The following is a 100,847-nucleotide window of genomic DNA, read 5'->3' on the forward strand; positions in this document are numbered from 1 at the left end:
GACGTACTTAACGACTTCGGCCCGCAATTCGGGAGAGTAATGCCTCGGCCTCTTCGCCACTACCTTGCCTTCCGGGTGTCACGTAAACCCTACTTGGGTCCGTGTCCGGAAAGATCGGGGCACCCCACCCCTGCCCCAGCAGGAACCGCGTGGTCAGCGTGAAGCCATGTGCAATTGGTTCGAGTCCCCCCTCGGACACACACCGAACGCACATGTGGGGGTTCCGGTTCAACCCGGGCCTCCACATATTGCTTTTCTGGGTAGTACGTGAGCTTCAATCCCAGCTGGGTGTAGAGCTCGGCCTTGTCGTCCGGGTCCGCGTCGGCGACCAGCCGCACCAGGTCCCCGACCTCTTCGATCATCGATCTGATCTCCACGATGGTGATGCGCTGCGCGGTCGGGACGGCCTTGAGTTCTCCTTCCAGGCGGGCGCGTTCGCTCTTCGTTTCGTTGATCCATGAGGAGATCTCGATCGGGTCGCCTCCGGCATCGAGCGCGGAGCGGTACTGGAGAAGCTTGCGATCACACTTCGACAGCCGTTTCCGCAGGCCGATCAGGGCCGCCTCGTTCGGGTCAATCGCATGCTCGGCCATGGCCGCGATCGTGTGTTCCAGCGTGTTCGGCCCGAACGCGGTCGCCAGCCAGCCATCGACCTCATCGAGGATCTCCGCCTCCCGCAGGTAGACGACCTTGGGATGGTCGAGGTCGTTGGTGATGGCGTACTGGGCGGGGAAACGGCACCGGTAGTAGGCCTGCCGGTTATTCCAGTTGCCCTGCATCCGGCGCTCGCAGTAACCGCAGAACAGCACCCCGCGGAAGGCGTACGGGCGCCTGGTCGGGTGCGGACGGTGACTGAACTGGCCGTTGGCACGCTTGGAGAGGAATTCTTGGACGCGCTGGTACTCCTCGACGCTCACGATCGCGTCATGCACGGGGTGCTCGGACCAGATCCACTGGTCCTTGGTGTTCCACCGCTGCTTGGTCGTCGTCCCCAACGCGACGTTCTCCACGTCCAGCAGGACCTCGTCCTTGCGCTGCCTGTTCCACACCTGATGGCCCGTGTAGCGCGGGTTAGTGAGAATCACCCGGACGGCGTACTTCGACCACGCAGCCTGATCACGGTGCTTGTTCCGCCCGGGGTCGCTGGCCGACGGCGACAAGATCCCCTGCAGGGTCAACTCCTCCGCGATGTCCAGATAACCCCGCCCCTTGAGGAACTCGCTGTAGATCCATCGCACCACGCGCGAGGTGACCGGGTCGGCCACGAGCCGCCTCAACCTCCGGCCATCGGCCGCCTTGCTGGGGTTCGGGTGCGGACCGGCGTCCTGGAGTGTGTACCCGTACGGCGGACGCCCGCCCAGGAACCTGCCCTCGGTCGCCGTGATCGCCGCCATCGCGGCCCGCACCCGGATCTTGATGCGGTTCCGCTCCCCCTTCGACAACCCACCGAACACACCCATGATCATGTCGTGGGCCTCGTTCACCGGATCGATCGGCCCACCGACCTCCGGCACCCACAGCGGGACGCCGAAGTGCTCGGACAGGGGGAAGGTGAGGCTGTACTGGTTGCCGTAGAACGCTCGTTGCGGCTCCCCTATCACCACCGCGTCGAAGCCCCGCTGCGGGTCCTTCAGCTCCTCGATCAGCGCTGCTGCGTGCGGGCGGAGCTGCCAGGGGATTGAGCGGGACTTGTCGACGTCGAAGAACTCCGCGACGATCTCCCCGCCCCGCGAATCGATCAGCGCCCGCGCCCGGTGCAACTGCCAGGCCCGCGACGCCTCCGGGTCCTGGTTGTCCTCGGTCGACACCCGGCCATAGAAGCCGAACCTGATCGTCATTTCTGCTGCTCCTTCACGGTCTGCGGATGCTTCACGCGGGCGGCGGCCTTGAGCAGGATCCGCAGCAACACGGCGGCCGCGCCGGGGGTGAGCCTGAGCTCCTCCCCCGGCACGATCACACGCAGTCCGCCACTTGCCCCGCTCATGAGGCGCTCCAGCTCGGAACGAGTGCCCACGCCCACCGGCGACCCGTTCGGGCCCTACGGGCCCGGCCACCCCCGGCGGTCCAACATGACCGCTCGCCTCGCCGACCGATGTCAACCACGCTCTGGACACGGCCTTCCGCCCATCCAGAGACCCGTCCAGCCACACACCGTTGCGCACAGCCTGTGGACAACAAAGAGAAACCTTGCTCGTCCGTGGTCGTGCTGCCGTGGACCGCGCCCCTCAACCCTCGTCACCCCGCTTCCGCAGAATTAGGAGGTCTTCGTGAGCTGCGGCACACACCGCCAGCCCCTTCTCCTGGCTCTTCCAGGTCTCCAGCATCTGGAAGAACGACGCCCGGTTCACCAGGCCGCCATCACGCAGCCCGCACAGCAACGCCGCCAAGCGGTGCGTGAGAACCAGGCCGGCCGCCTCTGCGGTCTCGATGACCTGGCCGGGAAGGTCGACGAGCCGTCCACCGACCCGGATCGGCCGAACCGTAATCGCGACAACTCCGCGCGGCCGCAGAAGTTCCCCGCACCCGGCGAGGATCTGCCCGAAACCCTCCATCAGCTGCGGCAGCCTCTGATGGGCCAAATTGCCCTTGTCACTGGAGTACCGGTGGTTCGACTTCTCCACCGGCCCGCCACCCTCCCGGCTCCCGCACCGGACATGACCGTGCGTCCGTACCCCGTATGGCGGGGAGGTCAGCACCAGCGCGGCCATGCCCCGCAGGTCCCCAAGCACGGTGGCGATGTTCCTCGCGTCCCCACACGCCACCCGGGCATACCCCGTCGCTCCTTGAGAGCGGGCATGCTGGACGTTGGCAGGGCTGAGACCGGCGAAGTCCGCCTCGTACTCCATCCCCGCCGCGTGCCGCCCCAGATGCGTCGCCTCCACCAAGGTGGTCCCGATCCCGCACATCGGATCCACCACCAACTCACCCGGCTCGGTGAAGGAGGAGATGACCTGCGAGGCGATCGACGGCAGCATCTTGCCCGGATGCCTCATCGACTCCGCGACATATCGCCCGCGCCGCTGAACCCGCGACTGCAACTGACCCGTGGCCAGCACCGACGGCACAACGTTGTTCTCGTTCATCGGGCCACCTCAGCCTTTGCGAGCGAACAGGAGAACGTCCGCGTGCACCGACGCGACCGGCGGCAGCTCCGCAGAATGAGCATGGCGAAGCTGCGCCAGCTCGGCGGGACCAGGCTGAACGACGAGCGCGTCCCCCTCGACCGGGACGCGAACCGCGATGACGTGCTGGATATAAGCCAGCCCGGCCGCATCTGCTCGCCGGATAATCCCCGGCGCGAGGTCCACCAATCGGCGCCGCTCATGCCGCGCCGTCGTGATCACTGCCAAGTGACCACCCGGCGCGAGCACATGCCACGTGTCCTCCAGGAACCGGCCCAGTTGCGGCGCGCTGAGCGTCGGCCGCTCCGACCAGCACAACGGACACGAGACCACCGCCGAATCGACCGGCCGCCCGGATTCCGGATACGGCGGAAGCGCCGCGATCAGCAACTCAACCCGGCCCGCGAGACCGAGCAGCGCTTCCCGGAGTTCGTGCGGCCCATACGGGCGCAGCCTCACCGCCGTCCGCTGATCCGCCGAAAGCTCCTGCCGCAGACGGTCAGCAAGGTGCTGCGCGACTGGGAGACGCGGAACACACCCAACCCCGAGCCGGCCCATCTCCGCCGCCGCCACGAGCACCGTCTCACTCGTCGTAAAGACGTCCGCGACGACCCCACCCGGACACGTACAGGCATCGATCAGATGCCGAGCCAACTCCCGCCCAACGGCCCGGCGATGCCGACCGCACACGGTCTCGGCGTCCCGTGGACTGTCTTTTGTGTTGGACCTTCCAGATGTGCTGTCGGAACACAGCCACACCGAGAGCGGCACCAACCGCCTCTCAGCAGCCCGCGAACCCTTCGACCGCGATCCTTCGTTTTTACTCATTCAAGGTGACCCATGACGGTCACCCGTTCTCATGCATTGAAACACCAGCTGATCAGCGCTGATTGGAACCGCTCGTTGCACCTTGGTGCCGGGAGGCATGCGCTCGGGATGTACGGAGGCGAAAGAGATCCTGCACTCGACTGGTGACTCGACTAGATCACAGAGCGCTCATCTGCTGTCCCTGACGTCCTCGGACATTCCGCTCCTGGACGGCTCTTTCCTTGGAGTTGCGGATTCTCGCGGTGCGGGTCAGCATCGAGGGAGGCGACGGGCCCCACACCATCAGGAAGCGCATGACTCAACGCGCGAGCGAGTACGATCGGCTCGGCCCTTACCGGCTGCTCAGGCGGCTCGGTGAAGGCGGGATGGGCGTTGTCCACCTGGCTGTCGACCCTCAGGGGCGGGAGGTGGCGGTCAAGGTCCTGCGCGGAGAGGTCGTCGGTGACGGGGTCGTCAGGCGGCGGCTTTCGCGCGAGATCGAGACACTGCGCCGGGCGCGCAGCAAATACCTCGCCGAAGTGCTGGACGCCGATGTGACCGGTCCTCGTCCGTACGTCGTCACGCGATACGTGCCGGGCCGTACGCTCGACGAGGTCGTCAAGGAGGAGGGGCCGCTCGACCTGCCCGCGCTGATCAGGGTCGCCCACGGGGTGGCCTCCGCACTGGCGAGCGTGCATGCGGTGGGTGTCATCCACCGCGACCTCAAGCCGGGCAATGTCCTGATCCTCGACGGCGAGCCCGTCCTGATCGACTTCGGCATCGCGCAGGCCGTGGACGCGACGCGGCTGACGCACACTGGCATGTTCATCGGCACGCCCGGCTACCTCGCGCCCGAAATCATCGAGGGCCAGGAGGCCGGACCCGAGGCGGACATTCACGCGTGGGCGGGCACGCTGCTGTTCGCCGCAACTGGCCAACCGCCCTTTGGCAAGGGCACACTGGCCATGGTCTTGAACAAGATCATCACAGGCAAGGCCGACATCGGTACTGCGCCAGCGGAGCTGCGGCCGCTGTTGAAGGCGGCCTTCCAGCGCAACCCGGCCATGCGGCCCATGGCGACCGAGCTTGCCGAGCAGACCTTCAGGATGCTGGCGAGTCCGCTCGAAGAGAGCCAGTCCGCCGCGCCGCCGCAGGCCCAGCCGAGCGTGTCGCCGCATGAGCCGCCTGATGGGCCGCCGCAGGAGCAGCTGCACGTCGCGCTGCTGCGCGGCCCGTCCGACCCGTGGCCGACCTCCAGGGTGTCAGCGGAGGAGCTGCGGCAGTTGCAGCGTGAACTCGGCCTGGATTTGCCTGAGGGTGGCCACGCGATGCCGCTGCGCGGTGAGGGCGACAATCCCACGTTGCGGGTGCGTCCTGACCAGGCCGCATATCTCAAGATCGGTCAGAACCCGCAGCTGGCCTCGGAGTCGCCACCGCCACGGCTCGCGGCCGCCTTCTCATCCGGTGCAGGGTCCGCTCCGGCGCCCACTCGGAGGTCCAGATGGTGGCGAGCGTTCGCGGACGGGCTCTCGCGGGTGATCATGCTGTACCCGCCGCCGCGCCGCGCCCCGCACGGGAGGCCCGCGCCCGAACGCATCGTCGCCCGGATGGCCGCGGCCTACACCGCGCTGGGCGACCCGCCTCCGTCCCCTCGTACCGAACCAGACAAGGATCGCCCATGACCGCTAGCGACCCGGAGACCGCCGTCGCGACGGCGGTGACAGAGAACGGGGCCGGTGGCGCACCAGCCGTCCTGAACGCGATCATCTCCAAGGCCGAGGCCTGGGAGAAGATCAAGCCGGGGACGCTGGACCGGGTGATCACGCTCATCGTGGAGGCGGAGCAGCGTGACAACCGCCAGTACTGGGCGGAGTTCTGGCTCCGTGTCGCGGGTATCGTGTGTGGGCTCGTGTTCGTCACGCTGCTGTGCCTGCTCGCCAAGTACTTCGTCGACAAGGGGGCGCCCACCCAGGCGGCGGCGCTGTTCGGGGTTGGGGCAGCCTCGATGCTGACCGCGTTCGTCACCCAGCACGTACGGGGACGCAAAGAGCAGTGAAACCGCGCCGGCTCGAGACTCCTGAGCAACCGGCGGGGAACGCGGATCTCGACGGCCGCAATTCTTGCCGTGAGCGCCATGCGATGGTTCCTCGTCCAGGGCGGTCCAAGCGTGGCGTGCGGGGCCATATAGGACGCGTTCGCCCGGCTCACCAGGAACGCGGCCGCTTGGTGGTTCTTGCTCATCTACGGTGCCCCGTGACGGCCACCCTCTCCCATGTACTAAACCACCAGTCGATCGGCGCTGATCGGAACTGCTCTCGTCCAGACCTTCTGGCGCGCCGTGATGGCGCGTCACCCACCCACCTCGTCGCCATGGGCCAGGAGACGCCACCGCGATCGGCGGTGACTCTGCCCGGCACCTGATCCTTACACCTTGGTCCCGCGTTTTCTGAGGGCTAACGCCGATGACTGGATCAAGGTGATGGTGCGTTTCCACCAGGGTGACGTGATCGCTACGACGTGCTTCTCTACAGCGGCGATGAACTTCTCCTCCGCTGGCCTGAGGTCCGTGAGGTTAACGCGATCGGGGCCGATGTTCATGCCTTCGTCGTTCTCGAGCCCGGGGGCCTTCCATGCCTCGTGCATCGCGCCGCCGGCGATCCTGCGCACCGCAGTTATCAGCTCGCTGTAGGCGGCGCCGGTCTCTGGTGACTCGGCTTGGGTCCATGCCTGGTAGTAGGAGATCCGGGACTGCACCTTGCGGAGTTCTTCTGACAGCCTGATGCGCTCTGCTTCCTTCTGGTCTGTCCGGCGCCGGCGGATGGCGTAGGGGAACTCCCTGTAGTCGGCGTAGGCCTGGTATGCCTCCGCCAGAGTATTGCGGACCCGTGACCGCTCCTCGATGCGGGTGCTGCGACGAGCGAGGACTGAATTGATGACGGCGGTTACCGCGGCGGCGACAACCGCACCGGAGAGTACTGCGGAGGAGGCCATCACCCGAGGCGCAGGCCACTACGGTGTTGACGGTTGGCGGCGATGTGGAACTGGTTACGGTCGTCGCTGTTGACGGCTGAACGGTCGACATCCCCGTGGTGGACACCGCCGGTGCGGCGGTGTTGGGGGGCTCGGGGGTGGGGCTGGCCATACTTTCAGTCTTGGTTCAGACTGCGTGCCATGCGAGGGGCAACTGTGGGCTGTGCGGCACCTCCTCTCCGACCCACTCCCCGGTCTGGTGCCACCAGGCCTCACGGATCAAGTGCGCGCAGATGTGCCCGGCGAGGGCAACACCACCGTCATACCAGCGCCAGCGTTGGGACGGCGGATCGTCTGGATACCAGATGCAGAGGCTGCCGTCATCGTAGCGGTGGGGTGAGCCGGGGCCAGGCACATAGATGTGTGGTGTGTCTGGGCGGTTGACGGCGAACGCGATGGTCACCTGTCGTGAATCGAGGCCGGTGGGCGCGAGGGTGACCCGGACGGCGAATCCCCTTCGCCGCCCGGCCACCGGTCCTGCCCCCGCGGTCCTAACCACTGCGACATCGCCCCCCGCAACATGCAGGTCGGCGATGAGCCGTAGGCGGTTCACCGGACGCTCGAACCAGGCGGGGTGCCGGTAGGAGGGAACTCGTCTCACGACGCCCGGCGCCCGCCGTATGCCCGGGTGGGTGGAATGGCAACCGCCGGAGCGGAGAGCCCTAGCGAAACCGTACTGATCGGCGTCCGGGGCCGCAGCGCCGCGATGACCGCCGCGAGTTGGTCGCTCGCCGGCGCCTCGACATAGTTCCGGAAGACCTTGTGCAGAGCGGACTGTACAGCGGCCTCATCGTCATCATGCGCCAAGGCGTCGGCCATCGCGTCGGCGGCGGCACGCAGTCGGTGAACCACGACATCGCGGCTGACGCCCTTCATCAGCTTCAGGGGCTTGGAGACGCCAGCGGGGTCCGGAGTGTTGCAACCGGTAGCGAGGAAGGTCGCTCCCCCGTCGAACACGGCGTGCAGCCCGGTGGCGACACTCATGCCCGAAACAACATGCTCAAGAGCCAGCGCTGAGAGGGCGGTTCGTGAGTTGATGTCCCTTTCGTCGCTTGGATTGGGTGAGGCGGGCTGGTCGGAGGCTCGTTGCCGGTCTACGGGCGCGGCTGGGCGAACAGTCCTGGCTCGGTCTCGACGAGGATGCCGCGGCTGACCAGGCGTTTGAGCTTGGAGCGGATGTTCTCGGTGTTCTTCGGCACGATGGGCAAGTCCAGGGCCAGGCAGAGGTCACGTGCCCGCAGGGGTCGGCCGGTGTCGGCGAATACGGTGAGAATCTGGCTGGTAGGCGGGGTGGCCGGGGATCATGGGAGCTGGTGCCGGCCCTTCGAGTGCCGGGTCGGGTTCGTCGGCGAGCTGGAGCAGGGTTTTGCGGGTGATCCGCAGGTGATCGATGGCCTCGTCGAGTTCGCGTAGCTTGGCGGTCAGGTCGTCGATCTGGGCTCGTGTCTGTTCGATCTCGCAGGTCAGAGCCGTCTCGCGCGCGTCGATCCGGTCCAGCAGGTGCCTGCCGGGGTCCTGGCCGGTCATGTGGGGCGCCAGGGCGGGTGGGAGGTGCCGGTCAAGCGGCGGGCCATCACATCGGTCATCGCCCAGTACACGCGCGATTCGGAACTGGAGGGGTGGTGTTCGTAGTCACGTACAAGGCGGCGGTGCAAGGCCAGCGTGCCGTAGGTCTGCTCCACCACCCACCGCTTGGGCTGGGGGACGAACCCCCTGTCAGCCGGGTTGCGCTCGACGACCTTCACGTCGATGCCGTGGGTGGCGCCGTGGGTGACGACCGCGTTCTTGAATCCCTGGTCGACCAGGGCCGTACGAACGCTGCCGGGCGGTGTGGCGGCGGCGACCCGGTCCAGCAGGGCGATTCCGGCGGTGTTGTCGTGTGCCGAGGCGGCCAGCACCACCACCGCGATGACCAGGCCCAGCACGTCCACGGCCAGGCCGCGCTTGCGGCCGGGCACCTTCTTGGCCGCGTCCCCGCCGGTTGTGTCCGAGGGCACTCCGGCCGCTGCGTGGATGCTTTGGGTGTCGAGCACCACCAGGCTCGGGTCGGCTAATCGTCGGTGTTTCTCCCGTGTCTGCCAGCGCAGCAGGTCGTGGATGGTCTTGTCGGTGCCGTCCTTACGCCATGCGGCGAAGTAGTAGTACACCGCGCTGCGGGGTGGCAGGTCGTGCGGCAGGAAGTCCCACTGGCAGCCGGTCCGGCCCTGGTAGAGGATCGCGTTGATGATCTCCCGCATCTCGTAGCTGCCCTGGTGGCCGCTGACCGAGGGGTGCGCGGCCTTCCACGCCGTGATGACTGGCTCGATCAAGGCCCAGCGCTCGTCGGATAAGTCGCTCGGGTACGGCTTGCGCTCGCTCACGCCGCTATCCCAGCACATGCAGGTTCACCAGCCGGGCATAACGCTACAGATTCATCCGATCACACTGCGACATGGCGGACATCAACTCGCGAACCGCCCTCTCAGAGCCGCCTACGCCGAGATCGTCAACCAGCGCGACCAAATCAGCCGGCTGCTGGGCCAGATCCGCGACCTGGAAATCGACCTGCCCGCCGACGCCATCGAACGCATCACCACTGAGAACCGGACCCTCCGTCAGGACAACCGGAAGCTCACCACAGATAACCAGCGGCTCACCGACCGGCTGAAGGCTGCCCGCGAGAACAACCGCTTTCTCGACACCCGTATCGCCCGTCTCGAAGCCGAACTCGCCGAACACCTGAACCTCGGCCAAAACCGCAGCAAAATCATGCCGCCGACCTCCGCACCAGACCAGGAGAACCATGAGGGCCCTCACGATCACCGCCGTCGTAGTTTGCGATGAGCACCGTTTCCCCGTCCGGGGGTATCACTCTAAGGGCTCTGCCAAGATTTTCGTGGTAACGCTCAGTTCGCAGCGATGGTGAGAAGTATCCGTTTTCGGAGCAGGGCGAGACCGGCTCGCCCGTACATCTGCCGTTTCAGCAGTTTGATCTTGTTGATCACGCCCTCGGTGGGGCCGTTGCTATAGGGCAGGGTGAGCCCGGCGACGACGGCGTCGTGGTCGATGAGCAGCCCTTCGGCGAAGGAGCGCAAGGGTTGCAGATCGCTGGCACGGACTTCGGCGATCCAGTTATCCAGCCGGTGTCCCTGGCGCTGGGTGAGCAGGTCGGTGAAGGTGCGTACGTGCTCGGTGGCCTGCTTCAACTCCAGGCAGCAGTCCAGCACTTCCTGCAGTCGGGCCGTGCGGCTGGCGCTGAGGTGGGCCGGGTCGGTCATGATCCAGATGGCGACGCGGCGGGGTGAGGGCGGCGCCTGGGCATCTTCGGCGCGTCCTTGGCCCAGGTAGCGGTACAGCAGGGTGGAGCCGCCCTGATACCCCATCGACTTGATCTCTCGCAGCAGGGCCCACACGGTCACGCCGGGTTCGGCGGCTCGGCGGCTGCGCAGGTAGTCGCGGAACGGGTCGACCAATGTGGCACCCCGTTTCGAGCCGCCGATCAGCTGCTCGACCCGTTGGGCGCGGGCATACTTCTTGACGGTGTTCAAGGCGAGGTTGAGGCGGCGGGCGATCTCGTTGTTCGGCAGGCCCTGGCCCAGCAGGGGCGTGGATGGTCGCATGCCGGCTGCGGGTGCGCTGTACGGTGGGACCTTCGTCGCGGCCCTGGCCTGTGGCGATGTCGCGGAAGCAGCCACGGTGTGCCAGAGCGAGTTTCTCGACGGCCTCGCTGAGGTTCTTGAGCAGGTGCCAGCGATCAGCGCACTGAACCGCCTGCGGCGCGCCATCGCGGGCGCCGGCCGCGTACGCGGTGGAGCGGTCCCGGCAGATGAGCTGGACGCCGGGATGCTGTTGCAGCCAGTGGGCGAAGGTGACGCCGAGCCGATCGGGCAGCACGTCCAGGCATCGATGCGTGAGGGCGTCGATGATGATGGTGGCATACCGCTGACCCCGTTTGATCGCGAAGTCGTCGACGCCGATCGCCGCCGGGACGGCCGGCGGCGGTTCAGGCAGTGCCATCAGGGTGCTCAGCACGCTGGTGCGGCTGAGCAGGAACCCGATCGTGGCCAGTAGGGCGGCTCCGCCTCGCCCAGCCAGCGCCAGCGCGCACGCTGCCACCAGCGCCGTCGCACCCGGCGTGCGACGCCCATAGCGGCCGGCCAGACCAGGCACCTGCTCGTGAAAGGTCTGCCGCGCGCAGTCCAGGTTGCTACAGACCAAGCGTCGTAACCTCAGCTCGATCACCACGGGCGCCCCGTCCACCGGGCGATCGGCCAGGCGCCGCCGGTGATAGCCGTGTACCTTGCCCGTGGCCACCCCGCGCGACGGACAGGACACCGGATCACCCCGCGTACGGGCCACCACCCGGATCCGGCCGTCCTGACGGTCCACCCGTTCGATCTCCACCGCCGCCAAATGCGGGAAGAGCACGTCCACCACGTCACGGTTGCACACCGCTCACGGTCTCATCCAGAGCAACACTAGGTAGGTGAAACAGCGCAATCCGTTACCACGGGAATCTTGGCAGAGCCCTTCAGGTGACAAGCTCCCCCGTCCTCGTGGAAGGTCATATCCATGGGGCCCTGGCCGAGGGGCGAAAAGGCTTGCGTTGCAAGGTCGGCGCAGCGCACGGTAGCGAGCGGCTCGCCACCGCCACTGACCGATCGTTTGCTGCTCAAGACCCGTGGCATCAACAAACGTCGAACCACTATGGCCACCGACAGGGTGTCGGCGTCAACTCATGGACGGGTGATGGCTTGTTCGAGCAGGCCCTGAAGGGCGCGCTGCTGCTGCGTGGTGAGGCCGGCCAGCGGTGAGTCCTGGACGAGGAGTTCGAGGAGCCGTTCACGGAGGGCGCTGCCCTCCGGGGTGAGGACGAGTTGCTTGGCGCGGCGGTCGGTGGGGTGCGCGCGGCGCTCGATCAGGTCCTGTTTTTCGAGCTTGTCGACAATGAAGGTGGCGTTGGAGGGCTCGCAGCTCATGCGTTCGGCGAGCTCTCGCATGGTCATTGGGCCGGTCATCTCCCGCAGCGCGGTCGCCTGGGCCGAGGTGAGGCCCAAGGTGACCGCGCGTTGGCGTACGTGATCGGCGATCTGCTGGGCCAGTCCGTTCACCAGACCGCACAGCTCCCGCTCGGCGATGGCCTGCGGTTCTGGGGATGTCGTCATGCGTCCCATCCTAGCAAGTCCATCAAGCCAGCACATTTAAAGCTTGACTGTTTCAAGCCAGCACATTTAAAGCTTGACCGTTTCAAGCTTGATGCTTATGGTGGCCTGATCGCCGACGACCCGGCGATGACCTGACCCCGAAGAAGGGAACGCGACCATGGCGAACTCCGCGGTTGACCAGGACGAGCGGCTGCGGCGGCCAGCGGGAATCCGCTCGGTATGGCTGGGTGACACGAGGGTGTCCTTCGTGCCGGACGGGGCCATACAGGGGAGGCCGCGCAGCTGGCTGCCGGACACCACCGATGAGATCTGGGCCGCCCACCCGCAATACCTGGATGCCTCCGGCCATCTTGTGGCGAGTATCGGTGGTCTCCTGGTGGAGAACGGCGACCGCGCACTGTTGATCGATGCGGGATGGGGGCCGGTGTCGCTGCCGGCCGAGCCGGGAAATCCGAACGGCGCCGTTCACGGTGGCGCGCTGCTGGACAGTCTGGCCGAGCTCGGCCGCAGGCCGGAAGAGATCGAGGCGGTGGCCTTCACCCACCTGCACATCGATCACCTCGGCTGGGCCTGGCACGCGGCCCCGGGCGGTGACCAGCCCGTGTTCACCCAGGCCGAGTATTTGGTGGCCGAACCGGAATGGGCCCAACGCGACCTGTTTGCGCAGGGCATCACCGAGGAGGAGGCCACCGCGCTGACACCGCGCGTGCGTACGGTGACGGACGGGCAGGAGATCTTCCCTGGCGTGCGGGTCCAGATCACCGGTGGTCACACGGCCGGGCACACGCAGTACGTCATCACCGGGGGCGGAACCCGGCTGATCGCCTTCGGCGATGCCCTGCATTCACCGATCCAGGTGGACCACCCCAAATGGTCCTGCCTCTACGACCATGACCGTGCCCAGTCCGCCGAGCATCGTCATCATCTCGTTGCCGAGTTGGAAGAGCCTGACACGATCGGCTTTGGCATCCACTTCGCCGATGCGGTCTTCGGGCAGGTCCGCCGGAACGGCGCCGGCTCCGCCTGGCGCCCCCTGGACGTCTGACCCGCCCCGGGATCGACCATGACCACGACAATCACCCACGGCCTGCCCACCCGCTCGCCCGCACGGCACTGGCCGGGAATCATCGCGACCGCGCTGACCGCGACCGTGGCGGGGATGCCCGGTTTCACCGTCGGGGCGCTGGCCCCGACGATCGAAGCAGACCTGCACACCTCCCGCAGCGCCGTCGGGCTGGCGATGAGCCTCTTCTACGCCGCCACCGCCTTCGGCTCGCCCGTCGCCAAACGGGTGGCGGCGCGGTTGCCGGTCCCCACGGTTCTCGCCGTCGCGGCGCTGGTCGCGTCGGCGGTCATGCTGGTGGCGTCGCGGGTGACCGGGCCGGGGATGCTGACGGCGATACTGCTGGTGGGCGGGTTGAGCAACGCGCTCGTCCAGCCGGTGGCGGGCCGGCTGATCGCGGCGCGCGTCCCGGAACACCGGCGTTCGCTGGCCGCGGGCATGATCGGCGCGGCGCTGGGGGCGGGCACCCTCGTCCCCGGCCTGCTCGTCGCCCTGGTCCTTCCGGCTTACGGCTGGCGGACCGCCCTGCTTGTCGCGGGTATCGCCGCGCTTGTTCCGGCCGCGCTCGTCTCGCTGGCCCGGGCACCCGGCGGCCCGCCGCCTGTGAGGCCGAAGGAGGTCGGCGAGGCCGGCGACAAGCAACGGACGGTCGGGCGGGTACTGGGGCTATGGGCGCTGGCCGCGGCGCTCTCCGCGACCGGCAACAACGCGGTGGCCACGTACTTCGTCGAACTGGGCACCCACTCCGGGCTAGGCACCACCCTCACGGGTAACCTGCTGTCGCTCAGCGCCCTGTTCGCCATCGCCGTACGGATCACCGCCGGGGCGCTCACCGACCGGGCTCCGCGCCGCAATTCGGCGGTGATCGTCACGATGATGCTCACCGGCGGGCTCGGGCTGGCACTGATCGCGATCGGGACGTCAACGACGTTCGTTCTCGGTGCGATCCTGGCCTTCTCCGCGGGCTGGGGCTGGACCGGGCTCCTGCTCGCCACCACGCTGCGCCTGGTACCCGGCCGGACCGAGGACGCCGGGCACACCGTGCAGATCGGCCTCTACGCGGGCGCCGCTATCGCACCGTTCGCCTTCGGGGCCCTCTCCAGCACCTTCGGGTTCCCGGTTACCGCCCTCGTCGCCGCCGTGGCCGCCGTCGCCGCGGGGGCGGCGATGACCGCCGGGGCGCTGCTGCTGCGGCGAGCGGGATGACCGCGCGGGGATGGGCACGGTGGTGCAGTACGCCGGCCACAGCGGTTCCCCGCAATGGAGCACGCCCGCCTCGTCCACCTGGGACTACCGGAGCTTCGCCCAGCCCGGCCCTGCGACTATGCGGCCCGACCATGTCATGGACCTGCTGATAAACAAGCGCAACACCGCCGACAACGGGTTCAACATCTGGACGTTGAACAGCGAGGCGTTCAACATGCACACCAATGAGCCGATCTTGCCGATCGAGCGCGGCAAGCGCTACCGGATGCGCTTCTGCAACGCCACCGACGACATCCACCCCCTCCACCTGCACCGTCACACCTTCGACGTCACCCATATCGCCGGCCCACCCGTCCACGGCCTGGTTAAGGATGTGATCATGCTCGGCGTCTAGGATTCCGTTCCAAATCTGGGTGCGGTACCCGTTCGGCGACACGACCGTCCTAGTCTCGTCCGGGCGCGTCGTCCGGACGAGACAGGTCGCCGAAGGGTTCCCCACCGACATCCTGATCCAAAGGCCCATCGGGGGAAGCGACTGAGCACGGCTCTGGGGCACACCGCTGACGTCCCACACATGCGCGCGACGTGATGCCCAGGGTCGGCACGATCTGAACACCAAGATCGTACGGCAAAGCGGAGAACGGTGCCGGCGGGGATGTGCTCGTAGATCGCCCACACCACCTCGCCGAACGTCTCGTTGAAGCGTGCGCCGCGCAGGGACTGCAGATGCACGCCGCGGTCGCTGTCGATGGTGGCCAGGCAGCGGAAGCCGTCCATCTTGGGCTCGTACGCCCATTCTCCCGGCCGCCCTGGGGGAAAGCGTCCACGCTTTTGGCCAGCATCGGCGCGATCGGGCTGCGCAAGCGAGTCTGGGGCTTCGCCATGACGGCTAACTCGCGCGGGGGGCCAACGGCCGCAGCGGCCGCAGCGGGCGCGTCTGAGCATGTTGTGGCTGGTAGCAGGGCGAGGCCATGCGCCGGTTTCTATCGGCCACTCAAGACAGACAAAATCCCTATTTAGTACAGAAACGACCAAATGTTTCCTCGTTGCGTCTGGCTGGTGGGCGCGGTCCCGTCTGCCCGGGACGCCCCGGGAGGTCATCCCAGGTCGCGGGGTCGAGCACCGCCACGCGCACCTGGCCTGCGTGCTCAAGTAGGGGCGCCCGGGACCGTCGCTACCGGCCCCGGATGCTCAGCCCAGCATCCACCACCAGGCCCCGCGCGGCTGTGCGGGGGCCTGGTGGTATTTCTGGGGGGAATTGGGGGGCCTAGTCAGGCGCCAGGCGGATGGTCCACGCGACCGTCGTGCTCGGGGCCGACGTCGCCGGCGCGCTCGATCGGACGTAGCAACCACAACACCATGGCCAGCACCACGGGCCTGATGATGATCTCCCCCCACGAGACGCCGACCTGCCACTGCACGATGGCGGCTAGAGCGATCATCGCCCATGCGATGAGGAGTGTCTTGCGGGCGCGATAACCGCGATGCCAGGACCGCACCGCTTCCAGCGCCAGCGCGACAGGGGTAGCCAGCAGCCAGAGCGTTGTCAGCCACGCCCAAAACGCCGGTTGCCGAAGCCCTTGCGGGGAGCTGGCCCACGTGAGCAGGTCTGCGAACGGGAACGCCACCAGCAGGATCGCTCCGAGCGTCACGATCGCAGCCTGAATGGCCGACCACACCCATCCGGCCCTTCTTGGCCTATCGCTCATGGGGGCTCCTTCGCGGCGCACGGGCCCGGTCATGATCGCAGTGTGACCGCCGATTCGGCAGATGGCCAGGCGATGCCCGCGCCCGCACCGCGCGCCAAGCGCGCGCAAGACCAGACCAACCGCAAGATCCTCACCACCCCCGGGGGGTGCCGGGGGCTCAGAAGTAGAGGGTGGACGTGACGCTCTGCCCGTTCCAGGTGGCGGTGAGGTGCGCCACCCGGTCGGCCGGGATCATGTCCCCCACGGTGATGGGGAACGCCGCGCCGGGGCTTCCCGGCGGGATGGTAACGGTGGCGGGGACGCTGACGCTGGGGCTGTCGCTTGCCAGCGCGACGGTGGCGCCGCCGGGGTTGGGCGCCGACCCGATCCCCACGGCCCCGCGCACGGGCTCGCCGGGCTGGAGGCCGCCGCCGCCGGACAGGGAGAACGTGCTGGGCACCACGACGAGCTCCTGGGTGACCAGCGAGGTGCCCAGGTCGGCGGACGGGGTGACGACCGACGCGGTGGCGGCCTCGTTGACCCTGACGGGGAAGCTCGCGCTCACGCTGCCCGCGGGGACGGTGACGTACGGCGGGACGTACACGCTGGGCCCGTAGCTCGTGTTGGACCAGAGGGCGACCGTGATGCCGCCGGCCGGCGCCGGCTCCTTCAACGTCACGGTGCCGGTCACCGTGGCGCCGACGAGGGCCGCTGGGGCCGAGAAGTCCAGAGCGGTCACGGCGCGGATGGCCGGGTCGGCGGGCAGGATCCTGACCTCGGCGATCGGCGTCAGCGGCGAGCCGGGCACCTGGGCGTGCAGCCGGGCGAGTGTTTCCTGCTTGGGGGCGCCGATGCGGAAGGGGAAGGTCACGCTGGTGGCGCCGGCGGGGACGACGGCACTGCGGCCGGTGGACGCGCCGTAGATCAGGTCGTAGCTCAGCGAGACGACCACGCCGCCGGCCGGTGCCGGACGGTCCAGTGTGATGGTCTGCACTGCGCCGTCGCCGCCGGTGATGACGGGCGGGGAGACGCTGCCCGAGCGCAGCTTCGGCAGCTCGGAAGGGCTCGGCGCCGGGGTCGGGGTGGCGGCAGGGACGACAGTGATCGTCTGCCGCTGGACGCCGGAGCCGTAGGACGCGGTGATGGTCGCCGTGGTCGGCGCGGTGACCGCACGGCCGGTGATGACGGCTGTGCCCCGGGTCGAACCCGCGGGCACGGTGACCCCGGACGGCAGGCCGATCGCGCCGCTAGTGGTGGACAGCGCCACGAGGACGCCGCGCCTGCCCGCCGCGCAGGTCAACGTGACCGTACCGGCCACGGTGCCGCCCGGCTTGACTTCGGCCTGAGCGAGCGTGAATCCGGCCAGCGCGGGCCGGCAGGCCGCGTGCGCCGCCGCGCTCGCAGGGACGGTCGCCGCCAGGGCACAGGCCGCGGCGACGGCGATCAGCTGGATTCGCGTGGTCCAGCGACGCAGGGGGTTCATGCTGCTCCCAGGTCTGACGATCAGTGTCGAACGGGAAGCTAACCGACCGCGCCCCTGTCCCCAAGAGACGCGCGCGACGCCGAGACGGACGGTAATGACCCCGTAAGAATCCGCGCCGCCGGGTGACCGCCGCGTGGCGATGCGTCGCCGGGCCCACCGGCGGTCGCCGACCACCACAACCCCGGGAAGTTCGGCTGCCCCTTGTAGGAGACACCCCCCGCCCGCCTGATCGAGCGAGACGCGCCGCAACCGGCCGCCCTCAGCGACGTACTGGACCTCGAACTCCCCCGTCCCTGGTGTTGAGTGACGGGATATCGACAATGGTTCGCGACGAGATGCGCGGTAACGGAGAGTCGCAGCGCTCGCGCTGGCGGTGGTGCCGACTGCTGATCACGGTGCCGAGTGGCGGCCGCTGCGGCTGACCTCAGGCATCACCGTGATGACATCGTCACCTATCTCGAAACGTCCTAGCCACCTGGGGCTGCTGCGCGACGGCACCGGCCGGGCGCGCAGTCTCGCCCAGGTCAGCCTGGGGTGGCTGTCGATGGAAGGCGATGATGGCGGACGGCGCGCCTTGCCGGGGCACGCAGGGCGCTCATGGGTTCTCGCCGGGGCGTCGGGGGATGTCGCCGGATAGCCGTCGTTCAGCGGTGTGGATCACGATGACCGCCGAGGCGGCCTCGGGTGTAGTCGGCAGCCTGGATGGTCTGCATGGGTGGGTGCTCCTCCCCCGTGGCGGGTTGGCCGCGGGGAGGATGACAGATTTCGTCGCTTACGTCTCGGCGATCACTGCGTCAGTTGGATGTGCACCTCGGAACGGTTTCTGTCGCGATCGGCTTGAGCCTGTACTTCTCGCTGTAGAGGTAGGCGTTCTCGTCTCTCTCGTTGGGGAGGCTGGGGTGCGGGAAAATGGTTTCGTAGGGGCCTGCGAGTTCGCCCTGAAGGTTGCGCTGCCAGCCCCGGTTCTCGGGGTTGTTGTAGGCGAGGGCGTACAGGCGTAAAGCGGCGCGAGTGTCTCGGGGTCGACGATGTCACCGGCAGCCGGATTCTCGAAGACGTACTTGACGCATGGGGAGAGCGTTCCGAGCGGATATGGGAGGACTCCCTTGGGCGTCCACCCATTAGGCCCGGATGCAGGCGGGCTGGTCAGCGCCGCAGGCTCGTTGCCCTCTATCACAAGCGCCCAGGCATACATGGGATAGATGCTGGTGTTTTGCACAGTGAATCTAGTTATGGCGAGCGCACGTTCGTCTTCTTCGTGTTCCACCCACCAGGTGACACGCATGGCGTTCTGGCTACGCTCTTGATCTTGTCGTTCTGCGCGGTCGGCCATCTGCATCGCCAGGGCGATGGTCGAGATGATGAGAGCTGCGAGCGCCGCTACACCTGCCCATGACCGTGCCGATCATGGTCCACCTGGAGACCGCATGGGATTTGGGGGCAGGCGGCAGTACAAGGGTCGCATCGCGGGCTGACCTACGCCTTCGGACGGAGTGCCGCCATCGAGCGAGGCGGATCTCAACGTTCAATTCAACATCGGGCAGTCCCCTTCGACGGTCCGCCTACTGTCGATGTGGACTGATCTCTGTCACCTGGTGACAGACGATCTTGATGGCAAATTGATGGCAAACGATCAAAGGCCGTCTCCCCACTTCCGGGAAACGGCCTCTGAGCTGGTCAAACTCTGTGGGGCTACCAGGACTTGAACCTGGGACCTCTTCCTTATCAGGGAAGCGCTCTAACCGTCTGAGCTATAGCCCCGCGCACACCGAACCGTATCGCATCAGCAAGACAGAGGCGAACCGGTTGTTCGGACGGGAAAAGCTTACCGCCTTCAGCCCGTTGCTCGCGCCGCGCCAAGCCTTGGCACAGCGCGAGCAACCCCGGCCTACTCGGCCTATTCGGCCTCGCTGAAGGTCACCTCGACGCCCCCGACCAGGTCAGAGGCGATGTTGTAGATGACCGCCCCCAACGTGGACAAAGCCGTGATGAGCACGACGTTCACCGCCCCGATCAGCGCGGTGTAGCCGAGAATGCGCACCGGCTCGAACCAGGAGGCGATGTCGATCGGGATCGAGCTCTGCCCCTGCTCGCCCTGGCCGAGCTGGTTGACCAGGTCCACGAGCGAGTCGAAGACCCCCAGGGCGGAGAGCACGCCGTACAGGACGGCCACCGCCACGAACAGCACCACGAAGCAGACCAGGGAGACCACGAAGCTGAACTTCATGGCCGACCACGGCTCCACGCGGCGCAGGACCAGGTGGGCCTTGCGGGGCAGCCGGCTCCCCGCGGCGTTCGACGACTTCTTCTTGGGCAACTCTATGGCCGGCGGCGGAGCCTCGGAGGTCAGCGACGGACGGATGCGAACCGTGTCGTTGCCCTCCGGAGCCGACTGCCCCCCAGGCCCCGCAGGTCCCCCATGACTCGGAGAACCGGCAGGCCCAGCAGGGCCGGCAGACCCCGGCGCCCCCACGGGACCCGTGGTGGGCGCGGTCGCGCGAGAAGGCTCGTCCTTGGGCGGGACAGGCCGACCCTGCGCGGGCGAGGTGTCGTGACCGTCGTCGACCGCGTTGAAGATCTCGGTTTCGGTGGGCTTCTTCGGTTGTTGTCCGTTACCCGAAGCCGCCTTCGTCCTGGCGGTGCCACCCTGGGCGCTCATGAACTACTCTCCTCCCCCGTCTTCCTCACTCTCCACCGAAGTCTCCATCGACTCCGCGTTCCGGGCGAGGGCCACCACGCTGTCGCCTTCAGCGAGATTCATCAATCGCACTCCCATGGTCTGGCGGCCGGACTGTTTGATCTCGCCGGCACTCGTCCGGATCACCCCGCCGGCTGACGTGATCGCGAAGACCTCGTCCTCTGGGTTGACCATGACGGCTCCGACCAGCTTGCCACGGGAACTAACGATTTTCGCAGTCAGCACGCCCCTACCGCCACGTCCTTGAACTGGATACTGCTCCACTGGCGTCCGCTTTGCGTACCCAGCCTTAGTGGCGATAAGCACATCTTGACCGTCCGCGATCCGATTCATGGCAAGAAGTTCGTCACCATCGAGGAACCTCATGCCGATAACACCGCTGGTCGCCCGTCCCATGGGCCGCAGCGCCTCGTCGGAAGCGGTGAACCTGATCGACTGCGCGCCCCTGGAGACCAGCAGCAGGTCGTCCTCCTCGGAGACCATCCGGGCCCCGATGACCTCGTCGTCCTCCCGCAGGTTGATCGCGATCAGTCCGCCTGACCTGGGGGAGTCGTACTCGGCCAGGCGCGTCTTCTTGACCAGCCCGCTGCGGGTGGCCAGGACGAGATAGGGGGCGACGTTGTAGTCGCGTAGGTCGAGAACCTCCATGACTGTTTCGTCGGGCTGCATGGCCAAAAGGTTCGCCAAATGCATGCCCCGAGCGTCGCGGCCGGCGTCAGGCAGCTCGTACGCCTTCACCCGGTAGACCCGGCCCTTGTTCGTGAAGAACAGCAGCCAGTGATGCGTCGTGGTGACGAAGAAGTGGTCGACGATGTCGTCCTGGCGCAACTGCGCACCGCGTACGCCCTTGCCGCCCCGCTTCTGAGCCCGGTAGAGGTCGGTCCTGGTGCGCTTGGCGTAGCCGCCCCGGGTGATCGTGACGACGATCTCCTCCTCGGCGATGAGGTCCTCGATCGACATGTCGCCGTCGTAGGCGATGATCTCGGTCTTGCGCTCGTCGCCGTAGCGGCCGACGACCTCGGCCAGCTCGTCGTTGATGATCTCCCGCTGGCGGGTCTCGCTGGCCAGGATGGAGTTGTACTCGGCGATCTGCGTCATCAGCGAGTCGAACTCGTCCTGGATCGACTGCCGCTCCAGGGCCGCCAGCTTGCGCAGCTGCATGTCGAGGATGGCCTGCGCCTGCACCTCGTCGATCTCCAGCAGCCCCATGAGGCCCTGCTGGGCGTGCGAGGCGGACTCCGAGGCCCGGATCAGCGCGATGACCTCGTCGAGCCGTTCGAGGGCCTTCAGCAGCCCGCGCAGGATGTGGGCCCGCTCCTCGGCCTTGCGCAGCAGGTAGCGGGTCCTGCGGACGATGACCTCGATCTGGTGCGCCACGTAGTGCCGGACGAACTGGTCCAGCCGCAGCGTGCGCGGCACGCCGTCGACCAGCGCCAGCATGTTGGCGCCGAAGGTGTCCTGGAGCTGGGTGTGCTTGTACAGGTTGTTGAGCACGACCTTGGCGACCGCGTCCCGCTTGAGCACGATCACCAGGCGCTGCCCGACCCGCGAGGAGCTCTCGTCGCGTACGTCGGCGATGCCGGTGAGCTTGCCCTCCCGCACCAGCTCGGCGATCTTCAGCGCCAGGTTGTCGGGGTTGACCTGGTACGGCAGCTCGGTGACGACCAGAGCCTGCCGCCCCTTGTCCTCCTCGACCTCGACCACGGCCCGCATGGTGATCGAGCCGCGCCCGGTGCGGTAGGCGTCCTCGATGCCCCGGCGACCGACGATCAGCGCCTTGGTCGGGAAGTCGGGCCCCTTGACCAGCCTCATGGCCGCTTCGAGCAGCTCCTCGTCACCGGCCTCGGGGTTTTCCAGGGCCCACTTGACCGCGGCCGCCACCTCGCGCAGGTTGTGCGGCGGGATGTTGGTGGCCATGCCGACCGCGATGCCGCCCGAGCCGTTGACCAGCAGCTGCGGGAACCGCGCCGGCAGGACGTCGGGCTCCTGCGACTTGCCGTCGTAGTTGGGGCGGAAGTCGACGGTGTCCTTGTCGATGTCCCGCAACATCTCCATGGCGATGGGCGCGAGCTTGCACTCGGTGTAGCGCATCGCCGCCGCCGGGTCGTTACCCGGCGAGCCGAAGTTGCCCTGCCCGTCGACCAGCGGATATCGCAGCGACCACGGCTGCGCCAGGCGCACCAGCGCGTCGTAGATCGAGGTGTCGCCGTGGGGATGGTAGGTGCCCATCACGTCGCCGACGACGCGGGCGCACTTGAAGTAGCCGCGGTCGGGACGGTAGCCACCGTCGTACATCGCGTAGAGCACCCGTCGGTGCACCGGCTTGAGACCGTCGCGCACGTCCGGCAGCGCCCTGGACACGATGACGGACATCGCGTAGTCCATGTAACTGCGCTGCATCTCGGACTGGATGTCCACGGGCTCGATGCGTTCAGCCGGGGGAGTGGTGTTCACGTCCGTCACAGGTGTTGATCCTTTTTCTGGCTAAACGTCGAGGAAGCGAACGTCGCGCGCGTTGCGGATGATGAAGTCGCGCCTGGCCTCCACGTCCTCGCCCATGAGCACGCTGAACAGGTCGTCGGCCTGCGCCGCGTCGTCGAGCGTGACCATGCGCAGCAGCCGGGTCGCCGGGTTCATCGTGGTCTCCCAGAGCTGGGCCGCGTTCATCTCGCCCAGACCCTTGAAGCGTTGTACGTTGTCCCGCGGCCGCGGGTCGGGCTTGCCGTTGGCGATGCCCTCGGCGATGACCGCGTCCCGCTCGGGGTCGGAGTAGGCGTAGGAGGCGTCCTCGCCCTTGCGGTCCCACTTGATCTTGTAGAGCGGCGGGCACGACAGGTAGACGTGGCCGGCCTCGATCAGCGGTCTCATGAACCTGAACAGCAGCGTCAGCAGCAGCGTGTTGATGTGCTGGCCGTCGACGTCGGCGTCGGCCATCAGGATGACCTTGTGGTAGCGCAGCCTGGCGATGTCGAACTCGTCGTGCACCCCGGTGCCCAGGGCGGTGATCAGCGCCTGGACCTCGTTGTTCTTAAGGACCTTGTCGATCCGCGCCTTCTCCACGTTGAGGATCTTGCCGCGGATGGGCAGGATCGCCTGGAAGCGCGAGTCGCGGCCGCCCTTGGCCGAGCCGCCGGCCGAGTCGCCCTCGACGATGAACAGCTCGCACTTCTCCGGGTCGTTCCACTGGCAGTCGGCCAGCTTGCCCGGCAGTCCGCTGCCCGCCTCCAGCAGCGACTTGCGCCTGGTCAGGTCGCGGGCCTGGCGGGCCGCGATGCGGGCGCGGGAGGCCTGCAGGGACTTGTTGATGATGTCCTTGGCCTCGCCCGGGTTGCGCTCGAACCAGTCGCGCAGGTGGTCGTTGCAGGCCTTCTGCACGAACGACTTCGCCTCGGTGTTGCCGAGCTTGGTCTTGGTCTGGCCCTCGAACTGCGGGTCGGACAGCTTGACCGAGATGATCGCGGTCAGCCCCTCGCGGACGTCCTCACCGGAGAGGTTGTCGTCCTTGCCCTCTTTGAGGAACTTCTGCTCGCGCGCGTAGCGGTTGACGATCGTCGTCAGCGCCGCGCGGAAACCCTCCTCGTGAGTGCCGCCCTCCGCGGTGTTGATCGTGTTGGCGAAGGTGTAGACGGACTCGGAGTAGGAGTTGTTCCACTGCATGGCGATCTCGACCGCGATGCCGTCGCCCTCCTCCTCGAAGGAGATGATCGACGCGTGCGCCGGCTCCTTCTTGGCGTTGAGGTGCTGCACGAAGTCGGCCAGGCCGCCCTCGTAGCAGTAGGTGACGGTGCGCGCCTCGCCGTTGACGTGGTCGGGGCGCTCGTCGGTGAGCGTGATCGTCAGGCCCTTGTTGAGGAAGGCCATCTCCTGGAAGCGCCGCGAGAGCATCTCGTAGTTCCAGGTCGTGGTCTCGAAGACCTCCGGGTCCGGCCAGAACGTGATCGTGGTGCCGGTCTCGTCGGTCGGCTCGCCCTTGGCCAGCGGCGCCGTCGGCTTGGAGTTCTCGTAGCGCTGGCGCCAGTAGTGGCCGTTCTGCTTGACCTCGACGTCCATGGCGGTGGACAGCGCGTTGACGACGGCCGAGCCGACGCCGTGCAGGCCGCCGGATACCGCGTAGGACTGGCTGTCGAACTTGCCGCCCGCGTGCAGCGTGGTCAGTACGACCTCGACGGCGGAGCGCTTCTCCACCGGGTGGATGCCGGTGGGGATGCCGCGACCGTTGTCGATCACGCGCACGCCGTTGTCGGCCAAGATCGTGATGTCGATGCTGTCGGCGAAACCGGCCAGCGCCTCGTCCACCGCGTTGTCCACGATTTCGGTGACGAGGTGGTGCAGGCCGCGCTCCCCGGTGGAGCCGATATACATACCCGGGCGCTTGCGAACCGCCTCAAGCCCCTCGAGTACGGTGATTGAGCTAGCGTCGTAGGACAAGTGCGAAATCCTCCTGCCGCGGACACGCGGCGGGGGAGGCCACCAAACTGCGAAGCTGCCCCTGCCGTGCCCGTCACCGTCGTGAGTGCCCCGATGCGCGGTCACCCAGGGGAGTCGGCTTGCTGCCGGGGTGACACGCAAGCGGACGTGTCCGGAATCCGTCTTCAGTCTACCGGGTCCGGAGCCCGAAGGTGGCAATGAACGCGCCTGTGATGCCCGCTAGCTCGTTTTGCCCCCAGGCAAGCATCCCCCCTCCGGAAAGGGGGCTTATCGCGTCTGAGGCAATCTGATCGCTCTTGGCGCCTAACCGTAGCGGCGCAATCGCCTGCTGCGGACAGCCGCTGGACGCGGCTATCCGTAGGTGTCGCCGGGGCCCCGGCTTCCGGTCACCCGCAAACCCCCCGTGGACCTCGGCGCGTTCTGCGGCCCTCTGACCTTGACCTTCTTGACAGTGCCGTCTCCGAGCTCCTCGTTCAGCCTGCGTACGAGGGTGCGCGCGAGCAGCCGCACCTGCGTCGCCCAGGCGGTCGAGTCGGCCGCGATCAGCACCTCGCCGTCGTCGAAGGACTCGGGCTTGGTGTGCGCGGCCAGGTCAGGGCCGACGATGTCGACCCAGCGGCCGAACACGCCCCCGACGGCCGCCGAACGCTCCCAGCCCCGATCGGCCAGCAGATCCGCGATGGCCCGACCGAAAAGCTGGGGATCGCCGTTCTCTCTACACGGCCCTTTCCGCCTGGGCTCGCGGCGGGGGAGCTGGCCGCGCTTGGCCGCGTCGGCCTTGGCCTGGGCCAGCTTCTCCCTGGCCATCGCGGCGCCCCTGGCCGTGGGGTTGTCGTCAACGGACACGGGTCACGCTCCCCTCTGCGACGTCGAATCTGGCTCCCGACAGCTCTCCTGGCACGTCGTCCGGCACGGCCGCGGTGATGAGCACCTGCTCGGCGGGGGCGACGATCTCGGCGAGCCGGCGCCTGCGCTGGCTGTCGAGCTCGGCGAACACGTCGTCGAGGATCAGCACGGGATCGCCGCCGTCGGCCCGCAGCAGGTCGTAGGCGGCCAGCCGGAGCGCCAGCGCGAACGACCAGGACTCGCCGTGGCTGGCATAGCCCCGGGCGGGCAGCTCGCCGAGGCCGAGGATCAGGTCGTCGCGGTGCGGCCCGATGAGCGTGACGCCCCGCTCCAACTCCGCGGAGCGGACTTCCAATAGCCGCTCCCGCAGACGTTCTTCAAGGGTTTTCCCCAAGTCTGTGGATAACGTCTGTGTATCGAAAGATCCCCGCTCACCGGCGGCTTCGTGCTCCGAGGAACCCTCATCCGCATCCCCACCTGTGGACAACGTGCTGCGATAGGCCAGCGTCGCGGGGGCACTCGACGGAGCGAGCGCGGCGTAGGCTCCGGCCACCAGCGGGCGCAGCGCGTCGATGAGCTCGAGCCGGGCCCGCAACAGCTCCGCGCCGTGCCTGGCGAGGTGGGCGTCCCACACCTCCAGGGTGCTCAGCACGTCGCCCGCGCCCGCCGCGGCGAACGCATTGTCGCTGTCCGCCCGCCTGGCGCTCCTGCTGCCCCTGCGAGCCTGCGCGGCCGTGCGCAGCAGGGCGCCGCGCTGCTTCAGCACCCGGTCGTAGTCGGCGCGCACGCCGGCGAACCTGGGCGCCCTGGCCACCAGCAGCTCGTCGAGGAAGCGCCGGCGCTCCGACGGGTCGCCCTTGGCCAGCGACAGGTCCTCGGGGGCGAACAGCACCGTGCGCAGCAGGCCGACGACGTCGCGCGGCCTGGACACGGGAGAGCGGTTGAGCCTGGCGCGGTTGGCCCGGCCCGGGTTGATCTCCAGCTCGATCAGGGCCCGCCGGTCGTCCCTGTGGACGGCGCAGCGCACGATCGCCCGCGTGGCGCCCTGACGTACGAGCGGCGCGTCGCCGGCCACCCGGTGGCTGGAGTGCGTCGCGACGTAGCCGAGGGCCTCGACCAGGTTGGTCTTGCCCTGGCCGTTGGGCCCCACGAACGCCGTGACGCCCGGCTCCAGGCCGAGCTCCACGGACGCGTAGGACCGGAAGTCGGTCAGCGAGAGGTGGGCGACGTGCACCCCACGAGGTTAGTGCGCCCCACGGGTCGCTGGGGTCACGGCGCGCTAGCGCTTGAGGCCATTGGGCGGTGTCACGTCCGCGCCGGGCGAGTCGGCGCCCTTGCCGGTGTTGCCCTCGGTCGAGGTGATCGCGTGGCCGCCGAACTGGTTGCGCAGCGCCGCGACGACCTTCATCGCGGGGGAGTCGTCCTGGCGCGAGGCGAACCTGGCGTAGAGCGCGGCGGTGATGACCGGCAGCGGGACCGCGTGGTCCACCGCCGCCTGGACCGTCCAGCGGCCCTCGCCGGAGTCCTGTGCGTAACCGCGGAGCTGGTCGAGGCGCTCGTCGTCGTCCAGCGCCCGGACCAGCAGGTCGAGCAGCCAGGAGCGGATCACGGTGCCGGTGCGCCAGCTGCTGAAGGAGCCCTTGACGTCCTTGACCACCTCGGAGGCCTCGAGCAGCTCCCAGCCCTCCGCGAACGCCTGCATCATGCCGTATTCGATGCCGTTGTGGACCATCTTCGCGAAGTGCCCGGCGCCGACGTCGCCCGCGTGGACGAAGCCGTCCTCGCCCTCGGGCTTGAGCGTCTCGAAGATCGGCATCAGCCGGTCGACGTTGGCTTGTTCGCCGCCGCACATGAGCGCGTAGCCGTTCTTGAGACCCCACACCCCGCCGCTCACGCCGCAGTCGACGAAGCCGATGCTCTTCTCGGCCAGCTCGGCGGCGTGTTTCTGGTCGTCCACATAGTGTGAATTACCGCCGTCGATGACGAGGTCGCCCGCGTCGAGCAACTCGCCGAGGTCGTCGACCGTGGTCTGGGTGGGCTTGCCCGCGGGGACCATGACCCAGACCGCGCGCGGCGTCTCCAGGCGCTCGATGAGCTCCTTCAGGCTGGCGACGTCGCTGATGGCCGGATCACGGTCGTAGCCGACGACATCGTGACCGCCGCGGCGCAGCCGCTCGGCCATGTTGCCGCCCATCTTGCCGAGTCCGATCATGCCGATCTGCATGGTGTCCTACCCCCTAGTCAGACTTCCATCATCCCCGATGACAGGGTCAGCCTGACAGTCGGATGGGCATGATCAGGTAACGGTAGTCCGTCACGGAACCGTCATCCACAGGCTTGCCACCGGTGAGGATAGCGGGCTTCGTCGATGTGGTCATCTGCAGCCGCGCCACGTCGCTGTCGATGGCCCCCAGGCCCTCCAGCAGAAACTGGTGGTTGAAGGCGATATTCATCTCTTCGCCCTCGTAGTCCACCGGCAGCGCCTCGACGGCCTGCGCCTCGTCGCCGCTGCCCGCCTCGAGCACGACCTCACCGCTCCTGAACGCCAGCCGTACGGGCGTGTTGCGCTCGGCGACCAGGGCCACGCGCTTGACCGCCTCGACGAACGGGCCTGTGGACAGATCGGCGCGCGCGGAGAACTCCGTGGGCAGCAGCGAGCGGTATTTGGGGAACTCCGGGTCGAGCAGCCGCGTCGTGGTCCGCCGACCCGCGCTGGAGAAGCCGATCATGCCCTCTCCGGTGCCGCCGGAGGAGCTGAGCGCGACCTCCACCTCGGCGCCGGTCGCGCCGAGGGCCTTGGCCGTGTCGGCGAGCGTCTTGCCGGGGATCATCGCGATGGCCGCGAAGTCGGGCTGCCCGGGCTGCCACTTCAGCTCGCGTACGGCCAGCCGGTAGCGGTCGGTCGCGGCGAGGGTCACGGTGTCGCCCTCGATCTCCATCCGTACGCCGGTGAGCATCGGCAGCGTGTCATCCCGGCCCGCGGCGACGGCGACCTGGCCCACGGCGGAGGCGAACACGTCGCTGCCCACCCGGCCCGCGGCCGGCGGCATGGCCGGGAGCGACGGGTAGTCCTCCACCGGCATGGTCAGCAGGGTGAATCTGGCGCTGCCGCACGTGACGACCGCCTTGGCGCCTTCCACCACGAGATCCACAGGCTGTGCGGGAAGCGCGCGGGTGATCTCGGCGAGCAGCTTGCCGGAGACCAGGACGACCCCCGGCTCGCCGGTGTGGAGCTCGAGCGTCACCTCGGCGGAGACCTCGTAGTCGAATCCGGACAGCTTGAGCCGCTGCTCCTCCGTGACCTCGAGGCGCATGCCGGCGAGTACGGGCACCGACGGGCGCGCCGGGAGGCTGCGTGCCGTCCATGCCACCGCCTCAGCGAGGACGTCTCGCTCGATTCGGAACATCACGGTCATCAGCCTCCTGGGTTCGTCGTTGATTCAAGTGTTCACTCTCCCGCACCTGAGTTCCGGGAGAACCCCTCTATGGGTCTTGAGTTTCTTTGTTAGAGAGATAAGAGGTCATCACACTAGGGGCTGTGGGAACTGTGGACAACCGGCGTTGTGGCTGGTCAGCGGCCGGATTTTCATCCACTGCGGGTGTGGGCGACGCCTGGGGAGAACTCGCGCGCCTGGGGATGGAGACTCTTCGCCCACAGGTCATCCCCAGATCTTGGGGTGTTCGTCCACGGGCTATCCACGGGGTTTCCACAGGTTGTCCACGGGGTAAAGGCACCCGGTCTGGAGCCCCCGATCGGCTGTACACACGCCGTCCCCAAGTCATCCACCGGTAGTCCCCAGGTTGTCCTCAGGATGTCCCCAGACTTATCCCCAGGGGCTGTGGGGGATTTTTTCGGGCATTGCGTGGCGAAGAGACGCGGCCTTTCGGCGTTTTCGCAGATCCACAGTGTTTTCCACAGGCTGTGCATGAAGCTCAGGCTCCGCGCGATGTCTGCTTGATACGCATTGTCAGCTCGTTGACCTGGTTGTACATCGACCTGCGCTCGGCGATGAGCGACCGGATCTTGCGCTCGGCGTGCATCACGGTGGTGTGATCGCGGCCGCCGAACTGCTGGCCGATCTTCGGCAGCGACAGCTCGGTGAGCTCGCGTACCAGATACATGGCGATCTGCCGGGCGTTCACCAGCGCCCGGCTGCGGGAGCTGCCGCACAGGTCGTCGATGCTGATCCCGAAATATTCGGCGGTCTGAGCCATGATCGTGGCGATCGTGATCTCCTGGCCGGAGTCCGCGGTGATCAGGTCCTTCAGCACCACCTCGGCGAGCTGCAGGTCCACGCCTTGCCTGTTGAGGCTGGCGAACGCGGTGACCCTGATCAGGGCGCCCTCCAGCTCGCGGATGTTGGTGGAGATGCGGCTGGCGATGTATTCGAGCACCTCGGGCGGCGCGGCCAGACCCTCCTGGATGGCCTTCTTCCTGAGGATCGCGATCCGGGTCTCCAGCTCGGGCGGCTGTACGTCGGTGATCAGGCCCCACTCGAAGCGGTTGCGCAGCCGGTCCTCCAGCGTGATCAGCTGCTTGGGCGCGCGGTCGCTGGAGATCACGATCTGCTTGTTGGCGTTGTGCAGCGTGTTGAAGGTGTGGAAGAACTCCTCCTGCGTCTGCTCCTTGCCCTCCAGGAACTGGATGTCGTCCACGAGCAGGATGTCGATCGCCCGGTAGCGGCCGCGGAACCCGTCGGCCTTGTGGTCGCGGATGCTGTTGATGAAGTCGTTGGTGAACTCCTCCGAGCTCACGTATCTCACCCGCGCGCCGTCGTACAGGCTCTGGGCGTAGTGCCCGATCGCGTGCAGCAGGTGCGTCTTCCCCAGCCCCGAGTCGCCGTAGATAAAGAGAGGGTTGTACGCCTTCGCCGGGGATTCGGCCACCGCCACGGCCGCCGCATGGGCGAAGCGGTTGCTGGCCCCGATGACGAATGTCTCGAATGTGTATTTCTGGTTGAGTCTGGCTGGTTCGCTGGGCTTGTTGCTCTTCGCTTCCCACCGGTTCGGTGGTTCCGGCGTTTTCTCCACAGGCGGTTGCGCCTGTTCAAAAGAGAAGCCCTGCTGTGGATATTCGGTGGATATCTGGGATGGCTCCGGCTGTGGAGAATAGAACTGCGGCGGCTCGGAAGCCGGGTTGTGCTGCGCTTGCGGGGGCTGTGCGTAACGCAGCTGACTCTCCACACCCTGGGGATAACTCTGAGTCACAGGCTGTTGATGAGCGTCGGTCGCCGGCTGTTCGGGCGCCGTGGTGTCGATCATCACGGCCAGTCGCATGGTCCGGCCGAGCTCCTGTGACAGCGCATGCGCCACGAGGGGGCGCAGTTTGCCCTCGATGAGGTCTTTGAGGAAGTCGTTGGGGACGCCGAGCACGATCGTGTCGTTGGCCAGCGCGATCGGGCGCACCATCGACAACCACGTGCGCTGCTGGATCGGCACGTTCTCGTTGAGGAAGTTGCGCAGGGCCCTCGCCCATACCGTGCCGAGGTCGACACCGTTCATGATGCGGCTCCCCCTCCTCCCTCTCGCGGCCCCCCGCGATCGTTTGTCCACATGGCGCGGCCGCCCAGGTTGACGTGCGACCCCTTCGTCCACAGCGTGGCGGCCGAGCTCCGTGCCCAGGTCCTCCACAGGAGATCCACAAGTTGTGCACAGCCTTTGGGCGCGTCCGGAAGGGCCGACAGTAGCCATGTGCACAGCTGTGTTCAAGACGTTGTCCACAGCCTAGTGGCACCCGGGTGCACATCCTGTGGACGCCCGCCGGGCGGTGGAAAAGTCGCCTGTGGAAAGGTGGATAACCCGCCCGGTTTGACCTGGGGCGTACTTCCCCCGTAACGTACGACGGTCGGCTTGTCACGCGACGGCTATTTCGCGTGCCCTCGCTTCCTTGGCAGGCCATCCATGTGTGTTTAAGCGCCCTTTGGGGCGCACCTTCAAGCCTGGAGCCCACCCGTGAGCAAGCGTACTTTCCAGCCGAACAACCGTCGCCGCGCGAAGACCCACGGCTTCCGGCTGCGGATGCGCACCCGGGCCGGTCGCGCCGTCCTCGCCGCTCGCCGCCGTAAGGGCCGCGAGAAGCTGTCGGCCTGATCGTCCCGCGCCCGATTGTTTGCCCGCCGGCGGTTCTCGCCGGCGGGCGTTAGGCGTATACGGTGCTGTCACGTCAATCCCGCATGCGACGCGGGGAGGAGTTCGAGGCGGCGGTCAGGCGCGGCAAGCGCGTGGGCCGCCCGACCCTTGTGGTGCATTTTGCCATTTCCGGGGAAGAGTCACCCCTGGTGGGTTTCGTGGTGAGTAAGGCCGTCGGTGGCGCCGTGACCCGGAACAAGGTCAAGCGGCGGCTCCGACACCTGATGCGGGACCGTCTCGACCGGCTGCCGCGAGGTAGCCTGCTGGTGGTACGCGCCAATCCACCGGCCGCGTCCGCGCGTTTCGAGCACCTGGCCGCCGAGCTCGATTCCGCGTTGGATCGTTTGCTCAGGCGGAGCGAGTCCTCGACGGGTGGACACAGATGACGGAGCAACCGCAAGGGATGACGCCGAGCCTCGCCGCTCGGGCGCTGATCATCCCGATCCGGTTCTATCGGGCCTTCATCGGCCCGATGCTCGGTCCACGCTGCCGTTTCTACCCGTCTTGTAGTGCGTATGGACTCGAGGCGATTGCCGTACATGGTGCATTGCGCGGCACATGGCTGACTGTCCGGCGCATCGGGCGGTGCCACCCATTCCATCCCGGAGGTATAGACCCGGTGCCCCCACGCCCGGTCCGGTCCCACGAAACGCAAGGGAGATAGCTCGGTGGAGCTGTCCTGGCTCAACTGGCTGTACACAGCCGTCGCCCAAGTCATCACCTGGATCCACACCGGATACAGCACGGTCCTCGACCCGAACAGCGGCTTGACTTGGGCGCTCACCATCATCACGCTGACCATCTTCATGAGGATCCTGATCTTCCCGCTGTTCCTCAAGCAGATGCGCTCGTCGCGAAAGATGCAGGAGCTGGCGCCGAAGGTCCAGGAGCTCCGCAAGCGCTACAAGAACGACAAGCAGCGCATGAACCAGGAGGTGATGGCGCTCTACCAGGGAGCGGGCGCCAACCCCCTCGGCGGCTGCCTGCCGGTCGTCGCGCAGTTCCCGATCTTCATCTCGATGTTCACCGTGCTCCGGGCGATCGCGGCGGACCAGCCGAAGTTCGGCATGACCCAGGCACTCGTCGACAGCGCCAAGCAGGCCTCCATCTTGGGCGCCCCGCTGCCCGCGACGTTCTTCGAGGCGCCCAGCGTCGGCGAGAAGATCGTCATCGGCTGCTTCGTCGCGGTCAGCTCGCTGACGACCTTCCTCACCGTCCGGCAGAGCGTCACCCGGTCCATGGCGCAGATGCCGGACAACCCCATGGCGCAGCAGCAGAAGATCCTGATGTACATCTCGCCGCTGTTCGCCTTCTTCAGCCTGAACTTCCCGCTCGGTCTGATCATGTACTGGGTGACCACCAACGTGTGGACGCTCGGCCAGCAGCACTGGTTCTACAGTCGGCACCCGATGCCGCAGTACGACGCCAAGGGCAACGTGATCCCCGTGCAGCCCAAGCCCAGCCTGATCGCCAAGCTCCGCAAGACCACGCCGGAAGAGCAGGCGCCTCCGCCGCCGCCGGAGCCTAAGATCATTAGGCAGCAGCCCAGCCGCCAGTCCCGCAGCAAGCGCACCGGCAGCAAGAAGTCTTGAACACGAAGGAGAGGCCGGCCATGACCGAGGCCGAGCAGGAGAAGGCTCCTGATCTCAATGCGCTCGAGCAGGAAGGCGAGATCGCTGCCGACTACGTCGAGGGCCTTCTCGACATCGCCGACATCGACGGCGACATCGACATGGACGTCGAGGGCGACCGCGCCCTGGTCTCCGTCGTGGGGCTCAAGGGTAATGAGCTGGTGGGGCCCGGGGGAGAGGTCCTGGAGGCGCTGCAGGAGCTGACCCGGCTGGCCGTGCACCGGCAGACGGGGGAGCGCTCCAGGCTGATGCTGGACGTGGCGGGCTACCGCGAGCGCCGGCGGGCCGAGCTGACCAAGCTCGGCACCGAGATCGCCAACCAGGTCAGGGAAGAGGGCGAGCCGAAGGCTCTGCACCCGATGACGCCCTTCGAGCGCAAGATCGTGCACGATGCCGTGGCGGCCGCCGGGCTCCGTAGCGAGTCCGAGGGCGAGGAGCCCCAGCGGTACGTGGTGGTCCTGCCCGCCTGAGGCGGGTCACGCCAGCCAAGCCGGCCGTCTGCCCGCCTGTGCGCGAGGCAGGCGGCCGTTTTCGCATTTATCACCTTTTATCCCTGTACGTCCACCAGAACAGGTGTATGGGCGCCTAAATCCGTTGTTAACGTTCCCGCGCCGACCCCAGTCGGGATCTTCTACGGCGCGCGCTGAAAGGTCGGCTTCACCTCGGCCCGCTAGTCTTCCCTTGTGATCTCACCTTTAGCCTTGGGTAGAGACCGTTCCTGAAGCTGCGGAGCCGGGCCATGACCTGGCACCACCACCTCGTCCAGACGTTGCCGAGCATGGGCCTCCAGCCCCAGAAAGGGCCACCGACCAGTGAGCGATGAGCTTCCGGCACCGCCGGACATAGCGCGGGACGTCTTCGCCGGAGAGGCTTGGGATCGTGCGAACACGTTCGCCGAGCTGCTGGCTGGTCCCGGCGTCGTCCGTGGGCTGCTGGGCCCGCGGGAGGTGTCCCGGATCTGGGATCGCCACCTGCTCAACTGCGCGGTCGTCGCCGAGGTCGTGCCGCCGGACGTACGCCTGGTGGACATCGGCTCCGGTGCCGGACTGCCCGGGATCGTGCTGGCGATTGTCCGGCCTGATATCACGGTCACGCTGCTGGAGCCGCTGCTTCGCCGTACCGTGTTCCTGGAGGAGTGCGTCGAGGCGCTCAAGCTCGACAACGTCGAGGTGCTGCGCAGCCGGGCGGAGGAGCTGGCGGGCAAGCGTGAGTTCGACGTCGCCAGCGCTCGCGCGGTGGCGCCGCTCGATCGCCTCCTGACGTGGGCCATGCCGCTGCTCCGCGAAGGTGGCGAGCTGATCGCCATGAAGGGGGAGCGCGCCGCGGGGGAGCTCGCCGAGGCGGAGCCCCAATTGCGGGCCAGCGGAGCCCGAACGGCCGAGCTTGTGACCGTCGGGCGCGGTAAGGTCGAGCCGCCTGCAACATTGGTTCGGGTGGTAGCGGGTCGCGCGCCGGAGCGAGCTAGGCGGCGACGAAGGAGGTGACGGTTGTGCCAGTCGCGTTAAGCGGTCTTGGCTGGCCGGACAGCCGTCCATTCGAGAGTCCAACCGGGGTTGGCTGGCCCGAAATGGGCGTGTCGCGACAGCGAATTCCCGGCACCGGCACACCACTGGTTGAAAGGATGGCCATCGTGACCCAGACCCCCCTGAACCCCGGTGATTCGCCGTTGGTACGAGAGGCGCTCAGCTCAGTGGTTTCACGTGAAACATCTGCAACCCAGACGGCCGTCCAGTCCGGCGAGACCCCCGGTGACGGCGGTGACACCTGGCCACGCCCGGCCAAATGCCGGGTGATCGCGGTGGCGAACCAGAAGGGCGGCGTAGGCAAGACCACCACATCGGTGAACATCGCCGCCGCGCTGTCCATGCACGGCCAGCGCGTCCTCGTGGTGGACCTGGACCCGCAGGGGAACGCCTCCACGGCTCTGGCCACCGAGCATCGCGGCGATGTCCCGGACGTCTATCAGGTCCTCGTGGACGACCTGCCGATGGCGGAGATCGTCAAGCAGGTCCCCGACATGCCGAACCTCTACTGCGCCCCGGCCACCATCGACCTGGCGGGCGCGGAGATCGAGCTCGTCTCTCTGGTGGCCAGGGAAGCCCGCCTTCGCCGGGCGCTGGCGGCGTACGATTCGATCGAGCTCGACTACATCGTGATCGACTGCCCGCCGTCCCTCGGCCTGCTGACGGTGAACGCCTTGGTGGCCGCCGACGAGGTCATGATCCCCATCCAGTGCGAGTACTACGCCCTGGAGGGACTCGGCCAGCTCCTCAGAAACGTGGACCTGATCCGGGCCCACCTCAACCCGACGCTGGACCTCTCGACCATCGTCCTGACGATGTACGACGGGCGCACCCGGCTGGCCTCGCAGGTGGCGGATGAGGTCCGGGCGCATTTCGGAGACACGGTGCTCAACGCGATCATCCCGCGAAGCGTGCGGTTGTCGGAGGCACCCAGTTACGGCCAGTCGGTGATGACGTACGACCCGGGCTCCAGCGGGGCCATGGCGTACATGGACGCCGCTCGCGAGATCGCCCACCGCGCGACCGTGGCCTGACCCCATCGCGCAGCTTTGGGCCGCGACAGTGGCCGAGTCGGCCGCGCGGCTTGGGCCGGCCTATCTCGCGGCCGTCCCTCCATCAGCCCACGACCGGCTCCTACCGGGCCGGACGGGAACCGTCGGCCGGTCTCCTTGCTGCCCATTGCCCGATGGGGCACAGGCGGATGTCACGATCTCATGCGACCGCGCCCGTGTGCTTATCCACCGCCAGCCACGAGCAGAGGCAGGCCGAGGAGCCGGGGAGTGGATGGCGCCGGGAGGACATTGGCCCACTCGGAGCACGCTCATTCACGGGTTTGGCAGATTTGTGATCGTGTCGGCGTAAATCCAACGGGGCGGTGTGTGGCGAGGGGGCACCGCGTCGGGCTCACGACGGTAACCTCTCCTGGAGTGACCGGAATCGACCGGGTGGATGAGGAGACGCAGTGAGTCAGCAGCGGCGGGGATTGGGCAAGGGGCTGGGGGCGCTCATCCCGACCGGTCCCATCGTTGACGGCACGGGGACGGTGGCGGCCCCGGCGAACGGTTCAACGGGGGAGACCGGCCCGAAGCCGATCGCCGGAGCGTACTTCAAGGAGGTCGCCCTAGCCGCGATCGTGCCGAACCCGCGCCAGCCACGCGAGGTCTTCGACGAGGAGCGCCTCGAGGAATTGGCGGCGTCCATCCGCGAGGTCGGCCTGCTGCAACCGATCGTGGTCCGGCCGGTCGGCGGTGGTCAGTACGAGCTGATCATGGGGGAGCGGCGCTGGCGCGCGTGCCAGCAGGTCGGCCTGGACCCGGTGCCCGCGATCGTCCGCAACACCCAGGACACCGACCTCCTCCGGGACGCGCTCATCGAGAACCTTCAGCGCGAGCAGTTGAACCCGTTGGAAGAGGCGGCGGCATACCAGCAACTCCTTGACGACTTCCAGGCAACCCATGAGCAGCTGGCCCAGAAGGTCGGACGCTCCCGCTCCCACATCACCAACACGCTCCGCCTCCTCAATCTCCCTCCCGAAGTCCAGCGCACGGTCGCCGCCGGAGTCATCAGCGCCGGCCACGCCCGAGCCCTCCTCGGCCTCAACTCGGCCGAGGAGCAGATGCAACTGGCGAAGCGAATCTCGGCGGAGCTCCTCTCGGTCCGAGCCGTAGAAGAGATCGTCGCCATGGGAAGCGCCAAGGCCGCCCAGAAGCCCCCCCGCGAGCGCCAGCCGTCCAAGCCCACCGCCCCCGGCCTGACCCATCTCGCGGACCGCCTCTCGGACCACTTTGAAACCAAGGTGAAGGTCGACCTGGGTCGCCGAAAGGGTCGCATCGTCGTGGAGTTCGCTACCATCGACGACCTTGAGCGCATCATCGGCACCATGGCCCCGGAGGCCGTCCGCGCCATGCGGGAGACAGAGGACTGACCCTGTTTCACGTGAAACCGTCCCCACCGCCAACCCGGGACCGGGGTCGGTCGTGACGGTCGATGGTTGTTTCACGTGAAACACGTGCGCTCTCACCGAGGGCGCTCAGGCGTTTCGGGGACGCCCTCCGGTCGATGTTTCACGTGAAACAGGAGGGCGTCCAACTCGCTGCCCGGGGATCGTAGACGTAGCTCCCCGAAGGTTGAACGCGGTCTGCGTCGTGTTTCACGTGAAACAGAGGCCGGGATGCGTGGGCGACTACATGGCGGCGGGCTCACGGATGCCGTCCTACATGGCGGCGGTCTTCCGGATGTCGTCGAGGAAGTCGTCCACGTGTTCCGGCGTGGTGTCGAAGGCGGTCATCCAGCGGACGATGCCCGCCGCTTCGTCCCAGTGGTGGAACAGGTAGCGCTGCCGGAGAGTCTCGGCGGCGACCGGTGGCAGGCTGGCGAAGACGGCGTTGGACTGGACGGGCTGGGTCAGCGACACACCAGCGATGTCCGCCAGACCGTCGGCCAGGCGGGTGGCCATCTGGTTGGCGTGAGCGGCGTTCCGACGCCACAGGTCGTCCGTCAGGAGGACTGAGAGTTGGGCGGAGATGAAGCGCATCTTCGAGGCGAGCTGAAGGGACTGGCGGCGAAGGAAGGGGACGGCGTCGGTCAGCGAGGGGTCGAGGACCACCACGGCTTCCGCCGCCAAGGCGCCGTTCTTGGTGCCGCCGAAACTGAACACGTCCACCCCGGCGTCCGTCGTGACGGTCTTCAGGTCGCAGTCGAAGTGGGCTGCGGCGTTCGCGAGTCTGGCGCCGTCCACGTGGAGGCGTAGGCCCGACGCGTGCGCCGCGTCGGCGAGGGCGGCGATCTCGGCGGGGGAGTAGCAGGTGCCGAGTTCTGTCGCCTGGGAGATGGAGACGACCGTCGGCTGGGATTCGTGGGGGTTCCCGATCCCGCCCAGGCGGGACTTGATGTCATCCGGGCGGAGCTTGCCGTCCGTGGTGGGGGCCGTCATCAGCTTCACGCCGAGCAGGCGTTCCGATGCCCCGGCTTCATGGGTGGCGATGTGGGCGCTGTCGGCACAGATGATGGCGTCGAAACGGCCGAGCATCAGCGCCAGGCCGACCATGTTGGCGCCCGCTCCGTTGAGCACCGCGAAGCCCTCCGCGCCCGCACCGAACACCTCCTTGGTCTTCTCCTCGAACGCCGAGGTCCACCGGTCGTCGCCGTAGGCAGGTGCGTCTCCTTGGTTCGCCGCGGCTATGGCTTCGAGAATGGTCGGGTGCATGCCTGCGTGGTTGTCGCTGGCGAAACTCTTTGGGTACATCGAATCGATCAGCACACCGTAAGGCTACTTTCACCGCATCCGGCGGCTGCGAGCCCTCCCCAGCGGGCTCACAGTCGAGTTCGGCGCCCGACCCGCGCCCTGCGTGCGGCGTGCCCCGTGCAGAGTGCGCCGGGGGACTGGCGGGCGGTTAGGCGTGGAAGCGGGTGGCGGCGTTCTGGAGGAGGGTGCGGCAGAGGTCGCCCAGATCCTGGCCGGCTGCTTCGGCGGCCATCGGGAGGAGCGACGTCTCCGTCATCCCCGGGGCCACGTTGACCTCAAGGAAGTGCGGGATGCCGGCGGCGTCCACGATCAGGTCCGTACGGGAGATGTCGCGTAGGCCGAGAGCGGTGTGGGCCGTCACGGCGGTTTCCGCGCAGGCCGCGGCCGCCTGGGCGGAGAGGCGGGCGGGCGCGAAGAACTCCGTGTGCCCGGCCGTGTAGCGAGCCGCGTAGTCGTAGACGCCCTCGTCCGGGACGATCTCCACGGCGGGGAGGGCCACCGGGCCGTTGCCGAAGTCCACGACCGAGACCGCCACCTCCACGCCCTCGACGTACCGCTCGATCAGCGCCGTGTCGCCGTAGGCGAAGCAGCCGACCATGGCGGCCGGGAGCTCCTCCGCAGTGCGTACGATCGAAGCCCCCAACGCCGAGCCGCCTCGGGCGGGCTTGACGAACAGGGGCAGGCCCAGGTGCTCCACGATGCGCCCCAGCACCACGGTGGCGCCCAGGTCGTGGAACGTCTCCTTCGGCAGCGTGACCGACTCGGGCGTGTGCAGGCCGACCGAGCGGACCACGGCCTTGGCGGTGGGCTTGTCGAAGGCCACCCGGCAGGCGTCCGGGTCGGCGCCCACGTAGGGGACGTTGAGGAGCTCAAGTACGGAACGGATCGCGCCGTCCTCGCCCGCACCACCATGGAGGGTCACGAACACCGCGTCCGGCGGGTCCGCGAGGATCGAGGGCACCAGGGAAGCGTCGGTGTCTCGGGCCTCTACGTCGACGCCGGCGGCACGCAGCACCTCGCTGACTCGGCGACCGGAGCGCAGAGACACCTCTCGTTCATAGGAGAGGCCCCCGGCCAGCACGAGCACGTGGCCCAGATCGCTCATCACATCTCCTCCGCTGATCGCACGCGTCCAACCGTACCGGCGGCGGGGGCCGGCGGTGTACGAGAGGTATCCCAGTGTCCCAACTGACATGCGACGAGACGTGACGGTGGCCGGCGTCCTCGCAGGAGAACGCCGGCCACCCTCGAAAGCGCTAGGCCAGATCCGGCCCCGGTGTGTCCACCCCCTGGTGGTCGCGTGCCGAGCTGGTCCCGAACGTGTCCCGCAGCTGCATCTCCTGCTCGATCACCCCAGCCAGCCGCCGCACCCCTTCCCGGATGCGATCCGGCTCAGGGAAGCAGTACGACAGGCGCATGTGCCGGGCCCCGCTCCCGTCCGAGAAGAACCCGGTCCCCGGCACGAACGCCACCCGTTCCGCCACCGCCCGCGGCAGGATGGCCTTCGAGTCGAGCCCGTCGGGAAGGGTCGCCCACACGAAGAACCCCCCGGCGGGACGGGTCCACGTGACCTCGGGCGGCATCAGCGCTTCGAGAGCGTCCAGGAGGGCGTCGCGCCGCTCACGGTAGAGCTCCTTGAACGACTTGATCTGCTCCCGCCACGGCTGCGTGGTCAGGTATTGACCCACGGCCAGCTGCGTGAACGAGGAGTGCGACAGGACGGCCGACTCCATGGCCAGCACGAGCTTGTCGCGGATGGCGTGCGGGGCCAGGGCCCAGCCGACGCGGAAACCGGGGGCGAGCGTCTTGGAGAACGATCCCAGGTAGACCACACCGTCGGGGTTGTCGGCTCGCAGGGCACGCATGGGCTCCCCGTCGAAGCCGAGCAGTCCGTACGGATTGTCCTCGATGACGAGCACCCCGGCCCGCTGGCAGATGTCGAGCACCTGTTGCCGGCGGGCGATGTTCAGGGTGACGCCGGCGGGGTTCTGGAAGGTCGGGATCGTGTAGAGGAACTTGATGGGCGCCCCGGCCGTCTCCAGCGCGTAGATGGTCTGGGCCAGGGATTCGGGCACGATGCCCTGATCGTCCATGGCGATATGGACCACTTTGGCCTGGTAAGCGGCGAACGTACCCAGTGCCCCCACGTACGAGGGGCCCTCGGCGAGCACCACGTCGCCCGGGTCGATGAAGATCCGGGTCATCAGGTCGAGGGCCTGTTGCGAACCGACGGTGACGACCACGTCGTTCGCCCCGGCGTTGATCCCCTCCAGCCGCATGACCTCGCAGATCTGCTCGCGCAGATGCGGATCGCCCTGACCGGAACCGTACTGCAGCGCGACGGGACCGCGCTTGGTGACCAGGTCGGCGACCAGCTCGCCGACCATGTCGAGGGGGAGCGCCGTGACGTACGGCATGCCGCCCGCGAGCGAGACCACCTCGGGCCTCGACGCGACGGCGAAAAGAGCTCGGATCTCGGAGGCGACCATCCCGGTAGCTCGCGCGGCGTACCGATCGACGTATGCGTCGATGCGCGACCCTTGGGTCGCGGGTGTCTGACCGTGATCCTGCTCTTCCGTCACGGCCCACCTCCTTGGTGTCATATCGGACTGAAATACCAGATTACGCCAGCCGGACATGTCGTTAGTGACCTGGCTCGACCGTCGTGGTGTCCGCTGGCGACATCTTCACTGGGCTACGATGCCACCTGTGGACGCGGTTTTCGCGCGCTTTTCCGGGTCAACGATAGGGGCCGTAGTTGTCGCGCCGGCTGGTCAACATAACCCTGGACAATCTTGAAGATCTGCCGCACCGCTGCCGACGGTGCGTGTTCTGGGAGCTCGATCCCGTCAGCGGCGAACGCGCTGTGCAGTCGGGCGATCCGGGGCTGGAGAAGGAAGCCTGGATCTCCGGCACGCTGCTCGAATGGGGTAGTTGCGGGAAAATTGCCTACGTTGACGGGGTGCCCGCGGGGTTCGTCCTTTACAGCCCGCCGCTTTACAGCCCACGTTCCGTGGCTTTCCCCACCTCGCCGGTCAGCGCCGACGCGGTGCTGCTGATGACGGCGCACATCATTTCGGAGTTCTCAGGTGGTGGGCTGGGGCGGATGCTGATTCAAGGAGTGGCCAAAGACTTGACACGGCGCGGGGTGAAGGCTATAGAAGCTTTTGGCGACCTCAAGTGGGAAGAGCCTAGTTGCGTAGTTCCGGCGGAATACTTGCTTTCTGTTGGTTTTAAGACTGTTCGTCCACATTTGCGATTCCCGCGGCTCCGGCTGGAGCTCAAGACCGCCGTCTCGTGGCGTGAGGACGTCGAGGTGGCTTTGGAGCGGCTCCTGGGGTCCATGAGTCCGGAACGCGCCCTACGTCCCGTCTGACGGCCACTCAGGGCCCGAAGGAGCCGTACAAGGCCGCCCGTACCCGCCGGGCCCGCGCATAACGACGCGTACCGACGCCACGATTGCCGGACAAACGCGAAGGCCCCCCGCATGAAGCGGGGGGCCTTGCCGTGGGAAGCGCGTCGTAAAGAACGCACAGCCGCGCCGGAGGGCGGGCTAGATGATGCCCTCGAGGTCGCGCAGCAGCATGGCCTTCGGCTTGGCGCCGATGATCTGCTTCACGAGCTCTCCACCCTTGTAGACGTTCATCGTCGGGATCTGGAGCACACCGTACTGGCGCGGAACCTCAGGGTTCTCGTCGATGTTGAGCTTGACGATCTCCAGCTTGTCGCCGTGCTCGCTGGCGATCTCCTGCAGGATAGGCGCGACCTGACGGCACGGGCCGCACCACTCTGCCCAGAAATCGACCAGCACGGGCTTGTCGCTCTTGAGGACGTCGGCTTCGAAAGTGGCGTCGGTGACAGCCTTCACGGTGCGCTCCTTACTTTTCGGTGTTGGTCAGCCAGCGCTCGGAGTCGAGCGAGGCCGAACAGCCTGTGCCGGCCGCGGTGATGGCCTGGCGGTAGATGTGGTCGACGACGTCACCCGCGGCGAACACGCCGTCGATGTTGGTCGCCGTGCTCGGTGCGGCCACCTTGATGTAGCCGTTCTCGTCGAGCTCGATCTGCCCCTTGACCAGCTCGGTGCGGGGGTCGTGGCCGATGGCCAGGAACAGCGCGTCCGTGGCCAGCTCGCACTCCTCGCCGGTCTTGACGTTGCGCAGCTTCACGGCCTCGACCTTGGTGTCGCCCATCACGTCGACGACCTCGGAGTCCCACACGAAGCGGATCTTCTCGTTCGCCAACGCGCGTTCCTGCATGATCTTGCTGGCCCGCAGCGAGTCGCGCCGGTGCACCACCGTCACCATGCGGCCGAACCGGGTCAGGAACGTGGCCTCTTCCATCGCCGTGTCGCCCCCGCCGACCACCACGATGTCCTTGTTGCGGAAGAAGAAGCCGTCACAGGTCGCACACCAGGACACGCCGTGCCCGGACAGGCGCTTCTCGTTCTTCAGGCCGAGCTCGCGGTAGCCGGAGCCCATGGACAGGATGACGGACTTGGCGTAGTAGGTCTCGCTGTGGGTCTTGACGACCTTGGGGTTGGCCTCCAGGTCCACCTCGACCACGTCGTCGGCCACCAGCTCGGCGCCGAACCGCTCGGCCTGCTTGCGCAGGTTGTCCATGAGGTCGGGGCCCATGATGCCGTCGGGGAAACCGGGGAAGTTCTCCACGTCGGTGGTGTTCATGAGCGCGCCGCCGGCGGTGACGGAGCCCTCGAAGACCAGCGGCTGGAGCTCGGCGCGCGCGGAGTAGACGGCCGCGGTGTAGCCAGCTGGGCCGGATCCAATGATGATCACGTTACGAACGTCGCTCAACGCTCCACGCCTTCCTCTTTGCTGTTGCCATCGGCGTCAACAGATCCTAGGCCGCTGAGATTCCCTGCCCTACTTCCCCCGCCGCTTACTGGGCCCAGGCAAAGCGAAAGAGCCCGCCGAAGCGGGCTCTTTCGAACACTTTTCCTACCAGCGACCCAGAGCGGGTTTACGCAGGTTCTTGCAGTTGAACGGATCGACGACGTCGATGCGCAACTGCTGGGTGGCCTTGTCCTTCCAGGAGGCGACGATGAGGGCCTCCTGACCGTTGTACTGGCCCTGGTCGACCGCGTACGTCGGGAGCTTGGACCGGCTCACCACCCGGCTGACGCACTTTTCGACCTGGCCGTCGTCGGTGGAGCCTGGACCCAGCATGCGCGTGAAGCCGAACAGGCCTTCGAGCGGCTGACGCAGGTCCTGGTCGCTGTAGTTGTGGCCGCTGTCGGTCAGCCCGTAGAGCCTGGCGCGCTGGCCGACCTTGGGCGGGGACTCGGGCTTGGACTCGGGCTTGGCCGCGATATCGCCACTGCCACTGCTGGTACCGCCGTCTCCGCCAGCGGCGAGCAGGCTGGTCGAGGCCACGGCCGTGCCCACCACGACGGCGGCCGCCGCGGCGGCCACAGCGGGCAGTGCCCACCGGCGCCGTCGCGAGGTCCGGCGCCTGGCCGGGACGATGGTGCCGTCGTCGGAGACCACGCCGAGGCGCACGGGCTCGTCTGCCGAGTCCTGGTCCAACCGCGCCGGCTCAGAGATGGCCCGGTCGAACCGCGCAGGCACCTCGACTGGCTGCTCCCACGGGACGTCCCGCATGAGCTCATCCCAGTCAGGTGTTTCCGCGAGACCCACACCTCCGCCGCGCCGGGACTCCGCCTCCGCGGCCAGCGCCTTGTCGATGCGCAGTGCGACACCCATCGGCATGGCCGGTGTGGGGGTCGCCGCGAGCACCTCGCGAACCGCCGCCAGGTCTGCCAGTCGCTCCCCGCAGGGGTCGCAGACCGCGAGATGCTCGCGGACCTGGCGCGCCGTGCCGACGTCCAGGAGACCCTCGGCCAGCTCGGCCAGGATTTCCAGATCGTAGTGCGTATCACCCGTCACGAAGTTCTGCTCCCTTCGCGGATGAGACGCGATTGAAGTCTGTTCGGTTCCGCAGATGCGAAAGAATCGGGGCAAGTTTCGCGCGTCCTCGTGCGCACCGGCTCTTCACCGTCCCGCTCGGCACCTGGAGCACCTGAGCTGCGTCTTCGACCGAATAGCCCATCATGTCGACGAGCACCAGCGCCGCTCGCTGGTCGTTGGGTAGCAGTTTCAGCGCGGCCGAAACCTCCATCGAGACTTCTCGCTCGACGGTCTGGTCGGGCAGCGGGGTCTCTCGCTCGGCGGCCTCGATGAGCTCGTCGTCGGCGACCGGTCTGACGGATTTGCGGCGCATCCGGTCGAGGCAGGCGTTGACCACGATGCGGTGCAGCCAGGTCGTGACGGCCGCCTCGCCGCGAAACGTGGCGGCCTTGCGATATGCGGAGACGAAGGCGTCCTGCACGGCGTCGGCGGCCTCGTCGGGGTCACCGAGCGTACGGAGAGCGACCGCCCACATACGGTCGCGGTGCCTCTTGACGATTTCGCTGAAGGCGTGTGGATCCCCGTTGATGTGCGCGGTCAGCAGCTCGGCGTCTGTGATCGCCGGCCGCTCCGCTGCTGAGGGTGTCTCGGGTGGGGAGTTCACAAGAGGGTTTCCTGATTAAGCTGATCCGGGAGAGTGCACCACTACTTCATAGATGGTGCCATGAAACTTGCCCGCATCGGCCGGAACACGCGTAAACCAGATCAAAACGTACTGGCCGCTCGCTGCTTGTTCAGGGGTCAAGGTGGTCTTACCTGCCGCGTTCTTCTCGGTCGCGACGGTCTTGAGCGAGCCGAGATCGGGTGAGTCGCCCACCTTGAGCTCGACGGTCGCGCCCGGCGCATCAGACAGCGTAGCCACCACGTCGCTGATCTGCATGGACTTGCCCATGTCGAGCAGCAGGCCGACGCCGTCCTTGAGTCTGCCCAGGTCGGCGCTGGTGTAGGCCTCGGTCTTCCACAACGTGCCGGGCTTGCCGTCGATGGCCAGCGCGGCCAGCTCGGGCTTCTCGTCGCCGTCTCCGAGCGGGTCGAAGCCCTGGGCCTTGTCCGGTTTGACGGCCTGGGCCTCGGCCGAGGCCGACGCCGAGCTGCTCGGGCTGTTGTCGGACGTCTCAGGCGTGGTCGGGCTGCCCAGGCTGCGGCCGATCGTCCAGGCGCCGACGCCGACGGCGGCGATGACGAGCAGCACCACCAGCGTCATCAGCACCCGGTTGAGCATGCTGCCGCCGCCGTTGGAGGGGCGGCGCGGCGCGGGCGGTGGCCGCGGGACGGTGAGCTGCTGGCGGTGGGCGATGTCCAGGCCCTCGGTATGCGAGGCGGAGGCCACCGCGGGCGTCGAGGGATAGGCGATCGGGATCGGCATCGGCCTGGCCACGTCGGCCAGCGCCTCGGCCACGTCGGACGGGCTGGTCAGCGGGCGCTGGCCCTTGCGCGACTCGGGCAGGCACGCGCGCACCGTGACCGTGTCGAGGTAGCCGGGCACGCCGGCGGTGACCTGGCGGGGCGAGCAGAAATGGCCGTCGATCATGGGGGCCGCGGGCAGCCCGCCCTCTTCCTCGTCGCCCGGCCAGTGACCGGTCAGCCCGGCGTACAGCAGCCGGCCCAGCCCTTCGGCGTCGTCGAGCGCGGGCTGGTCGGTGGTGAGCCCGGACAGCGCGGCGTCGACGGCCACGCCGAGCACCTTGACCGTGTTGCCGGTGGTCCACACCAGGTGCGAAGGGCGCAGGCACAGGTGGTAGAGCTGCGACTCGTGGGCGTGCTTGAGCGCCTCGGCGGCCTCGGCGACCAGCCCGGCCGCGCGCTCGGGCTCCAGCGGCCCCGAGGCGAGCAGGTCGGTCAGCGTCTCGCCGGTGACCCACTCGCTGACCACGTAGGCGTGCCCGTCGGCCTCCGCCGCGTCGAACACCTGGGTCAGGCGCGGGTCGGTCAGCCTGCTGGCGGCGCGGGCGGCCGTGACGACCTCGTGGACGCGCGGGAAGTCCGGTGCGAAGGTGTGCACGGCCACGGGACGGGCGAGGATCTCGTCGATGGCCTTCCACAACGTGGCGCCGTCGGACTCGCTCACGCGGTCCTCAAGCCGGAAGCGCTCGGCGAGACGAGTGCCGGGTTCGACGGCCGACGTGCTCACAGGCTCACTCCGCTTGGCCGATCGGGCGTGCTCATGACTGGACCCACCTGCGTGGTGATGTCCCACGAAGGTACGTTATGCCGGATGGATCCGCCCACGCCCCTCCTGCTTCCATTCGCACGTGTCGGGCTCCCATGGTAGTGCCGAGTCGATTCCGACCGTGTTCTTTACCGGCCTACCCGCCCCGCGACCATCCCAACGATCGAGTTGACCTCCGGGATGCGCATTCTGTGCGCTACGCCGAGATAGAGCAGCAAGCCCAGGCCCCCACCGACCGCCAGCACGATCAGCGAGTTGACGAACCCTAGCCCGTCGAACGCCCCGGTGACCACCCAGACCGCGGCCAGCGCCAGCACCGACGTGGGCAGGGCGGCGAGATACATCCGGGTCAATCCCATACCGATGCTCCAGCCGCCCAATCCCCGGACCCGGCGGCTGGCCAGCCACCAGGCCGTGACCGCACCCAGCGCGTACGCGATGGCGTACGCGAGGGCCAACCCCATCACGGCGTACTGAGCCGGCAACATGGCATTGAACAGCACCATGAGCACCGCGTTGACCGCGGTAGTGCCCGCGCCGACGAACACCGGCGTACGCGTGTCGCCGAAACTGTAGAAAACCCGCAGCAGCAACTGGAATACCGAGAACGGCACCAGCGCCAGCCCGTAGACCTGCAACACGTTGCCGATGTAGACGGCGTCGGAGACGCTGTTGGCCCCGTGACCGTAGATGGGCACGGTGATCGCCGGCCCGAGCACCATGAGCAGCAACGACACCGGCACCATCAACGAGCAGATGAGCCGCACGCTCGACCCGAACTCGCTACGCACGTCGCCGAACCGCCCCTCGCCGACGGCCCTGCTCATCCGCGGCAGCATGGCGGTGATGACGGAGACGCCGATGACGCCGTACGGGAGCTGGAAAAGCTGGAACGCCAGCGTGTACGGGCTGATGCCGTGCCCCTCCACCGCGTCGCCCGCCGCACTGGCCAGGTTGGTCGTCAGCATGAAGCCGAGCTGGGTGACGACCACGTAGCCGATCGTCCAGACGCCCGCCTTGCCCATCTCGCCCAGCCGGGCGTTGCGCACGTCGAAACGGGGCACGAAGGAGAACCCGACCCGCTTGAGCGCGACGATCAGGATGGCCGCCTGGGCCACGATCCCCGCCGTGGTGCCCAGGCCGAGCAGCGCCAGATCGCCGTTGCCGATCCGCTCGATGTTGTCGCCCGACCCACTGAGCACGACGTAGGCCAGGAACACGCAGATGACGACCAGGTTGTTGACCACCGGCGCCCACATGGGCGCGCCGTAGCGGTCGCGGGTGTTCAGGATGGCGCCCGCGACCGCGCCCACGCCGAAGAAGGCGAGCTGCGGCAGGATGAAGCGGGCCAGCAGGACCGCGACCTCGTACTTGCGGCTGCCCGGAGCCCAGTCGGTGTAGAGGTCGATGAGCAGCGGCGCACCGAACACGGCGAGCACCGCCACCACGGCCAGCGCCACCGCGGCCACGGTCAGCAGCCGCTGCTCGTAGGCCCGGCCGCCGTCGGAGTCGTGCTGCTGCGCCCGGACGATCATCGGCACCACGACACTGCTCAGCACACCGAGGAGCAGCAGGTCGAGAATGCTGTACGGGATCGCGTACGCCGCGTTGTAGGAGTCGCCCAGCGCCTTGGTGCCGATGGCGTAGGCGAGCACCATGGTCCGCACGAACCCCGTGACCCTGGACACCATCGTGCCCGCCGCCATGATGGCGCTGGCCCGAAGCATGCGGCTCATACGGTCTCACTCTCCCGGTTCTTGGCGGCCCGCGCGAGTCTGCGCTCCGACCTGCGGCGCAGCACCCGCGTCACCACGGCGGCGAGCATCACGGTCAGCGCCGCACCCACGATCACCAGGGCGATCCCGGTGTAGCCGGTGGTGCGGATCGTCAGCCGCTGCGGCTCGCCGTACGCCTGGCCGTCGGACGTCTTCAGCTGCACGGTCACGGTCGCGTCGGCGCTGCCGCTGGTGGGGGCGTTCATCGGCACCTGCACCGTGCCGCTCTGGCCGCCGCCGATCCGCAGCGGGCCGTCCTGCTTGAAGTTGACCTGCAGCAGATCGGGGTTGTTGGACTTGACGTCGATGTAGAGATCGATGTCCGTGCTCAGCGAGTTCTTCACGCTGATGGGTACCACCCCGTTGCTGCCCGCGAGCGTGCGCGGCCGGTCGGGGCCCGCGCCGGTGATCTGGATCTCGTCGGTCCTGGCCGCCACGGCCGAGTTGACCAGCTTGGTCACCGAACGGCCCACGCGCGTGCTGTTGCGCCAGGCCGACGAGGTCAACCTGAGCACCGCCGCGTCGAAGCTCGATGGCGTCTTCTGCACCGTGATCAGGGAGGTGAGCTGCGCCTTCGACCCGACGTCCTTGACCGGCGTCAGGTATTTGCGGGTCAGCTCCTCCTTGCGGTCCTGCTCGGTGTAGGTCAGCCCGGCGCGCGGCACCGCCGCCTTGCCCGGCTTGATCGAGTCGAGCGTGGTCAGCTGCAACCACGGCAGCCGGCCCGCGGCCTTCATCAGAGCGGCGACGAGCGTCGGGTTGGGGTCCCAGCGCCGCGACGGGGCCACGACCAGCGACCTGGGCGAGGTCTGGCCGGGCTCGGCGGCGATCATCGCGGTCTCGGCGATGAACCGCTGCATGCTGAGCAGTACGGACGTGGCGGTCGTCGGCTCGAACAAGCGGCTCAGCTCGGCGTCGGCGACCAGCGCGGTGACGGGGCCGCTCACCGAGTCGAGCGTCGTCGCGGCGTCGGGCGTGAACGTGACGGGTGGCTGCGGCGGCAGGTTGGTGGCGTTGAGCAGGACCTTGTTCACTCTGTCCTTGCTAACGGACAGCAGGTCGAGCGCGTCGGCGTCGAGCACGCCCGCGGGCGGCCAGTTGACGGTGGTCTGCGCGGCGCGGTTGAGCAGCGCCCGGGCCGTCTGCCCGCCCAGTTCGATCGCCCGGCCGGTCTGCGTGTCCAGCCCCTGGTGCGCGAGCGCCGCCACGTCGGGATCCGCGTACGGGACCGCGACCACCGGCGAGGCGGCCAGCGAGGTGCGCATGGTCGTCAGCCACGTGCCGGCCTCGGCGTTGCCCGGCTTGCTCTCGTCGCCGTCCTTGGCCTTGACCTTGTAGCCCTTGGTCATCGTGTTGAGGTCGTCGAGCAGCGCGGGGTCGACGAACCAGGTGACGGTCTTGGGCGCGACCTGCGCGATGCGGGCCAGGTCGGCCAGGCGGCCCTTGCCGGTGATCGACTGGCTCAGCTTGTCGTCCACGAACAGGGCGTCGTCGGTCGCCCGGTGCGGCTGGTCGATGACGGGCAGCGCGATGGCCAGCTGGTTGCGCGGCACCTCCGGCACCGTGGTCGGCGCGTACGTGAGATAAGTCCGTTGCGCCGCGAGTGAGACCCGATATTGCGACACGTCCACCGCGATCGGGTAGACGCCGAACGTGCGCATCCCCATCTGCACGGGCGTCGCCGTGAACTCCCAGCGCGCCTGGGCGCCGGGGGCCATCGGCGGGATGTCCATGGCAGATGAGTCGGAGGGGATGTTCGGGAGTGTCGCGGGGTTCTGGTCGCTCTGGTACGCGGCCATCGCGGCGCGGTCGGTGAACCTCTGCTGCGTGTAGCGCAGGCGTACCCGCAGGCCGGACTGCGCGACGCCGGTGTCGTTGCGTATCGTGCCGGTGAACTTGATCACATCGGTCAGGTTCTTCGGCACGTCCGGCGTGATCGACGTGATCGACACCCCGAACGTCTGCCTGCGTGTTTCCGTGGCAGCCACGCCCGGCGTCGCCGCCACCATCGGGGCGAGCAACGCGGCGGACAACACGGCGAGCAGCGCGGCCTTACGGATCACGCGGTTGCCCGAGCTGGACTACGACGACGCACGCCCGCAATGCTACGGGCTCAGTGCCGCCGCGCGACCGTCCCACGTGATCCTCTCGGCCGTGGGCCACGTAGATCAACCATCTTGCCCGGTAGGAGTGTCAGCAGGTCGAGCGCCCGCATGGTGAGCGCGGTGTGCCGCTCGCCGGTAGGGGTGAAGATCGGCTTGTCGTCGGCGCTCAGCCGGTCGTCGATGAACATCGGCAGCGACTCGGGCAGCAGCAGCGGGCACACCAGCCCGTCGGCGTAGTCGGTCGCCGAGTTGACCACGTGAGCCTGGGCCGCGCGCACCTGGCGCACGCCGAGCAGCCCGCCGATGGTTCCCGGGCGCGGCGGGGACCCCACGGTGGTGGTGACCGCGATGACGACCTCGCGGCCGATCCTGGTGACGACCTCGAGCACCGTGACCATCAGGCACCTGCCGGGCGCCGCGGAGACCGTCTCCGGCAGCTCTTCCGCGCATGTCATGGGACGCGGAAGGCGTACGATCTCATGATGGACCTGGTGTGCGAGGAGCCAGCGGTGGATCGCGAGGGCGTCCTTCATATAGTCCTCCTTGCCGTGTTCCATGGCCCCCGACGGTCCCTTGACCGACGGTAACCCCGATCCGATGTGGCTCGGGGGATATGTTCCGGGAAGGCATCCTCGTTTGTCCGACTCAACTCTGACCGAAAGCCAGCAGCGGACCATGACCGACCTGTTCCGCAAGATCGCGCCGGTGGCCGACGAGCTGGGCCGCCTGTTCGCCGCGCAAGGCCACGAGCTGGCCCTCGTCGGCGGTCCCGTGCGTGACCTGCTGCTCGGACGCAGCGGCAACGACCTCGACCTGACCACCGACGCTCACCCCCAGCGCGTGCTCGAGATCGTCAGGGGCTGGGCCGACTCCGTGTGGACGATCGGCATCGATTTCGGCACCGTCGGCCTGCGCAAGGGGAGCTGGCTCATCGAGATCACGACGTACCGGAGCGAGTCGTACGATCCGAAGTCGCGCAAGCCGGAGGTCCTCTACGGCGAGACGCTGGAGGCCGACCTGGAGCGGCGTGACTTCGCGGTCAACGCGATGGCGGTGCGGCTGCCCGGGCACGAGTTCGTCGACCCGTACGGCGGGATGAGCGACCTGCGTGCCAGGCGGCTGCGCACGCCCGGCACGCCGGAGCGGTCATTCGACGACGACCCGCTGCGCATGTTGCGGGCCGCCAGGTTCGCCTCGCAGCTGGGGTTCGACGTGGACGGGCAGGCCCTGGCGGCGATGACCGCGATGGCCGAGCGCATCGAGATCGTCTCGGCCGAGCGCATCCGCGACGAGCTCGACAAGCTCATCTGCGGCGCCTACCCGCGCGAGGGGCTGCGGCTGCTGGTCCAGACGGGGCTGGCCGCGCACGTGCTGCCCGAGCTGCCCAAGCTGCGCCTGGAGATCGACGAGCACCACCGGCACAAGGACGTCTACGAGCACACGCTGATCGTGCTCGAACAGGCCATCGCGCTGGAGGAGGACGGCAAGCCCGACCGGATCCTGCGCTGGGCGGCGCTCATGCACGACATCGGCAAGCCGAAGACGCGACGTCACGAGTCGGGCGGGCGGGTGTCGTTCCACCATCACGAGGTGGTCGGCGCCCAGATGACGAAGAAGCGGATGACCGAGCTGAAGTTCCCCAAGGACGTGGTTTCCGACGTCTCCAGGCTGGTCGAGCTGCACCTGCGCTTCCACGGCTACGGCACGGGCGAGTGGACCGACAGCGCCGTACGCCGCTACGTGCGCGACGCCGGTCACCTGCTGGACCGGCTGCACAAGCTGACCAGGGCCGACTGCACCACGCGCAACAAGCGCAAGGCGATAGCGCTGTCGCGGACCTACGACCAGCTCGAGGAGCGCATCGCCAGGCTCGCCGACCAGGAGGAGCTGGCCAAGATCCGGCCGGAGCTCGACGGCAACGAGATCCAGCGGGTGCTCGGCGTCGGGCCGGGGCCGGTGGTGGGGCGGGCGTACAAGTTCCTGCTCGAACTCAGGCTCGACAAGGGCCTGATCGGCAAGGAGGCGGCTACCGAGGCGCTGTTGGAGTGGGCGAGGTCGAACGACGTGGGCGCGTGATCATCCGATAGAGGAGCGCCGCCGCGGGGTAGCCGACCGCGGCGATCACGACGGCGGTGTAGGACTTGCCGTTCGCCGGCAGGATCATCGCCGACAGGGCTGCGGCGAGCACGTACATGCCGTTGAAGAGCATGTCGTAGATCGAGAACGCGCGGCCCAGGTAGATGTCCTCGACGTCGCGCTGCACCGTGGTGTCGGCGCAGATCTTGACGCTCTGCCCGGCCACGCCCAGCACGAACCCGGCCACCGGCAGCCCCCACTCCTGGAAGGGCAGCACCAGCACGGCCGTCAGCACCCCGGCCGCCGACAGCGCGATCGGCACCCAGCGCTCGATCGTGAACCGCTCGGTGGCGTAGGGGGTGATGATCACGGCCATGAAGTAGCCCACGCCGGAGGTGGCCACCACCAGGCCGACCCCCCGCAGCGCGGCGTCGGGATCGCCGTCGGTGAAGTAGTAGCGGTAGAGGAGGATGCCGAGCGCGGTCGCCATGCCGTAGAAGAAGCGGTGCGCGGCCATCGCTCCCATGGTGGCGACGGCCGTACGGTGCCGTACCAGGTGCTTGGCGCCGTCCACCAGACCGCCGAGCACGTGGCGGACGGCCTCGCGCGCCTGCGGCCGGTCGGGGTCGGCCTCCGGGCCGAGCAGGTCGCGGCCCATCGTGCGCGCGACCAGCGCGCTCAGCCCGAACACCACCCCCGAGATGACCAGGAGCAGCGCGACGCCGATATCGCCGCTGCCGAACACCTCGCGCAGCAGGAACCCCACGCCCGCGCCCACGAACGTGACCACGGTCCCCGACGTCGGGGTGACCGCGTTGGCCGCCATCAGCCGGTCGGTGGGCACCACGTGCGGCAGCGAGGCGCCGAGCGCGGCCAGGAAGAACCTGTTGACCCCGAGCACGGCCAGCGCCGCCGCGTAGAACGCCGGGTCGGGCACGTCGGCGGCGACCAGGCCGGCGGCGAGCAGCAACAACACGCCGCGCACGAAGGGCGCCACCATCAGGATCTGCCGCCGCGACCAGCGGTCGATGAACACACCGACGAAGGGCCCGAGCACGCTGTACGGCAGCAGCAGCACGGCCAGCCCCGTGGCCACCTGGAGCGCGGTCGTCTGGTTCTCCGGGCTGAAGAAGGCGAAGCCCGTCACGCCGAACTGGAAGATCCCATCGGAGAACTGGGAAATCAGCCGGGTGCCGAACAACCGCCGGAAATCCCTGCCCCGCAGGACCACGCGTAGATCGGCGACAAAAGACACGCCCGTCAGCCTAGCCGTCTAATATGCGCCGTAGGTTGGTGCCGCAGGTGGACATCGGGTTCCGAGCGGTCGTCATGATCACGTACGCTTCATAGCGTGACGACTGAGGAACACGTTGTGCTGGTTGACGGTGCCGGCCACGCGATCGGCACCGCGCCGAAGACGTCGGTGCACGGCCATGAGACCCCCCTCCATCTGGCGTTCTCCAGCTACGTCTTCGACCACGAAGGCCGCGTGCTGCTCACCAGGAGAGCGGACCACAAGGTCACCTGGCCGGGCGTCTGGACCAACAGCTGCTGCGGCCACCCGCTGCCCGGCGAGCCGCCGGAGCGGGCGGTCCTGCGCCGGCTCTCCTACGAGCTCGGGCTCAGGGCCGAGCCCGCCGACCTCCTGCTGCCGACGTTCGCCTACCGGGCGGTGATGCCCAACGGGATCGTCGAGCACGAGCTCTGCCCGGTCTACCGGGTGACGGTCGACGCTCCGGTCGCGCCCAACCCCGAGGAGGTGGGGGAGGTGTTGTGGATGCCGTGGAAGGAGTTCGCCGAGGGTGTGCAGAACGGCCTGCTGGCGATCTCGCCCTGGTGCAGGGAGCAGGTGCCGCTGCTGAAGGAGCTCGGCTCCGATCCGCTGACCTGGCACCCCGCCTCCGCCGCCGACCTGCCTCCCGCCGCCCGCCTCTGAACCACCCAGCGCAACGCGACGGCGCCGCACCCGGGCGGGTGCGGCGCCGCGGGTCAGAGGGTCAGCGCTCGACCTCGCCCCTGATGAACTTCTCGACGTACTCCCGAGCCTCGTCGTCCGAGAACTGCTTGGGCGGCGACTTCATGAAGTACGACGACGCCGACAGGATCGGCCCGCCGATGCCCCGGTCGAGGGCGATCTTGGCGGCCCGGACGGCGTCGATGATGATCCCGGCCGAGTTGGGCGAGTCCCAGACCTCGAGCTTGTACTCCAGGTTGAGCGGCGTGTCGCCGAACGAACGCCCTTCGAGCCGCACGTACGCCCACTTGCGGTCGTCCAGCCACGGCACGTGGTCGGACGGGCCGATGTGCACGTCGGCCTTGCCCATCTCGTGCGGGATCTGCGAGGTGACCGACTGGGTCTTGGAGATCTTCTTGGACTGGAGGCGCTTGCGCTCCAGCATGTTCATGAAGTCCATGTTGCCGCCGAAGTTGAGCTGGTACGTGCGCAGCAGCTCCACCCCGCGGTCCTCGAACAACTTGGCCAGCACGCGGTGCGTGATCGTGGCGCCGACCTGCGACTTGATGTCGTCGCCGACGATCGGCACCCCGGCGTCGGTGAACTTCTGCGCCCACACCGGGTCGGAGGCGATGAAGACCGGCAGCGCGTTGACGAACGCGACACGAGCGTCGATGGCGCACTGCGCGTAGAACCGGTCGGCCTCCTCGGAGCCAACAGGCAGGTACGACACCAGCACGTCGACCCGGTTGTCACGGAGCACCTGGACCACATCGACGGGTTCCTCGTCGGACTCCTCGATGATCTCCCGGTAGAACTCACCCAGGCCGTCGAAGGTGTGGCCCCGCTGGACCGTCACCCCTGTGGGCGGCACATCCGTGATCTTTATGGTGTTGTTCTCGCTGGCGACGATCGCCTCGGACAGGTCGCGGCCGACCTTCTTGGCGTCCACGTCGAACGCCGCGACGATCTCGACGTCGCCGACGTGGTAGTCGCCGAACCTCACGTGCATCAGGCCCGGTACCCGTGTGTCCGGGTCGGCGTCCTTGTAGTAGTGAACGCCCTGGACCAGCGACGACGCGCAGTTGCCGACACCGACAATGGCCACGCGAACCGAACCCATCGCACTCGCTCCCTTACTCATCAGTTGACGTGGTATCTCTTTCGGGCCCCTCTTCCGAGGCCCGACGTTCTGTTGCGATCAGCTCGTTCAGCCAGCGCACCTCGCGCTCGACCGACTCGAGCCCGTGACGCTGCAGCTCGAGCGTGTAGCTGTCGAGCCGCTCCCTGGTGCGCGCCAGCGCCGTGCGCACCGCGTCGAGCCGCTCCTCCAGCCGGCTGCGGCGGCCCTCGAGGATGCGCAGGCGCACTTCGGCCTCGGTGTGCCGGAAGAAGGCGAAGTGCACCCCGAAGCTCTCGTCCTCCCAGGCGGAAGGACCGGCCTGGGTCAGCATGTCCTGCAGCCGTTCCTTGCCCTCGGCGGTCAGCTTGTAGACGATCTTCGATCTGCCGCCGACGATCGTGGCCGGAGCGGGCTGCTCCTCCGCGATGAGGCCCTGAGCGAGAAGTGATCGCAGACAAGGGTAGAGCGACCCGTAGGAGAACGCACGGAACATCCCCAGCAGGGCGTTGAGCCGTTTGCGCAGCTCATAGCCGTGTAGCGGTGTCTCGTGCAGCGACCCGAGCACGGCCAGCTCCAAGACCCTGCCCTGTCCGCCGGCCACCGGAACCGCCCCCTCTCGCGTCGATGTATCGAGTCGATACATCTCAAGGATACGTCGGTCCGCTATATGGCGGCAATCTCTGAATCTGCCAAGTCGTGGGATGAATCGGTAAAACGCCGCTAGTCTGGCGCTCATGTGGTCACAACGGAGGGTGGTGGATTACGGCCTCGCGAAAAGGGCGGTGGTCCGCTCCCTGCGTACCGGGCGAGCCGCGCGTGGTGATGTCTGTGACGCACAGCCTTATCTCCTTCGCGCGGCGCGCCACTTCGGCGAGCCGACCGAGCGCCCCTGCCCGGTCTGCGAAAGGGAGAACGTCACCAACGTGACCTATGTCTACGGGGATTCCCTCGGCAGGCATGCCGGTCAGGCAAAGGTCATGTCGGAACTCGTGACCATGGCCCATGATTACGATGAGTTCCGGGTGTACGTTGTCGAGGTCTGCCAGGGTTGTTCCTGGAACCACCTGACGGTTTCGTACGTCCTCGGAAACGGACCGCCTGACCTCGTCGGTCATGCGTGAAGACCGAGGGCGGCGAGGAACCTCACGCCCACCGCCGTTTTGTTCCGACGACGATGCGAGGACGTGTGAGTAACAGCATGAATGAGGGGCCGGCCCGGCCTGGAAGGCGCCGTCGGTCCAGCTCATCCCGTTCTGTGCCCCAGGGTTCTCCGCCCCAAACCGGCGAGCCGGGCTGGGGCGCGGCGCAGCCGCCGCCGCGTCGTCCCGAGGCCGCCTACGAGCAGACCGGGGCCATGGCGGCGCAGCCGTACGAGGAGTCCGCCGGGCGCGGCGACCAGCCGCCGCCGCGCTCGCGCGCTCGCCAGAACACGCGCACGGTGAGTAACCAGGAGACCATGGTCGGCGACGCGCCGCGGCGCTCGCGCAGGAAGGGCCAGGGCGAGCCGCCGGTGCCACCGGGACCGCCGACCAAGAACGGCGGCGGCAGGGGCGGCTGGCGCAGGTTCGTGCCGAGCTGGAAGATCGTCGTGGCCGGGTTCGTGGTGCTCGCGGCCGGCCTCTTCGGCATGATCATGGTCGCGTACGCCAACACCCCAGTGCCCGTGGCCACCCAGTCCGAGGCGCTCGCCCAGGGGAGCACGATCTACTACCGGGACAAGACCCCGATCGCCAAGATCGGCATGAAACGTGACATCATCGAGTTCTCGCAGATGTCGCAGACCATCAAGGACGCCGCGATCGCCATCGAGAACAAGTCGTTCTATGAGGACTCCGGCATCTCCATCTCGGGCATGGCCCGCTCGTTGTGGATGACGGCGACCGGGCAGCAGTTGCAGGGCGCCTCGACGATCACGCAGCAGATGGCCCGCAACTATTACGACGGCCTCAGCCAGGAAGTGTCCGTCAAGCGCAAGGTCATGGAGATCTTCGTCGCGGTCAAACTCGACGACACCCTGACCAAGGAAGACATCCTCAAGAACTACCTGAACACGATCCCCTTCGGTCGTGCCTACGGCATCGAGGCCGCCGCGAAGGCCTACTTCGGCGAGAAGGTCACCGCCGCGAAGCTGACCCCCGTACAGGCCGCCTACCTCGCCGCGCGGATCCAGCAGCCGGCCTGGGAGCCCGACGCTCCCGCGCTCAAGGCCCGTTTCAACGACGTCATCAGGAACATGGCCGAGGTGTGGCCGGAGAAGTACGGCCAGCTCCCGAAGACCGCGAAGTTCCCCAGGACGCGCAAGGCCAGCAACGACAACGAGTACGGCGGCCTCAAGGGCTACATGGTGAGCGAGGTCCTGAGGGAACTGGAAACGCGTGGCCTGACCGAGGATGAGATCAGGAGCGGCGGCTACGACATCTACTCCACCTTCGACAAGAATCTCATGAAGGCCGCCGAGACCGCCGTGACCACCACGATGTCGGGCATGAACAAGGAGTTCCACGCGGGCCTGGCCGCGGTGGACCCGAAGACCGGCCGGGTCCTGGCGACCTACGGTGGCACCGACTACGTCACCGACCCGTGGAACGAGCCCTTCGACTCCAAGAAGCAGGCCGCGTCCGCGTTCAAGCCGTACGTCCTGGCCGCCTGGCTGCAGGCCGGTTATTCGCTCAAGAGCTACGTGCCGGGCAACGAGACGGTGCCGAAGGTGCTCCCCGGCCAGGCCGCGGGCGGCATCAAGAACAGCCACAACGTCGGCCGGGCCGTCGACGTCGTCAAGGCGACCGCCCAGTCGGTCAACACCGCGTTCGTGTCGATGGCATACAAGCTGCCGGGCCAGATCGACGACGTGAAGAACCTCGTCGAAGCGGCCGGGTTCAACCAGAAGCGCATGGACGACGACGTCAATGTGCACCACTACCAGTTCGCCATCGGCAGCGCTCCGGTGACCCCGGTCGAACAGGCCGCCGGCTACTCGATCTTCGCCAATGGCGGCAAGTACATCAAGTACCACGTGGTGCGAGAGGTGCAGCTGAACAAGAAGGTCGCGTATCCCGAGATCGCGGTCTCCAAGTCGGTCATCGACCCGGGCGTGGCCGCCGACGCCACTGTGGCCATGCAGGAGGTGCTGAGGAGCGGCACCGCGGCGGGCAAGGGACTCGGCAACCGGCCGGCGGCCGGCAAGACCGGCACGAACAACGAAGAGAACGGCGCCTGGTTCGTCGGCTACACGCCGCAGCTCTCCACCGCGGTCGGGTTCTACCGCGAGGAGTGCAGGACGAAGTCGGGCAAGGTCGTCCCCCCCGTTCACTCCAACTGCCCGATCACTCCCCGTGGCGAGCCGAGCACGAAGTACAGCGAAGAAAAGCCCTACACCCGTCCCTACGAGGTGTCCCTGGGCTTCGAGGGCGCCGGCCCGCCCACGATCGCCTGGCAGAAGTTCATGCTGGCCGCGCACCAGGGCAAGCCGATCGAGCAGTTCCCGACCAAGGCCGAGGTGGGGTTGCCCGAGAACATCGTGCCGAGCCCGACGCCCACCCCGTCGCCGACGCCCGACAACCCGTTCGACAGCGGGGACAACCCCTTCGACGGCGGGGGCGACAACCAGGACTGCCTCGTCGGCCCGTGCGGTGACGACACCGGCGGCGACGTCACCATCGACGAGCCGGGCGGCGCCGGCGACCCTGGCTTCCCCCAGACCGGCGACAACAACGGGATCAACGGCGGCGGTGAGGCGCCCAAGCCGCGAACGTCGGGTCCGGCGCCGATGTCGAGCAGACCCGCCGAGGACCGGTGACGAGTACGGAGGTGCGCCCCCCTCTGGTGTGGCGCACCGTCCCGTACCTTCCCCTGGGGCTGATCGCGGCCCTGGGGGCGACCCTCGCGTACGTGGTGCGGCTGCCGTGCCGCGCCGGCGGCTGGAACGACCAGGTCTCGACGTACACCAACTTCTGCTACACCGACATCTACCCGCTCTACTTCGACCGGGCGCTCGACACCCAGAACCCCTACTTCGCCCAGGTGCCGTTCGACAAGCAGGTCGAATATCCGGTCGTGCTGGGCGAGGTCATGCAAGTGATCAGCTGGATCGCCCGGTGGCTGGAGATCGACAAGGTCGCGCAGGCGGTCAGGTTCTACGACCTGACGGTCATCCTGCTCGGCATCAGCCTCGTGGCCGGCGTGCTGCTGATGGCCGCGGTGGCCGGACCGGCGCGACGGTGGGACGCGCTCTGGTACGCCGTCTCGCCCGCCGTGGTGCTGGCCGCGTACATCAACTGGGACCTGGTCGCGGGCGCGTTGTCGATGGGCATGCTGCTGGCCTGGGGGCGTCGCCGGCAGGTGCTGGCCGGGGTGCTGCTGGGGCTGGCGATCGCGACCAAGTTCTACCCGCTGATGTTCGTGGGGGCGTTGTTCCTGCTCACGTGGCGTACCGGGCGATGGCGGCCGTTCCTGATCACGATGGGCTCGGCGGCGGGCGCGTGGCTCGTGGTCAACGGGCCTTTCATGATCTTCGCCTGGGAGGGCTGGCGCAGGTTCTACGTCTTCTCCCAGGAGCGGGGGGTGGACTGGGGCTCGGCGTGGTTGTTCTTCCAGAACAAGGGCTGGCCGATCCTGGGCGAGGGCGACGTGAGCACGCTCGGCATGGTGGCGCTGGGCGTCCTGTGCCTGGGCATCGCCGTGCTCACGCTGGCCGCGCCGCGCAGGCCCAGGCTGGCCCAGATCTGCTTCCTGGCGCTGGCCGCCTTCATGATGACGAACAAGGTGTGGTCGCCGCAGTTCGTGCTCTGGCTGGTGCCGTTCGCCGTGCTGGCCAGGCCCAACTGGAAGCCGCTGGCGCTGTGGCAGCTCGCCGAGGTCTGGTACTTCGCCGCCATCTGGCTCTATCTGCTCTCCCAGCCGCCGCTCAGCAGGAACGACCTGGGCATCGGCGACGACACGTACTTCACCGCCGTCTGGGGGCGGATCATCACGATCGGGATCATGATGGCGTTCGTCGTGCGGGACATCCTGCGCCCCGACAAGGACGTGGTGCGGCAGGCCGGCATCGACGACCAGGCGGGCGGCGTCTTCGACGATGCTCGCGACCGGTTCACGCTGACCTCACGCTGATGCCCGTCTGATGATCACTCGCTCGGCCGCTCGGGACGCGCTGCTGCTCTGGTTCGGCTCCCGGGCGGGGCTGCTGGTGTCGACGCTGCTCGGGGTCACGATCGGCGAGTACGCCGACAAGTGGCGCAAATGGGACGCCGGGTTGTTCATCACGATCGCCGAGCACGGGTACGACGGCGAGCCCGGCAGGCCGGCGGACGACGGGCTGCCCGCCTTCTTCCCCGGGCTGCCGGCGATGTTGCGGCTGGTGCACTTCGTCGTCCACGACTGGTCGGTCGCCGGGTTGCTGATCTCGCTGGTCGCCGGGGCGGTGGCCATGGTGGCGCTGGCCCGGCTGGCCGAACTCGAAGGCGCCTCCGGCTGGATGGCGGTGCTGGCGCTGCTGGCCTTCCCGATGTCGGTGTTCCTGGCCGCGGGCTACAGCGAGTCGCTCTTCCTGGCGTTCGCGATCCCGGCGTGGCTGGCGGCCAGGCAGGGCCGGTGGCCGGCGGCGGCGTTGCTGGCCGCGGGCGCCTCCTGCGTGCGGATCACCGGGTTGTTCCTCGCGGTCGCGCTGGTGGTGGAGTTCTTCACCAGCAAGGAGTCGCCGCGGCGGGCCGGGTGGTTGCTGGTGCCGTTCGCGCCGCTGGTGGCGTACTCGTATTACCACTACGGCAGGTCGGGCGACTGGCTGGCCTGGAAGCACGCGCAGGAGGCCGGCTGGGGGCGCGACTTCGAATGGCCGTGGGTGGCGTGGAAGACGACCTGGCGCTCGGCCATGGGGTCAGACGACTTCGCGGTGGCCTTCCGGATGGAGATCGCCGGGGCCGCGGTGGCCTTCGCCGTACTGGTCTGGCTGCTCCTGCTGCGCAGGTGGAGCGAGCTGGTCTACACGGGTATGCAGGCGGCGGCGCTGATGACGTCGGCGTACTACCTGTCGATCCCGCGCTCGCTGGTGTTGTGGTTTCCGCTGTGGGTGCTGGTCGCCAGGGCCGCGACCAGGAGGGCGTGGGTGATCGCGCTCTACGCGATGATCTCGGGGCCGCTCATGCTGGTCAACACCGGCCGTTTCCTCAGCGGCGCGTGGGCGGGCTGACCCGCGGGGGGCAAGCCCCCCGCGCTCCCCCCAAAAGCGAGGAAGAAAAGCCCTTTGCTTAAACGGGTAAGACGGGAAGCAAGCTTCCCGTCTTACCCGTTTCTTCGTCTCGGTAATCCAGGGAAGTTATCCACAGGCTGTGTGTATTCGCTAGAGGTTCTTCCTCAGGAACGCGATGTCGTCCGCCTGGCCCTCGGCGGGCGTCTCCACCACGATCGGCGCCCCCGCCGCCCGGCAGACCGCCAGGATCAGCTCCGGGTCGATCTTCCCCTTGCCCAGGTTGGCGTGGCGGTCGGCGCCGGAGTCGAAGTCGTCGCGCGAGTCGTTGCAGTGGACGAGGTCGATGCGGCCGGTGATGGCCTTGACCCGGCCGACCAGGTCGACCAGCTCCTCGCCGCCGGCGTGGGCGTGGCAGGTGTCGAGGCAGAAGCCCACGTCGAAGCCGTCGAGCGCGTCCCAGAGCCGGGCGATGCGCTCCAGCTTGCGCGCCATCGCGTTGTCGCCGCCCGCGGTGTTCTCGATCAGCACGGGGATCGGGCACTCCATGCGCTCGAACACCTTGCGCCAGTTGTCGAACCCGGCCTGTGGATCGTCGCTCTTGTTGACGTGACCGCCGTGCACGATCAGCCCCTTGGCGCCGAGGCCCGCGGCCGCCTTGAGGTGCTGCTCCAGCAGCTTGCGGCCGGGGATCCTGATCCGGTTGTTGGTGGTGGCCACGTTGATCAGGTAGGGGGCGTGGATGTAAATGTCGACGCCCTCGACCGGCTTGGCGGGCAGCACGGGCTTGTCGTAGCCCTGAGGATCGCCGAGGAAGAACTGCACCACCTCGGCCCCCACCTCCTCGGCGTGAGCGGCGGGGTCGTCCTGATCGACATGAGCTCCGATGCGCACCATGTCACCGAGCTTACTTTGGAGCGGCGAGCCTGGGGCGGAGAGCGGTAGCTCGCGTGACCAGCGGAGCCCCGTGCGAGTGCGACCATCAAACGCAGTTTGGCGGGGGGCTATCCGGGCAGTCGGCAGGCGCCCCTACGCGAGGAGAAGCGATGGCGAACTGGCGCTGGCGAGCGCTGATCTTATTGATCTATGTGGTGGTCGGGATCTATGTGGCCTGGATGAACCACTACATCACCCCCGGTCTGCTCAGGGACGTCGCGGAGGCGTTGCTCGCGGTGTTCCTGTGGTTCCTGGTCCTGCTCGGCATAGACCTGCACATCGGCGGGTGAGTCACATATCGAACGGCCCCGGGGGGAGAACTCCGGGGCCGTCGCTCATGAGTACGGCAGGAAGCCGCCGTGCGCGATGCCGAGCGCCGCCCCGACAAACGAGCCCACGAGCCCGATGATGTTGAGCGAACGCTGCGGCGTGGTCGCCGAGACGTACTGCGAGTAGAGCCCGACCCCGAAGCCCAGCGTGCCCAACCACGCCGAGATCGCGTGCGCGGAGATCCAGAACGTCGAGACGAAGGCCACCACGCCGCACGCCAGCGCGGAGACGGCCAGGGCGTTTTCCACCGGGTGCGAACGCCCGTCGGTGTTGAGCGTGAGCTTGAACCGCTCCCTCTCGGAGGGTTGAAGCACGTGTGGCACTGCCACCACCCCCTAGGTTTCCTAAAGGCCTTCCCACGTACTCGCGGCTGGTAACCTTGTGCATGCTGCGTTGTGATGGATGATCCATCGCCCCGAGGCGCCGAAAGGGGCGCCCGGGCACAAACGTCAGCGTCCTCCTGTCACGGCAGAGTGTCGTGACCGCAAGAGTCCAGAGGAGGTAGGAGTCCCGCATGCGTCGTTACGAAGTAATGGTCATTCTGGACCCTTCGCTCGATGAGCGTACCGTCGCGCCGTCCCTCGACCAGTTCCTCACCGTGGTCCGCAATGACGGCGGCACCGTGGAGAAGGTCGACGTCTGGGGCCGTCGCCGTCTCGCCTACGACATCGACAAGAAGTCCGAAGGCATCTACGCCGTCATCGACCTGTCGGCGGAGCCCGCGACGGTCAAGGAGCTCGACCGGCAGATGAACCTCAACGAGGGCATCCTGCGTACCAAGGTCCTCCGCCCCGACGTGCACTAAGCCCCGGCTTTTGTCGGGGAAGCCCCGTACTCTGAGCCGTAACCCAAGCGAAGGCGTGCAGGAAGGCGAGCGCTAGCCATGGCAGCAGGCGACACCGTAATCACCATCGTCGGCAACCTTGTCGAAGACCCCGAGCTGCGCTTCACCCCGACGGGGCAAGCGGTGGCTCGATTCCGCATCGCGTCCACTCCGCGGTTCATGGATCGCCAGACCAACGAGTGGAAGGACGGCGAAAGCCTCTTCCTGACCTGCAACGTGTGGCGGCAGGCGGCGGAGAACGCCGCCGAGAGCCTCCAGCGCGGGATGCGGGTCATCGTGCAGGGGCGGCTCAAGCAACGGTCCTACGAGACCAAGGAAGGCGAGAAGCGCACGGTCTACGAGGTCGAGGTCGACGAGGTCGGCCCGTCTCTGCGCAACGCCACCGCCAAGGTCAACCGCACCTCCCGTCAGGGCGGCGGCGGCGGCTTCGGCGGCGGCCCGGCCGACGACCCGTGGGCCTCCGCGACGCCCGCCCCGCCCGCCCAGGGTGGCGGCTTCGGCGGCGGCGGTGGCGGTTTCCAGGGTGGCGGCCAGCAGGGCGGCGCCCAGCAGGGCGGCGGCAACGACTTCAGCGATGAGCCGCCTTTCTAACCAGAAGAATCCGCGAAGCGCATTCTTCTGGTTAAACCAGACAGCAAGGCCCGCAAGGGCCTTTCCAAGCAGTTAAATTCCGCCGAAGGCGGGAACCTGTCCAAACAGTCCGAGTCCATTCCCGCTCGAACGGCGGGGCTCTGAGAGGAGCACCACGATGGCCAAGCCGGCACTGCGCAAGCCCAAGAAGAAGGTTTGCCTGTTCTGCCACGACAAGATCTCCTACGTCGACTACAAGGACACGGCGCTGCTGCGGAAGTTCATCTCCGACCGCGGCAAGATCCGTGCGCGCCGGGTGACGGGCAACTGCACCCAGCACCAGCGCGACGTGGCGACCGCGATCAAGAACGCCCGTGAGGTGGCCCTGCTGCCCTACACGAGCACCGCGCGCTAAGGAGGACTGTCGATATGAAACTCATCCTCACCAACGAGGTCTCCGGCCTCGGCACCCCTGGCGACGTCGTCGAGGTCAAGGACGGCTACGGCCGTAACTACCTCATCCCGCGCGGCTACGCCATGCGCTGGACACGCGGCGCCGAGAAGCAGATCGAGACCATCAGGAAGGCTCGCGACGCTCGCGAGATCCGCGACCTGGGCACCGCCAAGGCGGTCGCCGGCCAGCTCGGCGCGCTGCGCGTGCGGCTGGCCACGCGGGCGGGCGAGTCCGGCCGCCTGTTCGGCTCGATCACCACGGGCGACATCGCCGACGCCGTCAAGAAGGCCGGCGGCCCGATCCTCGACCGCCGCCGCATCGAGATCGTCAACCCGATCAAGAGCGTCGGCTCCCACAAGGTCACCGTCAAGCTCCATCCCGACGTATCCGCTTCTGTGGATGTCGAGGTTGTCGCGGGCTGATCTTTTTCGAGAAAGGGCCTCTCTCCGTACGGGGAGGGGCCTTTTTTCTGTACGCGGTGCCAAGGCACCCACCCGCCGCACATGGCTGATGGCCCTCCAGGAAACGGCCGCTGACCCTTCACCGGCTGAGCGCCGTTACGCGAGCCCACGTTGACCGATCGCCGTGGTGACCCCGGCACCGGCCGACTGCCGTGGTGAGGTGCACCCGCGGACGTTATTCCCTATTCGGGCAGCGTAGAATGCCCTCGTTCTTTCGCGCTTTCCCCCTGGAGGCTTGGCCATGGCCCGTCCCTCGATGCTGCTCGCGATCGGCGCGCTCGCGGCGGCGGCCGTCGCCTGCGCACCCGTCGACGACACGGCGACCACGGCCGGCACGGCCAGTCCTACGACGTCCACCGCGTGTGCCAAGGAGCAGCTTCAGCTTGTCAACGCGGGCAAGCTGAGCATCGGCACCGACAAGCCGGCCTTCGAGCCGTGGTTCAAGGACGACGATCCGAGCAACGGCCAGGGGTTCGAGAGTGCGGTGGCGTTCGCGGTGGCGGGGGAGCTCGGCTTCGACCGTACCGAGGTGCAGTGGAGCACGGTCAAGTTCGACTCGGCGTTCGCGCCGGGGGACAAGCAGTTCGACTTCGACATCAACCAGGTGTCCATTACGCCCGACCGGGCCAAGGCGGTCGACTTCAGCAAGGGCTACTACACGGTCAAGCAGGCCATCGTGGCGGTCGAGAACGGTAAGTTCGCCGGGGCGAAGAGCCTGGCCGAGTTGAAGGACGCGAAGATCGGCGTACAGGTGGGGACAACCTCGCTCGACGCGGTCAAGAACATCATTCAGCCCGCCGACGACCCCAACGTCTACAACGAGCAGATCGACGCCGTGAACGCGCTGAAGAACAAGCAGGTGGACGCGCTGGTCGTGGACCTGCCGACGGCCTTCTACGTGACGGCGGCGCAGGTCGAGAACTCCAAGATCGTGGGACAGTTCAGCTCGACGGGCGGCACTCCCGAGGAGTTCGGGCTGGTCATGGAGAAGGGCAGCCCGCTCAAGACCTGCGTGGACAAGGCCGTGGACACGCTGACGTCGAAGGGCGAGCTGGCCAAGATCGAGCAGCAGTGGCTCGGGTCCGCGGCGGGCGCGCCCGAGTTGCGATGAGCGAGTGGGTCAAGTCCGAGCGGCAGGTCCGGCGGGAGCGGGTACGCAGGTCGCACGCCCGTCGCTCGGCCTCGATCGCGACGGTGTCGACGGTCGTCTTCATCGTCCTGGTCGCCTGGGTGGTCACGAGCTCGCCGGGCTGGCCGCGGGTGCGGGAGACGTTCTTCAACGCCGATCAGTTCGCCAAGGCGTGGCCCGACGTGCTGAGCGGGTTCCTGCTCAACATCAGGATCTTCCTGATCGCCGAGCCGCTGATCCTGGTCGTCGGGCTGCTGGTGGCGCTGGCCAGGGGGATCAGGACGCCCGCGTTCTTCCCGATCCGCGCGCTGGCCACGCTCTACACCGACGTTTTCCGCGGCGTGCCGACGATCCTGGTGATCTACCTGATCGGGTTCGGGCTGCCCGCGCTCAGGTTGCAGGGCATCCCGTCCGACCTGGCGACGCTGGGCATCATCGCGCTGACGCTGTCGTACGGCGCGTACGTGGCCGAGGTGTTCCGCTCCGGCATCGAGTCCATCCACCCCAGCCAGGTGGCCGCGGCCCGTTCGCTGGGGCTGAGCCACGGCAAGACCATGCGGTTCGTGGTGTTGCCGCAGGCCACCCGCAGGGTCGTGCCGCCGCTGCTGAACGACTTCGTGTCGCTGCAGAAGGACACCTCGCTGGTCGCCACCATCGGGCCGCTGGAGGCGCTCAGGCAGGCGCAGATCCACGCGGCCAGCACGTTCAACTACACGTCCTACCTCGTGGCGGCACTGCTGTTCATCATGCTCACCATCCCCATGGCCAGGTTCACCGACCACCTGGCAGCCCGGACCCGCAGGAGGCGCGGGGCATGAGCGAGCGCAGCGAGCGAACAATCAGACACAGCCCTGTCGGGCTCATGCGCCCTACGAAGGAGGGCGCATGAGCGAGCGCAGCGAGCGAACAATCAGACACAGCCCTGTCAGGCTCATGCGCCCTACGAAGGAGGGCGCATGAGCCTTCTGACGATCGATGGGGTGTGGAAGAACTTTCACGGTCACCACGTGCTGCGCGGCATCGACCTGGAGGTGCGCCCGCACGAGGTGGTGAGCCTGATCGGCGCCTCGGGCTCGGGCAAGTCCACGCTGCTGCGCTGCGTGAACCTGCTGGAGACGGTGGACGACGGCGCGATCTTCCTCGATGGCGAGGAGATCACCGATCCGCGGGTGAACGTCGACGACGTGCGCAAGCGGCTGGGCATCGTGTTCCAGGCGTTCAACCTGTTCCCGCACATGACCGTGCTGGACAACATCACGCTGGCGCCCCGTCAGGTGCACGGGGTGGGCAAGGTGGCGGCGGAGGAGCAGGCGTACGGGCTGCTGGTCAGGTTCGGGCTGGGGGACAAGGCGCGGGCGTACCCCGACCAGCTCTCCGGCGGGCAGCAGCAGCGGGTGGCCATCATCAGGGCGCTGGCCACGCAGCCCAGGCTGATGTTGCTCGACGAGGTCACCTCGGCGCTGGACCCAGAGTTGGTGGTGGAGGTGCTGGGGATCATCAGGGAGCTCAAGGAGTCGGGGATGACGATGATCCTCACGACCCACGAGATGGGCTTTTGCCGCGATATTTCGGATACGGTGTGCTTTCTCGATGGCGGCGTGCTCCTCGAGAAGGGTCCGGCCGAGAAGATCTTCACCGACCCGGAGAACGCCAGGACCAGGGAATTCCTGCGTAGCGTGCTGGAGTCGGGCCGCTTCTGACGCGGCGGCCGGTTCTAGCGGCGGTGCCGTCCTCGTACCGGCTCTACCGGGGTGCGGGGCCGGGCCAGGAGGCTGTGGCGGCGGCCGTACACGAGATAGACCAGCAGGCCGAAGGCCATCCACAGGGCGAACCACGCCCAGGTCAGCACCCGCAGATTGACCATGAGCCAGAGCGTGGCCACCAGCGAGAGCGCCGGCACCAGCGGCGACAGCGGCACCCGGAACCCCCGCTCCAGGTCGGGCATGCGCCGCCGCATCACGATCACCCCGGCCGCCACGAACATGAACGCGAACAGCGTCCCGATCACCACGAGCTCCTGCATCGTGAGCACCGGTACGAACTCGGCCAGCACGATCGCGACGAGCCCGATCACCAGCGTCACCCGGGTGGGCGTGTGGTAGCGGCGGCTGACCGACGCCAGGCCGCGCGGGATGAGCCCGTCGCGGGCCATCGAGAACAGCACCCGCGTCTGCCCCACGATCAGCACCAGGATGACGGTCGTCAGCCCGAGCACCGCGCCCGCGTCGATGACGTGCACCATCCAGTCCACCCCGATCACCCGGAACGCGCTGGACAGCGGCATCTCCACCGAGATCTTCGTGTACGAGACCATGCCCACCATGACCAGCGCCACCGCGAGGTAGACGACCGTGGCGAGCACCAGGCTGCGGATCATGCCCTTGGGCACGGCCCTGGGCGCGTTGACGGTCTCCTCGGCGGAGGTGGCCACGATGTCGAACCCGATGTACGCAAACGCGATCGCCGAGGCCGCCGCGAAGATTCCGAACCAGCCGAACGCCTGGCTCTCCCCGACGAACACCTCCAGCACGGTCGCCGGCGAGGTCGGCAACGCCTTGGGCGGGACGTAGAACTCGCCGAAGTTCGCCACGTCGATGTGGGGCGCGCCCACGACGATGACCGCGCCGATGGCCAGCAGCTTGGCCGCCACCATGATCCACAGAGCCCGTAACCCGACCCGCGCGCCCAGCGCCACGATGCCGGTGAGCAGCACCAGGATCACGAACACGAGCACGTCCGCGGCCAGCTCCTCGCGCGGCAGGCGGACGCCGAAGTTGGAGAGCGCCCGGACCGTGATCGCGCCCCACGCCCTGGCCACCACCGCGGCGGCGAACTGCAGCTCCAGGATCAGCGCCCAGCCGATGACCCAGGCCCAGACCTCGCCGAAGATGACGTACGTGAAGGTGTACGCGCTGCCGGAGGCCGGCATCGTGGAAGACAGCTCGGCGTAGCACAGGCAGGCGAGCAGGCAGGCGATCCCCGCGATCATGAACGAGAGGATCACGCCAGGACCGGCCGTGGTGGCGGCTTGCTGCCCGGCGATGGAGAAGATGCCCGCGCCGATCATCACGCCGAGCCCGAGCACCACGAGGTCGGCCGGACGGTAGAGCTCGGCCAGGCTGTGCCGGGCGCCGGTGCGTAGGCCGGTCGCCTCGGAAGGCGGCAGTCGTCGCAGAATGGTGGACAAGGAACACCCCACCTCAGGGAACCCGCCCACAATGTCTCACCACTTGGACAACGACAAGCACGATAAGGTCACGCCCCGGTTACCAGCCAGGCAGTGCCGGCGGCCCGGCGTACCAGGGTGATCAGGCGGGCGACCATCCACACCCCGAGCGCCCCCCAGAGCGCGACGACGCCGAAGCCGGAGGCGAGCAGGGCGGCAGGCAGGTACGCCACCGTCGTCCACACCCCCGCCCAGGCCAGATAGCGCTGGTCGCCCGCGCCGATCAGCACGCCATCGAGCACGAACACCACCCCGCACACCGGCTGGAACAACGCCACCGGCCACAACACGGCCAGCAGCAACTCGGCGACCACCGGATCCGCGTCGAAGAGCCCGGGCAGCACCGGCCGGGCGGCCACGACCAGGGCACCGAGCACGACCCCCGACCAGACCCCCCACTGCACCATCCGCCTGGTGGCGGCCCTGGTGGCGGCGGCGTCCCCCGCACCGAGCGAGCGACCGGTAATGGCCTGCCCGGCGATGGCGATGGCGTCCAGGGCGAACGCGAGCAACGTCCACACCTGCGTGGCGATCGCGTACGCGGCCAGCTCGGCCTCGCCCATCCTGGTCGCGAACACGGTGGCCGCCACCAACACGACCCGCAGGCACACGGTACGGATGAGCAGCGCGAACCCGGCCGTACCCGCCTGCCTGAGCCCGGCCAGCCCAGGCGTGAGCGGCGTCCCCAGCCGTAACGCGCCGCGCGCCACCACAACCAGATAGACGGCGGCCCCGAGCGTCTGCGCCAGCACGGTCCCCCAGGCCGAGCCCGCGATGCCCCACCCCAGCCCCAGCACGAACCAGGCGTTGAGCGCCGCGTTCAACGCGAACGAGCCCACCGCCACGACCAGCGGCGTGACCGTGTCCTGTAACCCGCGCAGCACCCCCGTGCCGGCCAGCACGACCAGCATCCCGGGCGCGCCGAGCAGGCTGATCCGCAGGTACGTCACGGCCTGCGCGGTCTGTCCCGCACCCGCCCCGAACAGCTCCACGATGACCGGCGCGAGCGGCCAGCACACGACGATCAGCGCCACGCCGATGCCCAGCGCCAGCCAGATCCCGTCAACCCCGCCGCGCATGGCACGCGCGTGATTGCCCGCACCCGACTGGCGCGCCACGGAGGCCGTCGTGCCGTAGGCGAGAAAGACGCACAGGTTCACCAGTGTGGCCAGAACCGCGCCCGCCACGCCCAGAGCGCCCACCGCCGTGGTGCCCAGCCCGTGCCCCACAATGGCGTAGTCGGCGAGCAGGAAGAGCGGCTCGGCCACCAAAGCCCCGAAAGCGGGCACAGCCAGCCGCAGGATCTCCCGGTCTCTGGATGTAATGGGCATTTGTCCATTATGACCATTACCCGGCGTGTCGGTACAACTTTCTTTCCTCCACAGCCGGTGGATACTGTTCGCCCAGCTCGGCAGGGGTTCGGTGGATACCCGCGAGAGTTATCCCCAGGCCCGTCCACAGGCCTTTCACACCCTGGGCGCGACTGTACACAGCTTGACCACAACGTTGTCCACAGGCCGCGTTGCCGACTGCCCGCGACTCCGCGAAACTGTCAGACCGGTCGACTACAAGTGGGGGTGGTGCGACCGCCTGCAAGGTGTTCGAGGGGGCGCGGTGAGCATTGACGAAGAGGCCGGCGGAGGCCCTGGTTTCGAGCGCACACCGCCCAACAACATCGAAGCGGAGCAGTCGGTGCTCGGCGGCATGCTGCTGTCGAAGGACGCCATCGCCGACGTCGTGGAGATCCTGCGTTCCGACGACTTCTACCGTCCGGCCCACCAGATGGTCTACGACGTCGTCACCGACCTCTACGGTCGGGGCGAGCCGGCGGATGCGGTCACCGTCTTCGACGAGCTGCAAAAGCGCGGCGAGATGGCCAGGGTGGGCGGCGCCGCCTACCTCCACACCCTCACGGCGGTCGTCCCCACGGCCGCCAACGCGGGCTACTACGCCAAGATCGTCCGAGAGCAGGCCATCCTCCGCCGCCTCATCGAGGCCGGCACCCGCATCGTCTCCTTCGGCTACGGCGGCCAGAACGAAGAGGTCGACGAGCTCGTGGACCGCGCCCAGGCGGAGATCTACCAGGTCACCGAGCGCCGCACCTCGGAGGACTACGCGCCGCTGGCCGACATCATGCCCGGCGCCCTCGACGAGCTGGAGGCCATCGGCAGCCGCGGCGGCCAGATGGTCGGCGTCCCCACCGGCTTCCAGGACCTCGACCAGCTCACCAACGGCCTCCACCCAGGCCAGATGATCGTCGTGGCCGCGCGGCCTGCGATCGGGAAAGCGCTTGCGCTCGACACCCCGCTGCCCACCCCCGTCGGCTGGACCACCATGGGCGACGTCAAGGTGGGCGATTTCCTGATCGACGCCGACGGCAAGCCCACGCGCGTCGTAGCGGCCACCGACGTCATGCGCGGGCGCCCGTGCTACGAGGTGGAATTCAGCGACGGCACAGTGATCGTGGCCGATGCTCAGCACCAGTGGCTCACCGACACGCGCGCATCCCGCCGGGACCAGCGGGCGGTTGCCCGCGTACGCACAACGGAAGAGATCGCCGCCACACTGCGATGCAACACCGCAGACAAGCGACTCAACCACACCGTTATCAACGCCAAGCCGCTGGACCTGCCCCACCGTGACCTGCCCATCCCTCCGTACGCGCTGGGCGTCTGGCTCGGCGACGGCCATTCCGGTGGCGCGCGGTTCACCACGGGGGATCCAGAGATCGCCGAACATGTGGCGGCCGAAGGTCTTCGGGTGGAGCACCGGGGCGGGTTGCTGTACGCGATGCTGCTACCCGAGCCGGAGCCGATCGCCGAACGGTCGTGCATCGTGTGTGGCACGCCGTTCACGCCTCAGACGTCGCAGGTGCGCACCTGCGGCAGGGTGTGCGGTTGCAGGTCCAGGAAATCCCCTCACGGCCCTTCACAACCACCTACGTGTCCCGACTGTGGTGGACCGTCCAGCGGGATGCGCCAGTGCCAGGAGTGCCGCAATGACCACGGCACCGTGCCCGCCCTACTGCGAAAGCTGGGCGTGCTGGGCAACAAGCACATCCCAACCGAATACCTGCGCGCATCCGAAGGTCAGCGTCGAGCCCTGTTGGCCGGGTTGCTGGACACCGACGGCTACGCCAACACCGGCGGGACCGTCCAGTTTGCCGTCACCAACCGGCGCCTGGCAGAGGGCGCCTGGGAGCTGATTCTGAGCTTGGGATACAAGGCGTCCTGGACGTCTAAGCGGGTGCCGGGACACACCGAGGCCAGCTCAACCTGTTACACGATCACGTTCACGCCTTCCGACAAGGTCTTCCGGCTAACCCGGAAGAACGCTCGGGTGAACACCAGTGCCCACCCCAAGGCGACCTACCGCAACATCACCGATGTGCGCCCGGTGCCATCGGTTCCGGTGCGGTGCGTGGAGGTGGACAACGCCGAGCACATGTACTTGGCGGGCCGGACATGGATCCCCACCCACAACTCAACGCTAGGTCTGGACTTCGCTCGTTCTGCGGCGATCAAGCATGGCATGACCACGGTCATCTTCTCGCTGGAGATGTCCCGCAACGAGATCACCATGCGTCTGCTGTCCGCCGAGGCTCGCGTGGCGCTGCACGCCATGCGCTCGGGCATGATGGGCGACGACGACTGGACCCGCCTGGCCCGCCGGATGAGCGAGGTCGCGGAGGCGCCGCTGTTCATCGACGACTCGCCCAACATGTCCATGATGGAGATCAGGGCCAAGTGCCGGCGGCTCAAGCAGCGCAACGACCTGAGGTTCGTGATCATCGACTACCTCCAGCTGATGAGCTCGCCGAAGAAGACCGAGAGCCGCCAGAACGAGGTCTCGGAGATCTCCCGTGCGATCAAGCTGCTGGCCAAGGAGCTCGAGGTCCCCGTCATCGCGATCTCCCAGCTCAACCGCGGCCCCGAGCAACGCACCGACAAGCGCCCCATGGTCAGCGACCTGCGCGAGTCCGGCTGCCTGACGGCCGCCACCCGCATCCTGCGGGCCGACACTGGGGCGGAGGTGTCCCTGGGAGAGCTGCTGGAGTCGGGGGCTCGCGACATTCCCGTCTGGTCGCTCGACGACCGGCTGAAGTTGGTCCCCCGCACGATGACCCACGTCTTCCTGAGCGGTGTGAAGGAGGTCTATCGAGTCCGGTTGCGCTCAGGACGGGAGGTCGAGGCGACGGCCAACCATCCTTTCCTCACCTACGACGGCTGGCGAGATCTCGGTGATCTAGGTGCGGGCGCCCGAGTGGCCGTTCCCAGACACCTGCCAGGCCCATTGCAGGCCACGCCATGGGATGAGGATGAGATTGTTTTGCTGGCCCACCTGATTGGCGATGGCTCATTCGTGTCGCGCCAGCCGATTCGTTACGCCAGCGTAGACGAGTCGAATCTCAAGGTAGTCGCTGAAGCTGCTGCTCGACGGTTCGGCATCACCGCAGTCCGTGATGAACACCCGGATGCCCGGTGTTGCTCGATGAGACTTCCCGCCCCATTCAAGCTGACTCATGGCAAGCGTAATCCGATTGCTGCCTGGCTGGATGGCCTGGGATTGTTCGGGCTGCGCAGCCATGAGAAGTTTTTGCCGCAGGGGATTTTCGCACTCCCAAAGCCGCAACTAGCGCTCTTCCTCCGGCACCTGTGGGCAACAGACGGACCCGTGACAACTAGCGCGCTCAGCCAAGTCCGGATCTACTACGGGACAACAAGCGAGCGTCTAGCACGAGATTTGCAGTTGCTGCTGCTGCGCTTCGATGTGAAGACACGCCTTCGTCCAGTCGGAAACTCCTACGGGCGACCCCAGTGGACGCTTGATGTGGGGGGAGCTGAAGATCAGCGTCGTTTCCTGATGGAGATCGGCGTTCATGGGGAACGGGAAAGGGAAGTAGTCAAGGCGATGACTCGCCTCAGTGAGATAACGCCCGCAGGACGTTTTGATACCGTTCCGCCAGAAGTCTGGGGGCGCGTGCGCGAAGTCATGACTGAGCAGTCGAAGAGCCTTGGCCAGGTCCAAGAGATGGTCGGCAGTCGCAGCCGGGGCGATCTGAACGTGTCGATTAGCCCCCCCAGAGGTCGCCTGCGAAAGATGGCAGACGTTCTCGGCGACGTCGAACTTGAGATGCTTGCCACGAACGATGTTTTCTGGGATGAGATCACATCGATCGAGAGTCTTGGGGAGCTCCCTGTTTATGACGCCACAGTAATGGGAACTCACAACTTTCTTGGAAATGGAATCCATCTAAAGAATTCGATCGAGCAGGACGCCGACATGGTCATCCTGCTGCACCGTGAGGACGCCTACGAGCGCGAGTCCCCCCGGGCGGGCGAGGCCGACCTGATAGTGGCCAAGCACCGTAACGGCCCCACCGCCACCGTGACGGTCGCGTTCCAGGGGCACTACAGCCGGTTCGTCGACATGGCCCAGCACTAGGCCAAGCGGGCGGCCTGGGATTCGAGATAGAGGCGCTCAGGGATGCTGTACGTCCTGCGCGCCGCCAGCAGGAAGCACGACCGGGCCGAGGCGTGTTCGCCGGCCCGCTCCAGCAGGTGCGCGCGCACCGCGGTCACCCGGTAATGGCCGGCCACCCGCCTGTCGCCCTCCAGCGTCTCCAGCAGGTCGAGCCCGGCCCTGGGGCCGTGGACCATGGCGGTGGCGACGGCCCGGTTGAGCGTCACCATCGGGTTGGGCGCGATCCGGTCGAGGATCTTGTACAGGATGAGGATCTGCGGCCAGTCCGTGGCCTCGGTGCCGGGCGCCTCGGCGTGGACGGCCGCGATCGCCGCCTGCAACTGGTACGCCCCCAGCGGCGACCGGGCCATCGTACGCGTGATGAGTTCGGTGCCCTCCCGGATCGCCTCCTGGTCCCACCGGCCGCGATCCTGGTCGGCGAGGGGGATCATGGCGCCGTCCCGGGTGGTGCGGGCCGGGCGGCGAGCGTCGGTGAGCAACATCAGGGCCAGCAGCCCGGCGACCTCGCCGTCTTCTGGCAGCAGGCGATGGACCTGCCGGGTCAGCCGGAGCGCCTCGGCGGCCAGGTCGGTACGCTGCAGGTCGGGTCCGGAGGTCGCGGTGTAGCCCTCGTTGAAGATCAGATACAGCACGTGCAGCACCACCTGGAGCCGCTCGGCGCGCTGCGGTCCGTCAGGCGGCTCGAACGTCGCCCCGCTGCTCTTGATGGCCTGCTTGGCCCGGCTGATGCGCTGGGCCATGGTGGACTCGGGCACCAGGAAGACATGCGCGATCTGCGCCGTCGTCAGGCCGCCGACCGCGCGCAGGGTGAGCGCGAGCTGCGAGGCTGGGGAGACGGCGGGGTGGCAACACAGGAACAGCAGCGTCAGCGTGTCGTCCCGGTCCCGCTCGTTGTCGTCCTCGCCGGGTGACTGGACCACGAGCTCGTGGGTGGGCACCCGGGCCGCGGCCGTCTCCTCCCGGCGGCGGCGCGCTCCCTCGCTGCGCCACAGGTCGGTGAGGCGGCGGCCGGCGACGGTGACCAGCCAGGCCGCGGGGTCGTCCGGCGTGCCACGTTCCGGCCACTGTACGGCGGCGGCCAGCAACGCTTCCTGCACCGCGTCCTCGCACTGGTCGAACTGACCGTGCCGGCGGACGAGCAGGCCGAGGACCTGCGGCGCGAGCGTGCGCAGCAGGTCCTCGACGGCCGGGTCCGGGCTCACAGGTCCTCGGCGATCGGGTTCACGTTCACAGGTCCTCGACGGGCGGATTCACGCTCGCGCCTTCGACGGGTCCTCGGCGGGCGGGCTCGCGCTCACATGTCCTGCCCGGCCGAGAACATGACCGGCCGCACCTCCACGCCCAGCCCGTCGACCCTGGTGTCGGGGATCAGCTTGGCCAGCTCGATCGCCCGCTCCCTGCTCTCGCAGTCCACCAGGTAGTAGCCCCCCATGTACTCCTTGGCCTCCGCGAAGGGCCCGTCCGTCACCGCGGGGACGCCGCCCCGGCCCCGTACGCTCGCGCTGTTCGACGGGTCGGCGAGAGCGTGCGTGCTGATCATCTCTCCCGACTCCTGGATCGTCTTGATGAACGCGCCGTGGCCGTTCATCACCTCGTTGCGCTCCTCGTCCGACAGGGCGTTCCAGATCTCCGGGTTGATCTGCATGATCAGCAGGAATTTCACCGTTTCGCTCCTCATGTCACGTGACGCCCGGCGGGCGTCCCTCATGGAGGAGTCGGAGCAGGTGAGCCGTTCTCGACATCCCGATGTCGAGACCGCCGGATCGGCTCCGACCCCCTTGTGACGGCGCTCGGACGAGCGCCGTACTCAACACGAGAGGTCCCTTTCATGCAACACCACATGCCGCCGGCCGCACGAACCCGGGCCGGTCGGCGCGAATGGCTGGGGCTGGTGGTGCTCACGCTGCCCACGCTGCTCGCCGCCGTGGACATCAACGTGCTCTTCCTGGCGTTGCCGCAGCTGAGCGCGGATCTGGGCACCAGCGGCGTCGAGCAGCTGTGGATCATCGACATCTACGGGTTCATGGTGGCCGGCCTGGTGATCACCATGGGCACCCTCGGCGACCGGATCGGCCGCCGCCGGTTGCTGCTGACGGGTGCGGCGGCGTTCGGGATCGCCTCCGTGCTGGCGGCCTACGCGGTCAGCCCCGCCATGCTGATCGCCTGCCGCGCGCTGCTGGGCATCGCCGGCGCCACGCTGATGCCCTCCACGCTCGCCCTGATCACGAACATGTTCAGAGACGACAGGCAACGCGGTACGGCCATCGCCGTCTGGGCCACGTGCCAGTTCGCCGGGGCCGCTCTGGGACCGGTCGTGGGCGGGCTGCTCCTGGAGCACTTCTGGTGGGGCTCGGTGTTCCTGCTGGCCGTACCGGTGATCGCGGCCCTGCTCGTCGCCGGGCCCCTGTTGTTGCCAGAACACCGCGACCCCGGGGCCGGGCGTCTCGACCTGACCAGCGTGGCGTTGTCCATGCTGGCCATCCTGCCGATCGTTTGGGGGATCAAGACCGTGGCCGCCTCGGGCAGCGGCGTGACTGCCACGCCGATCGTGGTGCTCGCGACGGGCGGCGCGTTCGCGGTCGCGTTCGTCCGCCGCCAGTTGCGGCTGGAGGACCCGCTGCTGAACCTGCGCCTGTTCGCCCAGCGGCCGTTCGCCCTGGTCCTGACCGCGCTCGTGCTCGCCGGCGTGGCCATGGCGGGCGTCGGCCTGCTGGTCACCCAGTACCTGCAGACGGTGCTCGGATACTCGCCGACGCAGGCCGCGCTGTGGTTCGCGCCCATGGGCCTCGCCGTCGCGCTGGGGACCACGCTGACGCCGGCCATCACGCGCTGGGTCACCCCGAGGGTGGCCATCACGGGCGGTTTGGTGGTGTCCGCGCTCGGTGCGGGGTTGCTGACCCAGACCGGCGACCTGCCCGTGGTGGTGGCGGGGATCACCGTGCTCGCGCTGGGCACGGGACCGCTGTTCGCGCTCGGCACGGGGATCGTCGTCGGTTCCGTACGGCCGGAGCGGGCCGGGTCGGCCGCGTCGTTGTTGGAGTCGGGCAACTATTTCGGCGGGACGCTGGGCCTGGCCATCCTCGGCACGGTCAGCGCGGCCGTCTACCGCCTCCGGATGGCCGGCACGATCCCGCCCGGCGTTCCCGATGACGTGGCCCGCGCGGCCCAGGAGACCGTGGCGGGTGCGGTGTCGCACGGCCCCGGCCTCGCGCACGCCGCGCACGCCGCCTTCACGGACGCGCTCAGCACGGTCGGCCTGATCGCCGCCGCCCTGTTCGTCGTCGCGGCCTTCCTCATGAGACGACTCGCTCCTCCTTCATGAGACGGCTCGCCCGAGGAGGGTGTGACCAAGCAGACAGCGGCTCCAGGAATGGCGTCTGATCACTCCAGTGCTCTAGCGAATGACTGAAGTGAAGGGAAGCACGCCATGACCATCCTTGTCGCCTACGACGGCTCCGCCGACTCGCGGGCCGCGATCGAGTTCGCCGCCAAGCACCTTTCCGCCGAGCCCACTGTCGTCGTCACGGTGTGGGAGCCGCTGCTCGTGCAGCTCAAGAAGTATCCGCTGGCCGCGGCCGCGATCGCCCCGGACACCGGGGACGAGGCGCAGGCCCAGGCCGAGCACCACGCGAAGGAGGGCGCCGAGCTGGCGATCGCGGCCGGGCTCGCCGACGTCACCTACCGGGCGGTGGCCGACAACGAGTCGATCTGGAAGACGATCGTGGACGTGGCGGACGAACTCGACGCCTCGCTGATCGTGACGGGCTCGCGTGGCCTGGCCGGGGTGAGGTCGGTGCTGCTGGGCAGCGTCTCGAACCACGTGCTGCACCACGCGCACCGGCCCACCCTCATCGTCCCGCCCGCCAAGACACCGTCGAAGGTCTAGCAGGCGGGGGCGCAGCGCGTCTCTGCCTGAGGCGGGCACAGCCGGGTGTCGATGCGCCGCGCTCCCGGCCCCTCGTCGCCCAGCCGGTCGTGCGGGTTGGCCACCGGGCACCGGTCCAGCGACAGGCAGCCGCACCCGATGCAGTCGGTGAGGTCGTCGCGCAGCCGCTGGAGCTGCTCGATGCGGTCGTCCAGCTCGCCGCGCCAGGCGGCCGACAAGCGGGCCCAGTCGTCGCGGTTGGGTGTGCGCTCGTCCGGCAGCTCCGCTAGGGCGTCCTTGATGGTCTTGAGGGGGATGCCGATCCGCTGGGCGAGCCGGATGAACGCGACCCTGCGCAGGCTGTCCCGGTTGTAGCGGCGCTGGTTGCCGGTCGTGCGCCGGCTCATGATGAGGCCCTTGGCCTCGTAGAAGTGCAGGGCGGAGACGGCGACGCCGCTGCGTTCCGCGAGCTGGCCGACCGTCAGCTCTTTGGTGTTCCAGGCGACCTTGGTCATACCTAGAGATTACTTGAGGGTTCGCTCGAAGAACGTCTCCAGGACCACGACGGTCTGGGTCCCTTTCACGCCGTCCACCTCGAACACCCGGCGCAGTACGTCCTGCAACTCGTGCGTCCCCGTCGTACGTACCTTGACCAGCACCGACGCGGGACCCGCGATGACATGCGCCTCCTCGATCTCCGGGATCGCCGCCAGCCGGTCCGCGCTGTCGCCCATCCACGTGTTGCCGTCGACCAGCACGTACGCCGTCACGGTCCGCCCGAGCGCCGCCTGGTCCACCTCGATCGTCGTACGCCTGATGACTCCCCGCTCGCGCAGTTTGCGCACCCGCTCGTGCGCGGCCCCGCTGGACAGCCCCACCGCCCTGCCCAGCTCCGCGTACGACCGCGTCGCGTCCTCCTGAAGCAGGCCGATCAGCATCCTGTCGATATCATCCACAGCAGAATGGTATCTCGCGATATATCATGCGGACCGAACAGCGTATGGTGGACGCTATGACGGACACGATCCCCATTGAGTTCGAAGTGCTCGACGAGCGGTGCGCCACGATCAACGGAGACCACCGGATCGAGCGGCTCCACAACGGCGCCCGCTGGGCCGAGGGCCCTGTCTACTTTCCCGCGGGCCGGTTCCTGGTCTGGAGCGACATCCCCAACGAGCGCATGTTGCGCTGGGACGAGATGACCGGCGCGGTGGGCCCGTTCCGCCAGCCGTCGGGCTATGCCAACGGCAACACCCTCGACCGCGAGGGCCGGTTGATCACCTGCGAGCAGGGCGACCGCCGCGTCACCCGCACCGAGCACGACGGCTCGATCACGGTGATCGCCGACCGCTGGGAGGGCAAGCGGCTCAACAGCCCCAACGACGCGGTCGTCCACTCCGACGGCTCCATCTGGTTCACCGACCCGCCCTACGGCATCCTCAGTAACTACGAGGGCGTCGCCGCCGAGCAGGAGATCGACGGTTGCCACGTCTACCGCGTCGACCCGGTGACGGGCGAGGTCCGCATCGTGGCTGACGACTTCGCCAGGCCCAACGGCCTGGCCTTCTCGCTCGACGAGAAGAAGCTCTACATCGCGGACACGCGGGCCAGGCATCTGCGCGTGTTCGACGTACAGGACGGCGGCACCCTCGCGGGCGGCAAGGTCTTCGCCGAGGGCACGGAGCGCGACAACTTCGACGGCCTGCGACTCGACGACACCGGCCGGGTCTGGGCCGCGGCGGGCAGGGCGGTGCTCTGCCACGACCCCGACGGCACGCTGATCGGCCGGCTCAAGCTGCCGGAGTCCGTGTCCAACCTGGTGTTCGGCGGGCTCAAGCGCAACCGGCTGTTCATCACGGCCTCGTCCTCGCTCTACTCCATGATGACCAACGTCACCGGCGCGCGCCCGGTCTGGGCCGGGCGCTAGCCTCACTCCCAACGGAACAACCGCACGGCCAGCCCGCCGAAGATCACCAGCCCGGCGGCCACCACCGCGAGGTGCATGACCTGCGGCGCCTGCCCCGCCCAGGTGTCCCTGAGCGCCTGGGCGAACGGCCCCGCGACGGAGAAGTCGCTGACCGTGCGCAGCGCGTCCGGCATGACGTCGCGCGGCACCCACATCCCGCCCAGGAACATCAGCGGGAACATCACCGCGGACCCGATCCCGGGCGCGACCTTGGCGTTGGGCGCCAGAGCGGCGATCACCAGCCCCATGGCCTGCAGCGCGGCGGTGCCGAGCAGGAATACCAGGATGAACCCCGCCCACTGCCGCGGCGGCGTCGAGCCGAACACCAGGGCGCCCACCCCGATCAGCAGAATCGCGGACAACACCCCCACGGCCAGGTTGATCAGCAGCTGCACGCCCAGCAGCCGCGCGGGATGCACGGGCGTGGTGGACATCCGCCTGAGCACCCCCTGCTCGCGGTACGCGGTGAGCACCGCGGGCACCACGCTGCAGGCGAGCGTCAGCAGCGCGAGGAGGAGCATCATGCTCGGCCACTGCGCGTCCACGAACCTCTCTCCGGACGCCTGGCGCTCGGTGAACGCCGGGATGCTGAGGCCGAGCACGACCAGAAGGGCGACCGGCAAGCCGATGGTGAACAGCAGGAACGGCCATTCACGCAGGTGCAGCTTGGTCTCCACGATGAGCAGCTTCATGAGAGCTTCCTTCCGGTCAGTGCGAGGAACGCGTCGTCGAGCGTGGCCTGCACGATCCGCAGATCTCCGGGCACGATCTGGTGCTGGGCCAGGGCGAGCGTGACCGCGGGAGCGAGGTTGCCCGAGCCGCTCACCACGACCTGGTTGCCGCTTCTGCGGACCTCGTGCACCTCGGGCAGCGCCAGCAGGATGCCGTCCTCGACCGGCGCCGACGGCCGGAACCACACCCGCTGCTCTCCGCCCACCTGCGCGATGAGCCCCTGGGGCGTGTCGGTGGCGGCAACCCTGCCCGCGTCGATGAGCGCGAGCCGGTCGCAGAGCCGCTCGGCCTCCTCCATGAAGTGGGTGACGAGCACGATCGTCACGCCCGAGTCGCGCACCTGCTCGACCAGCTCCCAGGTGTCCCTGCGGGCCTGCGGGTCGAGCCCGGTCGTCAGCTCGTCCAGCACCGCCACGCGCGGCCGACCCACGAGCGCGAGCGCCACGGACAGCCGCTGGCGCTGCCCGCCCGAGAGCTTCTTGAACGCGGTGTCGCGCTTGGCGGTGAGCCCGACCCGTTCGAGCAGCTCGGACCAGTCGGCGGGGTCGGGGTAGAAGGAGGCGTAGAGGTCCAGGGCCTCCCACACCTTGATCTTCTCCGGCAGCGCCGCGCTCTGCAGCTGCATGCCCAGCACCTGCCGCAGCTCGCCCCTGTTGAGCTGCGGGTCCAGGCCGGCCACCCGTACGGTGCCGCCGTCCGGCACCCGAAGCCCCGCCACGCATTCCACGGTGGTGGTCTTGCCGGCGCCGTTCGGCCCGAGGATGCCGAAGATCTCACCCTCCGCCACCTCGAACGACACGTCGTCGACCGCCAGGTGCTTCGGATACTGCTTCCGCAGATTCCTGACTTCGATGATTTTCATGACATCGACGCTAGGAACGCCCGATGGATCGCGGAATCTCGGTAACTGCCCGGCAAGGGTGTACCTAGATGCAGTGACTGCGCCGCCGTGACTGTCGCAGACTGGGAGCATGCTTCGAAGGTTCGGTCAGGTCGCCGTGCTGCTCGCGCTCCTCGTCGTCGAAGTGCCCGCGATCTTCCTGACCGCGACCATGTTGCTCCTGTCGTTCGCCCTGGGCATGGTCTTCCTGTTTCCGCCGCAGGTGCGGCTGATCAGGCGGCTGGCCAAGCTCAACAGGCGGCTGATGCGGCAGTGGACGGGAATCGAGGTCGAGCCTCCGTACCTGCCCAAGCCTCCGCCTCCGGTGCCGCAGGCGGACGGCATGTACCGCTCCGACCGCACCCTTTACAAGACCCCGCGGGTGCCGGCGTGGAACAACCGGTGGAAGTGGCTGCTCACCGACCCGGCGACCTGGCGCGACGGGCTCTGGCTGCTGCTGGACCCGGCGGTGAAGGTGGCACTGGTGCCGGTGTTCGTCGTGCTGCCCGAGCGTGGCCTGCGCGTTTACGCGCTCTGGAGCGAGCTGCTGCTCGGCGCGACCTCCGCCAGCCGCCTGGCCGGGCAGGTGACCCACCTCAAGCGAACGCGTAACCTGGCCGCCGACTCCCAGGCGGCCGAGATGCGCAGGATCGAGCGTGACCTGCACGACGGCACGCAGGCCAGGCTGGTGGCGATCGGCATGACGCTCGGCGCGGTCGAGGAACTGGTCGACAACGATCCTGCGGCGGCCAAGGCGCTGCTGTCCAAGGTCAGGGACGCCTCCTCGGAGACGCTGACGGAGCTGCGCAGGGTCATCCGGGGCATCCACCCTCCGGTGCTCGCGGAACGCGGGCTGGGCGACGCCATCCGCGCGCTGGCCATGGACAGCCCGATGAACGTCACCGTGGACGTCGACCTCCCGCACCGGCCGGAGGCGCCGGTGGAGGCGGCGGCCTACTTCGCGATCAGCGAGTTGCTCTCCAACGCCGCGCGGCACGGCGACGCCCGCACGGCGACGGTGGACATTAGCTCCAACGGCTCCAGCCTGCGCATCACGGTCACCGACGACGGCCTGGGCGGCGCCGACCCGGCCAAGGGCAGCGGCCTGTCCGGCATCGAGCGGCGGCTGGCCGCCTTCGACGGGGTGCTCGCACTGAACAGTCCGCCGGGCGGCCCCACCACCGTGACTATGGGCCTGCCCCGGGTGCTGCCGGAGCGCTGGGGAGGTTACCTGCCGCCCGCTCTGCCGCGCTGGAAGGCGGTCGCGCTCATCTCCCTCTGGTGTACGGCCTGGTGCCCGACGTTCCCGCAGGGCCTCGTGCCGGCCATCTTCAAGATCTTCGGGATCGAGGAGAAGGCATGGTTCCTCGCCCTGTATCTTCCCGAGGTCTGGCAGTGGCCGGCGATCTGCGGCATGCTCGCGCTCGGTATCACCATGCACGTCGCGGCCATGCGCATCCCCGCCACCCACAGCCCGGAGCGCTGGATGCCGGCGGCGACGCCGGGCAAGCCGTGGTGCTCATGAACCGGGTGCTCATCGCCGAAGACCTCTACCTGCTCAGAGACGGCCTGGTCCACCTGCTGCAGGCGCACGGCTTCACCGTCGTCGCCGCGGTCGAGTCCGGCCCCGAGCTGCTCAAAGGGCTGGTGGAGCTGCGTCCCGACGTCTCGATCGTGGACGTACGGCTGCCGCCCACATTTACCGACGAGGGCCTGCAGGCCGCGCTCGCGGCCAGGGAGCAGGTGCCGGGCCTGCCGATCCTGGTGTTGTCCCAGCACGTCGAGCAGCTCTACGCCCGCGAGCTGCTGGCCGACGGCTCGGGCGCGATCGGCTACCTGCTCAAGGACCGGGTCTTCAACGCCGAGCAGTTCATCGACGCCGTACGCCGGGTCGCCGCGGGCGGCACCGCCATGGACCCGGAGGTGATCGCCAAGCTGCTGGTCAGCAACGCCAGGAAAGAGCCGCTGGCCATGCTCACGCCGCGGGAGCGCGAGGTGCTCGAGGCCATGACGGAAGGACGTTCCAACGCCGGGATCTCCCAGCGGCTCTACCTCAGCGAGAGCGCCGTGGCCAAGCACACGGCCTCCATCTTCGCCAAGCTCGGCCTCGCCCCTTCGGACGACGACAACCGCCGCGTTCTGGCCGTGCTCGCCTACCTCAACAGCCGCTGATTGTCGGTCGTACCGGCTATTTTCATAGAGGCACGGCGCGACGAAGGGGTGGTAACAGGTGAAAATCCGGGTTAACCGCGATGTACTGGCAGATGCGGTGGCGTGGGCTGCCCGAGTGCTGCCCAGCCGTCCTGTGGTGCCCGTCCTGTCCGGGCTGCTGCTGGAGGCAGGCGACGAGCTGAGCCTGTCCGCGTTCGACTACGACGTCTCCGCGCGGGCCACGATCGACGCCGACGTGGCCGAGGAGGGCCGGGTGCTGATCCCCGGCCGGCTGCTGGCCGAGATCAGCCGGAGCCTGCCCGCCGAGGACGTGGAGATCGTCACAGAGGGCCCGGAGGCGGTGCTGACCTGCGGGAGCGCCGAGTTCGGGCTGATCACGATGCCGGTCGAGGACTTCCCGACCCTGCCTGCGATGCCGCCGAGCATCGGCGCCATCGGCGGCGGCGTGTTCGCCTCCGCCGTCGGCCAGGTCGCGCCCGCGGCCAGCCGCGACGACACGCTGCCCATGCTCACCGGCATCAGGGTCGACATCGAGGGCGAGTCCGTGGCGATGGCGGCGACCGACCGCTACCGCATCGCCGCCCGCGACTTCACCTGGCGCCCGGCCGGCCCCGACCTGGCCGTCTCCGCCATGGTCCCGGCGCGGGTGCTGGTGGAGGTGGCCAAGTCGCTGCGCGGCGGCGAGGTGTCGATCGCGATGGGCGACGGGGTGGCGGGGTTCGAGAGCGTGGGGCGCAGCACGACCGTGCGGCTGCTCGACGAGCAGTTCATCGACTACCGCGCCAGGCTGTCCGCCGACTGGTCGATCAGGGCCGACGTGGCGGTGGCGCCGTTCGTCAACGCGATCAAGCGGGTGGCCCTGGTGGCCGAGCGCAACACCGCGATCCGGCTGTCGTTCAGCCAGGGGCAGGTGCTGATCCAGGCGGGTGGCGGCGACATCGGGCGCGGCGCCGAGGTGGTCGAGTGCGAGCTGCGCGGCGACGACATCCAGATCGCCTTCCAGTCGCAGTTCCTGCTCGACGGGCTGACGGGCATCGAGAGCGAGCTGGCCAGGATCAACATGGAGTCGCCCACCAGGCCCGCCCTCATCCAGGACGTGCCCGGCGACGCCCAGCCCGCCTTCCGCTACCTGGTCATGTCACTCCGCCAGAGCTGAGCCCGTCTGACGTTCGGCGACCAGCTTGAAGACCCTCTTGAAGTCCTGGTACGCCTGCTCGCCCACGGCCCGTGCGTGGGCCTCGCTCCTGCGCACGTCAAACCCCTCGGGTGGGTCAGGACTCCGTGAGGGCGATGAGGATGTGCTCCATGCAGGCGTGCCCAGCCCGCTCCGCCGCCGCCGCGTCTCCGGCCGCGATGGCCCGGGCGATCGCGTCGTGCGGGATGTAGCTCTTGTTCAGCGACGTCCCGGCCGCGGTGATGCTGGCCCGCAACGCCGCGGAGAAGTCCTCGTACAGGTCGATGAGCACCAGATTGTGGGTGGCGTGCGCGACCGCCATGTGGAAGGCCAGGTCGGACTCGACGAAGAAGTCGGGGTCGTCCAGCTCCCAGGCGCGGTCCCGCTCGGCCAGCGCCGCCTCGATCCGCTTGATGTCCTCGTCAGTGCGCCGGGTGGCCGCCAGGCGCGCGGACTCGACCTCGAGTGCACGGCGTACTTCGAAGATCTCGAGCTGCTCGGCCTGCCGCAGCCGCCTGAGCATCGCGCCGGACAGTTCGCTGGTCGCGCGGACGTAAGTGCCGTCCCCCTGACGGCACTCGAGTAGCCCGGCGTGCGTGAGCGCGCGTACGGCCTCACGAACGGTGTTGCGACCCACCCCGAGTTGCTCGGCGAGCACGGTCTCGGTCGGGATCTTGCCGTTCATCTGCCACGATCCTGAGGTGATCTGCTCCTTGAGCTGGTCGATCACCTGGTCGACGAGCGAAGCCCGCTGCGCCGTACGCAGACTCACAGTCCGCCTCCTCCGGGGAAACCAATCATCCTATGAGTCAATGACTGGTCGACCCTAATTATTCCAGACTCAAAACGCCAAATCTGGAGCTCCCGGAGGTTCAGTGCGAAACCGTGGTGTCAACCGTCACCCCCGCCATGGCGGAGCGGACTCCGGCGGCTTCGAGGGCCTTACGGTAGGCCCCCGTCTGCTGTGCCCTGGATCCGATCCGTCCGTAGAGGTCGCCCAGCTCACGCCAGCAACGGGCGGCCTGCCGGTCGGACCCGAACACCGGCCGGTCGAGCGTGTTGAGCAACTCGTGAGCGGTCGGCAGGTGCGCGGCGGCGTCGTCGCCCCGGTCGAGCGCGACGGTGGCCAGCACGAGGTGGGCCTCGGCGGGCGTCGTGCCGGAACGGTCGGGCGACAACCGCAGCGCCGAGTCGGCCAGCTCGCCGGCGTGCGCCAGGTCGCCGGCCCGCAGCCGCACCCGCGCGTGCACGATCAGGCTCTCGCCGTGCTCGCGCGCGGTGGCGGGGAAGGCGGCGAACGCCTGGGAGGCGGCCCCGATGAGCCGCTCGGCCTCGTCGATCGGTGCGGTGGCCAGCCTGGACCAGTGCATGGCGGCCCTGGCGAGCTGCAGCGCGAGCCGCACCTGGCGGCCCGCCATGATCGCGTCGTCGGCCAGGCGCACGGCCAGCGCCGAGTCCTCGCCCGCCGCCGCGGCGGCGCTCGCGTGCCACAGTGCCTGGATTTCTCCGGAACGGTCCACAACAGCAGGAACGCCGGTCGTGTCCAGCACGCGCTTGACGTATCCGAGCTCGGGGGAGTCGTTTTCCCGCTCGCTGCGTGCCTCGACCAGCGCGGCGGCCAGGTCGATGGCGACCTCGCCCTGCGTGATGGACAGCCGCTCGGCCTGCTCCAAGGCGTAGGTGGCCAGGTCGCGGGCGCGCAGCCGGTCGCCGGCCCGCTGGTAGCAGCGGCTCAGCGCGATGGTGAGCGGAAGGTCGGCCAGCCGCTCGGGGTGCGCCGCGGCCTCCCTGCGCAGGCGCTCGAACGCCTCCACCGCCTGGCCGAGGCGACCCTGGGCCTCGAGGGCGCGCGCCCTGCCGAACCGGGCGTGCGCGGTCAGCATGGCGTTTTCCTCGTCGGCCGCCTTCACGATCTCCGTGAACCGGTCGGCGGCGATGGACGGGTCGCCGTGCTGCAGTTCGAGCTCGGCATGGCGCAACCCGAGCTCGGTGTCGATGCGCTGCCGAGGCTCGATCCCGTGAAGGAGGAACTCGGTGGTGCAACCGAGGCGCTCGGCCAGGAGCCGCGCCACGACGGGAGTCGGCGTGCGCTTGCCCGACTCAATGAGCGAGACATAACTGTCAGACAGGTCGGGTCCAGCCAACTGGGCCTGGGACATCCGCCTGTTCAGCCGCAATCCTCGGACGCGGTCACCGATGGTTCCCTGACTCGGCATCTCATCTCTCAAGGCGGGGAAGGGTCAACAACACGCAATGATTGCATGAAGTAGCCGAATCTGGTATCCCCACGTGAAGAATTCCCCACGTAAAGATTAATCGTCGCTCTCGTCCTTGCTGGGGAAAAGCATCTGGCAGACCTCGAGGTAGAGGGTCTCCGGATACGGAATGTACTCAACCGTTGACAGTGCTTGGTCCTGTCCGGCGGACTCCAGGATGAACTCACCGTAACCGAGCATGCGCCCAAGCAGAGATCTTTGGAAGCTCATGTCGGTGACCTTCCCCAAGGGCATCATCGCGACTTTGCGGGTGATGAGCCCGGTGGTCAGCAACATGCGCTTGGAAGTCACCACAAAGTAATCGACCGACCACTCCGCGACTTTCCATACGAAACGGATCAGCAGCAGGAGCCACAACCACCAGACGACGACGAGCGCCGTGCCGCCCGTCTGGCCGCCGCCGAAGAACTTGCTGAGCAACCCGGCCACGATCAGCCCGCCGAACACCTCGGCGATGGGACGCAGCAAGATGGCGGGGTGCCGCCGGACCATGATGACCTGTTGTTCGTGGGGGAGGAGGTAGCGGTTGACCGACGACGGAGCGGAGTCCCCGTGGGTCACAAGTCTCATGCGAGGCTGTTCACAAATTGGGCCAGCGAGTCGGCCGCGTTGAACACTGTGTCGAACGCCCCTCTGACCGCGTCCGCGGCGTCAGCCGGTCGCGCGAACAGGTAGTACGCCACAAATGCGATACCACCCCATGTGAGGACTTTTTTGACCTGCACTGTCGCCTCCGTGCCACTAACCCACTCCACCCGCCGTATACATTACCCACCCGGATGCCGGGGTAAAGGTAACTTGGCGGGTTAGTTCTGATCTTGCTTAGCCACGTTCGCTGGCCACCAGAGCCAGGACGTGAAGGTGCTTGCGCGCGATGCGCTCGACAAGGCTCGGATGGGCATAGCCGGTGACCTCCAGCGCGCCGTAGTGCGCCGCCTCGACGCACCGCGTTACCGTGGTCGAGGAGTGGACGCCGGCGAACTCATCGCGCAACACCGACTCCACCTCCGCGTACGGAGTCGGATCCGCCTCAATGTGATCGTTCACGACGACACCTCGGCACTGGGCATGTCGCTCATCGTGCTCCCCCATGCGCATGCGGAAGTTGCCTTCCCGTCTCTTCGTACCCACCCAACCACAGTATGTAACGAAGTGACGACTCCGCGTAACGAAAAGCGGGACTTTTCAGACGACGCCGTAGAGACGGTCTCCCGCGTCACCGAGGCCGGGCACGATGTAGCCGTTCTCGTTGAGCCGCTCGTCGAGCGCGGCGGTCACCACGCGGATGGGCTTGCCCGAGTTCGCGAACACCTTGTCCATGTAGGCCAGCCCCTCGGGGGCGGCCAGCAGGCAGATGGCCGTGACGTCCACGGCCCCCCGGTCGAACAGGTACCGCACGGCGGCCGCCAGCGTGCCGCCGGTGGCCAGCATCGGGTCGACCACGAAGCACTGCCGCCCCGACAGGTCGTCGGGCAGCCGCGTGGCGTACGTCTCCGCCTGCAGCGTGGACTCGTTACGAATCATGCCGAGGAACCCGACCTCGGCCGTGGGCAGCAGCCTGGTCATGCCGTCGAGCATGCCGAGCCCCGCGCGCAGGATGGGCACGACCAGCGGATGCGGCTTGGCCAGCCGTACACCGTGGGCGGGGGAGACGGGCGTCTCGACGGTGACGTCGATGACGCGCACGTCGCGGGTGGCCTCGTACGCCAGCAGCGTCACCAGCTCGTCCGCGAGCCTGCGGAAGGTGGGCGAGTCGGTGCGGACATCGCGCAACGTGGTGAGCTTGTGAGCCACGAGGGGATGGTCGACGACGAGGGTCTCCATAGGGGACAACGCTATCTTGTGGGGAAAGCAGGCGCGGACCCGCTACCCTGGCGGCTCACGTCATGGGTTTTGATCACAATTTGGTCGGAGAGGCACACGACCGGTGCCCGGTTCTGGAACGATTGGGTGCTGGTGATATCTGTCGTGTCAGAGGTCGGGTGGGGATGGCGATGACAGACGAAGACGCTCTCGACTTCGCCATCGTGGTCTATCGCGAGGACGAGTGCTGGGATGCCGGGCTGCTGCCTGTCACGCTCACGTCCGACCTGCAGGGGCTGATCCACGCCCTGAAGCAGCAGCCGAGCGAGAGCGGCACGATCGGCCTGGTCGCCGTCGGGGACGAGTTCTTCGTGGCGTTGCGGGTCCTGGGCGATCGGGTGGACGTCTTCCTGTCCGACATCGCCGCCTCCTGGGACTTCCCGCTGGCCCGCCAGGTCCTGCACTACCTCGACGTGCCGGTTCCCGACGAGGAGGAGCTCGACGAGATCCTCCAGGACGAGGAGACGGTGCTCCCGGCCGGAGATCTGTCGATCTTCGCCGATCTCGGGTTGGACGAGATGGAGCTGGGCATCCTCTCCGGCGACATTGATCTGCTGCCCGAAGATGTGTTGTCCAGCATCGCCGCGCGGCTCGGGTTCTCCGAGCCGTTCGAGCGTGCCATCGAATCGGTCTTCGGCTGACCCCCCTGGAGCGCGGACATGGCGTCCAACACCTTCTCTGCGGCGTTTGTCAGGACCTCCGACGGTTGGAGCGGTGCCGAGGTCGATCTGGGTCATGCCGAGATCGTCGACGACTTCGGTGACGCGGTCACGGAGGCATTGGGCCTGACGGGCGACGAGCTGGCCCTCCTCTGTGTCGAGGTCGAGGACGAATGGTTCGCCATCGCCCGATATCGCGGCGAGGACGAGCCGCGCGTGTTCCTGTCGGACGCGCACGCGATTCTTGCCGACAGCCTGGGCGAGCTGTTCGCCGAGTTCGCCGGCGTGGCGCCCGACAAAGAGAGCAACGGGCTCGGCGTACGCCCGGCCGGCGACTTCGAGCTGCTCAGCGACCTGGGCGTGAGCTCGGAAGAGTTGCTGGAGCTGAGCATGGAGGAGGGCATGTTGCCCGCCGACATCCTCTCGGTGATCGCCGAGCGGCTGTCGTTCGCCGACGAGCTCGACCGGCTGCGGTGACGTTTTGCTGTGACCCACGAGTTGCTATGACCCACCGAGTTGCTATGACCCACGAGGAGGCCATGCGGCTGGCCCTGGCTGAAGCCGTCATGGCGGCCGCCAGGGGAGAGATCCCCGTGGGCGCGGTGGTGCTCGACCCGCTCGGCGAGGTCCTGTCCGCGGCGGGCAACGACCGCGAGTCGGCCGCCGACCCGACGGCGCACGCCGAGGTGCTCGCGCTCAGGCGGGCGGCCGCGCTGCGCGGACAGTGGCGGCTGAGCGGGTGCACGCTCGTGGTGACGCTGGAGCCCTGCACGATGTGCGCGGGGGCCGCGGTGCTGGCCAGGGTGGATCGGATCGTGTACGGCGCCGTCGACGAGAAGGGCGGGGCTGTGGGCTCGTTGTGGGACGTCGTACGGGATCGCCGGCTCAACCATCGGCCCGAGGTCGTGATGGGGGTGCTTGCGGAGGAGTGCTCCGACGTACTAAAGCGGTTCTTCGCCACTCGGAGGATCCGGTAAGCTCGTGCGCGGTGGTGTCGCCTAGTGGCCGAGGGCGCACGCCTCGAAAGCGTGTGATGGGGCAACTCATCCGTGGGTTCAAATCCCACCACCACCGCCATCGCCCAGGGCCTCCGAGATTTCGGAGGCCCTTTCGCGTGGGCTCAGCCGAGCGCCCATTCGCCCTTCTGGTCGGCGAACCCACTGTCGAGGGCGAACTGGAGCTTGGCGAGCGTGGCCGTCTCCGGCACCTCGAACACGATCATGCCCTTCCTGCTGTCGCCGGTGTTGATCGTGGCCGAGCCGCCGAACGACTCGCCTTCGCTGACTGCGGCGATTCCGGGCCGGTGCTGTTGCCCCTCGCCGTCGATGAGCAGGGCTCCGTTGTCCGGAGCGTCGCTGTAGGGCGCCTGGCCCTGGTTGGTGAGGGTGAGCTGCACCGCCACGTACCGCTTGCCCGTCTGCGGCTTCAACAAGCTGCTGGCCGGGGTCGCTTGCGGGATGACCTGGTTGACGGTGACGGCGACCTTGAGGCCGGGGTCACGGCCTTGGAGCGTGATCGTGTCGCCGATCTTGGCCGCGGCCTGCTGCTGTGGTTGCGCGGCGGTCTGCTCGGGTGCGGCGCTCGGGGGCGTGGCCTGCTCGGGTGCGGCGCTCGGCGGGTTGCTCAGGTCGAGCTGCACCTTGGGCTGGTCATCGTCGGCCTCCGTCCGGAGATCGAGCGAATCGCCTTCCTGCGCGGTCACGGTCGCCGTTTCCGCCGTGAGCACGAAGAACATCGCGCCGCACCCGCCGAGTAACAGCACCGGTAACCCGATGGCCAGCAACAGGATCACGCCCAGGTTGTTCTTCTGCGGCGGCGGCTGGTAGCCGTATCCGTGCGGCGGATGGTGGCCCGGGGGTTGTTGCGGATACGACACGGATTCTCCAAATGATGTTGAGAGGTGCTGCTGTGACGCCCGAGGTCCCACGCGGGTTGACACATGAAAAAGGGAGCCGCGAATCGCGGCTCCCTTTTCCTTTCTCAGTTGTTCTCAGTTGGGCAGCTCCAGGACCCTGGCGTGCAGGATCGATCGTTGGTGCAGGGCGGCGCGCAACGCGCGGTGCAGACCGTCCTCCAGATAGAGCTCGCCCTGCCACTGCACCACGTGCGGGAAGAGGTCCCCGTAGAAGGTGGAGTCGGCGGCGAGCAGCGAGTGCAGGTCCAGCATGGCCTTCGTGGTGATCAACGAGTCGAGCCGGACCTGCCGTGGAGGGATCTGCGCCCACTCTCGGTGCGTCAGACCGTGTTCGGGATAAGGGCGTCCGTCGCCGACAAGCTTGAAGATCACCCCACTGATTTTAGGAGAGAATCCGATTCCTTGCGTTGTCCGGCGGCTTCAGCGCAGCTCCCCCAGTTCGCAGTCGCCGGGTCTGCCGTTTTTGTAGCCGCGTTGGAAGGCGTTGACGCGTTGCGCGGAACTGCCGTGCGTGAACGATTCGGGGTCGATTCTGCCGCTGGTGCGTTGCTGGATTCTGTCGTCGCCGACCGCCGCCGCGGCGTCCAGGGCCTCGGAGATCTCTGCCTTGGTGAACGGTTTCTCGTAGAACCCCGTGTCCACCGCGTTGTTCGCCCAGACTCCCGCGTAGCAGTCGGCTTGCAGCTCGATGGGGACCGAGCTGCCCGATTGGAGCGTGCCGAGCAGGTTCTGGACGTGGTGGCCGTACTCGTGGGCGATCACGTACGCCTGGGCGAACGGTCCGCCCTTGGCGCCGAACTGGTCGTGGAGCTGGTCGAAGAAGCTCAGGTCGAGGTAGACGCGCTTGTCGCCGGGGCAGTAGAAGGGGCCGACGGCGGAACTGGCGGTGCCGCAGCCGGTACGTAAACGGCCCGAGTACAGGATGGTCTTGGCCTGGCGATATTCGGAAATTTCCTGCTTCCAGTAGTCCTGGATGCTGTTGACCACGCCCACCACCCGGCACCGTTCCGACTGGTCGGCGTCCTCGCCTGTCTGGCACTGCTGGGAGAGATTGGCAGGCGGTCGCCGCTGGGCGGGCTCGCCGCCGCCGCCCACGTTGTTCAGCACGAACACCAGCACGAGCGCGATCAGGCCGACGATGCCGCCACCACCGATGATCATCCCGCCCGGAAAGCCGCCGCCGGAGAACCCTCCGCCTCCGGCGTCCTCCACCTGCGAGGCATCGAGGTCGACGTCGTCTCTGAAGTCCATCCTTGACGTCCCTTCTGGGGGTGCGGCCCGCATGACAGCTTCCCCCATGGGACCGCCTGAATACCGCCAGGATGGGCTAAATGCCACCGGTGAAGGTGTCGCACCGCTTCGGGTCGCCGCCGTCGTACCCGATGCTGAACCACTTCCCCCGCTGCTGGGACGTGCCGTGCGTGAAGGCGTCGGGGGTCACGCGGCCCTGCGAGCGCCGCTGGATGCTGTCGTCGCCTACGGCGGCGGCCGCGCTGAGCGCCTGGTCGATGTCGGTCTGGGAGAACGGCGCCTGGTAGAACCCGGTCTTGACCGCGTTGTGCGCCCAGACTCCGGCGTAGCAGTCGGCCTGGAGCTCGAGGCGTACCGACGGGCTGGTGGCGCCCGGCCTGCTGTTGTCGCCGACCCTGTTCATGGTGCCGAGCAGGTTCTGGACGTGGTGGCCGTACTCGTGGGCGATCACGTACGCCTGGGCGAACGGCCCGCCCTCGGCGCCGAAGTCGCGCTGGAGCGTGTTGAAGAAGGCCAGGTCCAGGTAGACCTTGCGATCGCCGGGACAGTAGAAGGGGCCGACGGCGGAGCTGGCCACGCCGCAGCCGGTGTTGACGGCCCGCGAGAACAACACGGTCTTGGCCGGCTGGTAGGTCCGGCCGCGCTCCTGGAACGCCTGCCGCCAGTAGGACTGGATGCTGTTCACGATGCCGACGATGCGGCAGTCCTCCGACTGGTCGGCGTCGGCGCCGGTCCGGCAGCGTTCGGCCAGGTTGCCGCTCGGGGAGAGCGCCGGCGGGGGGCTCGGCTGCTGCCCGCCGCCCTGCTGCCCGCCCTCCTGACCGCTGAAGGGGAGGAACCTGAACAGGAACAGCCCGGCCACCGCCACGACCAGCACCAGGCAACCGGCGCCCCGGCCGCCGACGGGCAGCATGCACCCGCTCGGCATCCCGCCGCCTCTGCCCGGTTGCGGGCCCGAAGCCCGCGCGTCCTCGACCTGCGACGGATCGAGTGGCGCATCGTCGTCGAACTGCATGTGTCCCCCCGGATGCATCCTCCCCAGTAGCGGATCGAATACGCACAGCAGTCGACGGGTGGGGGCCGGGCATGATATTTGGCGATATGTCGGCTAATCTGCCGCTATGACGGGTGGCTTGATCGGGATCGCGCTGGTTTCGCTGGGCATGGTTCTCACACCAGGGCCGAACATGATCTATCTGGTCTCACGCTCGATCACGCAGGGCCGCCGGTCCGGCCTCATCTCCCTCACGGGTGTATTCCTGGGCTTCACCGTCTATCTGACCGCGACCTGCCTCGGGCTGACGGCCGTCTTCGCGTACGTGCCGGCCGCGTACACGGGGCTCAAGCTGGCCGGCGCCGCGTACCTGCTCTGGCTGGCCTGGAACGCCCTCAGGCCGGGCGGCACGTCCGCCTTCCAGCCGCGTGAGCTCCCGGTGGAGCGGCCGGGCAAGCTGTTCGCGATGGGCCTGCTGACCTGCCTGCTGAATCCCAAGATCGCCATCTTGTACCTGTCGCTGCTCCCGCAGTTCATCGACCCGTCCATGGGTCACGTGCTGCTGCAGAGCCTGGCGCTCGGCTCCGTACAGATCGCCGTCGGCACCCTGGTCAACGCCCTGATCGTGCTCACGGCGGGAAGCCTGGCGGCGTTCCTGGCCAGCCGTCCCCTCTGGGTGCGCGTCCAGCGCTACGTGACAGGCACGGTCCTCGGCGGCTTCGCCATCACCATGGCCACCGACCGCTCCAAGGCCCTCGTAGCCGCCTGAGCGGGCTACACAGAGGCCGGCCAGGGCCTTGTCGGTTGGGCAGTGGACGGCCGGGTCACGCCTGACCGGAGCGCAGCCGGTCGCCGTGGGCCGTGGCGAAGTCCAGGAACGTACGGGCGTCCCTGCCCATCACCGCACGGAAGTCGTCCGTCGTGTAGTCGCCCCACCCGGCGGCGTAGGCCCGCGCGTACTCGGTGTTGACCGCGGCGTTCCATTCCGGTAGTCCCGCCTCGAGCATGGCGGCGTACGCCTGCTCCGGCGTCACGGACTGGTAGGCGATCGGCTTGCGGTACGCCTCGCCGAGCCGGTCCGCGGCCTCGGCCAGGGAGATGCTGGCCGGGCCTGTGAGGGTGTAGACCTTGCCTGTGTGCGGTCGGGGGTCGGTCAGCAGCGTGGCGGCGAAGTCGCCGATGTCCCGCACGTCGATCAGGCCGAGCCGCGCCTGGGCGGTGGCGCCGTACAGAGTGCCGTCGTTGACGGAGCCGAAGAGGTTCTGCATGAAGAACGCCGGGCGGATGATGGTCCAGCCGAGACCGGACGCCTGGAGCTCGGTGTCGGACAGGGCGTGCAGGCGGCCGTTGCGAGTGGGCGCGTCGTGCGCGGCGCCGATCGCCGACATCCGGACCACATGGCGCACGCCCGCTTGGCGGGCCGCCCAGACCGCGTTCATGCTGGCGTGCGGGGCCTGCGGTCCCATCGCGGTGAGCAGCCACAGCGTCTCCACGCCGTCGAACGCGTCGTGCAGCGTCGCCGGGTCGTCGAGGTCGCCGACGGTCACCTCGTACCCTGTCGGGGCCTTGGCCGGATCTCGCACCAGCACCCGCACTCCGTCCTTGCCGGGCAGCGCGTCGAGCACAGCGCTGGAGACGGTGCCGGTGGCTCCGGTGATGAGGATGGTCATGGTCAGCGCTCGCTCTCTTCAGTGGTGCCGTCTTCCGCGGACACCAGCTCGTCGATCAGTTCGAAGAAGGCCCGGATGCCGGGCAGGTTGGCGCCCTTCGCGCCGGAGTCCGCGCGGTCCTCGGACGAGCGCCACGCCACGATGTCGAGCCACTCGTCGCCGGGTAGGCGCACCAGACGTGCGGCGAGGAAGCCCGCGAGCATCCCGGGACGGGCGGCCAGGAGCCGCTCGGCGTTGTCCGGAGACACGCGGAACCGGGTGAGTTCCACCGTTCTGGTCATGCGACGACTATATAGTAATTATTGATGACTATCAAGATTTGTGACTAAATGGAGGGTGTGACAGTGCGGAGGAGCGAGCGCAAGCAGGAGTACCCGGATCTCGGTATCCTGGCCGGCCGGACGCTGTTCGCGGTGCAGCGGGAGCTTTTCGCGGAGGTCGCCGAGCAGGGGCATCCCGAGCTCCGGCCGCGTCACGGGGCCGTGCTGGCCTACCTCGACGAGGAAGGCAGCCGGGCCACCGACCTCGCAGCCCAGTCCGGCCAGCACAAACAGGTCATCGGCACGCTGGTGGACGAGCTGGTCGAGCTCGGTTACGTCGAGCGGCAGCCCGATCCGGCCGACCGCCGGGCCAAGCTCATCGTGCCCACGGCGAAGGGGCTGGACGAGATGACCAAATCGGACGCCGCCATGTCCGCGATCGAGGCCGAACTGGCGGCTGCCGTGGGCAAGGAGGCGTACGCGGAGTTCAAGCGCGTCTTCAAGCTGATCGCCGACCGGCAGTCGTCCCGCCGGGCGTGACGATGGGGCTCAACGCGACAGCAACGCTATGACTTTGCGGATGGACGTGCTGTCTGTCCGACCCCGCCGGGCCCCCTCACGAATCTGCCCAGCCGTTCTTACGCGCGATGATGGCCGCAGCGAGCCCGATAGGGACCGTGGATCAGCAGCAGTTGTCCGAGGCGTTGACCGGTTCGATGGCTGGCTCGCGGCTTGGAACCAACCATCCAGGCGACGGCGGAAGACGAAGGTCAGCGGAACTTGGTGGTTACCGTGTTGGGATCCGGCGCCTTGATCGACACCTTGCTGCCCCACCCGGTGTAGCGGCTGTCGACGGTGACCATGTTGCTCTCCCCGTCCTCCGTCACCGTGTACGAGCTCCGCGCCCTGCTCACCAGGCCCGCCGAGGACAGGGTGAGGGTATAGGAGATCTTGATGTCTTCGTGTTCCTTGTCTATCCTCGCGGCGGCGATCCAGGCCGAGACCGCCTTGAGCTCCTTCACGGTGATCGAGCCGGTGACGGAGCTTCCCTTCGACTTCCCGTTCTTGATCAATGCGGCCAGGGTCTTGGGCTCGGCCGGATTGAGGAACTGCGCCCAGGAGTCGGGAATGGCGCCGCCGGTACCCTTGAACCAGGTCTTGCCTTCGGGGAGCAGGCCGGCCAGGTCACCGCCCGAGTAGTAACCGGTCTTGCCGATGGAGATGACCCGCTCCTGCTCGTAGCCGGAGTCCATCGAGACGTCGAAGGCGGTGACGCCCTTCTTGCCGAACTGGAAGGCGCCCTTGCTGTCCCGGGCCCCCCGCTCGTCGGTGCCGTCCGACCAGGTGACGGTGTCGGTGAACCGCACGCCGTGCCCGGGCACCAGCTTGGCCTTCAGCACGCTGACGGGGTTCTTCGGCGCCGCCTGCGCGGGCACGGCGGCCACCATCAGCGCGCCACAGGCCGCCACTAATATGATCATCTTCTTCATGACCAGCGATCGTGCCGGAGGTGGATCACAAACCCGGGATCTCGCTCGATTTCGCCGACAATCGTTATCCGGACGATGCGAACGGCCGGGTCAGGACAACGAACCGACGGTCAGCCGGTCACATGACCGAGCGGACAAGCTCTAGCCGAGCGCGGCCATCGCGGCGCGGAGTTCGTCGAATGTGTGGCCTGTGAGTTCGGTGAGCGTTCGCTGGTTGGCCGGATCGGCCCACTGGTCGAAGGCGTGGTGGAAGGCGCGGATGCCGAGTTCGGCGGCGAGGCTCGCGGTCGGTTCCGATACGCCGCGCTTGTGGAGTGCGTTCGTCACGGCTTCGGCGAGTTTGGCGCGCTTCAAAGCGGAGCGCTCTTGCAGTTCGCTGTGGCCGGCGATGACCGGGCGGAGCTTGGCGCTGAACTCACGGCGGTCGTCCGTGAAGGTGGTCGCGAGGGCGTCGAGGGCCGCGCGGACCGCTTCGAGCGGCGTGGCCGGGCTGGGCGCCTCGATGATCGCGTCGGCGAGGAGCCGGGCGTGCATGTCCTGGCCGGCGAAGAGCACTTCCCGCTTGTCGGGGAAGTGCCGGAAGAAGGTGGTCTTGGTCAGACCGGCTCGATCGGCGATCTCGTTGACGGTGGTGGCGTCGTAGCCCTGCTCGGCGAACAGGTCCAGTGCGGCGCGCACCAGCCGTTCCCGCGCGTTCGGTTCCCATCGAGCCATGCGAACAGCATAGGTGATGTGGCTTGGTACCGTCGCATCGGTTATGGTGACGGTACCAAGTCACATCACTTCGTCTCCGCCCGAGCGGGGCGCCCCATCCCAGGAGAGCTACACATGCGTGTATTCGTCACCGGCGCCAGCGGCCACATAGCATCGGCCGTGGTGCCCGAACTGATCCAGGCCGGACACCAGGTAGTCGGCCTGGCGCGGTCCGATGCCTCGGCCGCCGCCGTCAAAGCCATGGGCGCCGAGGTGCGCAGCGGCGACGTCGACGACCTGGACGGTCTGCGCGAGGCCGCAGCCGATGCAGACGCGGTCATCCATCTCGCGTTCAACCATGACGCCATCGCCGCCGGAAAGTTCGCCGACGCGGCGGCCGCCGACCTGGCTGTGGTGCAGACACTCGGCGACGCGCTGGCCGGCACGGGCAAGGCCCTCTTCGGCGTCGGCTTGACGCACACCGGCGACGCGAAGCGCGACGCGGCCATCGACGCCAACCCCCGCTCCGCCGTAGCGAGCGCGATCGCCGCATTCACCGAACGCGGCGTGCGGACCGTGCTCGTCGCGATCCCGCCGGTCACGCACAGCACGCGGGACAGGACCGGCTTCATCCCAACGCTGATCAAGATTGCCCGCGACACGGGCGTGTCCGGCTACGTCGGCGATGGCGCCAACCGCTGGCCCGCTGGTCACGTCCTGGACGTCGGCCGCCTCTACCGGCTGGCGCTGGAGAGCGCCCCGGCCGGCTCGCAGTTGTACGCCGCGACCGAAGAGGGCATCACGGTGCGCGAGATCGCCGAGACCATCGGCCGTCACCTGAACGTCCCGGCCGTGAGCATCCCGGCCGAGCAGGTCGCCGACCACTTCAATGCCTTCCCGTTCATCACGCTCGACGTCACGATGCCCAACGCGGACACCAGGCAGTTGCTGGACTGGGAGCCGGTCCACCCCGGCCTGATCGCCGACCTCGAAGACGGTCACTACTTCACCGCCGACTGACGCCGACCCGCCCCACCGGCTGTGCCGAATGGGTGCCGTCCTCGGAGGGGCAGGCCCATCTCCGCAGCGGTACCAGGATTCGGCGGCTCCTTGTGGCGCGGAGTGCCTACGAGGACGGCGTATGCACCCCCCGGACCCTCCAAGCTCCGGGCGGTGAACCGAGAATAGAGAACGGTCAAGAGCCCGGGCCACCGCAACATTGGGGGCAGCACGGCCAAGATGTGAGGCTTGGAATCGTCGGGACTGTCAGGCCGTGCCGTTGCACACAGTGAGCCTTTCCGCGCAAGGTGGTGGTCACCCTGAGTGATCATGAGTGGGGCGTGCCCGAACCCGTTGACCATGAGTGCAGGTGTCGTTATTCGCTTGTCGGCCGCCATGCGCATCGCCGATGATTGCGGCCATGGCTACGACCCGACGAGCCGACATGTTCACCGCGGACGGTAAGCCGTCTGACGACGACCCGCGTGAGAACGGACCAGCGTTGGGCGACGAGCGCACCACGCTGGTCGAATCCCTGCGCTGTCAACGCCTCACATTGGAGATGAAATGCTCAGGTCTGATATGAAACGGCCCGTCAAGGCTTTGCAGCCACACCGGCCCGAATGCTGATGGTTTGGTGCCGTTTTTCCTGTGTGTCCTCCTGGCCTATGAGCAGGAGAGATCGACCTGACGGGTCAAGACG

99 protein-coding genes, 2 tRNA genes and 1 pseudogene are annotated in these 100,847 nt (G+C 68.0%); 43 read left to right on the forward strand and 59 right to left on the reverse strand.

Annotation, left to right across the window (positions count from 1 at the left end; translation table 11 throughout):
• Nucleotides 1–89: 89 nt before the first annotated feature.
• The 4 genes from ACFLIM_RS39460 to ACFLIM_RS39475 form a co-directional block, all read right to left on the reverse strand.
• A complete protein-coding gene (locus tag ACFLIM_RS39460; RefSeq protein ID WP_393173919.1) occupies nucleotides 90–1,838 on the reverse strand; it encodes a recombinase family protein in 1,749 nt (582 codons plus the stop codon).
• The gene (locus ACFLIM_RS39465) at nucleotides 1,835–1,984 is read right to left on the reverse strand and encodes a hypothetical protein (RefSeq protein ID WP_393173921.1); all 150 of its coding nucleotides are present in this window, start codon (nucleotides 1,982–1,984) and stop codon (nucleotides 1,835–1,837) included. Before ACFLIM_RS39465 ends, ACFLIM_RS39460 begins: the two co-directional genes overlap by 4 nt.
• 241 nt (nucleotides 1,985–2,225) lie before the next feature.
• Nucleotides 2,226–3,083, reverse strand: a complete 858-nt coding sequence (locus tag ACFLIM_RS39470; protein WP_393173923.1) for a TRM11 family SAM-dependent methyltransferase — start codon at nucleotides 3,081–3,083, stop codon at nucleotides 2,226–2,228.
• A 9-nt stretch (nucleotides 3,084–3,092) separates the two neighbouring features.
• Complete coding sequence (locus tag ACFLIM_RS39475; protein WP_393173925.1) at nucleotides 3,093–3,950, reverse strand: DNA methyltransferase; 858 nt, start codon at nucleotides 3,948–3,950, stop codon at nucleotides 3,093–3,095.
• Nucleotides 3,951–4,243: 293 nt separating this feature from the next.
• Here ACFLIM_RS39475 and ACFLIM_RS39480 point away from each other — a divergent pair, with 293 nt between their 5' ends.
• Both ACFLIM_RS39480 and ACFLIM_RS39485 read left to right on the forward strand, forming a co-directional pair.
• Entirely contained in the window at nucleotides 4,244–5,611 is a 1,368-nt protein-coding gene (locus tag ACFLIM_RS39480; protein ID WP_393173927.1) for a serine/threonine-protein kinase, read from the forward strand.
• A complete protein-coding gene (locus ACFLIM_RS39485) occupies nucleotides 5,608–5,985 on the forward strand; it encodes a hypothetical protein (RefSeq protein ID WP_393173929.1) in 378 nt (125 codons plus the stop codon). The genes ACFLIM_RS39480 and ACFLIM_RS39485 overlap by 4 nt, the downstream gene beginning before the upstream one ends.
• 368 nt (nucleotides 5,986–6,353) lie before the next feature.
• Here the strand turns inward: ACFLIM_RS39485 and ACFLIM_RS39490 are convergent, their stop codons facing one another.
• The 4 genes from ACFLIM_RS39490 to ACFLIM_RS39505 all read right to left on the reverse strand — a co-directional run bounded on the left by ACFLIM_RS39490 (nucleotide 6,354) and on the right by ACFLIM_RS39505 (nucleotide 9,319).
• Complete coding sequence (locus ACFLIM_RS39490; protein WP_393173931.1) at nucleotides 6,354–6,920, reverse strand: hypothetical protein; 567 nt, start codon at nucleotides 6,918–6,920, stop codon at nucleotides 6,354–6,356.
• A 636-nt stretch (nucleotides 6,921–7,556) separates the two neighbouring features.
• The gene (locus ACFLIM_RS39495) at nucleotides 7,557–7,943 is read right to left on the reverse strand and encodes a hypothetical protein (protein ID WP_393173933.1); all 387 of its coding nucleotides are present in this window, start codon (nucleotides 7,941–7,943) and stop codon (nucleotides 7,557–7,559) included.
• 243 nt (nucleotides 7,944–8,186) lie between these two features.
• On the reverse strand, nucleotides 8,187–8,486 hold the full coding sequence (locus ACFLIM_RS39500; RefSeq protein WP_393173935.1) for a hypothetical protein: 300 nt from the start codon (nucleotides 8,484–8,486) through the stop codon (nucleotides 8,187–8,189).
• Nucleotides 8,483–9,319 (reverse strand): IS5 family transposase, encoded by an 837-nt coding sequence (locus tag ACFLIM_RS39505; RefSeq protein WP_393173937.1) that lies wholly within the window; start codon nucleotides 9,317–9,319, stop codon nucleotides 8,483–8,485. The genes ACFLIM_RS39500 and ACFLIM_RS39505 overlap by 4 nt, the downstream gene beginning before the upstream one ends.
• Here ACFLIM_RS39505 and ACFLIM_RS39510 point away from each other — a divergent pair.
• Nucleotides 9,252–9,782, forward strand: a complete 531-nt coding sequence (locus ACFLIM_RS39510) for a hypothetical protein (RefSeq protein WP_393174108.1) — start codon at nucleotides 9,252–9,254, stop codon at nucleotides 9,780–9,782. The two genes, ACFLIM_RS39505 and ACFLIM_RS39510, sit on opposite strands and share 68 nt — an antisense overlap.
• A gap of 62 nt (nucleotides 9,783–9,844) precedes the next feature.
• Here the strand turns inward: ACFLIM_RS39510 and ACFLIM_RS39515 are convergent, their stop codons facing one another.
• The 3 genes and pseudogenes from ACFLIM_RS39515 to ACFLIM_RS39525 all read right to left on the reverse strand — a co-directional run bounded on the left by ACFLIM_RS39515 (nucleotide 9,845) and on the right by ACFLIM_RS39525 (nucleotide 12,103).
• Complete coding sequence (locus tag ACFLIM_RS39515; RefSeq protein ID WP_393173939.1) at nucleotides 9,845–10,486, reverse strand: transposase; 642 nt, start codon at nucleotides 10,484–10,486, stop codon at nucleotides 9,845–9,847.
• 208 nt (nucleotides 10,487–10,694) lie between these two features.
• Nucleotides 10,695–11,390: pseudogene (locus ACFLIM_RS39520) on the reverse strand (transposase); the annotation flags it as partial.
• A 284-nt stretch (nucleotides 11,391–11,674) separates the two neighbouring features.
• The gene (locus ACFLIM_RS39525; RefSeq protein ID WP_393173941.1) at nucleotides 11,675–12,103 is read right to left on the reverse strand and encodes a MarR family winged helix-turn-helix transcriptional regulator; all 429 of its coding nucleotides are present in this window, start codon (nucleotides 12,101–12,103) and stop codon (nucleotides 11,675–11,677) included.
• A gap of 157 nt (nucleotides 12,104–12,260) precedes the next feature.
• Between ACFLIM_RS39525 and ACFLIM_RS39530 the strand changes: the two genes are divergently transcribed.
• Genes ACFLIM_RS39530 through ACFLIM_RS39540 form a run of 3 tightly spaced genes read left to right on the forward strand, consistent with a single transcriptional unit; the run spans nucleotide 12,261 to nucleotide 14,766 of the window.
• Nucleotides 12,261–13,148, forward strand: coding sequence for an MBL fold metallo-hydrolase (locus ACFLIM_RS39530; RefSeq protein WP_393173943.1), 888 nt, complete (start codon nucleotides 12,261–12,263; stop codon nucleotides 13,146–13,148).
• Nucleotides 13,149–13,166: 18 nt separating this feature from the next.
• A complete protein-coding gene (locus tag ACFLIM_RS39535; protein ID WP_393173945.1) occupies nucleotides 13,167–14,372 on the forward strand; it encodes an MFS transporter in 1,206 nt (401 codons plus the stop codon).
• 10 nt (nucleotides 14,373–14,382) lie between these two features.
• Nucleotides 14,383–14,766, forward strand: coding sequence for a multicopper oxidase domain-containing protein (locus ACFLIM_RS39540; RefSeq protein ID WP_393173947.1), 384 nt, complete (start codon nucleotides 14,383–14,385; stop codon nucleotides 14,764–14,766).
• Between the two features lie 877 nt (nucleotides 14,767–15,643).
• Here the strand turns inward: ACFLIM_RS39540 and ACFLIM_RS39545 are convergent.
• From ACFLIM_RS39545 to dnaA, 11 genes are all read right to left on the reverse strand, one after another.
• The gene (locus ACFLIM_RS39545) at nucleotides 15,644–16,081 is read right to left on the reverse strand and encodes a hypothetical protein (protein WP_393173949.1); all 438 of its coding nucleotides are present in this window, start codon (nucleotides 16,079–16,081) and stop codon (nucleotides 15,644–15,646) included.
• Between the two features lie 157 nt (nucleotides 16,082–16,238).
• The gene (locus ACFLIM_RS39550) at nucleotides 16,239–17,543 is read right to left on the reverse strand and encodes a hypothetical protein (protein WP_393173951.1); all 1,305 of its coding nucleotides are present in this window, start codon (nucleotides 17,541–17,543) and stop codon (nucleotides 16,239–16,241) included.
• Between the two features lie 1,687 nt (nucleotides 17,544–19,230).
• Nucleotides 19,231–19,304: transfer RNA gene (locus ACFLIM_RS39555), tRNA-Ile, on the reverse strand.
• 136 nt (nucleotides 19,305–19,440) lie between these two features.
• Nucleotides 19,441–20,202 carry a DUF3566 domain-containing protein gene (locus ACFLIM_RS39560; protein WP_393173953.1) on the reverse strand — a complete coding sequence of 254 codons (762 nt, stop codon included), beginning with the start codon at nucleotides 20,200–20,202 and terminating at the stop codon, nucleotides 19,441–19,443.
• Nucleotides 20,203–20,205: 3 nt separating this feature from the next.
• The gene (gene gyrA / locus ACFLIM_RS39565) at nucleotides 20,206–22,704 is read right to left on the reverse strand and encodes a DNA gyrase subunit A (RefSeq protein WP_393173955.1); all 2,499 of its coding nucleotides are present in this window, start codon (nucleotides 22,702–22,704) and stop codon (nucleotides 20,206–20,208) included.
• Between the two features lie 21 nt (nucleotides 22,705–22,725).
• Nucleotides 22,726–24,669: a DNA topoisomerase (ATP-hydrolyzing) subunit B gene (gene gyrB, locus ACFLIM_RS39570; protein WP_393173957.1), complete on the reverse strand. Its 1,944-nt coding sequence runs from the start codon at nucleotides 24,667–24,669 to the stop codon at nucleotides 22,726–22,728.
• A gap of 351 nt (nucleotides 24,670–25,020) precedes the next feature.
• Nucleotides 25,021–25,515 carry a DUF721 domain-containing protein gene (locus tag ACFLIM_RS39575; protein ID WP_393173959.1) on the reverse strand — a complete coding sequence of 165 codons (495 nt, stop codon included), beginning with the start codon at nucleotides 25,513–25,515 and terminating at the stop codon, nucleotides 25,021–25,023.
• Nucleotides 25,505–26,749: a DNA replication/repair protein RecF gene (gene recF, locus ACFLIM_RS39580; RefSeq protein WP_393173961.1), complete on the reverse strand. Its 1,245-nt coding sequence runs from the start codon at nucleotides 26,747–26,749 to the stop codon at nucleotides 25,505–25,507. Before recF ends, ACFLIM_RS39575 begins: the two co-directional genes overlap by 11 nt.
• A 45-nt stretch (nucleotides 26,750–26,794) precedes the next feature.
• On the reverse strand, nucleotides 26,795–27,739 hold the full coding sequence (gnd, locus tag ACFLIM_RS39585; RefSeq protein WP_393173963.1) for a phosphogluconate dehydrogenase (NAD(+)-dependent, decarboxylating): 945 nt from the start codon (nucleotides 27,737–27,739) through the stop codon (nucleotides 26,795–26,797).
• Between the two features lie 46 nt (nucleotides 27,740–27,785).
• A complete protein-coding gene (dnaN, locus tag ACFLIM_RS39590) occupies nucleotides 27,786–28,925 on the reverse strand; it encodes a DNA polymerase III subunit beta (RefSeq protein WP_393174100.1) in 1,140 nt (379 codons plus the stop codon).
• Between the two features lie 523 nt (nucleotides 28,926–29,448).
• Complete coding sequence (gene dnaA / locus ACFLIM_RS39595) at nucleotides 29,449–31,017, reverse strand: chromosomal replication initiator protein DnaA (protein WP_393173965.1); 1,569 nt, start codon at nucleotides 31,015–31,017, stop codon at nucleotides 29,449–29,451.
• A 450-nt stretch (nucleotides 31,018–31,467) separates the two neighbouring features.
• On the opposite strand from dnaA, the gene rpmH reads away from it, so the two are divergent.
• The 8 genes from rpmH to ACFLIM_RS39635 all read left to right on the forward strand — a co-directional run bounded on the left by rpmH (nucleotide 31,468) and on the right by ACFLIM_RS39635 (nucleotide 37,223).
• A complete protein-coding gene (gene rpmH / locus ACFLIM_RS39600; RefSeq protein ID WP_090937838.1) occupies nucleotides 31,468–31,605 on the forward strand; it encodes a 50S ribosomal protein L34 in 138 nt (45 codons plus the stop codon).
• A 62-nt stretch (nucleotides 31,606–31,667) separates the two neighbouring features.
• Nucleotides 31,668–32,030: a ribonuclease P protein component gene (rnpA, locus tag ACFLIM_RS39605; RefSeq protein WP_393173967.1), complete on the forward strand. Its 363-nt coding sequence runs from the start codon at nucleotides 31,668–31,670 to the stop codon at nucleotides 32,028–32,030.
• A gap of 17 nt (nucleotides 32,031–32,047) precedes the next feature.
• The gene (gene yidD, locus ACFLIM_RS39610) at nucleotides 32,048–32,308 is read left to right on the forward strand and encodes a membrane protein insertion efficiency factor YidD (protein ID WP_393174102.1); all 261 of its coding nucleotides are present in this window, start codon (nucleotides 32,048–32,050) and stop codon (nucleotides 32,306–32,308) included.
• A gap of 4 nt (nucleotides 32,309–32,312) precedes the next feature.
• Nucleotides 32,313–33,236: a membrane protein insertase YidC gene (yidC, locus tag ACFLIM_RS39615; RefSeq protein ID WP_393173969.1), complete on the forward strand. Its 924-nt coding sequence runs from the start codon at nucleotides 32,313–32,315 to the stop codon at nucleotides 33,234–33,236.
• 20 nt (nucleotides 33,237–33,256) lie between these two features.
• Nucleotides 33,257–33,745 carry a Jag family protein gene (locus ACFLIM_RS39620; RefSeq protein ID WP_393173971.1) on the forward strand — a complete coding sequence of 163 codons (489 nt, stop codon included), beginning with the start codon at nucleotides 33,257–33,259 and terminating at the stop codon, nucleotides 33,743–33,745.
• 342 nt (nucleotides 33,746–34,087) lie between these two features.
• Nucleotides 34,088–34,759, forward strand: a complete 672-nt coding sequence (rsmG, locus tag ACFLIM_RS39625) for a 16S rRNA (guanine(527)-N(7))-methyltransferase RsmG (protein ID WP_393173973.1) — start codon at nucleotides 34,088–34,090, stop codon at nucleotides 34,757–34,759.
• Nucleotides 34,760–34,896: 137 nt separating this feature from the next.
• Nucleotides 34,897–35,832 (forward strand): ParA family protein, encoded by a 936-nt coding sequence (locus ACFLIM_RS39630; RefSeq protein ID WP_393173975.1) that lies wholly within the window; start codon nucleotides 34,897–34,899, stop codon nucleotides 35,830–35,832.
• 428 nt (nucleotides 35,833–36,260) lie between these two features.
• On the forward strand, nucleotides 36,261–37,223 hold the full coding sequence (locus tag ACFLIM_RS39635; RefSeq protein ID WP_393173977.1) for a ParB/RepB/Spo0J family partition protein: 963 nt from the start codon (nucleotides 36,261–36,263) through the stop codon (nucleotides 37,221–37,223).
• Between the two features lie 288 nt (nucleotides 37,224–37,511).
• Here the strand turns inward: ACFLIM_RS39635 and ACFLIM_RS39640 are convergent, their stop codons facing one another.
• From ACFLIM_RS39640 to ACFLIM_RS39650, 3 genes are all read right to left on the reverse strand, one after another.
• Nucleotides 37,512–38,543 carry a threonine aldolase family protein gene (locus ACFLIM_RS39640; protein WP_393174104.1) on the reverse strand — a complete coding sequence of 344 codons (1,032 nt, stop codon included), beginning with the start codon at nucleotides 38,541–38,543 and terminating at the stop codon, nucleotides 37,512–37,514.
• 148 nt (nucleotides 38,544–38,691) lie between these two features.
• Nucleotides 38,692–39,648: a D-alanine--D-alanine ligase family protein gene (locus ACFLIM_RS39645; protein ID WP_393173979.1), complete on the reverse strand. Its 957-nt coding sequence runs from the start codon at nucleotides 39,646–39,648 to the stop codon at nucleotides 38,692–38,694.
• A 151-nt stretch (nucleotides 39,649–39,799) separates the two neighbouring features.
• A complete protein-coding gene (locus ACFLIM_RS39650; protein WP_393174106.1) occupies nucleotides 39,800–41,032 on the reverse strand; it encodes an aminotransferase-like domain-containing protein in 1,233 nt (410 codons plus the stop codon).
• Between the two features lie 269 nt (nucleotides 41,033–41,301).
• On the opposite strand from ACFLIM_RS39650, the gene ACFLIM_RS39655 reads away from it, so the two are divergent.
• The gene (locus tag ACFLIM_RS39655; RefSeq protein ID WP_393173981.1) at nucleotides 41,302–41,919 is read left to right on the forward strand and encodes a GNAT family N-acetyltransferase; all 618 of its coding nucleotides are present in this window, start codon (nucleotides 41,302–41,304) and stop codon (nucleotides 41,917–41,919) included.
• Nucleotides 41,920–42,096: 177 nt separating this feature from the next.
• Here the strand turns inward: ACFLIM_RS39655 and trxA are convergent, their stop codons facing one another.
• From trxA to ACFLIM_RS39695, 8 genes are all read right to left on the reverse strand, one after another.
• Entirely contained in the window at nucleotides 42,097–42,411 is a 315-nt protein-coding gene (trxA, locus tag ACFLIM_RS39660) for a thioredoxin (RefSeq protein ID WP_393173983.1), read from the reverse strand.
• Nucleotides 42,412–42,421: 10 nt separating this feature from the next.
• A complete protein-coding gene (gene trxB / locus ACFLIM_RS39665) occupies nucleotides 42,422–43,354 on the reverse strand; it encodes a thioredoxin-disulfide reductase (RefSeq protein WP_393173986.1) in 933 nt (310 codons plus the stop codon).
• A gap of 144 nt (nucleotides 43,355–43,498) precedes the next feature.
• Nucleotides 43,499–44,446, reverse strand: a complete 948-nt coding sequence (locus tag ACFLIM_RS39670; protein ID WP_393173988.1) for an anti-sigma factor family protein — start codon at nucleotides 44,444–44,446, stop codon at nucleotides 43,499–43,501.
• Nucleotides 44,436–45,071, reverse strand: a complete 636-nt coding sequence (gene sigM, locus ACFLIM_RS39675; protein ID WP_393173990.1) for an RNA polymerase sigma factor SigM — start codon at nucleotides 45,069–45,071, stop codon at nucleotides 44,436–44,438. Before sigM ends, ACFLIM_RS39670 begins: the two co-directional genes overlap by 11 nt.
• A 15-nt stretch (nucleotides 45,072–45,086) precedes the next feature.
• A complete protein-coding gene (locus tag ACFLIM_RS39680) occupies nucleotides 45,087–46,598 on the reverse strand; it encodes a protein kinase family protein (RefSeq protein ID WP_393173992.1) in 1,512 nt (503 codons plus the stop codon).
• Between the two features lie 167 nt (nucleotides 46,599–46,765).
• Nucleotides 46,766–48,373, reverse strand: a complete 1,608-nt coding sequence (gene murJ / locus ACFLIM_RS39685; protein ID WP_393173994.1) for a murein biosynthesis integral membrane protein MurJ — start codon at nucleotides 48,371–48,373, stop codon at nucleotides 46,766–46,768.
• Entirely contained in the window at nucleotides 48,370–50,475 is a 2,106-nt protein-coding gene (locus ACFLIM_RS39690) for a DUF6049 family protein (RefSeq protein ID WP_393173996.1), read from the reverse strand. The genes murJ and ACFLIM_RS39690 overlap by 4 nt, the downstream gene beginning before the upstream one ends.
• 50 nt (nucleotides 50,476–50,525) lie before the next feature.
• A complete protein-coding gene (locus tag ACFLIM_RS39695) occupies nucleotides 50,526–51,050 on the reverse strand; it encodes an aminoacyl-tRNA deacylase (RefSeq protein WP_393173998.1) in 525 nt (174 codons plus the stop codon).
• 142 nt (nucleotides 51,051–51,192) lie between these two features.
• Between ACFLIM_RS39695 and ACFLIM_RS39700 the strand changes: the two genes are divergently transcribed.
• Nucleotides 51,193–52,593 carry a CCA tRNA nucleotidyltransferase gene (locus ACFLIM_RS39700; protein WP_393174000.1) on the forward strand — a complete coding sequence of 467 codons (1,401 nt, stop codon included), beginning with the start codon at nucleotides 51,193–51,195 and terminating at the stop codon, nucleotides 52,591–52,593.
• On the opposite strand, the gene ACFLIM_RS39705 is transcribed toward ACFLIM_RS39700, so the two are convergent.
• Entirely contained in the window at nucleotides 52,544–53,848 is a 1,305-nt protein-coding gene (locus ACFLIM_RS39705; RefSeq protein ID WP_393174002.1) for an MFS transporter, read from the reverse strand. The genes ACFLIM_RS39700 and ACFLIM_RS39705 overlap by 50 nt on opposite strands.
• 96 nt (nucleotides 53,849–53,944) lie before the next feature.
• Between ACFLIM_RS39705 and idi the strand changes: the two genes are divergently transcribed.
• Entirely contained in the window at nucleotides 53,945–54,529 is a 585-nt protein-coding gene (gene idi, locus ACFLIM_RS39710; protein ID WP_393174004.1) for an isopentenyl-diphosphate Delta-isomerase, read from the forward strand.
• 61 nt (nucleotides 54,530–54,590) lie between these two features.
• Here idi and ACFLIM_RS39715 read toward each other — a convergent pair whose 3' ends face one another.
• Complete coding sequence (locus ACFLIM_RS39715) at nucleotides 54,591–55,670, reverse strand: inositol-3-phosphate synthase (protein WP_393174006.1); 1,080 nt, start codon at nucleotides 55,668–55,670, stop codon at nucleotides 54,591–54,593.
• A gap of 13 nt (nucleotides 55,671–55,683) precedes the next feature.
• On the reverse strand, nucleotides 55,684–56,271 hold the full coding sequence (locus ACFLIM_RS39720; protein ID WP_393174008.1) for a PadR family transcriptional regulator: 588 nt from the start codon (nucleotides 56,269–56,271) through the stop codon (nucleotides 55,684–55,686).
• A gap of 133 nt (nucleotides 56,272–56,404) precedes the next feature.
• Between ACFLIM_RS39720 and ACFLIM_RS39725 the strand changes: the two genes are divergently transcribed.
• The 4 genes from ACFLIM_RS39725 (at nucleotide 56,405) to ACFLIM_RS39740 (ending at nucleotide 61,854) form a co-directional block, all read left to right on the forward strand.
• Nucleotides 56,405–56,791, forward strand: a complete 387-nt coding sequence (locus ACFLIM_RS39725; RefSeq protein ID WP_393174010.1) for a DUF5318 family protein — start codon at nucleotides 56,405–56,407, stop codon at nucleotides 56,789–56,791.
• 134 nt (nucleotides 56,792–56,925) lie between these two features.
• Nucleotides 56,926–59,466 carry a transglycosylase domain-containing protein gene (locus tag ACFLIM_RS39730; RefSeq protein ID WP_393174012.1) on the forward strand — a complete coding sequence of 847 codons (2,541 nt, stop codon included), beginning with the start codon at nucleotides 56,926–56,928 and terminating at the stop codon, nucleotides 59,464–59,466.
• Between the two features lie 11 nt (nucleotides 59,467–59,477).
• Nucleotides 59,478–60,779 (forward strand): glycosyltransferase family 87 protein, encoded by a 1,302-nt coding sequence (locus tag ACFLIM_RS39735; protein WP_393174014.1) that lies wholly within the window; start codon nucleotides 59,478–59,480, stop codon nucleotides 60,777–60,779.
• Between the two features lie 10 nt (nucleotides 60,780–60,789).
• On the forward strand, nucleotides 60,790–61,854 hold the full coding sequence (locus tag ACFLIM_RS39740; protein WP_393174016.1) for a mannosyltransferase family protein: 1,065 nt from the start codon (nucleotides 60,790–60,792) through the stop codon (nucleotides 61,852–61,854).
• Nucleotides 61,855–62,004: 150 nt separating this feature from the next.
• On the opposite strand, the gene ACFLIM_RS39745 is transcribed toward ACFLIM_RS39740, so the two are convergent.
• Entirely contained in the window at nucleotides 62,005–62,748 is a 744-nt protein-coding gene (locus tag ACFLIM_RS39745) for a deoxyribonuclease IV (protein WP_393174018.1), read from the reverse strand.
• Nucleotides 62,749–62,897: 149 nt separating this feature from the next.
• Here ACFLIM_RS39745 and ACFLIM_RS39750 point away from each other — a divergent pair, with 149 nt between their 5' ends.
• Nucleotides 62,898–63,077 (forward strand): hypothetical protein, encoded by a 180-nt coding sequence (locus tag ACFLIM_RS39750; protein WP_393174020.1) that lies wholly within the window; start codon nucleotides 62,898–62,900, stop codon nucleotides 63,075–63,077.
• A gap of 45 nt (nucleotides 63,078–63,122) precedes the next feature.
• On the opposite strand, the gene ACFLIM_RS39755 is transcribed toward ACFLIM_RS39750, so the two are convergent.
• A complete protein-coding gene (locus tag ACFLIM_RS39755; protein ID WP_393174022.1) occupies nucleotides 63,123–63,440 on the reverse strand; it encodes a hypothetical protein in 318 nt (105 codons plus the stop codon).
• Nucleotides 63,441–63,631: 191 nt separating this feature from the next.
• On the opposite strand from ACFLIM_RS39755, the gene rpsF reads away from it, so the two are divergent.
• The 7 genes from rpsF (at nucleotide 63,632) to ACFLIM_RS39790 (ending at nucleotide 68,275) form a co-directional block, all read left to right on the forward strand.
• Nucleotides 63,632–63,922 carry a 30S ribosomal protein S6 gene (gene rpsF / locus ACFLIM_RS39760; protein WP_026214314.1) on the forward strand — a complete coding sequence of 97 codons (291 nt, stop codon included), beginning with the start codon at nucleotides 63,632–63,634 and terminating at the stop codon, nucleotides 63,920–63,922.
• A 78-nt stretch (nucleotides 63,923–64,000) separates the two neighbouring features.
• Complete coding sequence (locus tag ACFLIM_RS39765; RefSeq protein ID WP_393174024.1) at nucleotides 64,001–64,552, forward strand: single-stranded DNA-binding protein; 552 nt, start codon at nucleotides 64,001–64,003, stop codon at nucleotides 64,550–64,552.
• A gap of 157 nt (nucleotides 64,553–64,709) precedes the next feature.
• Nucleotides 64,710–64,946 (forward strand): 30S ribosomal protein S18, encoded by a 237-nt coding sequence (gene rpsR, locus ACFLIM_RS39770; protein ID WP_020543048.1) that lies wholly within the window; start codon nucleotides 64,710–64,712, stop codon nucleotides 64,944–64,946.
• Nucleotides 64,947–64,960: 14 nt separating this feature from the next.
• On the forward strand, nucleotides 64,961–65,407 hold the full coding sequence (gene rplI, locus ACFLIM_RS39775; RefSeq protein WP_393174026.1) for a 50S ribosomal protein L9: 447 nt from the start codon (nucleotides 64,961–64,963) through the stop codon (nucleotides 65,405–65,407).
• 280 nt (nucleotides 65,408–65,687) lie between these two features.
• Entirely contained in the window at nucleotides 65,688–66,557 is an 870-nt protein-coding gene (locus ACFLIM_RS39780; RefSeq protein WP_393174028.1) for an ABC transporter substrate-binding protein, read from the forward strand.
• A complete protein-coding gene (locus ACFLIM_RS39785; protein WP_393174030.1) occupies nucleotides 66,554–67,393 on the forward strand; it encodes an amino acid ABC transporter permease in 840 nt (279 codons plus the stop codon). The genes ACFLIM_RS39780 and ACFLIM_RS39785 overlap by 4 nt, the downstream gene beginning before the upstream one ends.
• A gap of 138 nt (nucleotides 67,394–67,531) precedes the next feature.
• Nucleotides 67,532–68,275 carry an amino acid ABC transporter ATP-binding protein gene (locus tag ACFLIM_RS39790; protein WP_393174032.1) on the forward strand — a complete coding sequence of 248 codons (744 nt, stop codon included), beginning with the start codon at nucleotides 67,532–67,534 and terminating at the stop codon, nucleotides 68,273–68,275.
• 14 nt (nucleotides 68,276–68,289) lie between these two features.
• On the opposite strand, the gene ACFLIM_RS39795 is transcribed toward ACFLIM_RS39790, so the two are convergent.
• Both ACFLIM_RS39795 and ACFLIM_RS39800 read right to left on the reverse strand, forming a co-directional pair.
• Nucleotides 68,290–69,762 carry an APC family permease gene (locus ACFLIM_RS39795; RefSeq protein ID WP_393174034.1) on the reverse strand — a complete coding sequence of 491 codons (1,473 nt, stop codon included), beginning with the start codon at nucleotides 69,760–69,762 and terminating at the stop codon, nucleotides 68,290–68,292.
• 68 nt (nucleotides 69,763–69,830) lie between these two features.
• Complete coding sequence (locus tag ACFLIM_RS39800; RefSeq protein ID WP_393174036.1) at nucleotides 69,831–71,132, reverse strand: MATE family efflux transporter; 1,302 nt, start codon at nucleotides 71,130–71,132, stop codon at nucleotides 69,831–69,833.
• A 283-nt stretch (nucleotides 71,133–71,415) separates the two neighbouring features.
• On the opposite strand from ACFLIM_RS39800, the gene ACFLIM_RS39805 reads away from it, so the two are divergent.
• Nucleotides 71,416–75,246 carry a replicative DNA helicase gene (locus ACFLIM_RS39805; protein WP_393174038.1) on the forward strand — a complete coding sequence of 1,277 codons (3,831 nt, stop codon included), beginning with the start codon at nucleotides 71,416–71,418 and terminating at the stop codon, nucleotides 75,244–75,246.
• On the opposite strand, the gene ACFLIM_RS39810 is transcribed toward ACFLIM_RS39805, so the two are convergent.
• The gene (locus tag ACFLIM_RS39810; RefSeq protein ID WP_393174040.1) at nucleotides 75,243–76,487 is read right to left on the reverse strand and encodes an RNA polymerase sigma factor; all 1,245 of its coding nucleotides are present in this window, start codon (nucleotides 76,485–76,487) and stop codon (nucleotides 75,243–75,245) included. The genes ACFLIM_RS39805 and ACFLIM_RS39810 overlap by 4 nt on opposite strands.
• Before the next feature lie 92 nt (nucleotides 76,488–76,579).
• Nucleotides 76,580–76,948 carry a YciI family protein gene (locus ACFLIM_RS39815; protein WP_393174042.1) on the reverse strand — a complete coding sequence of 123 codons (369 nt, stop codon included), beginning with the start codon at nucleotides 76,946–76,948 and terminating at the stop codon, nucleotides 76,580–76,582.
• A gap of 165 nt (nucleotides 76,949–77,113) precedes the next feature.
• On the opposite strand from ACFLIM_RS39815, the gene ACFLIM_RS39820 reads away from it, so the two are divergent.
• Entirely contained in the window at nucleotides 77,114–78,607 is a 1,494-nt protein-coding gene (locus tag ACFLIM_RS39820; protein ID WP_393174044.1) for an MFS transporter, read from the forward strand.
• A 105-nt stretch (nucleotides 78,608–78,712) separates the two neighbouring features.
• Nucleotides 78,713–79,171, forward strand: coding sequence for a universal stress protein (locus tag ACFLIM_RS39825; RefSeq protein ID WP_393174046.1), 459 nt, complete (start codon nucleotides 78,713–78,715; stop codon nucleotides 79,169–79,171).
• On the opposite strand, the gene soxR is transcribed toward ACFLIM_RS39825, so the two are convergent.
• Both soxR and ACFLIM_RS39835 read right to left on the reverse strand, forming a co-directional pair.
• Nucleotides 79,168–79,665, reverse strand: a complete 498-nt coding sequence (gene soxR / locus ACFLIM_RS39830) for a redox-sensitive transcriptional activator SoxR (RefSeq protein ID WP_393174048.1) — start codon at nucleotides 79,663–79,665, stop codon at nucleotides 79,168–79,170. The genes ACFLIM_RS39825 and soxR overlap by 4 nt on opposite strands.
• 9 nt (nucleotides 79,666–79,674) lie before the next feature.
• The gene (locus tag ACFLIM_RS39835) at nucleotides 79,675–80,106 is read right to left on the reverse strand and encodes an Lrp/AsnC family transcriptional regulator (protein ID WP_393174050.1); all 432 of its coding nucleotides are present in this window, start codon (nucleotides 80,104–80,106) and stop codon (nucleotides 79,675–79,677) included.
• 56 nt (nucleotides 80,107–80,162) lie between these two features.
• On the opposite strand from ACFLIM_RS39835, the gene ACFLIM_RS39840 reads away from it, so the two are divergent.
• Nucleotides 80,163–81,077, forward strand: a complete 915-nt coding sequence (locus ACFLIM_RS39840; RefSeq protein WP_393174052.1) for an SMP-30/gluconolactonase/LRE family protein — start codon at nucleotides 80,163–80,165, stop codon at nucleotides 81,075–81,077.
• 2 nt (nucleotides 81,078–81,079) lie between these two features.
• Here the strand turns inward: ACFLIM_RS39840 and ACFLIM_RS39845 are convergent, their stop codons facing one another.
• Nucleotides 81,080–81,808, reverse strand: a complete 729-nt coding sequence (locus tag ACFLIM_RS39845) for an ABC transporter permease (RefSeq protein WP_393174054.1) — start codon at nucleotides 81,806–81,808, stop codon at nucleotides 81,080–81,082.
• Complete coding sequence (locus tag ACFLIM_RS39850) at nucleotides 81,805–82,710, reverse strand: ABC transporter ATP-binding protein (RefSeq protein ID WP_393174056.1); 906 nt, start codon at nucleotides 82,708–82,710, stop codon at nucleotides 81,805–81,807. Before ACFLIM_RS39850 ends, ACFLIM_RS39845 begins: the two co-directional genes overlap by 4 nt.
• 109 nt (nucleotides 82,711–82,819) lie before the next feature.
• Between ACFLIM_RS39850 and ACFLIM_RS39855 the strand changes: the two genes are divergently transcribed.
• From ACFLIM_RS39855 to dnaN (ACFLIM_RS39865), 3 genes are read left to right on the forward strand one after another with little or no spacing between them, the layout of a single operon-like run.
• Nucleotides 82,820–84,253: a sensor histidine kinase gene (locus tag ACFLIM_RS39855; RefSeq protein ID WP_393174058.1), complete on the forward strand. Its 1,434-nt coding sequence runs from the start codon at nucleotides 82,820–82,822 to the stop codon at nucleotides 84,251–84,253.
• A complete protein-coding gene (locus ACFLIM_RS39860) occupies nucleotides 84,250–84,900 on the forward strand; it encodes a response regulator (protein WP_393174060.1) in 651 nt (216 codons plus the stop codon). The genes ACFLIM_RS39855 and ACFLIM_RS39860 overlap by 4 nt, the downstream gene beginning before the upstream one ends.
• Nucleotides 84,901–84,958: 58 nt before the next feature.
• Nucleotides 84,959–86,056, forward strand: a complete 1,098-nt coding sequence (dnaN, locus tag ACFLIM_RS39865; protein ID WP_393174062.1) for a DNA polymerase III subunit beta — start codon at nucleotides 84,959–84,961, stop codon at nucleotides 86,054–86,056.
• A gap of 115 nt (nucleotides 86,057–86,171) precedes the next feature.
• Here dnaN (ACFLIM_RS39865) and ACFLIM_RS39870 read toward each other — a convergent pair whose 3' ends face one another.
• From ACFLIM_RS39870 to upp, 5 genes are all read right to left on the reverse strand, one after another.
• The gene (locus tag ACFLIM_RS39870) at nucleotides 86,172–86,846 is read right to left on the reverse strand and encodes a FadR/GntR family transcriptional regulator (protein ID WP_393174064.1); all 675 of its coding nucleotides are present in this window, start codon (nucleotides 86,844–86,846) and stop codon (nucleotides 86,172–86,174) included.
• A gap of 100 nt (nucleotides 86,847–86,946) precedes the next feature.
• Entirely contained in the window at nucleotides 86,947–88,290 is a 1,344-nt protein-coding gene (locus ACFLIM_RS39875) for a helix-turn-helix domain-containing protein (RefSeq protein ID WP_393174066.1), read from the reverse strand.
• A gap of 96 nt (nucleotides 88,291–88,386) precedes the next feature.
• Nucleotides 88,387–88,920, reverse strand: a complete 534-nt coding sequence (locus ACFLIM_RS39880) for a PH domain-containing protein (protein WP_393174068.1) — start codon at nucleotides 88,918–88,920, stop codon at nucleotides 88,387–88,389.
• A 252-nt stretch (nucleotides 88,921–89,172) separates the two neighbouring features.
• A complete protein-coding gene (locus ACFLIM_RS39885) occupies nucleotides 89,173–89,397 on the reverse strand; it encodes a hypothetical protein (protein ID WP_393174070.1) in 225 nt (74 codons plus the stop codon).
• Between the two features lie 138 nt (nucleotides 89,398–89,535).
• Nucleotides 89,536–90,174: a uracil phosphoribosyltransferase gene (upp, locus tag ACFLIM_RS39890; protein ID WP_393174072.1), complete on the reverse strand. Its 639-nt coding sequence runs from the start codon at nucleotides 90,172–90,174 to the stop codon at nucleotides 89,536–89,538.
• A 164-nt stretch (nucleotides 90,175–90,338) separates the two neighbouring features.
• Here upp and ACFLIM_RS39895 point away from each other — a divergent pair, with 164 nt between their 5' ends.
• The 4 genes from ACFLIM_RS39895 (at nucleotide 90,339) to ACFLIM_RS39910 (ending at nucleotide 91,949) form a co-directional block, all read left to right on the forward strand.
• A complete protein-coding gene (locus tag ACFLIM_RS39895) occupies nucleotides 90,339–90,854 on the forward strand; it encodes a tRNA adenosine deaminase-associated protein (protein WP_393174074.1) in 516 nt (171 codons plus the stop codon).
• A gap of 18 nt (nucleotides 90,855–90,872) precedes the next feature.
• Entirely contained in the window at nucleotides 90,873–91,349 is a 477-nt protein-coding gene (locus ACFLIM_RS39900) for a tRNA adenosine deaminase-associated protein (protein WP_393174076.1), read from the forward strand.
• 44 nt (nucleotides 91,350–91,393) lie between these two features.
• Entirely contained in the window at nucleotides 91,394–91,849 is a 456-nt protein-coding gene (gene tadA / locus ACFLIM_RS39905; RefSeq protein WP_393174078.1) for a tRNA adenosine(34) deaminase TadA, read from the forward strand.
• A 10-nt stretch (nucleotides 91,850–91,859) separates the two neighbouring features.
• A tRNA-Ser gene (locus ACFLIM_RS39910) sits at nucleotides 91,860–91,949 on the forward strand.
• A gap of 43 nt (nucleotides 91,950–91,992) precedes the next feature.
• On the opposite strand, the gene ACFLIM_RS39915 is transcribed toward ACFLIM_RS39910, so the two are convergent.
• The 4 genes from ACFLIM_RS39915 to ypfJ (ACFLIM_RS39930) all read right to left on the reverse strand — a co-directional run bounded on the left by ACFLIM_RS39915 (nucleotide 91,993) and on the right by ypfJ (ACFLIM_RS39930) (nucleotide 95,053).
• A complete protein-coding gene (locus ACFLIM_RS39915; protein ID WP_393174080.1) occupies nucleotides 91,993–92,748 on the reverse strand; it encodes a DUF4352 domain-containing protein in 756 nt (251 codons plus the stop codon).
• Between the two features lie 114 nt (nucleotides 92,749–92,862).
• Nucleotides 92,863–93,159, reverse strand: a complete 297-nt coding sequence (locus ACFLIM_RS39920) for a type II toxin-antitoxin system VapB family antitoxin (RefSeq protein WP_195897211.1) — start codon at nucleotides 93,157–93,159, stop codon at nucleotides 92,863–92,865.
• Nucleotides 93,160–93,207: 48 nt separating this feature from the next.
• Entirely contained in the window at nucleotides 93,208–94,038 is an 831-nt protein-coding gene (gene ypfJ / locus ACFLIM_RS39925) for a KPN_02809 family neutral zinc metallopeptidase (RefSeq protein WP_393174082.1), read from the reverse strand.
• 76 nt (nucleotides 94,039–94,114) lie between these two features.
• Nucleotides 94,115–95,053 (reverse strand): KPN_02809 family neutral zinc metallopeptidase, encoded by a 939-nt coding sequence (gene ypfJ / locus ACFLIM_RS39930; RefSeq protein WP_393174084.1) that lies wholly within the window; start codon nucleotides 95,051–95,053, stop codon nucleotides 94,115–94,117.
• 106 nt (nucleotides 95,054–95,159) lie between these two features.
• On the opposite strand from ypfJ (ACFLIM_RS39930), the gene ACFLIM_RS39935 reads away from it, so the two are divergent.
• Nucleotides 95,160–95,801, forward strand: a complete 642-nt coding sequence (locus tag ACFLIM_RS39935) for a LysE family translocator (protein ID WP_393174086.1) — start codon at nucleotides 95,160–95,162, stop codon at nucleotides 95,799–95,801.
• Between the two features lie 55 nt (nucleotides 95,802–95,856).
• Here ACFLIM_RS39935 and ACFLIM_RS39940 read toward each other — a convergent pair whose 3' ends face one another.
• A complete protein-coding gene (locus tag ACFLIM_RS39940) occupies nucleotides 95,857–96,702 on the reverse strand; it encodes an SDR family oxidoreductase (protein ID WP_393174088.1) in 846 nt (281 codons plus the stop codon).
• A gap of 2 nt (nucleotides 96,703–96,704) precedes the next feature.
• Complete coding sequence (locus ACFLIM_RS39945) at nucleotides 96,705–96,983, reverse strand: hypothetical protein (protein WP_393174090.1); 279 nt, start codon at nucleotides 96,981–96,983, stop codon at nucleotides 96,705–96,707.
• A gap of 57 nt (nucleotides 96,984–97,040) precedes the next feature.
• Here ACFLIM_RS39945 and ACFLIM_RS39950 point away from each other — a divergent pair, with 57 nt between their 5' ends.
• Nucleotides 97,041–97,502, forward strand: coding sequence for a MarR family winged helix-turn-helix transcriptional regulator (locus ACFLIM_RS39950; RefSeq protein WP_393174092.1), 462 nt, complete (start codon nucleotides 97,041–97,043; stop codon nucleotides 97,500–97,502).
• A gap of 230 nt (nucleotides 97,503–97,732) precedes the next feature.
• On the opposite strand, the gene ACFLIM_RS39955 is transcribed toward ACFLIM_RS39950, so the two are convergent.
• On the reverse strand, nucleotides 97,733–98,452 hold the full coding sequence (locus tag ACFLIM_RS39955) for a hypothetical protein (protein WP_393174094.1): 720 nt from the start codon (nucleotides 98,450–98,452) through the stop codon (nucleotides 97,733–97,735).
• Nucleotides 98,453–98,593: 141 nt separating this feature from the next.
• The gene (locus tag ACFLIM_RS39960) at nucleotides 98,594–99,130 is read right to left on the reverse strand and encodes a TetR/AcrR family transcriptional regulator (protein ID WP_393174096.1); all 537 of its coding nucleotides are present in this window, start codon (nucleotides 99,128–99,130) and stop codon (nucleotides 98,594–98,596) included.
• Between the two features lie 150 nt (nucleotides 99,131–99,280).
• On the opposite strand from ACFLIM_RS39960, the gene ACFLIM_RS39965 reads away from it, so the two are divergent.
• Nucleotides 99,281–100,165 carry an SDR family oxidoreductase gene (locus ACFLIM_RS39965; protein ID WP_393174098.1) on the forward strand — a complete coding sequence of 295 codons (885 nt, stop codon included), beginning with the start codon at nucleotides 99,281–99,283 and terminating at the stop codon, nucleotides 100,163–100,165.
• The last annotated feature ends 682 nt before the right edge of the window (nucleotides 100,166–100,847 follow it).

Origin of the sequence: Nonomuraea marmarensis, assembly GCF_043197025.1 — a bacterium.
GTDB lineage: Bacteria > Actinomycetota > Actinomycetes > Streptosporangiales > Streptosporangiaceae > Nonomuraea > Nonomuraea marmarensis.

What these genes read in the sequence shown, in the direction of transcription:
- ACFLIM_RS39460 (WP_393173919.1), bottom strand. Translation starts at nt 1,838, where the DNA reads ATGACGATCAGGTTCGGCTTCTATGGCCGGGTGTCGACCGAGGACAAC.
- ACFLIM_RS39465 (WP_393173921.1), bottom strand. Translation starts at nt 1,984, where the DNA reads ATGAGCGGGGCAAGTGGCGGACTGCGTGTGATCGTGCCGGGGGAGGAG.
- ACFLIM_RS39470 (WP_393173923.1), bottom strand. Translation starts at nt 3,083, where the DNA reads ATGAACGAGAACAACGTTGTGCCGTCGGTGCTGGCCACGGGTCAGTTG.
- ACFLIM_RS39475 (WP_393173925.1), bottom strand. Translation starts at nt 3,950, where the DNA reads ATGAGTAAAAACGAAGGATCGCGGTCGAAGGGTTCGCGGGCTGCTGAG.
- ACFLIM_RS39480 (WP_393173927.1), top strand. Translation starts at nt 4,244, where the DNA reads ATGACTCAACGCGCGAGCGAGTACGATCGGCTCGGCCCTTACCGGCTG.
- ACFLIM_RS39485 (WP_393173929.1), top strand. Translation starts at nt 5,608, where the DNA reads ATGACCGCTAGCGACCCGGAGACCGCCGTCGCGACGGCGGTGACAGAG.
- ACFLIM_RS39490 (WP_393173931.1), bottom strand. Translation starts at nt 6,920, where the DNA reads ATGGCCTCCTCCGCAGTACTCTCCGGTGCGGTTGTCGCCGCCGCGGTA.
- ACFLIM_RS39495 (WP_393173933.1), bottom strand. Translation starts at nt 7,943, where the DNA reads ATGAGTGTCGCCACCGGGCTGCACGCCGTGTTCGACGGGGGAGCGACC.
- ACFLIM_RS39500 (WP_393173935.1), bottom strand. Translation starts at nt 8,486, where the DNA reads ATGACCGGCCAGGACCCCGGCAGGCACCTGCTGGACCGGATCGACGCG.
- ACFLIM_RS39510 (WP_393174108.1), top strand. Translation starts at nt 9,252, where the DNA reads ATGACTGGCTCGATCAAGGCCCAGCGCTCGTCGGATAAGTCGCTCGGG.
- ACFLIM_RS39525 (WP_393173941.1), bottom strand. Translation starts at nt 12,103, where the DNA reads ATGACGACATCCCCAGAACCGCAGGCCATCGCCGAGCGGGAGCTGTGC.
- ACFLIM_RS39530 (WP_393173943.1), top strand. Translation starts at nt 12,261, where the DNA reads ATGGCGAACTCCGCGGTTGACCAGGACGAGCGGCTGCGGCGGCCAGCG.
- ACFLIM_RS39535 (WP_393173945.1), top strand. Translation starts at nt 13,167, where the DNA reads ATGACCACGACAATCACCCACGGCCTGCCCACCCGCTCGCCCGCACGG.
- ACFLIM_RS39540 (WP_393173947.1), top strand. Translation starts at nt 14,383, where the DNA reads ATGGGCACGGTGGTGCAGTACGCCGGCCACAGCGGTTCCCCGCAATGG.
- ACFLIM_RS39545 (WP_393173949.1), bottom strand. Translation starts at nt 16,081, where the DNA reads ATGAGCGATAGGCCAAGAAGGGCCGGATGGGTGTGGTCGGCCATTCAG.
- ACFLIM_RS39550 (WP_393173951.1), bottom strand. Translation starts at nt 17,543, where the DNA reads ATGAACCCCCTGCGTCGCTGGACCACGCGAATCCAGCTGATCGCCGTC.
- ACFLIM_RS39560 (WP_393173953.1), bottom strand. Translation starts at nt 20,202, where the DNA reads ATGAGCGCCCAGGGTGGCACCGCCAGGACGAAGGCGGCTTCGGGTAAC.
- gnd (WP_393173963.1), bottom strand. Translation starts at nt 27,739, where the DNA reads ATGCAGATCGGCATGATCGGACTCGGCAAGATGGGCGGCAACATGGCC.
- dnaA (WP_393173965.1), bottom strand. Translation starts at nt 31,017, where the DNA reads ATGAACGGTGTCGACCTCGGCACGGTATGGGCGAGGGCCCTGCGCAAC.
- yidD (WP_393174102.1), top strand. Translation starts at nt 32,048, where the DNA reads ATGACGCCGAGCCTCGCCGCTCGGGCGCTGATCATCCCGATCCGGTTC.
- ACFLIM_RS39620 (WP_393173971.1), top strand. Translation starts at nt 33,257, where the DNA reads ATGACCGAGGCCGAGCAGGAGAAGGCTCCTGATCTCAATGCGCTCGAG.
- ACFLIM_RS39630 (WP_393173975.1), top strand. Translation starts at nt 34,897, where the DNA reads ATGGCCATCGTGACCCAGACCCCCCTGAACCCCGGTGATTCGCCGTTG.
- ACFLIM_RS39640 (WP_393174104.1), bottom strand. Translation starts at nt 38,543, where the DNA reads ATGTACCCAAAGAGTTTCGCCAGCGACAACCACGCAGGCATGCACCCG.
- ACFLIM_RS39645 (WP_393173979.1), bottom strand. Translation starts at nt 39,648, where the DNA reads ATGAGCGATCTGGGCCACGTGCTCGTGCTGGCCGGGGGCCTCTCCTAT.
- ACFLIM_RS39650 (WP_393174106.1), bottom strand. Translation starts at nt 41,032, where the DNA reads ATGGTCGCCTCCGAGATCCGAGCTCTTTTCGCCGTCGCGTCGAGGCCC.
- murJ (WP_393173994.1), bottom strand. Translation starts at nt 48,373, where the DNA reads ATGAGCCGCATGCTTCGGGCCAGCGCCATCATGGCGGCGGGCACGATG.
- ACFLIM_RS39695 (WP_393173998.1), bottom strand. Translation starts at nt 51,050, where the DNA reads ATGAAGGACGCCCTCGCGATCCACCGCTGGCTCCTCGCACACCAGGTC.
- ACFLIM_RS39700 (WP_393174000.1), top strand. Translation starts at nt 51,193, where the DNA reads ATGACCGACCTGTTCCGCAAGATCGCGCCGGTGGCCGACGAGCTGGGC.
- ACFLIM_RS39715 (WP_393174006.1), bottom strand. Translation starts at nt 55,670, where the DNA reads ATGGGTTCGGTTCGCGTGGCCATTGTCGGTGTCGGCAACTGCGCGTCG.
- ACFLIM_RS39725 (WP_393174010.1), top strand. Translation starts at nt 56,405, where the DNA reads ATGTGGTCACAACGGAGGGTGGTGGATTACGGCCTCGCGAAAAGGGCG.
- ACFLIM_RS39740 (WP_393174016.1), top strand. Translation starts at nt 60,790, where the DNA reads ATGATCACTCGCTCGGCCGCTCGGGACGCGCTGCTGCTCTGGTTCGGC.
- ACFLIM_RS39745 (WP_393174018.1), bottom strand. Translation starts at nt 62,748, where the DNA reads ATGGTGCGCATCGGAGCTCATGTCGATCAGGACGACCCCGCCGCTCAC.
- ACFLIM_RS39750 (WP_393174020.1), top strand. Translation starts at nt 62,898, where the DNA reads ATGGCGAACTGGCGCTGGCGAGCGCTGATCTTATTGATCTATGTGGTG.
- rpsF (WP_026214314.1), top strand. Translation starts at nt 63,632, where the DNA reads ATGCGTCGTTACGAAGTAATGGTCATTCTGGACCCTTCGCTCGATGAG.
- ACFLIM_RS39765 (WP_393174024.1), top strand. Translation starts at nt 64,001, where the DNA reads ATGGCAGCAGGCGACACCGTAATCACCATCGTCGGCAACCTTGTCGAA.
- rpsR (WP_020543048.1), top strand. Translation starts at nt 64,710, where the DNA reads ATGGCCAAGCCGGCACTGCGCAAGCCCAAGAAGAAGGTTTGCCTGTTC.
- rplI (WP_393174026.1), top strand. Translation starts at nt 64,961, where the DNA reads ATGAAACTCATCCTCACCAACGAGGTCTCCGGCCTCGGCACCCCTGGC.
- ACFLIM_RS39780 (WP_393174028.1), top strand. Translation starts at nt 65,688, where the DNA reads ATGGCCCGTCCCTCGATGCTGCTCGCGATCGGCGCGCTCGCGGCGGCG.
- ACFLIM_RS39785 (WP_393174030.1), top strand. Translation starts at nt 66,554, where the DNA reads ATGAGCGAGTGGGTCAAGTCCGAGCGGCAGGTCCGGCGGGAGCGGGTA.
- ACFLIM_RS39790 (WP_393174032.1), top strand. Translation starts at nt 67,532, where the DNA reads ATGAGCCTTCTGACGATCGATGGGGTGTGGAAGAACTTTCACGGTCAC.
- ACFLIM_RS39800 (WP_393174036.1), bottom strand. Translation starts at nt 71,132, where the DNA reads ATGCCCATTACATCCAGAGACCGGGAGATCCTGCGGCTGGCTGTGCCC.
- ACFLIM_RS39820 (WP_393174044.1), top strand. Translation starts at nt 77,114, where the DNA reads ATGCAACACCACATGCCGCCGGCCGCACGAACCCGGGCCGGTCGGCGC.
- ACFLIM_RS39825 (WP_393174046.1), top strand. Translation starts at nt 78,713, where the DNA reads ATGACCATCCTTGTCGCCTACGACGGCTCCGCCGACTCGCGGGCCGCG.
- soxR (WP_393174048.1), bottom strand. Translation starts at nt 79,665, where the DNA reads ATGACCAAGGTCGCCTGGAACACCAAAGAGCTGACGGTCGGCCAGCTC.
- ACFLIM_RS39840 (WP_393174052.1), top strand. Translation starts at nt 80,163, where the DNA reads ATGACGGACACGATCCCCATTGAGTTCGAAGTGCTCGACGAGCGGTGC.
- ACFLIM_RS39845 (WP_393174054.1), bottom strand. Translation starts at nt 81,808, where the DNA reads ATGAAGCTGCTCATCGTGGAGACCAAGCTGCACCTGCGTGAATGGCCG.
- ACFLIM_RS39850 (WP_393174056.1), bottom strand. Translation starts at nt 82,710, where the DNA reads ATGAAAATCATCGAAGTCAGGAATCTGCGGAAGCAGTATCCGAAGCAC.
- ACFLIM_RS39855 (WP_393174058.1), top strand. Translation starts at nt 82,820, where the DNA reads ATGCTTCGAAGGTTCGGTCAGGTCGCCGTGCTGCTCGCGCTCCTCGTC.
- ACFLIM_RS39860 (WP_393174060.1), top strand. Translation starts at nt 84,250, where the DNA reads ATGAACCGGGTGCTCATCGCCGAAGACCTCTACCTGCTCAGAGACGGC.
- ACFLIM_RS39875 (WP_393174066.1), bottom strand. Translation starts at nt 88,290, where the DNA reads ATGCCGAGTCAGGGAACCATCGGTGACCGCGTCCGAGGATTGCGGCTG.
- ACFLIM_RS39880 (WP_393174068.1), bottom strand. Translation starts at nt 88,920, where the DNA reads ATGAGACTTGTGACCCACGGGGACTCCGCTCCGTCGTCGGTCAACCGC.
- upp (WP_393174072.1), bottom strand. Translation starts at nt 90,174, where the DNA reads ATGGAGACCCTCGTCGTCGACCATCCCCTCGTGGCTCACAAGCTCACC.
- ACFLIM_RS39895 (WP_393174074.1), top strand. Translation starts at nt 90,339, where the DNA reads ATGGCGATGACAGACGAAGACGCTCTCGACTTCGCCATCGTGGTCTAT.
- ACFLIM_RS39900 (WP_393174076.1), top strand. Translation starts at nt 90,873, where the DNA reads ATGGCGTCCAACACCTTCTCTGCGGCGTTTGTCAGGACCTCCGACGGT.
- tadA (WP_393174078.1), top strand. Translation starts at nt 91,394, where the DNA reads ATGACCCACGAGGAGGCCATGCGGCTGGCCCTGGCTGAAGCCGTCATG.
- ypfJ (WP_393174082.1), bottom strand. Translation starts at nt 94,038, where the DNA reads ATGGACTTCAGAGACGACGTCGACCTCGATGCCTCGCAGGTGGAGGAC.
- ypfJ (WP_393174084.1), bottom strand. Translation starts at nt 95,053, where the DNA reads ATGCAGTTCGACGACGATGCGCCACTCGATCCGTCGCAGGTCGAGGAC.
- ACFLIM_RS39935 (WP_393174086.1), top strand. Translation starts at nt 95,160, where the DNA reads ATGACGGGTGGCTTGATCGGGATCGCGCTGGTTTCGCTGGGCATGGTT.
- ACFLIM_RS39940 (WP_393174088.1), bottom strand. Translation starts at nt 96,702, where the DNA reads ATGACCATCCTCATCACCGGAGCCACCGGCACCGTCTCCAGCGCTGTG.
- ACFLIM_RS39945 (WP_393174090.1), bottom strand. Translation starts at nt 96,983, where the DNA reads ATGACCAGAACGGTGGAACTCACCCGGTTCCGCGTGTCTCCGGACAAC.
- ACFLIM_RS39955 (WP_393174094.1), bottom strand. Translation starts at nt 98,452, where the DNA reads ATGAAGAAGATGATCATATTAGTGGCGGCCTGTGGCGCGCTGATGGTG.
- ACFLIM_RS39965 (WP_393174098.1), top strand. Translation starts at nt 99,281, where the DNA reads ATGCGTGTATTCGTCACCGGCGCCAGCGGCCACATAGCATCGGCCGTG.